This window comes from Paraburkholderia sp. J63, assembly GCF_905220245.1.
GTDB lineage: Bacteria > Pseudomonadota > Gammaproteobacteria > Burkholderiales > Burkholderiaceae > Paraburkholderia.
Genome location: NZ_CAJMZF010000002.1, coordinates 1 through 114,221, shown reverse-complemented (window position 1 = coordinate 114,221; position 114,221 = coordinate 1). Strand labels below are relative to the sequence as shown.

Genomic DNA, 114,221 nt, shown 5'->3' with positions numbered 1-114,221 from the left:
CGCGAATACGAGCGCGTCGGCGGCGGCCATCACCTCGAACTTGTTGGGCGCCGTGACGAAGGGCACGCCCGTGAGCTTCGCGATGGTCTCCGCGACCTTCTGCGCGAACTGCGGGTGCGCGTTCAAGCCCGTGCCCACGGCGGTGCCGCCTTGCGCGAGCTCGTAGAGATGCGGCAGCGTCGACTCCACGTGCCGGATGCCCTGGTCGAGCTGCGCGACGTAGCCCGAGAACTCCTGGCCGAGCGTGAGCGGCGTGGCGTCCTGCAGGTGCGTGCGGCCGATCTTGACGATATCGGCGAACTGCTTCGACTTGGTGTCGAGCGTGTCGCGCAGCGTCTTCAGCGCGGGCAGCAGATGCTTGACGATGCCGTAGGCGGCGGCCACGTGCATCGCCGTGGGGAACACGTCGTTCGACGACTGGCCGCGATTGACGTCGTCGTTCGGATGCACCTTGCGCGCCTCGCCGCGCTCGCCGCCCAGAATCTCGCTCGCGCGGTTCGCGATCACCTCGTTGAGGTTCATGTTGGTCTGCGTGCCCGAGCCCGTTTGCCAGACCGCGAGCGGGAATTCGCCGGGATGCTTGCCTTCGATGATCTCGTCGGCGGCCTTGATGATCGCGTGCGCCTTGGTCTCGTCGAGCACGCCGAGGGAGAGATTCACTTCGGCGGCGGCGCGCTTGATCGTGGCGAGCGCGGTGATGAGCTCGGGCGACTGCTTCTCGCTCGAGATGCGGAAGTTCTGCAGGGACCGCTGTGTCTGCGCGCCCCAGAGCTGGGCGGCGGGCACGGCGATCTCGCCGAACGTGTCGCGTTCCATTCGTACGTTCTCGTTGCTGGCGGTCATGGCGGGACTCCGATGGTGGACGAGGCGCCCGATGCGGGACGCGGCGCCTCATGCCTGCGTGATGGGTTGGGGGCCGATGGGGGGGCGCAGTCGTGCGGCGGAGCAGCGGCGCGCGCCGTCCGCGCGGCAATTAGCAAGCTAACTGCAGCAGGCCAACGCGGACCAACGACGGCGCGCGGACGTCACAACTGGTTGTCGACCGGCAACAGCAAGAATAGCCCGGTTAGGAGATTCCTGTAGAAACCCGCGCCGGGATCGAGGTTGTAGGTGCGGATCATGCCGTCTTCCTCGTCGGTCCATACGAGCGGCGAGGAAATCGCGGAGCCGCGCAGCGCCGCGAACTGGGCCGGCGTCGCGAGCGTGACGCGATAGCTCACCTGCGGCGAGGTCGCGAGCGCGAAGATGCCGGCCACTTCGTGCGCGATCGGCGGGCTTTCTATCGCGAGCGCGAGCTCCGTGTTGAGCCTGGCCGAGCGCGGATCGAGATTGAGCGAGCCGATCACGAGCGTGCTTTCGTCGATCACATAGGCTTTCGCATGGAGGCTCGCGCGCGAGGCCGAGCCCATCACGCGCAGGCGCCGCGCGTTGGCGCGCTCGGGCTGGATGGGCTTGAATTCGTAGAGCTGCGCGCCGGCCTTGAGCATCGGCACGCGGTAGGGGCTATAGCCGGCCTGCACGGCGACGGCGTCGGTGGCCGCGAGCGAATTGGTGAGGATCGCCACGCGCACGCCGCGCGCGGTGAGCGCGCGAATCGCCTGCACGCCCGCCTTGTGCGGCACGAAATACGGCGAGACGATCAGCACGCTGCTCTGCGCGTGATTGAGGCGATCGAGCAGCGAGCGCATCGCGTCGCCCATCTGGCCTTGCTCGTCGCCGCCGATCTTTTCCGGCGAGTCGGCCACGAATTGCCATTTCGCCCAGGTGAGCCCGAGCCCGTCGTGCGCGATCTGCTGGGCGAGCGGCGTGGCGTTGAGCGGCTTCGCGTTGTACGGATCGGCGGTCTTGCTCCAGTGCGTGCGCAGGTCGTCGCGCGCGACGTCGAGATCGTGCGGATCGAACTTCTGGTGATTGAGCACGCTCAAGGGGTAGGCCACGCTGCTGTTCCAGTAGTCGTCGAAGCTCGCCGAGACGCTCGCCGCGACCGGCCCCGCCGTGAGCACGTCGAGATCGCGGAACTGCAGCGTCGGGCTCGCGCTGAAGTATTCGTCGCCGAGATTGCGCCCGCCCACGATCGCGAGCGCGTTGTCGACGATCGTCGCCTTGTTGTGCATGCGGCGCGTGAACTGGTCGACGTTCGTGAAGAAGTTGCGCGTGCGCGCGAACATGCTCTCGCTCGGGCTGCCGTACGGATTGAACACGCGGATCTGGATGTTCGGATGGCTGTTGAGCGCTGCCATCAGACGGTCGATGTCGTGGAAGTTCAGGTCGTCGACGAGCATGCGCACGCGCACGCCGCGGTCGGCCGCGTAGAGCGCGGAGCCGAGCAGCAGCTTGCCCGTGGTGTCCTCGTTGGCGATGTAGTACTGCATGTCGAGGGTTTTGGTGGCCGCGCGCGCGAGCGCGATGCGCATCTGCAGCGAGTCGGTGCCGGTGGCGAGCAGGCGAAAGCCCGACTCGCCCGGATGAGCCGCCTCGGGCCCGGCGAGCGCGGCGCCCAGTGGCGTGGCGTTCGCTTCCGACGCGGGCAGGGCCGCGGAGGTCTCGCGCGGGAAGGCGGTGGCGGGCGGGCGCGTCGCGCAGGCGGCGACGAGCGTGACGCTCAGGAGCGCGAGGAGTGTGCGCACGCAGGCGGCGCGGCGCGGGGCTGCGGCTTCGGCCGCGCGGGGCGCGCCGGGGGCGAGGCTCTGAACGATAGGTGCGGACAAGCGGATTCTCCTCTCCTGTGTCGGCCGGCGTGCGTGCTGCGGCACGGGCTCCGGTCCCATGCACGGCTCGACCCGCGTTGGCGCTTGAGCGGGCGGCGTGGGGGTGTTCCCGATGGTTCGCTTACGTAGTGCGTCTTTTGCCGCCGATTCTATCGGGAAGCGGGCGAAGCGGCGTGACGCGGCGCGCAAGGCGGGGGCGGCGGCGCTTGCTGCAAGCATCGTTTCATGCCGGACGGAAACGTCGGCGCCCGTGCTCGCCGCACACTGCATCCATCACGAACCGAACGGCGGGAGAACGCGATGGACCGGATCATGCAAGCGGATAAGACCGACACCGAGGCGAGGCGCGAGGAGCTGCGGATCGCGCGCGGCCGTTGCCGTCTCGTGCGCCACGTGGACGGCGGCGTGCTGGGCGTGCTCGAAGGGCGCGTGCTGATGACCGTGGAAGGCGACGCCGAGGACTATTGGCTCGATCCCGGCGATGTCTTGCCATTCGCGCCGGGCGAGCGGGTGTGGGTGGGCGGATGGGACGAGGCGGTGCGCTGCGAGCTGCGCACGCCGCCCGCGCTATGGGGCGAGGGGCGCGTGGTCGTTTTGCTGGGCTGGCTCGCGCGCCTGGCTATGCGTTTGTCGATGCGCTCGTCAGTTCGTTTGCCGGCCCGCTTGCTGAAGCGGCCCGCGCAAGCGCGGATGCGAGCGTTGCGCGGGTGAGGCCGCGCTTATCCGCGCCGTGCCGCCGACGTCCCGGCGCTGGCCGCGCGCGCTTCGTCGGCATCGCGCTCGCTGCCGCGCGCCGGCTTGCCGGCCCAGTAGCCCGCGAGCAGCGACCCCGAGAGGTTGTGCCACACCGAGAACAGCGCGCCCGGCAGCGCGGCGAGCGGCGAGAAGTAGAGCTTGCCGAGCGTCGCGGCGAGGCCCGAGTTCTGCATGCCCACTTCGATGGCGAGCGTGCGGCACACGGATTCGTCGAAGCCGAGCAGACGCCCGCCCCAGTAGCCGCCGAGCAACCCGATGCCGTTGTGCAGCACCACGCCGAGCGCCACGAGCGGGCCCACGGTGGCGATGCTCGCGTGCGTGCCGCCCACCACGGCCGCGATGATCGCGAGGATCGAGATCATCGAGACGAGCGGCAGCACGGGCTCCACGCGGCGCACGAGGCCGCCCGCGAGGCGATTCACGACGAGGCCGACGGCAATCGGCAGCGCGACGATCTGCAGGATGCTCATGAGCATGCCGTGCACGTCGACGACGATCGAGGCATCGACGTAGAGGCGCGTGAGGAGCGGCGTCGCGAACACGCCCACGAGCGTCGAGAGCGCGCTGATCGTCACCGACAGCGCGACGTCGCCGCGCGCGAGATAGATCATCACGTTCGAGGCCGTGCCGCTCGCCACGCTGCCCACCAGCACCATGCCCGCCGTGAGGTCGGGCGGCATGTGGAGCGCGTGGGCGATGCCCCATGCCGCGAGCGGCATCACCAGATAGTGCAGGAAGATGCCGGCGAGCACGGGCGCGGGCCGCGTGAAGACGCGCTGGAAGTCGGCGAACGAGAGCGTCACGCCCATGGCGAGCATGATGATCATCAGCAGCGTCGTGACGTGCGGCGTGACCGGCGCGACGAGGCCCGGATTGAAGTAGGCGAACAGCGAGACGAGGACGGCCCAGAGCGGGAACAGTCGGGTAATCGGGGCGAGCATGAGTGGGTGGTCCGTGAGCGGGGCGTTATCGCGGGTTTTTATGGCGGGTCTGGTTCGATCTTGACCTCCAGGCAGCGGGGCGCTGTTTTCCTGCCCTCGTGAGGCGGACGGCGTGCGGCGCCAGGCCGGTATTTTAACCGTGCGCTTAACAGGCCGCTGACGTCCCTTTGCCGATCCCCTCAAGCGCGCTATTCCAGGCCGCTCGCGGACTCGTCCGCCCGGCACGCCGCCGCCGTGCCTCAGCCCGCGCGCGCCGCCGCCTCGATCTGCACGCGCCGGCTCATGCGGTGAAAACGCCACGTCATGAGCGCCGCCACGCTCGCGAGCCCCGCCGCGAGCCCCCACCAGAGCCCGAGCGCGCCGAGCCCGAAATGGAACGCGAGCGCATAGCCGATCGGAAAGCCGATGCCCCAGTAGCCGAGCGTCGCGGCCAGCATCGGAATGCGGGTGTCCTTCAGGCCGCGCAGGCAGCCCGAGCCCACGGTCTGCATGCCGTCGACGATCTGGAAGATGGCCGCCACGCCGAGCAGCGACGTCGCGAGCGCGATGGTCGGGGCATTGGCCGGATCGTCGAGGTGCAGGTAGAGCCCGACGATCCAGTGCGGCGCGAGCACCATCACGAGCGCCGACATCGACATGAAGCCCACGCCCAGCGCCAGCGCGACGAAGCCCGCATGGCGCGCCGCGCGCGGCACGCCGGCGCCGATCCAGTAGCCCACGCGCACGTTGGCCGCCTGGCCGATCGAGAGCGGCACCATGAACATCACCGAGGCCACGTTCAGCGCGATCTGGTGCGCGGCGAGCGGCGTCGCGCCGAGCAGGCCCATGAGGAGGCCGGTCGCGAGAAAGAGCGTCGCTTCCACGGCGTAGGTGATCGCGACGGGCCAGCCGATCGCGAACAGTTCGCCCATCAGCGGCGCGGTGGGCCGGCGCGCGACCACGAAGTGCTGATGCGAGGGCCGCAGATGCAGGAGCGCCATCAGCGCGAGCGTGGTGAGCCAGACGGTGATGGCGGTGGCCGCCGCCGAGCCGAGAAAGCCAAGGCGCGGCAGGCCCCACGCGCCGTGAATCAGCCCGTAGTTCAGGAAGCCGTTGAAGAACACGCTGAGGATCGAAATCCACAGCAGGCGTTTGGCCGCGCCGATGGCGGGCAGGAACGAGCGCATCAGGCCCACGCCGATCAGGCTCGCGGGCGCGCCCCAGCGCAGCACGGCCGCGTACTCGCCCACCTGATGCGCGAGCACGGGCGGCTCGCCGAGCGCGAGCAGGAGCGGCCCCGCGAACGACAGCAGCGCGAACGCGGGCACGGCCAGCAGCAGCGAGAGCGCGAAGCCGGTCCAGTAGATGTGCGGGACGCGGTGCAGATCGTCGGCGCCGCGCGCCTGCGCGACGCTCACGCTCACTGATGTGAGCACGCCTTGCAGCACCGTCACCACCACGAAGAACAGGTTCGCGCCCAGGCCGCCCGCCGCGAGCGCGCCCGCACCGAGCGACCCGAGCAGCACGGTGTCGGTCACGCTCATGGCCATCTGCGAAAGCTGGGCGATGGCGAGCGGCGCCGCGAGGCGCGCGGTGTCGGCGGCGTGGCGCTTGAGCGAGGGCGGGGCGATGGCGCGGCTCGCCTGATCGGCGCGCGCGGGGGCAGTGGGTCGGGTCATGAAAAGCAAGCGCGGCGCGATAAATCGCGCCGCGCGTTCGGAAAGTGCGTTCGTTTCAAGGGTGAAAGCTCAGTGCGAGATTACCCTTCTTTCGGATAAAAAGCACCTGGATGGTGCATCCGCTTTCGAACGCATTTCACTTGGGCACGTGTCCCGTGCCTTGGGCCTGCGTCGGGCCGTTTGCTTTATTCGGCTTCGCGCACGGCAATACGCGTATCGCCGAGCAGCACGGACTGGCCCGCGCGGATCTTGCACGTCTTGCGCAGCTCGACCTCGCCATCCACCTTCACGGCGCCGGAGGCGACGATCTGCTTGGCCGAGCCGCCGCTGTCGGCGAGACCCGTGATCTTCAGGAGGTTGTGGAGTTCGACGTAGTCGCCGGTGAGCATGAAATCGAGATTGGGCATGGCGGAAACGGGAATCAGGAGCGCGCCGGCAGCGCGCGAAGGGTGAGCATCATAAGCGAAACCGGGTGTCCGGGCGGCCGTTACATCTCGGGGCCAGATGTCATGATTTCGTAAGAAGATGCAACGTTGAGTAACGTCGGGAGACCTCCCGGCGATCTTCAGACGAAAATGGTCTCACCCCGAAACGACTGCAAAGAGGATACGCCATGACTCATATTCGCAAGCTGCTCACCGGTACGGCTCTCGCCACCGCCGCCCTCTTCGCGCAAGGCGCCTTTGCGCAGGGCGCCTCTGCGCAAGGCGCGGCGCAGCCCGGCGCCGAGGCGCCCGCGGCCATGCCTTCGGCCGCACCGTCCATGGCGCCCGCCACCGCGCCGACGATGGCGCCGAGCCAGGCGCCGGCCGCTGCCGGCATCTCGCAGCCCGCGCCGCAGGACTTGAGCGCGACGCAGCCGACCGACCCGCTGGTGCAAAAGCGCAACGCCAACGCGGCCGCGAACGCCGAATATCGCAGCGCGAAGAAGTCGGCGAAAGCGGAGTACAACTCGACGAAGAAGCAGGCCAAGTCGCAGTACAAGTCGCAGGTGAAGGACGCGAAGATCAACCACAAGGCCGACCGTCAGGCCAATAACTCGGAAATGCTGGATCAGATGAACGGGCAGCCGGCGCAGCAGCCGAGTGGTGGGGCTCAGCAATAACCGAGCGGGAGCCTTCGATAGCCCGAACGCGTGCGGTGCGCGCATTCGGGCTTGGTGAGGCTTCTCCATCGGGCGCCTGCCCCGGCGCCGGCCTGTGCAGGACATGAAGCGGCGGCGTCCGGAAGCGGGCGTCGCCGCTTTGCTTTGGGCTGTCGGGTCGCGCGCGCGGGTTCCAGGACACAAGTTCGACGCTGAATAGCGCCAGATCGCCGCAAGATCGGCGCTTGCGGGCGCGAGGTGTATGGATATACAGTATGCGTCGCCGCGCCCGCCGATACGCGACGCGGCTCGATCCTTCACCGCTCACCGGATATTCCCCGCGCCCGTCGTGTCCACCGTCTCTGTTGCCGATTCCCCCCACACGAGCGACGTCGCACTGGAGGCGGCGCCGTATCTCGCGAAGCTCAACGACGCCCAGCGCGCCGCCGTCGAGCACGGCGGTCCGCAGACGTTCGCACCGGGCGCGGCGCTTCCGGCGCCGCTGCTCGTGATCGCCGGCGCGGGCTCGGGCAAGACCAACACGCTCGCGCACCGCGTCGCGCATCTGGTCGCCAACGGCGCCGATCCGCACCGCATCCTGCTGCTAACTTTCTCGCGCCGCGCGGCTCAGGAAATGACGCGGCGCGTCTCGCGGATCGCGGCGGGAGTATCGGGCGCGGCCGCTGCCCTTGCGCAGGGACTCACCTGGGCGGGCACCTTCCACGGCATCGGCGCGCGCCTGCTGCGCGAGTACGCGGAGCAGATCGGCCTTTCGCCCGCGTTCACGATCAACGACCGCGAGGATTCCGCCGATCTCATGAACCTCGTGCGCCACGAACTGGGGTTATCGGCGAAGGAAAAGCGCTTTCCCGCGAAGTCGACGTGCCTCGCGATCTACTCGCGCGTCGTCAACACGGGCGACACGCTCACGAACGTGCTCGCGCGCTCGTTCTCGTGGTGCCTCGAATGGGAGCCGCAACTGCGCGCGCTGTTCGCGGCCTATGTCGATGCAAAGCAAAAGCAGAACGTGCTCGACTACGACGATCTGCTGCTCTACTGGGCGCACATGGCCGCGGAGCCGGCCATTGCGGCCGATCTGGCGGAGCGCTTCGACCATATCCTCGTCGACGAATACCAGGACACCAACCGCCTGCAGGCGTCGATCCTGCTTGCGCTCAAGCCGGACGGGCGCGGCCTCACCGTAGTCGGCGACGACGCCCAGGCCATCTATTCGTTTCGCGGCGCGACGGTGCGCAACATCCTCGATTTCCCCGCGCAGTTCGATCCGCCCGCGCGCCAGGTCACGCTGGAGCGCAATTACCGCTCGACCGAGCCGATCCTCGCGGCCTCGAACGCCGTGATGGACGCCGCCGCCGAGCGCTTCACCAAGAACCTGTGGACCGACCGCGCGTCGCAGCAGCGTCCGCGCCTCGTCACGGTCGCCGACGAGGCTACGCAGGCGCGCTACGTCGTCGAGCAGATCCTGGAAGCGCGCGAGGGCGGCATGAAGCTCAAGCAGCAGGCGGTCCTTTTTCGCGCCGCGCACCATAGCGCGACGCTCGAAATCGAACTGGCGCGGCGCAACATCCCGTTCGTGAAGTTCGGCGGCCTGCGCTTCCTCGACGCCGCGCATGTGAAGGACGTGCTCGCGATGCTGCGCTGGGCCGAGAATCCGCTCGACCGCGTGGCCGGTTTCCGCGTGACGCAGTTGCTGCCCGGCGTCGGGCCCGCGACGGCGGCGCGCCTGCTCGATCAGGTCGCGGCCTGCACGGGCGCGTATCGCGCCGCCGAGGCGCTCGCCGCCTTCGCGCCGCCGCCGCGCGCGGCCGAGGACTGGCCTGCGTTCGCGGCGCTCGTCGATACGCTCGGCGCGCGCGCGACGCCCTGGCCCGCCGAGTTCGAGCGCGTGCGGCGCTGGTACGAGCCGCATCTCGAGCGCAACCACGAAGACGCCCAGGTGCGTCTCGCCGACTTGCTGCAAATGGAGAGCATCGCGAGCACCTACGCGTCGCGCGAGCGCTTCCTGACGGAGCTCACGCTCGACCCGCCCGACGCCACGAGCGCCGAGTCGGCCGATCCGCTGCTCGACGAGGATTATCTGATTCTCTCGACAATCCATTCGGCCAAGGGCCAGGAATGGCGCAACGTGTTCGTGCTTAATGGCGTGGACGGCTGCATTCCGTCCGATCTGGGCGCGGGCAGCGACGAGGAGCTCGAAGAGGAGCGGCGTCTGCTCTACGTGGCGATGACGCGCGCGAAAGAGGACTTGCACATAGTCGTGCCGCAGCGCTTCTACGTGCACAACCAGGCCGCGAGCGGCGACCGTCACGTGTGGGCGTCGCGCACGCGCTTCATCGCGGCGCCGATGCTGCCGCTCTTTGAGTCGCGCGCGTGGCCGCCCGCGCCGGTGGCGAGCCCGCCGAGCGCGGCGGGACTCGCCGCCGCGGCGCGCGCGAAGGTCGAGATCGGCGCGAAGCTGCGCAAGATGTGGGAGTAGGGCGGGGCTGCGCTGCGTTCAGCCGCGCACCTGGTTCTTCGGCGGCGGCACGAAGAAGTTGCGTAACCACGCGGCGAGCCGCGTGAACACGTCGTCGGGTTCCTCGACGAAAATTTCCGGCTTCAACAGACGCAGATACTCCATGATCTGCTGCGCTTCCTGCTTCTGGAACGTGCCGTGCGAGATGGCGAGGCGCAACAGGCCACGCAACTCGCCCAGACGCTCGCGCGCGAGGCTGCCGCTCGCCTGTTCGCAGCCGATCTTCGCTTCGTAGACGCGCTGTCGCACCGACTCGGCGAGCCGCCACGCCGGCGTCTGCATGGTCTCCTCGAGCGTCTGGATGTCCTGCACGCCCGACTTGATCTGCGCGGCGAGCGGGTCGATCAGCGCCTCGTCGGCGCGCGCCTCGCGCACGATCGCGGCGGCCCACTCGCGGCACTGCTTCGCGAGCTCGTCGGGCGTCCACTCGGGCCTCGACGCAAAGCCAAAGCCGAATTCGCCCGCCTGGTGCAGCAGGATCGACACGACCTCGGGAAACTCCTTGTCGAGCGTGCGTTTGGCCCATGCGTACTGCCCGCCCTGCAACAGCCGCTGCACGGCCTGCTCGGTGAGCGGCGTCATGTTGTCGAGCAGCTTCGCGCGCAGGAAGTCCTCGAACGATGGCGTGAGGAACTGCGGGTCGAGCTTCAGCGAGACGCGCAGGAACGCGTCGAAATCCTTGCGCAGCGACGCAAGCGTTTCATCCTTGAGATTGAGGGTGATGTGCCCCATTGTGGTTGCCCCGGTGTATTCCTGGCGGTGCCTGTCTGCCGCGCCAATGCAGGCCTCGACGGTTTATCGGCGCATGGGGGCGAAACTTGAGCCGGGACGCGCAGGCGCGCCAGGCTCGCCGCGAGCGCGGGGCCTGGCGGCAGTCGGGGATGTGGCCGCGGATGGCCGGGGCGCGGGCGAGCACGGGCAGTCCGCGCGTGACCTCAGGAAGTCTCAGCGCAGCACCACGCCCTGCCAGAGGAAGAACACGGCAAGCCCCACGGCGATGGTGAGGAGCGGCCGCTTCGTGACGGCGCTCACGGCGATGGCCGCGATCGCGCCGACGAGCTGCGGGTTGCGCCACGTGAGCTCGGCGTGCTGGCCGTGCGGCGAGACGGCCATCGGCACGATGATCGCGGTGAGCACCGTGACGGGCACGAAGCCGAGCGCGGTGCGCACGATCGGCGGGAACACGAGCCGCTCGCCCAGCACGAAGACGGCCGTGCGCACCGCTATCGTGATGAAGGCCATGCCGAGGATCAGGACCACGTAGTTCATGGACGGCCTCCTGCGGCGTGCGCGTCATGGCCGGCGAGGCACGCGGTGCTCGCTTCGCTCGTGTTCTTGCGGGCCGGGCCGGCGCCTTGGGCGGCGCGGGCGGTCTCGATGCCGAGATCGTCGGCCGTTGCGGCGCTCGCGCGCGGCTTGCGCGGCAGCGAGAGCGCGATACCGACGGCCACGCCCGCGAGCACGGCGCCGAGCAGCCCGAGCTTGTATGGCCAGGCCTGCCAGAAGAACGCGAGCGCGCCCGCCGTGGCGGCGGCGGCCAGGTAGCGCAGCGCGACGAGCTGCGGCACGACGATGGCGATGAACGTGGCCACCATCGCGAAGTCGAGCCCGAGCGACTGCAGGCCCGGGAAGGCCGCGCCGAACAGCAGACCCGCGGCGGTCCAGATCTGCCAGTTCACGTACATCGAGACGCCGGAGCCGAGGAAATGCCAAGGCGAAATATCGTCGGGATTGTCGGGGCCACGGGGCGGATGGCGGCGGAAATACGCCCAGGCGACGGCGAACACCTCGTCGGTGAGCAGGCCGCCGAGCACGAGGCGCCAGCGCATCGGCAGATGCGAGACGTAGGGCGCGAGCGTCGCGCTATAGAGCACGTGGCGCAGGTTCACGATGAGCGTGGTGGCCCAGATCACGGCGAAACTCGCGTGCGCGGCAATCAGCCCGAGTGCGATGAATTGCGCCGAGCCCGCGAACACGGCGAGCGACATCAACTGGCCATGCCAGAGCGAGAGCGGGCCCGAGGTCACGAGCGTGCCGAAAATGACGCCGAAGGGCGCGGCGCCGATCATCATGGGGATCGTATCGCGCGCGCCGGCGACGAATTCCTTGAAGCGGTGGGGATGGCGGGTCAATCGAGTCTCCTTTTACGGAGGCCAGCATAGCGGGGCGCGGCTGGGGTGGCTTGTACGTTCTTGCGGCGGCATGGGCTTGGGCGTCGTGCGTGGCGCGGGGCGCCGCGGATCGACTACCAACGGCAATTGGGCGCTAGCGCATACAAGTGCATTGACGCGTGCTTGAACTAGAGGAAGGCGTGCGGCGGCCGTGGCGCTTCAGCCGCGCGGCTAGTTCGCCTGCCAGCGGCCCGGCGGCACGCCGAACATGCGGCGAAAGTGCCGCGTGAAGTGGCTCTGATCGGTGAAGCCGCTCGCGGCGGCGACCTCGGCGACCGAGGCGCCCGCGCGCAGCGGTCCGAGCGCGCGTTGCAGCCGCAACTGGGTGCGCCACGCGTGCGGCGGCAGCCCGGTGGCTTGGGTGAACAGGCGCGTCGCGTGAAACGGCGAGAGGCCGACCGCTTGCGCGAGATCGGCCACGCGTAAGGGCGCGGTGAGATCGGCGGCCAGCAGCGCCTTCATGATTTCGACGCGCGGCTCGTGCGCCACCGAGCCGCGCGGCGCCTCGCGGGTGCGCGCGTGGCGGGTCAGGAGCGTCGAGAGCGCGTCGAGCAGCGCGCCTTCCACGGCAAGGAGATCGGGCTGCGGCGCGCCTGGCGCGTCGGTCTCGCGCCGGCGCTCGGCATCGGCCTCAAGCAGCCGGTGCGCGCGCGAGATACGGCACGCGAGATCGCGGTCGCGGATCACCTCGGTGTCGAACCACGGCAGCGGCTGCGCGCGGCCCGCGATTTCGCCCGCGAGCGTGTGCAGATAACCGACCGGCACGTACATGACCCGATAGCGCCAGCCTTCGTCCACGGCGCGCGAACCCGTATGGACCTCGCCGGGATTGATGACGGGCACGCTGCCCGCCTCGGCGACATGCCGCGCGCCGCGATAGCGGTAGCACTCCGCGCCGTCCTCGATCACGGGGATCGTGTAGGCGTCGTGCCAGTGCGGTGTGAATTCGTGATCGTGATATTCGGCCGTGAGCAGATCCGCGCCGGGCAAAAGCGGCGTGCGCCAGTAGCGGGCGAAATCGCGAAAACGGGAGAGGGTCATGGCAAGGGTCCGGCCTGGACCCTTAAGTTTAGCGCACGGGAATCGTGGTGCCTGCGGGCATCGGCACGGCGGTGACGCTGTTCTTCGCGCTGCCGCTCACCACGCGGTCGCTGTACGTGAGGTAGACGAGCGCGTTGCGTTTCGTGTCGACGAGGCGCACCACGTGCAGCGTCTTGAAGAGAAACGACATGCGCTCGTTGAAGACGTCGGCCTGCTGCTTGAGCGGGGCGGCGAAGCTGATCGGGCCGACCTGGCGGCAAGCGATCGACGCTTCGGAGGGATCTTCGGCGATGCCGAGCGTGCCTTTAACGCCGCCGGTGCGTGCTCGGGAAACGTAGCACGTGACGCCCTGGACGGCGGGATCGTCATAGGCCTCGACGACGACCTTGTCGGAGCCGGTCACGCGGAAGTTGGTGTTCACGCTGCCGATCTGCTCAGCATGGGCGGCGCCCAGCGCGAGCGCGCCGGCGCAGAAGGCGAGCGCCGGACGCAGTCGGGCGGCGAAGCGAGTCGATTTCATGCGGATTCCCGGATATGGCGAAGCGACATTATCGGGCAGGGCGGGGGGAGGCGATCGCCGGCAGCGCCCGGAAACAGCCGCTATAGATGTTGGGTAAGTCCATTGCATCGTGAAGAATGCGCAGGACGTCGATGGTTCGCGCATCCTCTGTGCCGACGCGAAACATAATGAAGTGGCGACCTTTGCGGCGATTGCGCGCGACGTGGAGCGTCATGATGCCGGCGACGATCTCGTCGCGTGTGCGCACGCCCGGCAACGCAGGACCGTTTGTCAGATCCTGTAGCGCAAGCGAAAGCGTGGTTGCATATGCGCGCCCCTGCGCGGGACCGAATTGCTCAATGGTCCAGCTCACGATATTGCTGAAGTCGTCCCTGGCCAGTTCGGTGAGGCGGACGGTCCAGGCCGTCTCATGCTGCATCACCGCGTGCGCTTCGTTGTACCCGCTGCCGTGAGGGTATTCTCGGTGAGGCTGTCGAGATAGTCACCCAGCGCTTGTGCAGAAGTGAAACTGTACAGGCGTCCCGCATCTGCATCGGAAATGCCGGCGCGCGCGGCATCGCGCAGCGCTTCGAGTCTCACCTGGGTTTCGGTTTCTTCGCGTTCGACGAGACGTAGTCCGGCGCGCAGGACTTCGCTCGCATTCTGGAAACGGCCCGAACTGACGAGCGAGTCGATCAGATGAGCCTGATGGTCCGTGAGGACGACGTTACGAGTAGGCATGGCGCAAACTCCATCAAAGATCCCTAGATTGGCAGATTATGCCATGTCATCGAGGGCATTGATGGAAAAGAGGGCTGCGCCCGCGCAAAGCACCAAAGAAAAAAGCCGTTGCGCGAGATACGCAACGGCTTCGATATTTTGGCTCCCCGACCTGGGCTCGAACCAGGGACCTACGGATTAACAGTCCGGCGCTCTACCGACTGAGCTATCGGGGAACAGCAGTACAGCTACAACTTTAACTTCATGAAAAAGCCCGTTTTGCGCTGTGATTAGCACCAACGGGCTTTTGCGAATCTTGGCTCCCCGACCTGGGCTCGAACCAGGGACCTACGGATTAACAGTCCGGCGCTCTACCGACTGAGCTATCGGGGATCAACAAAAGCAGAGAACGAGATTCTATGGGGTCTGGCGCAGTCTGTCAACACCCTGTCGCCATCTTCTTGGTCGACTTTGCCCGTCCCTGCCGAAAGCGGGCAGAGCGTCATTCGCGATGACGATGGCCCCCCGGAACGTCCGCTTACGCTTAGCGCGCGAGCAGCGCGAGCTTGTCCTTCACGTCCTTGAACTCGTCGGCTTCCGGCAGCGGCGCCTTGGTCTTGGTGATGCTCGGCCAGCCCTTGGCCAGCTCGGCATTGAGTTCGGTGAAATGCTGCTGGTCGCCAGGCACGTCTTCTTCAGCGTAAATGGCGTTCACCGGGCATTCTGCAACGCACACGGCGCAGTCGATGCACTCATCCGGGTCGATCGCGAGGAAGTTGGGACCTTCGCGAAAGCAGTCCACCGGGCACACATCGACGCAATCGGTATAGCGGCACTTGATGCAGCTTTCGGTCACAACGTGGGTCATTCAGGCAGCTCCTGCATGCTTTTGTATCGGGGGTGGGCGCGGCTTGGCCGTTCGCCAGAAACCAATATTGTAACTGATGCCGATTTTCCGCAGCCAGACGTCCGCAGCGGTTCTTAGATCGTTTCGTGATTAGTTTATGCGCCACGCCGGCTTCGCACGATCAATGTCCGCGCTTCGCGCGAGGTTTTGCGCCTTGCCCGCGTTTCCCCCTTGCGCGCGCATGGCGGTGCGGCGCTGGCGGCTTCGCGCGGACGCATTCGGGTAACATGCTCGCATCACTGGCGCTGGCCCATCATGATCATTACTTCGCTGCTCGATACCGATCTGTACAAATTCACAATGATGCAGGTGGTGCTGCATCATTTCCCCGCGGCCCATGTGGAATATCGTTTCCGCTGCCGCACGCCCGATATCGATCTCGTCCCCTACGTCGACGAAATCCGCAGCGAAATCCAGAAGCTATGCAGGCTGCGCTTCGCCGAGACCGAGCTCGACTACCTGCGCAAGATGCGCTTCATCAAGAGCGATTTCATCGATTTCCTCGCGCTCTTCCATCTGAACGAGAAATACATTTCGGTCACGCCCTCGCCCAAAGGCAACGGCGAAATCGACATCGAGATCAAGGGGCCGTGGCTGCATACGATCCTCTTCGAGATCCCGGTGCTCGCGATCGTCAACGAGGTCTATTTCCGCAACACGCAGCATCATCCGCAGTACGAAGAGGGCCGCGAGCGTCTGCGCCACAAGATCGAGCTGCTCGGCGCGAAGCCCGAATTCGCCGACTGCAAGATCGCCGACTACGGCACGCGCCGCCGCTTCTCGAAGCGCTGGCACGAAGAGGTGATCCTCACGCTCAAGGAAGATCTCGGCGAGCAGTTCACGGGCACGAGCAACGTCTATTACGCGATGAAGCACAACCTCACGCCGCTCGGCACCATGGCGCACGAGTATCTGCAGGCGTGCCAGGCGCTCGGCCCGCGCCTGCGCGATTCGCAGATCTACGGCTTCGAGATGTGGGCGAAGGAGTATCGCGGCGACCTCGGCATCGCGCTTTCGGATGTCTACGGCATGCAGGCCTTCCTGCGCGACTTCGACATGTACTTCTGCAAGCTCTTCGACGGTGCGCGCCACGACTCGGGCGACCCGTTCGAGTGGGGCGAGCGCCTGCTCAAGCACTACGAGGACAACCGCTGCGATACGCGCACGAAGACCATGATCTTCTCGGACGCGCTCGACATTCCCAAGGTGCTGCGGCTGTACGAGCGCTTCAAGGACCGCTGCCGCCTCGCGTTCGGCGTGGGCACCAATCTCACCAACGACCTTGGCTATCAGCCGCTGCAGATCGTCATCAAGATGGTTCGCTGCAATGGCCAGCCCGTCGCCAAGCTCTCCGATTCGCCGGGCAAGAACATGTGCGACGACAAGGCTTATCTGGCCTATCTGCGTCAGGTGTTCGGCATCGAGCAGCCCACGGAAGAAGAGAGCGCGGGCAAGTAGCAGGCCAATAAGCACTGGTCCTCGGGCATTCATTCGCCCACGCGCTGCGCCAAATGAAAAGCGACGCCCCGGTATAATCGGCGCGTCGCTTTTCTTCATCTGTCGAGGACGCGTATGGACTCCAAGGTCGACACCACGGCCGCCCGCCGCAGCATACTCGCGCGCATCCGCGCGGCGCAGGGCCGCGACGCGACGCCTGCCGCGCACGAGCGCGAAGCCGTCGCCGACTATCTCGCGCGTCATCCACAAGGGCCGCGTCCGCCGCTCGAAGGTGATCTCGTCGCGCGCTTCGTGGCCGAGGCGAAGAAAATGGCCTCCACCGTCGACGAAGTCGCGCAGCTCGCCGACGTGCCCGCCGCCGCCGCGCGCTATCTCGCGTCGCTCGGCTTGCTCACGCAGGCGGTGGCCTGGCAAACGCTCGAATCGTTCGACTGGGCCGGCGCGGGCTTGAGCGTCGAGTTTCGCAAGCCCGAAGACCGCGATCTCGTCGGCCTCACCGGATGCTTTTGCGCGACCGCCGAAACGGGCACGCTGGTCCTGCTTTCGAGTCCGCAGACGTGGGCGTCGGGGGCGTTGCTGCCCGAGACGCACATCGCCGTCGTGCCGGCGTCGCGCATCGTGGCCGGCCACGAGGACGCCTTCGCGCTCATGCGCGCCGAACGTGGCGAGCTGCCGCGTGCGGTCAATTTCGTTTCGGGGCCGTCGCGCACCGGCGATATCGAACAGACCATCATCCTCGGCGCGCACGGGCCGTATCGCGTGCACGTCATCGTCGTGCAAGGCGCATGAGGGTTGACGCAGTCGAGCGCGCCGTGCGCACCGATGGCGCGCGGCACGTGAAGGGCCTCGCCGCGCGATTCACGCGCTTTTTTGCGTTCCCCGCCGCGAGCGATGCGCATGCCGCTCGCCCTGGATACTTCAAGCGCTTCGCACTCCTCGCGGCCATCGCGTTCGCCACACCCGCGGCGCAGGCGGCCAGCGTGGACGGCGCGACGCTCTCGGCCACATGGGGCCTCCCGTTCGCGTGCATGCTGCTGTCGATCGCGCTCTTCCCGATGTTCGCGGCCACGTTCTGGCATCGCCACTTCGGCAAGATCTCGGCGGCTTGGGCGCTCGCGTTCCTGCTGCCGTTCGCGGCCACGCACGGATGGTCGGCCACGTATCCGCTCTTTCTGCACGCGCTCGTCGACGAGTATGTGCCGTTCATCGTCCTGCTCGGCGCGCTCTATACGATCTCGGGCGGCATCTGCGTCTATGGCAACCTGCGCGGCTCGCCGCGCACCAATACGGCGATTCTCGCGCTCGGCACCGTGCTCGCGAGCGTGATGGGCACGACCGGCGCCGCGATGCTGCTGATCCGCCCGCTCCTGCGCGCCAACGACAACCGGCGCCACAACGTCCACGTCGTGGTGTTCTTCATCTTTCTCGCCGCCAACGCGGGCGGCTCGCTCACGCCGCTCGGCGATCCGCCGCTCTTCCTCGGCTTTCTCAACGGCGTGGGTTTCTTCTGGACTACACAGCATCTCGCGCTGCCGATGCTGTTCGTCTGCGGCGTGCTGCTCGCTGCGTTCCATGGGCTCGATTCGTGGTACTTCCATCGCTCGGGCGAGGCGCGCGCGGCATTTCTCGATCCGACGCCCGATACGCCGCGGCTCCATCTCGGCGGCAAGTTCAACTTCGTGCTGCTGGCGCTCGCGATCGCGCTCGTGCTGATGAGCGGCGTCTGGAAGCCCGATATCGGCATCGCGTTGCCAGGTACGCGCATCGAGCTGCAGAACCTCGTGCGCGACGTGGGGCTGATCGCACTGGCCGTCGTGTCGCTCGTTTTCGCGTCGCGCGAGGCGCGTGCCGACAATGACTTCGACTGGGCGCCCATCGCCGAGGTGGCCAAGCTTTTCGCGGGCATCTTCGTGACGATCACGCCCGTGATCGCGATGCTGCGCGCGGGCGAGGCGGGCGCGTTCGCGCAGCTGATCCAGTTCGTGAACGACGCGCCGGGACGCCCCAACGACGTGCTGTATTTCTGGGCGACGGGCCTGCTCTCGTCGTTCCTCGACAACGCGCCCACCTACCTCGTGTTCTTCAATCTCGCGGGCGGCGACGCGCCATCGCTCATGACGGGGGGCGCGAGAACGCTCGCGGCGATCTCGGCCGGCGCCGTCTGGATGGGCGCGATGACCTATATCGGCAACGCGCCGAACTTCATGGTGAAGGCGATCGCGCAGCAGCGCGGCGTGCGCATGCCGGGCTTCTTCGGCTATCTTGGCTGGTCCTGCGCGGTGCCGCTGCCGGTGTTCGCGGTGGCGACCTGGCTCTTTTTCATCTAGCGGGTCGTCTAGCCGCCTTTCGTGGGCTCGATTGATGGCTCAAGCCGCGGCCGGATTCACCTTGGCCATCCGGCAGGCTTCCGTTGGCGCCCCTTCGCGCGGGACAATGGCGGACAACTGGGCACAACCGCGCACAACCGCGCACAACCGCAACCCGCGGACCCATTGAAAGCGGATCAACCTCTGAAGTGTGGAGAGCAACGATGCAAAAGATTCTCGTGGCACGCCCGATCTTTCCGGACGTGATCGATCGTCTCAAGCAGTATTTCGACGTCGACTGGAACAACGGCGAGACGCTATCGGCCGACGCCCTCAAGGCGCGGCTCGCCGACAAGGACGGCGCGCTGACCATGGGCGAGCCGATCGACGCGGCGGTGCTGGCTGCGGCGCCGCGCCTGCGCGTGGTCTCGAACATGGCCGTGGGCTACAACAACTTCGACATGGCGGCCTTCAACGCGGCGAACGTGCTGGGCACCAACACCCCCGACGTGCTCAACGAAACCACGGCCGACTTTGGCTGGGCGCTGATGATGGCGGCCGCGCGACGCGTGACCGAGTCGGAGCACTATCTGCGCGCGGGCAAGTGGCAGAAGTGGTCGTTCGACATGTTCCTCGGCGCCGATATTCATGGCGCGACGCTCGGCGTGATCGGCATGGGCCGCATCGGCCAGGCCCTCGCGCGGCGCGCGCGCGGCTTCAATATGCGCGTGATCTATCACAACCGCTCGCGCGTCGCGCCCGAGATCGAGCGCGAGCTGAACGCCGAATACCGCTCGAAGGAGGCGCTGCTCAAGGAGGCCGATCACGTCGTGCTCGTGCTGCCGTACGTGCCGGCGAACCACCACACGATCGGCGCGGCCGAGCTCGCGCTGATGAAGCCCACGGCCACGCTCACGAATATCGCGCGCGGCGGCATCGTCGACGACGCGGCGCTTGCCGAGGCGTTGCGCACGCGCCAGATCGCGGCAGCGGGCCTCGACGTGTTCGAAGGTGAACCGAGCGTGCATCCGGCGCTGCTCAAAGTGGATAACGTGGTGCTCACACCGCACATCGCGAGCGCAAGCGAGGGCACGCGCCGCGCGATGGCGAATCTCGCCGCCGACAACCTGATCGCCGCGCTGGGCGAGGGCCCGCGCGCGGGCCAGCCGCCCAACCCGATCAACCCGGCCGTGATGGGGAAAGCGCGTTCATGAGCGCTCAGCTGTTGATGGCGGTGGCGACGCTCGTGCTCGCGCTCGCGCTGCTGGGCGCGATCGTCGCGTTGATGCGCGCGCGCCGCGGCCCGCACGACGAGCACGCCGATGCCACGCTCGACGCGCTCGACCAGTTGAGCGACCGCATCGCGGGCTCGGCGGACACCCAGGCGCGCGCGGCCGAGCGCATCGAGCGCGAGCTGCGCAACGAGATCGCGCGCACCGCGCAGGCTTCGCGCAGCGAGTTCGGCGGCAGCTTCGCGCAGGTGCAGCAGGCGCTCGCGGGGCATTTGACGAGCATCGCGACCGTGCAGAAGGGCCAGCTCGACAGCTTCGCGCAGCAGCTCGCGAAGCTCACCGAGAGCAACGCGCAGCAGCTCGACGCCGTGCGCCAGAGCCAGCAGTTGCAGGCGCAACAGGCACGCGACGAACAAGGCCAGGCGCTGCGCCACTTCGGCAACGTGCTCGTCCAGCAGCTCGCGCAGTTGACCGAGGCGAACGACCGCCGCTTCGCCGAAGTGCGCGCGACGCTCGAACAGCGTTTGAAGGACATCGAAGCGAACAACGCGGCGAAGCTCGAAGAAATGCGCCGCACCGTCGACGAGAAGCTGCACGCGACGCTCGAGCAGCGTCTGGGCGAATCGTTCAAGCTCGTCTCGGACCGGCTCGAGCAGGTGCATCGCGGGCTGGGCGAGATGCAGACGCTCGCAGCCGGCGTCGGCGACCTGAAGAAGGTGCTCACGAACGTGAAGACGCGCGGCACGTGGGGCGAAGTGCAGCTCGAAACGCTGCTCGAACAGATGCTCACGCCTGACCAGTTCGCGAAGAACGTGGCGACGGTGCCGGGCAGCAGCGAGCGCGTGGAGTTTGCGATCCGGCTGCCGGGGCGCGGCGTGCAAGGCAGCGCGGCGGGCGAAAACGCGCCGGTCTGGTTGCCCGTCGACGCCAAGTTTCCGCGCGAGGACTATGAGCGGCTCATCGATGCGCAGGAGCGCGCCGACGCCGCCGGCATCGAGGAAGCCGGGCGTGCGCTCGAAGCCCGGGTGCGCGCCGAGGCCCGCACCATCGCCGAAAAATACGTCGCGCCGCCGCATACGACCGACTTCGCGCTGCTGTTCCTGCCGACCGAAGGGCTGTACGCCGAGATCCTGCGCCGGCCCGGCCTCACCGATGTGCTGCAGCGCGATTACCGCGTGAGCGTCGCGGGCCCGACCACGCTCACGGCGCTGCTCAACAGTCTGCAGATGGGCTTTCGCACGCTCGCCATCGAGAAGCGCTCGAGCGAGGTCTGGCAGGTGCTGGGCGCGGTGAAGACGGAGTTCGGCAAGTTCGGCGAGGTACTGGCGCGCACCAAATCGCAACTGGAAACGGTGACGCGCTCGATCGAAGCCGCCGAAGTGCGCACGCGCGCGATGAACCGCAAGCTGCGCGACGTCGAGGCCTTGCCCGGCGAGGCGGCGTCGAATCTGCTCGGCGACGTGCTGCGCAATGGAGAGAACGGCGACGAGTGACGCGGCTTGCGCGTACCGCAGGGAACCGGAGATCGGGGCGCACAAAAACGACGGGCCGTCCGCGGATCGCTGCGGACGGCCCGTTTGTCATGCTGCCGGGGATTTAGCTCGCGACCGGCTCGGCCGGTGCCGCAAGCTGGTCGAGCGCATCGCCCGTCACGCGCACCACGCGCCAGTCGGGCAGCACGGTCGCGCCCATCTTCTCGTAGAAGCGGATGGCCGGCTCGTTCCAGTCGAGCACGGTCCATTCGAAACGGGCGCACTGGCGTTCGACGGCGATGGCCGCGAGCGTGCGCAGCATCGCCGTGCCGAGACCCGTGCCGCGCTGCGACGGCTGCACGTAGAGGTCTTCGAGATAGAGCCCGCGCCGCCCGAGGAAGGTCGAGTAGTTATGGAAGAACAGCGCGTAGCCGACGATGCGGCCCGCGTCCTCGGCCACGAGCGCTTCGGCTGCCGGGCGCGCGCCGAAGAGTGCGTCGGCGAGTCCTTCGGGCGTGCCGGTGAACAGGTGCGTGAGCTTTTCGAACTCGGCGAGCTCGTACATCAGCGCGTGCATGGCGCCGACGTCGGCGGGCGTGGCCGCGCGGATCGTGGCGGCCATCACGCTTCCTCCGGCACGTCGGAGAGATGGATCTCGATGCCGCCGAAGCGCGCCGCGACCCAGTTATACAGATGGCAGGCGATCCACAGCAGCACGAAGCCGACGATCGCATTGAGGATCAGCGCGCTGAACACGGTGCCGAGCTCGAAGGTGCCGTAGCGGAAAAACGCGACCACGGCGACGAGCAGCACGACCGGCACGCTGAAGGTCAGGTACACGAGGATGAGCGCCTTCGCGGTCTGCCCCGCGGCGATGAACGAGATCTGTTTTTTCATGTGAGTCGGTCCGTAGGTCGAGGGGACGTCGCTAATAGACGTGGAATCGGGTTGAACGATGCGCTGGCGGGTGTGGGTCATGGGCGGCGCGCTAGACGAGGCCGTCGAAGAGCATGATGTCGACGGCGTCGCCGGGGTCGAGGTCGCCGCTCTCGTGGGCGAGCACGATGAAGCAGTTTGCCTCGCTCATCGTGCTGAGCGCGCCAGAGCTTTGCGAGCCCGTGGGCGCGACGTGCCACTGACCCTGCGCATCGCGTTCGGCAATGCCGCGCTGGAATTCGGTGCGGCCCGGACGCTTCCTGAGCGGCGCGTCGCAGCGCGCCGGGATCAGCGGCACCGGCTGCGGCGTCGCGCCCGACATCGCGATCAGGGCGGGCCGCACGATCTGGTAGAACGCGACCATCGTGGCGACGGGATTGCCGGGCAATCCGAACAGCAGCGCCGCGCGCCCGGCGCCCGGGTGGCCGCCCGACCAGATGCGGCCGAACGCGAGCGGGCGCCCCGGGCGCATCGCGAGGCCCCAGAACGACACGTCGCCGAGCGCCTGCAACTGGGTGCGCGTGAAGTCGGCTTCGCCGACTGAGACGCCGCCAGAGGTCAGCACGACGTCGGCGCTTTCGGCGGCCGACTTGAGCGTGGCCGCGAGCGACTCGGGGTCGTCGCGCACCACGCCGAGGTCGATCGGCTCGACGTTCAGGCGCTGGAGCATCGCGCCGAGCGTGTAGCGGTTGCTGTCGTAGATGCAGCCGGCGTCGAGCGGCTCGCCGGGCGAGCGCAGCTCGTCGCCGGTCGAGAAGAACGCCACGCGCAGGCGCCGCTTCACCGCCACGTCGACGAGGCCGAGCGAGGCCATCAAGCCGATGTCGCTCGCGCGCAGCACGCGGCCCGCGCGCAGCGCCGCGTTGCCGCGCGCGAGATCTTCGCCCTTGCGGCGGCGGTTCGCGCCGGGCGTAACGGCGTCGGCGCGGAAGGTGATGGATTCGGGGGGCGTTTCGCCAACCGGCTCCGCGGCGGATCCTTCGCCCGCAGCATTCCCGCCGCGCTCCACGCGCTCCTGCGGCACGACGGTGTCGCAGCCGGCGGGCATCGGCGCGCCTGTCATGATGCGCACGCAGGCGCCCGGTGCGATGGCGCCCGTGTACGGATGGCCGGCGAACGCCTTGCCGGCCACGTTCAGCGTGAGCGTCGCGCGTTCCGGCGTGCGGGCGGCGGCGGCGTCGGTGGCATCGGCCAGCAGCGCCGCGCCGTCGAATGCGTAGCCGTCCATGGCCGAGTTGTCGTGCGCGGGCACGTCGATCGGCGAGATCACGTCTGCCGCGAGCACGCGCGCAAGCGCCTCGCGCAACGGCACGCGCTCGCTCTGCGCGAGCGGCGTCACCCACTGGAGCACGATGGCCTGGGCGGCATTGACGGGCAAGGCTTGAGGATCGAACTGGCTGAGGCTTCCTGCGCTACCGGAAATACTGTTAAGCGTGGTCATGGAGTGGAGAAGCGTCGCATCCGCACGATGGGTGCGTCGATCGTCCAGGGGGACGTGCACCAGGCCGGTGGCGGGCGGCGGCGGTCAGGCCGGTCGCGCTCGTCAGGCACGGTCGAGGTCGGCGAGTTCCTGTAAGGAATTGACATTGTAAAACGCACGCTCGTCGGCAAAGGCCACTTCGGCCGCCGTGTGGCGCGCGTACCACGCACGCACCTTGCGCTCGCCCGCGTCCAGAAATGCGGCGAGATCGTCGGCGAGCGAGGTGTGGACGAGCGCGAAGACGGGGTGCAGGCTGACTTCGCCGGCCGCGTTCGCCGTCGACGCCGTGGCGACGAGCGTGCCTTGCGCGCGCGCCGCTTCGGCCAGCCGCGCGCCGAGGTCGGCGGGCAGCCACGGCGAGTCGCACGGCGCGCTCAGCAGCCATTCGGTGCGGGCGGCGCGCAGGCCGGCAAGCAGCCCCGCGAGCGGGCCGGGGTAGTGGGGCAGCGTATCGGCGATCACGGCGGTCTGCCACGGCGCGCCGAGTTCGGCGTAGATCTCGCGATTGCGGTTCGCGCTGATCGCGAGCGCGCCCACCTGCGGCGCGAGGCGCGCCAGCACGTGGGCGGCGAGCGGCTTGCCCTGCAGGCGCTGCAGACCTTTGTCGACGCCGCCCATGCGCTGGCCGCGGCCGCCCGCGAGCACGAGGCCGGTAAGTGCGACGATGGGAATGGCGGGGATGGCAGGGGCAGGCGAGATCGGGGGCATGGGCATCGGGCGATATTTGCGAACGAATCGCGCCAATCAGCCGCCGATATAGGACATTTCGATGCGACGCTCTTCGCCGGCGGCTGGAGCGGCCTCGCTGCCGCGCAATTGCGAATAGCGGTCGGCGCGCTGTTCCCAGATCTGCGCGATGGCGGCCGAGATGGCCGCGTCGCTGGCTTCGCCGCGCAGCATCGCGCGCAGGTCGTAGCCCATCGAGGCGAACAGGCACAGATACAGCTTGCCTTCGGTCGAGAGGCGCGCGCGCGTGCAATCGCCGCAGAACGCGCGCGTGACGCTCGAGATCACGCCGATTTCGCCGGCGCCGTCCGCGTAGCCCCAGCGTTGCGCCGTTTCGGCGGCGCTGTGCGCTTCGAGCGGCACGAGCGGGAAGTGCTCGGCGATGCGCGCGACCACGTCGGCCGAGGGCAGCACTTCGGCCATGTTCCAGCCGTTCGAGGTGCCCACGTCCATGTATTCGATGAAGCGCAGGATCACGCCCGAGCCGCGGAAGTGGCGCGCGAGCGGCACGATCTCGCCGTCGTTGGTGCCGCGCTTGACGACCATGTTGACCTTGAGCGGCGTGAGCCCCACTTCTTGGGCGACCGCAATGCCGTCGAGCACGTCGGCGACCGCGAAGTCGGCGTCGTTCATGCGGCGAAAGAGGGCGTCGTCGAGCGCGTCGAGGCTCACCGTGACGCGCGTGAGGCCCGCGTCGCGCAGTGCGCGCGCCTTGCGCGCGAGCAGCGAGCCGTTGGTCGTGAGCGTGAGATCGAGCGGCTGGCCTTCGGGCGTGCGCAGTGTCGCAAGACGCTCGATCAGGAACTCGATGTTCTTGCGCAGCAGCGGCTCACCGCCGGTCAGGCGAATCTTGGTGACGCCGTGCGCGACGAAAAGCCGCGCGAGGCGTTCGATTTCTTCGAGCGAAAGCAGCGCGGAATGCGGCAGGAACGGGTAGTCCTTGTCGAAAACCGCGCGCGGCATGCAGTAGACGCAGCGGAAGTTGCAGCGGTCCGTGACCGAGATGCGCAGGTCGTGCAGCGGCCGCGCGAGCGCGTCGAACAGCTCGCCGGACGGCGCGCGCACGGCCTCCGCTACCGGGCTGGGCGGCAGCGAGCGGGCATCGGCAACAGGGATGATGCGTCGGGACATGGCTTCTTCGTTCTCTCGATAGTTCGATTCTAGCCGAACCTCATCTTGCGCACCGACAAGGGTGAACGCTGATATATCAAAAAAAAGCCCGCCGGGAGGGGCGGGCTTCGTGTTGCGATGCGGCGTTTGCCGCCGCTACCGGAAGTCGCTCTGGAAGCCGACTTCCGGCGCGGCTGGCGCCGCGGTGCGGTCAGGGCTGGCGGGTCGTTTCCACCTGCTGCATCGGCGCGCTGTCGGCCGGCGGCAGCGGCTTGCGCTCGCGCGGCACGCGCGCGGGCTTCACCACTTGCGCAGCGGCGTCCTGGGCGGCGCGCAGCTTGACGGCGTCGGTGTTGACCCACTCAAGGCCAGCCGATTCCAGCATCGGACGCAGCGTGTCCGCCGTGGCGGCAACGCCTGCTTGCGTGTGACGCTGGGTCGCGGCCTCGGCCACCGGTGCTGCGGTTTCGACTTGTGCCACGACGGCTTCGGCACGCGTTTCGACCGGCTCGGGTTGAGCAACGGCGGACGGCTCTGCAGCCGGTACGTGCGGTGCTTCGACGCGGTCTTCGCGGACCACGGGCGTCTCGGCGGCAGCGGGCTCCACTGCGGCTGCGGCCGGCGCTGCAGCTTCGGCTGCCGGTGCCGTAGCCGGGTGGGCCGGTTCGGCTTCGGCCGGCGTGGCGGCAGCGACCGGTTCGACAGCGGGCGTGACAGGCGCGGCAGCAGGCGCAACGGGCTCGGCAGCAGCCGTGGTCTCGACCGGCGTGGCCGTAACGGCAGCCGGCGTTTCGACGGCCGGCGCCTCGGCCACTTGCGTGGGCTGCGCGGTTTGCTCCGCTTGCGCAGCTTCGGCAGCGGCGGCAACCGGCAGGGCGGTCACGACCACGGCCTCGGCGACGGAAGCGTGAACGACGGCTTCCTGCACAGGCGCTTCGGCTTGAGCTTCGACGCGCTCCGCAGCGTGCTCGACTGCGGGTTGCTCGCCGGCAGTCGCCGCAACGTCGGTTTCATCGGAGCCTTCGTCGGCGCCGGCAGCGCCTTCGAGGCCTTGCGTGCCTTCCGCATCGCGCTCGCGACGACCGCCACGGCGGCCGCGGCGGCGGCGGCGGCGCTCTTCGCCTTGTTGCGTTGCGCCGTCATCCTCGGCACCGGCGTGGGTCACGCCGTCGGTGAGGGCGGCCTGGGCGGCTTCGGCGGTCTCGACTTCAGTGCTGGCGGCGTCGAGGCGGGCTTCCTGGGCCTCGGCGGCTTCGGATGGCTGCTGACGGCGGCGTTCGCCACGCTCGCCACGTTCAGCGCGTTCACCACGCTCACGGCGCTCGCCACGTTCCTGGCGCTCGCCGCGCGGAGCGGCTTCCGCTGCCTCGCTGCGGTCCTGACCACGCTCGACGCGCTCGATGCGCTGCTCGCGTTCGGCGCGGACTTCGCGGCTTTCGCGTGCCTCACGCGGTTCGCGTTGCTCGCGCGGTTCACGCGGTTCACGGGATGCGCGGCCTTCACGGCTATCGCGACCCTCGCGGCTTTCACGTCCCTCGCGTCCTTCGCGCGGTTCACGCTCTTCGCGGCGTCCCGAGGGCTGGCCGGTGCGCGCGCCGCCTGCGGTTTCGCCACGGCCGGCCGCGTCGCGGCCGCCGCTGCGGCGGTTGCGATTGCGATCGGCGGAACCTGCGCCAGCCTTGTCGCCGCGCTCGGTGCGAGCCTCGCGTGCCGGACGGGCGGCCTTTTCCTGTTGCTCGACCGGCGCCGGCGCGGGCGCCGCTGCCGGCGCGCCGCCAAAGAGGCGCTTGATGAAGGCGAAGAAACCGCCGCCGCTTGCGGGCGCGGCGGCAACCGGCGCGCCCACGGCGACGGGCTCAACCGGCTTGACCGCTGCGGACGGGGCCGGACGCTCGGGCGTGATGCCCTTGACCGCGGCTTCCTGCTTCGGCTTGGCTTCGGCGGTGCGCTTGCTGTAGCCGGTCTCCGACTCCAGCTCGCGCGCGGCCTCCTCGGCCATCTTCCACGAGGCGCGCGGGTCGTCGAGGCGCGCATCGTCGTGACGCAGGCGCTCGAGCTTGTAGTGCGGCGTTTCGAGGTGCTTGTTCGGGATCAGGACGACGCCCACCTTGAAGCGCGACTCGATCTTGTTGATCTCCGAGCGCTTTTCGTTGAGCAGGAAGGCGGTCACTTCGACCGGCACCTGGCAATGGATTGCCGCGGTGTTTTCCTTCATCGCCTCTTCCTGGATGATGCGCAGGACCTGAAGCGCCGACGATTCCGTATCGCGGATATGGCCCGTGCCGTTACAGCGCGGGCAGGTGACGTGGCTGCCTTCCGAGAGGGCCGGGCGCAGACGCTGGCGCGAGAGCTCCATGAGGCCGAAGCGCGAGATCTTGCCCATCTGCACGCGCGCGCGGTCGTGGCGCAGTGCGTCCTTCAGGCGCTGCTCGACTTCGCGCTGGCTCTTGGCCGACTCCATGTCGATGAAGTCGATCACGATCAGGCCGCCCAGGTCGCGCAGACGCAACTGGCGCGCCACTTCGTCGGCGGCTTCGAGGTTGGTGCGCGCGGCGGTTTCCTCGATGTCGGCGCCCTTGGTCGCGCGCGCCGAGTTCACGTCGATGGCGACCAGTGCTTCCGTGTGGTCGATCACGATCGCGCCGCCCGAGGGCAGCGGGACGGTACGCGAATAGGCCGTCTCGATCTGGTGCTCGATCTGGAAGCGCGAGAACAGCGGCACGTCGTCGTGATACCGCTTCACCTTGTTGACATTGTCCGGCATCACGATATCCATGAAGGCGCGCGCCTGGTCATAGATCTCGGTGGTGTCGATGAGGATTTCGCCGATATCGGGCTGGAAGTAGTCGCGGATCGCGCGAATGACGAGGCTCGACTCCAGGTAGATCAGCATGGGCTGACCGGACTGGCCGGCCTGCGACGCGGCTTCGATGGCGCGCCACAGTTGCAGCAGGTAGTTCAGGTCCCACTGGAGCTCTTCGGCCGAACGGCCGATGCCGGCCGTGCGCGCGATGATGCTCATGCCGTCCGGCAGTTGCAGCTGCGCCATGGTTTCGCGCAGTTCCTGACGGTCGTCGCCCTCGATGCGGCGCGAGACGCCGCCGCCGCGCGGGTTGTTCGGCATGAGGACGAGGTAGCGGCCGGCCAGCGAGATGAAGGTGGTGAGCGCCGCACCCTTGTTGCCGCGCTCTTCCTTCTCGACCTGGACGATCAGTTCCTGGCCTTCCTTGAGGGCGTCCTGAATGCGCGCGCCGCGCATGTCGATGCCTTCGCGGAAATACTGGCGGGCGACTTCCTTGAACGGCAGGAAGCCGTGGCGGTCTTCGCCGTAGTTGACGAAACACGCTTCGAGCGACGGCTCGATGCGGGTAATGACGCCCTTGTAGATATTGCCTTTGCGCTGCTCGCGCCCGGCGGTTTCGATGTCGATGTCGATCAGCTTCTGTCCATCGACAATGGCGACGCGCAGCTCTTCCTGCTGCGTCGCGTTAAACAGCATTCGTTTCATTGAACGGCTCCAGTGCGGCTTCGCGTGCGGCCCGGGTCCTTCAGGGCGCCCGGCGCTTCGCCGGGCGGCACAAGGACGGGCAGCGGCAAGCCGCGCCTTATTGTGTTTTCACAAGCACGCTGGAGCAGGAAAGATGGCGGGGAGAATTGCCTTTGGGGCGGCCGGTCCGGCGTTGCGTTGCCAGGGACGGGCCGCGTGGGCACATACGAAATACGTCTTCAAAAAGCGGCCAGACATGCTGCGGAGGCACGGGTTTCCTGCGCTTCCGATCCGCCCGTCGCCGCTCTCTGCCGGTTTTGCCGGCTGTTCGTGCGTTGGCGGCAAACTGCGCCACGCACGGCCACGACGGGACATGAGCCGCAGCCGCGAACTGCGCGCGCTGCTGGCTGGATCTGCTTTGCGGCTTCGAGCATCGAACAAGTATCGAGCAAGGGCCGCGCACGGGAAGCTTTCAGGAACGCCCGTCTTCCCCCTCGGGGTGTCTCGCCACTTTTGACGTCGCCATGTCCCGCACCTTGCCGGGACGCTTCGGGCGCTCGCCGTATTTTCGCCACCGGCACGTCTGGCTGCAGTCGCTCGAAAACGCAACGACCGCGCGGCATGACGCGCCGGATGAATTCTTTATACCAACCTTCCGTTACCGTCGGAGCCCGCTTCGACCGAACGTGCCTGTGGGCGCCGTCCCTGCCGCGCGGATTTCCGTGCGTGCAACTCGTTGCATCTCTTCAGACGGGGTGAGCAACCAGCCCCGGGCGCAAGTAAAATATCGGTTTATCGCTTGCCGCCTGCGCACCCTGCGCGGCTCAAGCCCCCGAAGAAACGCCCTTGGATATCCCGCAGAGAACAGCGAGACAACCACGGAGCGGATCAGGAACTTTTTGGCCGTTTGGCCAGCCGTCGCGTTAGCGCTGGGCAAATTATATTCAGAATGAAAGGGTTAGGCAAAATATCCCAGAATCAGGTCGCGAGCGACCAGGTTTCGTTCGTCGAGATCGACGAAGACGCTGCCGGTCAGCGGATCGACAATTTCCTGCTGCGCGTCTGCAAAGGCGTGCCGAAGAGCCATATTTACCGCATCCTGCGCAGCGGGGAAGTGCGCGTGAATAAGGGGCGTATCGACGCGCAATACCGGCTCGAACTCGGCGATCTCGTGCGCGTGCCGCCCATCCGCGTCGCGCAGCCGAGCGAGAGCGCGGCCGCGGCCCCGGTTCCCGCGGCGCACTTCAGCGTGCTCTACGAGGACGATGCGCTGCTCGTCATCGACAAGCCCGCCGGCGTGGCCGTGCATGGCGGCAGCGGCGTGGCCTTCGGCGTCATCGAGCAATTGCGCGAGGCGCGGCCGCACGGCAAGTTCCTCGAACTCGTGCACCGGCTCGACCGCGAGACCTCTGGCGTGCTGATGCTCGCGAAGAAGCGCGCGGCGCTGGTCGGCCTGCACGAGCAGATGCGCGAGAACAAGACGGACAAGCGCTATTACGCGTGCGTCCACGGGGAATGGGCGAGCGACTGGGGGCGCCGGCGCGCCGTGAAGGAACCGCTGCATAAGTATCTGACCCCGGAAGGCGAGCGCCGCGTGCGCGTGCAGCCCGACGGCATGCCGTCGCATACGGTGTTCAATCTTGTCGAGCGCTGGCCCGGCTACGCGCTCGTCGAGGCCGAGCTCAAGACCGGACGCACGCACCAGATTCGCGTGCACCTGGCGCACCTCGGCCTGCCGATCGTCGGCGACGCCAAGTACGGCGACTTCGCGCTCAACAAGGCGCTGGCGCGCAACGGCGCGAAGCCCGGCGTCAAGCGCATGTTCCTGCATGCGCACCGGCTGAAGCTCACGCACCCGATCACGGGCGAAACGCTGCAATTCGAGGCGCCGCTGCCGCCCGAGCTGCGCAGCTTCGTCGGCGAGCTGCGCGCGCAGCGCGAAGCGGCGGGCGAAGGCGGGAGCCACGCCGCCGCGCAACCCGAATGAGGGCGCGGCAAGGCGGGGGCAGCAGTGGTGATCGAAGCGGCGAGCGCCATCGCGCTGGATGCGGCCACGGCTGCCGGAATCGACGCCGCAATGAACCGGGGAGCAAGCCGGACTCAAGAACAACAGTGTTTGGATTTGGAGAAGGACCGCATGGCCCGAGAGCAATTTGACCTGATTGTGTTCGACTGGGACGGCACGCTGATGGACTCGACCGCCCACATCACGCGCAGCATCCAGGCCGCCTGTCGCGACCTGGGGCTGCCCGTGCCCGGCGACGAGGCCGCGAGCTACGTGATCGGCCTTGGCTTGCGCGAGGCGCTGCAGATTGCCGCGCCCACGCTCGATCCCGCCGACTATCCGCGGCTCGTGGAGCGCTACCGCGTCCACTACCTGCTGAAGGACCAGCAGACCGAGCTGTTCTCGGGCGTGCGCGAGATGCTCGCCGAGCTGCGCGACACCGGGTATCTGCTGGCGGTGGCGACGGGCAAGAGCCGGGTCGGACTGAACCGCGCGCTCGCCGAGGCCAATCTCACGAGCCTTTTCGACGGCACGCGCTGCGCCGACGAGACCTTCTCGAAGCCGCATCCGGCCATGCTGCAGGAGCTCACGCGTGAATTGGGGCAGGATCTTGGCCGCACGGTGATGATCGGCGACACGACGCACGATCTGCAGATGGCCGCGAACGCCGGCGCAGCGGGCGTGGGCGTGGCCTACGGCGCGCATTCGTCGGGCGCGCTGGCGGTGCTCGCGCCACAATACATCGCGCCGGACGTGACCGCGCTGGCCACCTGGCTGCGGGAGCACGCATGAGCGCGAACGCGCAGGCGAGCGAGACCGCGCGCCACGCCCCGGTGCGTGTGTGCGCAGCCGAGGAACTCGTCGAAGGCGGCGCGGGCCAGCGCATGAACGCGACCTATGCGGGCGGCGACGCCGTGGTGTTCTTCGTGCGCTACGGCGGCGAGGTGTACGGCTACCTGAACCGCTGCGCGCATGTGCCGATGGAGCTCGATTGGGTCGAAGGGCAGTTCTTCGAGTCGTCGGGGCTCTATATCATGTGCGCGACGCACGGCGCGATCTACCAGCCCGAGACGGGCAAATGTGTGGGCGGCCCGTGTCGCGGCGCCCGGCTGCGCGCGGTGCGCGTCGAGGAACGCGACACGCCGGAGGGCCGTGCGGTATTCTGGCTGCCAGATGACGATTTGAGTCCGACCCCATCCTGATTTCATTGCCTACGCATGTCCGATAATCTGACCCCTGATCCCAACGAGCCCGCGCGTCCCGCGCCCGCCGCGAAGTCCAGCAGCGCCGACGGCGGCAAGCCCGGCTGGGAGCGCGAAGCGCTCGAGCGCATCGCCATGGCCGCGATCACCGAGCAGCGCGCGGCGCGGCGCTGGAGGATCTTCTTCCGCTTCGCGTTTCTCGCGGTGCTCGTGCTGATCGCGTGGAGCGTCCTCGACCTTTCCGGCGCGCGCGTGGACAGCGGCGGGCGCCACACGGCGCTCGTTACGCTTGACGGCGAGATTTCGGCGGATGCGCAGGCCAATGCCGACGACATCAACAGCGCGCTCGATAGTGCCTTCGACGACGACGGCACCGCGGGCGTGATCCTGCACATCGACAGCCCCGGCGGGTCGCCGGTTCAGGCCGGCATCATCAACGACGAGATCCACCGGTTGCGCGCGAAATATCCGGCCATTCCGCTTTACGTGGTCGTGGGCGACATGTGCGCCTCGGGCGGTTACTACGTCGCCGCCGCCGCCGACAAGATCTACGTCAATAAGGCCAGCATCGTCGGCTCGATCGGCGTGCTGATGGACGGCTTCGGCTTTACGGGCCTGATGGACAAGCTCGGCATCCAGCGCCGCCTGCGCACTTCGGGCGAGAACAAGGGCTTTTACGACCCGTTCTCGCCGGATACGCCGAAGATGGACGCGCATGCGCAGGAGATGCTCGACCAGATCCACCAGCAGTTCATCGACGCCGTGAAGGCGGGCCGCGGCAAGCGCCTGAAGGATTCGCCGGACCTGTTCTCGGGCCTGTTCTGGACCGGCCAGAAGAGCGTCGAGCTCGGCCTCGCGGATGGCTTCGGCGACACCGACTACGTGGCGCGCGAGGTCATCAAGGCGCCCGATATTGTCGACTACACGGTCAAGCAGGGCATCACCGACCGCGTGGCGAAGCGCTTCGGCGCGAGCGTCGGCTCGGCGGCCGTGCATTCGCTGATCTCGGGCGGGAAGGTCTCGGTGCGCTGATCCGGCGCTCGCGGATTTCTCGCCGATGTAAAAACAGCCGCTGCGTGATGTGCGCAGCGGCTGTTTCGTTTGTGCTCGCGGCCGGCGATCGGGCCAAAGCATCGGGCCGAAGCATCGGGCCGAAGCGATACGGCGAGCGCGCTCAGACCGCCAGCAGCAGAAAGATCGCGGGCCGCTTGTGCAACTCGGGCGCCGGCTTTTTCTTCCACTCGGCCACGGCGCGGCTCACGATCGTCTCGGAAGGCAGTGTGAGGTCGGCGGCCACGCACACGAGCGTGGAGGGCGCGCAGGTCGCGAGCAGCGCGTCGAGCATCGACTTGTTGCGGTACGGCGTCTCGATAAAGATCTGCGTTTGCTTGCCCTTGCGCGAAATCTGTTCGAGTTCGCGGAGCTTTTTCGTGCGCTCGTTCGCGTCGACGGGCAGGTAGCCGTGGAACGCGAAGCTCTGGCCGTTCAGGCCCGAGGCCATCAGCGCGAGCAGGATCGAGCTCGGCCCGACGAGCGGCACGACCTTGATGCCGCGCTCGTGCGCGCGCCGCACCAGCAGCGCGCCCGGATCGGCCACGGCGGGCACGCCCGCCTCTGAAACGAGCCCCGTGTCGATGCCGGCCAGCAGCGGCGCGAGCAGCTTGTCGACCTCGCCCGCGGGCGTGTTGACATTGAGCTCGCGAATCTCGATCTCCTGGATCGGCCGCGTGGTCCCGACGCGCTTGAGGAACGCGCGCGTGGTCTTGGCGTTCTCGCCGATGTAGCTTGCCAGCGTGCCCGCGCGCTCGCGCACCGGCGCGGGAAGGACGGCGGCGAGCGCGGCGTCGTCGCCGTCACCGAGCGTATTCGGGATCAGGTAGAGCGTGCCCCTGGTCATGGCCGGGCCTCCTGCGGCGCGAGTAGCGGATAGCCGGCGGCGAGCAGCATGCGCGTGAGCGCGACGAGCGGCAGGCCGATCAGGGCGGTGGGGTCGTCGGACTCGATGGCATCGAGCAGCGCGATGCCCAGTCCCTCCGATTTCGCGCTGCCCGCGCAGTCGTAGGGCTGTTCGGCGCGCAAATAGGCGTCGAGCGCGGCGTCGGGGAGGTCGCGAAAGCGCACCTTGGTCACGATATCGACACTAGCCGTTTGGCCAGTAGCGGTGTCGAGCAGACTGAGTGCACTATGGAACAACACTTCGCGGCCGCGCATGGCGCGCAGTTGTTCGAGCGCGCGCTCGTGCGTGCCCGGCTTGCCGATCTGGTGGCCGTCGAAGGTCGCCACCTGGTCGGAGCCGATCACCAGCGCGCGCCCGGCACCGGCCGGCAGTGCGGCGGCCACGGCGCGCGCCTTGGCCTCGGCGAGGCGCAGCGCCGTCGCCTCGGGCGTCTCGCCGGGCTGCGGCGTTTCGTCGATGGCGGGCACGGCGGTGTCGAAGGGAATGCGCAGGCGCTCGAGCAGCTCGCGGCGGTAGCGCGAGCTGGACGCGAGAATCAGCGCGGGGCGGCCCGTTTGGGCGGGTGCAGCGGTATCCTGCATGATGGTCGGATCGTGAGAAAAAGTGTCGTAGGTCGGCGAGCGGACGAGCAATGGAGCAATCGGGCAATAATTTTCGCGAAAGGCGCGGTCAAAAACGGGGGCGGATTTCACTGCGGGCCGCCCCGATCTCGCCGACGAATTTGCCAAAATACTCGCGCCGCACAGCGGCTTGCTGACGTGAGCTTAAGTGTTTGACTCGCAAAGATAAAGACGCTATGATTTTGGGCTTTTCATCGGTACGCTCACCTCGCACGTCTTTGGCGGGCCGCCTGGCAATGAGCCTGGCGCCAGGCATAAAGCACGTGGTGAAGCTCAGCAATTCCGTACCTGAGCGGTACGGGAAGCCGGTTGAAACAGATAAAGAAAGAAGCGGCAGATCGAGAATGCAGATCGGCAGCAGTGTATGGCTTTTTGCGCCGCCTGCGGGCCGCGCGTCTGGAGCAGGAGAGCGTACATGACCGAACAGCCTGGCAAGCCCGCTGGTGTTGCGCTGGATAAAGGCGCGCAGGACAAAGGCGCACTCAACCCGCGCGATCTCGACATCTTCGAATTCGCGCGTAGCGCTCGCAGTGCCGCGGGCACGGTGCGTCTCTCGCAGTTGCCGCGCATGCTGAACGAAGTCCCTGCCGAGGCGCCGGACCGCGACACCGCGTTCACGTGGCAGGCCGAGGGCTTCGCACAACAGGAATTGCAGGACGACGGCACCGAAGGGCCGCAGCCGTATCTGCGGCTCGCGATTCACGGTGGCGCATGGCTTGCGTGCCAGCGTTGCCTCGCTCCCTATGAGCAGGCGTTCAACGCGGACACGGTCTTCCGGATCGTCCAGACGGAAGATGAGGCGGACGAGTTCCCGCTCGACGACGATGAATTCGATGTGATTGTGGGCTCGCGCCATTTCGATCTCGTCGACTTGATCGAAGAGGAGTTGTTGCTCTCGCTGCCGCTCGTGCCGAAGCACGAAGTTTGTCCGGAAATTCACGAAAGCCTCGCCTCGGGTGCCGATGGCGCGGAGGGCGTGGATTCCGTCGACGACGTGCCGGAGCAGGAAATCGAGCCGGAAGAGCGCGTCAACCCGTTTGCGGCGCTCGAATCGCTCAAGAAGGACGGTCCCGGCAGCAAGCACTGAGCTCGGGCATTGCGCTCGATCAGGCCGCTGCAGGTGGCGTGCAGTATCAATTCGTGGGCCCAGTCCCGGAGTCCGGTCATCCCCCAGGGTGGCGGCGGCCGGATCGGGCTGTGTTAGAATTCGGAAAATTTTCAGGAGTTATCATGGCAGTTCAACAAAACAAGAAGTCGCCGTCGAAGCGCGGCATGCACCGCTCGCACGATTTCCTCACGGGCGCGCCGCTGGCTGTCGAGCCGAGCACGGGTGAAGTGCATCTGCGTCACCACATCAGCCCGAACGGCTACTACCGCGGCAAGAAAGTCGTCAAGACCAAGAACGACTAATCGTTCCAGCGTGCGGCGCAGCAACCCCGAAGCGGGTTTCCAGGCAGTGCCGCACATGGCGATTCTGTTCGCTTGACAATTTTTCGGCTCGGCAAAAAGGCGGCATTCAACTGCCGCTTTTTTATGCCTGAAATCCGTCGCATTCCATGACTGTTACGCTCACGATAGATTGCATGGGAGGCGACCACGGTCCGTCCGTGACGGTGCCTGCCGCAGTCAATTTCGTCCGCTCGCATCCCGACGCGCGACTGCAACTGGTGGGCATCGAGACGGCGATCCGCGCCCAGCTCAAGAAGCTGAAGGCGCAGGACGTCTCCGCACTTTCCGTCGTTCCCGCCACCGAGGTCGTCGAAATGGACGATCCGGTCGAAGTCGCCCTTCGCAAGAAGAAAGACTCGTCGATGCGCGTCGCGCTCAATCGCGTGAAAGAGGGCGAGGCGCAGGCCTGCGTCTCGGCCGGCAACACCGGCGCGCTGATGGCGCTCTCGCGCTACGTGCTCAAGACGCTGCCCGGCATCGAGAGGCCGGCCATCGCGTTCGCGCTGCCCAATGCACGCGGCTATACGACGATGCTCGACCTTGGCGCGAACGTCGATTGCGAACCTCAGCATCTGCTGCAATTCGCCGAGATGGGCCACGCGCTCGTCGCCGCGCTCGAGGGCAAGGACCGTCCGACCATCGGGCTCCTGAATATCGGCGAAGAAGTCATCAAGGGCAACGAGACCATCAAGCGCGCAGGCGAGCTGCTGCGCGCGAGCACGCTGAACTTCCGCGGCAACGTGGAGGGCAACGACATTTACAAGGGCACCGTCGACGTCATCGTCTGCGACGGTTTCGTCGGGAATGTCGCGCTCAAGACGTCGGAGGGCCTCGCGCAGATGCTCAACGACATGATCAAGGAAGAGTTCGGCCGCTCGTGGGCGACGAAGCTCATGGCGCTCACCGCGCTGCCGGTCCTCATGCGCTTCAAGAAGCGCGTCGATCACCGCCAGTACAACGGCGCGGCGCTGCTCGGGCTCAAGAGCCTCGTCTTCAAGAGCCATGGCTCGGCCGACGCCTATGCGTTTGAGTGGGCGATCAAACGCGGGTATGATGCCGTCAAAAATGGCGTGCTGGAGCGGCTCGCGCGCGCCATGGAAGAAAACGCCAGTTCGCTCGAACAGGCCGCCGGGGCGCCCCTGGACGGCCAGAACAGCGCCGCCGCAAGGGCTCCCGAGGAGCCGTCCGCGAGTCCATCCGCGAGCTCACCCGGTCAGACGGCGGGCGGCCTGCCGCCCGGCGCCGCATCATCCTCGAAGGCATAATGGCTCAATCGACTCTCTATTCCCGCGTGCTCGGCACGGGCAGTTTCCTTCCGCCTGAGCGCGTCACCAACCAGGACCTGGCCGAGCGGCTCGCCGCACAAGGCGTCGAGACGAGCGACGAGTGGATCGTCGCGCGCACCGGCATCCACGCGCGCCACTTCGCGGCGCCCGACGTCACGACCAGCGATCTCGCGCTTGCCGCCTCGCAGCGCGCACTCGCGGCCGCCGATGTCGACCCGCAATCGGTCGATCTCATCATCGTCGCCACCTCCACGCCCGATTTCGTGTTTCCGAGCACGGCCTGCCTGCTGCAGAACAAGCTCGGCATCCGCAATCACGGCGCGGCGTTCGACGTGCAGGCCGTGTGCTCGGGCTTCGCCTATGCCGTTTCGGTCGCCGACAGCCTGATTCGCAGCGGCCAGCACAAGACGGCGCTCGTGGTGGGCGCGGAAACCTTCTCGCGCATTCTCGACTTCAACGACCGCACGACCTGCGTGCTGTTCGGCGACGGCGCGGGCGCGATCGTGCTGCAGGCTTCCAGCGAACCGGGCGTGCTCTCGAGCGCGCTGCACGCCGATGGCAGCTACGCGCACATCCTCTGCACGCCGGGCAACGTGAACGGCGGCGTGATCGCCGGCAACGCATTCCTGCACATGGACGGCCAGGCCGTCTTCAAGCTCGCCGTGAACGTGCTCGAGAAAGTCGCGATCGAGGCGCTCGAAAAGGCGCAACTGAGCGCCGACCAGATCGACTGGCTGATTCCGCACCAGGCCAACATCCGCATCATGCAGGGCACCTGCCGCAAGCTCGGCATGCCCCAGGAGCGCATGGTGGTCACCGTGGGCGAGCACGGCAATACCTCGGCGGCTTCGATTCCGCTCGCATTCGACGTCGCAGTGCGCGACGGCCGCATCAAGCGCGGCCACAACGTGCTGATCGAAGGCGTCGGCGGCGGCTTTACCTGGGGCGCCTCCGTCATCCGCTTCTGAGCCACCCGAAACGGGTGCTCCCCTGGCCGCAGGCGCCACGCGCGCGGCCCGGGAGCGGTTCATCGGAGCGTATCGCCCATCCGTTTTGATCGAATTTTGGGGACGTTATGAAATTCGTGTTCGTTTTTCCAGGACAAGGCTCGCAGGCCGTCGGCATGCTCGACGCCTTCGGCGATAACGCCGTCGTGCGCGAGACGCTCAAGGAAGCGTCCGACGCGCTCAATCAGGACCTCGGCAAGCTGATCGCCGAAGGTCCGGCCGACGAGCTCAACCTCACCACCAACACGCAGCCGGTCATGCTCACCGCCGCCTATGCCGTCTATCGCGCATGGCAGGCGGCGGGCGGCCCGGCGCCTGCGATCGTCGCGGGCCATAGCCTCGGCGAATACACGGCGCTCGTGGCCGCGGGCGTGCTCGCCTTCCGCGACGCCGTTCCGCTCGTGCGCTTTCGCGCCCAGGCGATGCAAAACGCGGTGCCGGTGGGCGAGGGCGGCATGGCCGCTGTGCTCGGCCTCGACGACGACACCGTGCGCGCCGTTTGCGCCGAAGCCGCTACGGCAAGCGGCGGCGTGGTCGAAGCCGTCAACTTCAACGCGCCGGCCCAGGTCGTGATCGCGGGCCACAAGGCCGCGGTCGAAAAGGCCTGCGAGATCGCCAAGGCCACGGGCGCCAAGCGCGCGCTTCCGCTACCGGTTTCGGCGCCGTTCCACTCGTCGCTGCTCAAGCCCGCTTCGGACCAGCTGCGCGAGTACCTCACGAGCGTCACGCTCAACGCACCGCAGATCCCGGTCGTGAACAATGTCGACGTGGCCTTCGAGACCGATCCCGCGAAGATCCGCGACGCGCTCGTGCGCCAGGCCGCGGGCCCGGTGCGCTGGGTCGAATGCGTGAAGGCGATTGCCGCACAAGGCGCGACGCACGTGATCGAATGCGGTCCGGGCAAGGTGCTCGCGGGCCTCACCAAGCGCATCGACGGCAATCTCGTCGGCGCCTCGGTGGCCGATCCGAAGTCGCTCGACGAAGCGCTCGCGCTCGTCAAGGCCTGAGCCGCGGCATCAGGGAAGCATCGACTGGCATCAAAAAGCTCCAACGCAACGGATTCAACGATGGAAAAGACTCTCGATAATCAAGCCGCGATCGTGACCGGCGCTTCGCGCGGCATCGGCCGGGCGATCGCGCTCGAACTGGCGCGCCAGGGCGCGACGGTGATCGGCACGGCCACGAGCGAAGCGGGCGCGCAGGCCATCACCGCGGCTTTCGAAGCTGCAGGCGTGAAGGGCCGCGGCGCGGTGCTCAACGTCAACGACGCGGCCGCGGCCGAAGCGCTCATCGACGCGACGGTCAAGGAGTTCGGCGGCCTCGCGATTCTCGTCAATAATGCGGGCATCACGCAGGACAACCTGGCGATGCGCATGAAGGACGACGAGTGGGATTCGGTGATCGACACCAACCTGAAGTCGGTGTTCCGCCTCTCGCGCGCCGTGCTGCGCCCGATGATGAAGGCGCGCACCGGCCGCATCATCAACATCACCTCGGTGGTCGGCTCGTCGGGCAATCCGGGCCAGGCCAACTACGCGGCGGCCAAGGCCGGCGTCGCGGGCATGACGCGTGCGCTCGCGCGCGAAATCGGCAGCCGCGGCATCACCGTGAACTGCGTGGCGCCGGGCTTCATCGACACCGACATGACCAAGGATCTGCCCGCCGAGCAGCAGGCCGCGCTCAAGCAGCAGATCCCGCTCGGGCGCCTCGGCAGCCCGGAAGACATCGCGCATGCAGTCGTTTTTCTCGCCTCGGCGCAGGCGGGCTATATCACGGGCACTACGTTGCACGTAAATGGCGGGATGTATATGTCTTAACCGGATTCGGGTACTATCCGCGCCTTGATGCGCCTGTGCGAATCACCTCGCCGGGCGCGGTCGCGGATAGCCGTTCCGGAACCGCGAGCGCCGCTTTTCTGCCAGGTCAAACCTGATAAAATGCGCGCACTCGCATTTATGAGCTCACTTTTTTCCCTTGGAGGGGTAATGGACAACATCGAACAGCGCGTCAAGAAGATCGTCGCCGAGCAACTGGGCGTCGCCGAAGCTGAAATCAAGAACGAAGCTTCGTTCGTGAACGATCTGGGCGCAGACTCGCTCGACACCGTGGAACTGGTGATGGCCCTCGAAGACGAATTCGGCATGGAAATCCCCGACGAGGAAGCCGAGAAGATCACGACGGTTCAGCAAGCGATCGACTACGCTCGCGCGAACGTCAAGGCCTAAGGCGCCTGACGCCTGCACGGCCGGCGCGCACACGCAAGTGGCGCTGCTTGTGGCCTGCGAGGACGCTCGCCCGTGAAACCGCGAAAGCCCGCCGCACCTGCTGCGGGACATCTGCCGGTCAACTAGCCACAGGGCTCACAGGAGCATTTCCTGTGGCCTCTGTGGCTTTTGTTTTGTCATCTATGGAAAAGGGGTTACCGTGAGCCGCCGTCGAGTTGTTGTTACAGGCCTGGGGCTGATTTCGCCTGTTGGCAATAATGTTGCCGACGGGTGGGCCAATCTGGTCGCCGGCAAGTCCGGCATCGCCAACATCACGAAGTTCGACGCTACGAACTTCTCGACCCGTTTTGCCGGTGAAGTGAAGGGCTTCAACGTCGAAGATTACATGCCGGCGAAAGAAGCGCGTCACATGGACACGTTCATCCACTACGGCATCGCCGCGGGGATGCAGGCGATCAAGGACAGTGGCCTCGAAGTCACCGAGGCGAACGCGGAGCGCATCGGCGTGAACGTCGGCTCGGGCATCGGCGGTCTGCCGATGATCGAAGTCACGCAAACCGAACTGCTCAACCGCGGTCCGCGCCGTATCTCGCCGTTCTTCGTGCCGGCCTCGATCATCAACATGATCTCGGGCCATCTGTCGATCAAGTACGGCCTCAAGGGCCCGAATCTGGCGATGGTCACGGCTTGCACGACCGGCCTGCATTGCATCGGCGAAGCGTCGCGTCTGATCGAATACGGCGACTGCGACGTGATGATCGCGGGCGGCGCGGAATCGACTGTCTCGCCGCTCGGCATCGGGGGCTTCGCGGCGGCGCGCGCGCTCTCGCAGCGCAACGACGACCCGGCGACGGCGAGCCGTCCGTGGGACAAGGACCGTGACGGCTTCGTGCTCGGCGAAGGCGCGGGCGTGATGGTGCTCGAGGAGTACGAGCACGCGAAGGCGCGCGGCGCGAAGATCTACGCGGAAATCGGCGGCTACGGCATGAGCGGCGACGCGTATCACATGACCGCTCCGCCGGAAGATGGCGACGGCGCACGCCGCTGCATGATCGCCGCGCTGAAGAACGCGGGCGTCAACGCCAGCGAAGTCAACTGGCTCAGCGCCCACGGCACCTCGACGCCGCTTGGCGACCTCGCGGAAACCATCGCGATCAAGCGCGCGTTCGGCGACCACTCGAAGGACATCGTCGTGAACTCGACCAAGTCGATGACGGGCCACCTGCTGGGTGGTTCGGGCGGCCTGGAATCGGTATTCACGGTGCTGGCCGTGCACAACCAGGTTTCGCCGCCGACGATCAACATCTTCAACCAAGATCCGGAATGCGATCTGGACTACTGCGCGAACACCGCGCGGGACATGAAGATCGACGTCGCGCTGAAGAACTCGTTCGGCTTCGGCGGCACGAACGGCACGCTCGTGTTCAAGCGTCACGCTTGAGCGGCATGTGAGCCGAATGTGATCGCCACGAGCGACACAGCGGCCGCGCCGGCGAAGCTGCACGCGCCGGCCGGCCGCGACACCCTTTCCGATGCGCGGCGCATGCGTGCGCCGCGTATTGCCTTGCGCCCGTCCTGGGTGCTTCAGGCCTTTCTTCTCGTTGGCGTGCTGATTGCCGCCGCGGCGTTTTTTACGACGCTGGTATCGTGGCTTGGCGCGTGGCGCGCAACGCCGCCCGCGCTCGCGCTGGGTGCAGCCGGGCTGCTCGCTTTCCAGGTCTGGCACCGTGCGCAGCCGGCTTTCATCGATATCGGGACGGATCGCTTCGCTGCTTTTTCACGCGCGGGCGCCTGTCTGGTCGATGGCCGCCTTGTCGGCGCTTCGCAGTGGGGCGCGGCGTTGCTCGCGCTCGTGGTCGAAGATGGCGGACGCCGCAAGACGCTGCTCGTGGCCGCCGATTCCCTCGACGCCGAATCCTTCCGCATCCTCGCCGTGAGCGCGCGCAGCGCATCCGGCCGGGCATCCGGCTGATAAGCGAAGCGCCACTGCGCCTCCCCGACGTTTCGCCCACCCGCACTTGTCCCGATTGCCGGCATTGTCTTTCGCCGTGCCGCCCCCATCTGTTCTTGTCCTGTGCCTGCCAGAGCGCTGTAACGACTGTAACGGCTGTTACGCGCGTAACGTGGCACCGTGGCGGTAACGCTACAATGGTGCCCCCGCGTCTACTTCAATGAGCTAACGGATTTTTCAGGTGAGCGAAAAAGAAATCGACCAGGTGCTGGTCGAACGCGTGCAAAAAGGCGACAAGGCCGCGTTCGAACTGCTGGTCTCCAAGTACCATCGCAAGATCATCCGCCTGATCTCGCGCCTCGTGCGGGACCCCGCGGAGGTCGAGGACGTGGCCCAGGACGCCTTCATCAAGGCCTATCGGGCACTACCGCAGTTTCGTGGCGAATCCGCTTTCTATACGTGGTTGTACCGAATTGCCGTCAATACCGCGAAGAACTACCTTGCGACCCAGGGAAGACGCGCCCCCACATCCACCGAAGCGGATGCTGAAGAAGCGGAAACTTTCTCGGACGCCGATCAACTAAGGGATATCAACACGCCAGAGTCGATGTTGATGAGCAAGCAGATCGCAGAGACGGTCAATGCTGCGATGGCGGTTTTACCGGAAGAGTTGCGCACCGCCATTACTCTTCGTGAAATTGAAGGTTTGAGCTACGAGGAAATTGCTGAAATGATGGGGTGCCCGATCGGCACCGTCAGATCGAGAATTTTCCGCGCTCGCGAAGCCATTGCGGCAAAATTGCGTCCGCTGCTGGACACACCGGAAGGCAAGCGCTGGTAATACGCCAGCCTCGCGCCGGGCACGGACGCAATTCAACTGGATGTGGGTGTGTGTCACTACAGGCTCACTACGGGGTCACTACGGGCTCTGTAAGGAAATGGGGAGCATCATGGGGTCGGTTTCGATGCAATCGGTGTCAAGCTCGCGCGGCGAGCAACTGTCCGCCTTCGTCGACGGCGAAATGGCCGGCGATGAACAGCATCTGAACGCTATTCTTTCTGGACTCGATCAAGCGGGCCGCACGGCCTGGTCGAGCTATCACCTGATCGGCGACGTGCTGCGCTCCGACGACCTGGCGATGAGCCCGGCCGCGAGCCAGTCGTTCATGGCGGGCTTCGCGGCCCGCTTCGAGGCCGAGCCGCAAGTGCTGGCGCCAGCGGCCTTGCCGGCTGCGGCATCAGCGCATAACGGTCGCGTCTCGCGCATTCTGGCGCTGCGCCGCCGTGTCGTGCCGTCGCTGGCCGTGGCCGCCGCGGCCGCCACGCTCACGTGGATCGTCATGCCGCAGATGCGCAGTGCCGGCATGGCCGGCGCGCCGCAGATCGCCTCGGTACAGTCTGCCGGCGATCCGGTCCAGCGCGTAGCCATGAACACGGCGCCGGTGCAAACGGTGGCCGCGCAAGACGGCAACATCATCCGCGACGCGCGTCTGGACGAATATCTCGAAGCGCACCAGCAGTTCGCGCAGCAACCGGTCATGAGCGATTCGATGCCGTTCATCCGGTCCGCCGCCCTTACCACGCAAGGCCAGTAAAGTCTGATGCAAAGAGAGCGGTTGAATAAAACGACATTCTGGGGGCGGCTGCCGGCATTCCTGTGCTGTGCGGCCGTAATGTTCACCGCTCTATCCGCTGCCACGCACGTTCAAGCGCAAGGCGCGCCGGCCTCCGACCCGGCCACGCGCCAGAGCGCCGCGCAGTGGCTCGACCGCATTCAGCAGGCGGCGCAGCAGCTGAACTACACCGGCACCTTCGTCTATCAGCGCGGCGCGTTCGTGCAGTCTTCGCGCATCACGCACTACGTGACGAAGAGCGACGGCGAGTACGAGCAGCTCGAAAGCCTCGACGGCAAGCCGCGCAAGATGCTGCGCCACAACGACGATCTCTATACGTTCGTGCCCGAACGCAAGCTCTGCGTCGTCGAAAAGCGCCAGAACAAGGACGCCTTCCCGGCGCTGCTCTCCACGAGCGGCGAGCAGGTGCTGGCCGTCTACGATCCGAAGCTGCTCGGCAACGACCGCGTGGCTGGCATCGACAGCCAGGTGATCGAACTCGATCCGAAGGACGCCTGGCGCTTCGCCTACAAGCTGTGGGCGGACGCGAAGACGGGCCTGCTGCTGCGCGCGCAGACGCTCGACCCGTCGAATGGCCAGGTGCTCCAGCAGCTTTCCTTCACGCAGGTGAGCATCGGCGTGCCGGTGGACAAGGCGCCGATCGCCGCGGGCATGCGCAATACCGCCGGCTGGACCGTGGTGCGTCCGCCGCTGCAGACGGTCGACATGGAAGCCCAGGGCTGGAGCTTCGCGCAGACCGTGCCCGGTTTTCACAAGATCCGCGAGCTGCGCCGCCCGATGGCCGCGCGCGATGCGAACGATCCGCCCATTCCGGTCGATCAGGCCGTCTTCTCCGATGGACTGTCGGCCGTCTCCGTCTTTGTCGAGCCCGTCGAGAACAACAGTCGCAAGGAAGGCTCGGGTAGCAGTGGCGCGACCCACGTGCTCGTGAAGCGCAATGGCAATTACTGGATAACCTTGCTCGGCGAGGTGCCCCAGGCAACGTTGCAGCAATTCGCGTCTGCCATAGAATACAAGGCTCCCAAGTAACTGCTACGGCCGATTTTGATATGACGATCCTCCCGCTGCGCAAATTCTTCGCGGCCGCGGTGGTGGCGGCGTGCCTGCCGTTCGCCCCGCACACGGCATCGGCGGCGCCTGCCGCCAATCTGCCGGATTTCACCGATCTCGTGGACAAGGTGGGGCCCTCCGTCGTCAACATCCGCACCACCACGCGCGTGACGCTGTCCCAGCGCGGCATGCCGCCGGGAATGGACAACGGCGACATGTCGGAATTCTTCCGGCGCTTCTTCGGCATTCCCTTGCCGCAGGGACCTCAAGGACCGCAGGGCGGCGACCAGTCGCCGCGCGGCGGTCAAGGCGGTGGCCAGGGCGGCAGTCAAGGCGGTCAGGACTCCGGCCCGGACAGCGGCAGCGACACCGAACAAAACAGCGGCGTGGGCTCGGGCTTCATCATGACGAGCGACGGCTACGTGATGACCAACGCGCATGTCGTCGACGACGCGGACAGCATCTACGTCACGCTCACCGACAAGCGCGAGTTCAAGGCCAAGCTGATCGGCGTGGACGACCGCACCGACGTGGCCGTCGTGAAGATCCAGGCCACCAACCTGCCGGCGATCACGATCGGCGATTCGAACAAGGTGCGCGTGGGCGAGTGGGTCGTGGCGATCGGCTCGCCGTTCGGGCTCGAGAACACCGTGACCGCCGGCATCGTGAGCGCGAAGGGCCGCGACACGGGCGACTATCTGCCGTTCATCCAGACCGACGTGGCCGTGAATCCCGGCAACTCGGGCGGTCCGCTCATCAACATGCAGGGCGAGGTGATTGGCATCAACTCGCAGATCTATAGCCGCACCGGCGGCTTCATGGGCATCTCGTTCGCGATTCCGATCGACGAGGCGATGCGCGTGGCCGATCAGCTGAAAGCCACGGGCAAGGTCACGCGCGGCCGCATTGCCGTGGCCATCGGCGAGGTGACCAAGGACGTGGCCGATTCGCTCGGCCTGCCGAAGGCGCAGGGCGCGCTGGTGTCGAGCGTCGAGCCGGGCGGTCCGGCCGACAAGGCCGGCATCCAGCCGGGCGACATCATCCTGAAGTTCAACGGCCAGACGGTCGATGCGGCGACCGACCTGCCGCGCATGGTGGGCGACACCAAGCCGGGCACCAAGGCGACCGTCACGATCTGGCGCAAGGGCGCGACGCGCGATCTGCCGATCACCATCGCCGAAATGCAGTCGGACAAGAGCGCGAAGGCCGACCAGAAGAAGGCGCCGGAGCCCAAGCCGCGCGCATCGAATGCGCTGGGCCTTTCGGTGACCGACCTCTCGGCCGACCAGCTGAGCCAGCTCAAGATCAAGGGCGGCGTGATGGTCGATTCGGTCGATGGTCCGTCCGCGCGCGCCGGTCTGCAGAAGGGCGACATCATCCTGCGCGTGGGCGATACGGACATCACGAGCGCGAAGCAGTTCCAGGACGTGGCGTCGCATCTGGACCCGCAGAAGATGGTCGCGATTCTCGTGCGCCGCGGCGACAACACGCAGTTCGTGCCGCTGCGTCCGCGCAGTCCGGCGCAGAAGTAAGCACGATGAGCGCCCCCGAGCGGACTTCGCCTCTCACCGAGCCGCGCGCGGGCGCCCAACCCGCGCGTCTCGTGCTCTATGGCCGCGCGTGGTGCCATTTGTGCGAGGACATGCTCGTGGCGCTGGAGCCGCTGGCCGCGGCGGCGGGGGCGCGCATCGAGATGATCGATGTCGATTCCGACCCCGCGCTGCAGGCGCGCTACGACGAACTCGTGCCGGTGCTGGTCTGCGATGGCGTCGAGTTGTGTCACTACCGGCTCGACGGGACGCGCGTGCGCGCCGCGCTGGGCCTGGGCGCGCAAGCAGCGGGTGACGGTGCCGCGTGAAGCGCTTCGGCGCGATGACCCGGCCGTGACTTACTGCACGGTTCGCCTGTCGCACCCCTTTTCGGCTAAAATACTCCGGTTTTTCATCTATTTACGAGGCGTGCCCAGCTATCGTTGGGGCGCGCCTTTTTCGCTTGATCGGCACTGAATGGATCATATTCGTAACTTCTCGATCATTGCGCACATCGACCATGGCAAGTCGACGCTCGCCGATCGCATCATCCAGCTGTGCGGCGGCTTGTCCGACCGCGAAATGGAATCGCAGGTGCTCGACTCGATGGATCTCGAGCGCGAGCGTGGCATCACGATCAAGGCGCAGACCGCCGCACTCACGTACAAGGCGCGTGACGGCAAGGTCTACAACCTCAATCTCATCGATACGCCGGGACACGTCGACTTCTCGTACGAAGTGAGCCGCTCGCTCTCCGCGTGCGAGGGCGCGCTGCTCGTGGTGGATGCGAGCCAGGGCGTCGAGGCGCAGACGGTGGCCAACTGCTACACCGCGATCGAGCTCGGCGTCGAAGTCGTGCCCGTGCTCAACAAGATCGACCTGCCCGCCGCGAACCCCGAAAACGCCATCGAAGAGATCGAGGACGTGATCGGCATCGACGCCACCGACGCCACGCGCTGCAGCGCGAAGACCGGCCTCGGCGTGGACGACGTGCTCGAATCGCTCATCGCCAGGGTGCCGCCGCCCAAGGGCGACCCGGACGCGCCGCTGCAGGCGCTTATCATCGACTCGTGGTTCGACAACTACGTGGGCGTGGTGATGCTCGTGCGCATCGTCAACGGCACGCTGCGTCCGAAGGACAAGATCAAGCTCATGGCCACCGGCGCGCAGTATCCGGTCGAGCACGTGGGCGTGTTCTCGCCGAAGTCGCGCAACCTGGAATCGCTCTCGGCGGGGCAGGTGGGCTTCATCATCGCGGGCATCAAGGAACTGGCCGCCACCAAGGTGGGCGACACGGTCACGCACGTCACGAAGCCCGCAGCCGAGCCGCTGCCCGGCTTCAAGGAAGTGAAGCCGCAGGTGTTCGCGGGTTTGTATCCAGTCGAGGCCAATCAGTACGACGCGCTGCGCGAATCGCTCGAAAAGTTGAAGCTCAACGACGCTTCGCTGCAGTACGAGCCCGAAGTCTCGCAGGCGCTCGGCTTCGGTTTCCGCTGCGGCTTCCTCGGCCTCTTGCACATGGAGATCGTGCAGGAGCGTCTCGAGCGCGAGTTCGACATGGACCTCATCACCACGGCGCCTACCGTGGTGTACGAAGTCGTGCAGCAGGACGGCAGCACGATCAAGGTCGAGAACCCGGCGAAGATGCCCGAGCCCTCGAAGATCGCCGAGGTGCGCGAGCCGATCGTGACCGTGAACCTGTACATGCCGCAGGAATACGTGGGGTCGGTGATCACGCTCTGTACGCAGAAGCGCGGCAACCAGATCAACATGCAGTACCACGGCCGTCAGGTGCAGCTCACCTACGAAATTCCGATGGCCGAAATCGTGCTCGACTTCTTCGACCGTCTGAAGTCGGTGTCGCGCGGCTATGCGTCGATGGACTACGAGTTCAAGGAGTACCGCAGCTCGGACGTCGTGAAGGTCGACATGCTGATCAACGGCGACAAGGTCGATGCGCTGTCCATCATCGTGCACCGCACGCAGTCGCAGTATCGCGGCCGCGAAGTGGCGGCGAAGATGCGCGAAATCATCCCGCGCCAGATGTACGACGTGGCGATCCAGGCCGCCATTGGCGCGCACATCATCGCGCGCGAGAACATCAAGGCACTGCGCAAGAACGTGCTGGCCAAGTGCTATGGCGGCGACATCACGCGCAAGAAGAAGCTGCTCGAAAAGCAGAAGGAAGGCAAGAAGCGGATGAAGCAGGTCGGCTCCGTCGAAATTCCGCAAGAGGCATTCCTCGCGATTCTGCGCGTCGAAGACAAATAAGCCAGGCACATAAGTCGAATAACGGACCTTTCCATGAATTTTGCGCTGATTCTTTTTGTGCTCGTCGTTCTGACGGGTATCGCGTGGGTTGCAGACAAGCTGGTTTTCATGCCGCGCCGGCGCCTCGCCGCCGATGCGGCCGTCGCTGAGTTCGACCGTCAGCAGCAGCGCGTGGGCGAGCGCTTCGCCGACGAAAACGCGCCGGTGACGCGTCAGAACCTGCGCAACGAAAAGCTGCGCCAGCCGTGGTGGCTCGAGTACACGGCGAGCTTTTTCCCCGTCATCCTGATCGTGTTCCTCGTGCGCTCGTTCGTCGTGGAGCCGTTCAAGATTCCGTCGGGTTCGATGGTGCCCACGCTGCTGGTGGGCGACTTCATCCTCGTGAACAAGTTCGACTATGGCATCCGCCTGCCGATCACGAACACGAAGATCACCCAGGGCCGGCCGCTCGAGCGCGGCGACGTGGTGGTGTTCCGCTATCCGAAGGACGAGTCGGTCGACTACATCAAGCGTGTGATCGGCCTGCCGGGCGACGTGGTCGCGTATCAGGACAAGCAGCTCACGATCAACGGCAAGCCGGTGCCCGAAACGCCGCAACCCGACTTCTTCGACGAAGAGCGCATCGGCTATGCGAAGCAGTTCACCGAAGACCTCGACGGCCGCAAGAACAACATCCTGAACAACCCCGCGGTGCCGCCGTTCATCGTGGGCGCCGAAGATTATCCGTATCGCGACAACTGCCAGTACAACGCGCGCGGCGTGATCTGCAAGGTGCCGCCGGGCCACTACTTCATGATGGGCGATAACCGCGACAACAGCGCGGACAGTCGCTACTGGGGCTTCGTGCCCGACGCCAACATCGTCGGCCGCGCGTTCTTCATCTGGATGAACTTCAGCAGTCTGAAGCGCATCGGTCCGTTCGAGTGAGCGCCTCTTCGCGCGCTACTTGAAGAACCTCCGGTAACGTCGCTTCATCACGGTTTTTCGCCCGCCGCCCCGCGTTTTCGCCGGGGGCGGCGGGCGCGTTATACTCTCCCCATGCCCTTATCTCCGTTGGAAAGCCGTTTGCGCTACGAATTTCGCAATGCGGAATTGTTGCGCCAGGCTTTGACCCACCGCAGTCACAGTGCCACGCATAACGAACGCCTCGAATTCCTCGGTGATTCGGTTCTGAATTGCGCGGTGGCGGCCCTATTGTTCCAACGTTTTGGCAAGCTGGACGAAGGCGACCTCTCGCGCGTGCGCGCGAATCTGGTCAAGCAGCAGTCGCTTTACGAAATTGCTCAGGCCCTCAATATTGCGGACGGCCTGCGGCTCGGCGAAGGCGAGTTGCGCAGCGGCGGCTTCCGCCGTCCCTCAATTCTCGCGGACGCGCTCGAAGCCATCTTCGGCGCGGTCTTCCTCGACGGCGGCTTCGACGCCGCCCAGACGGTCATCAAGCGCCTCTACGTCCCGATCCTCGACCATATCGATCCGCGCACGCTCGGCAAGGATTCCAAGACGCTGCTGCAGGAGTATCTGCAGGGCCACAAGATCGCTCTGCCGACCTATACCGTGGTCGCCACGCATGGTGCGGCGCACAATCAGCAGTTCGAGGTCGAATGCACGGTGCCCAAGCTCGACGTGAAGGTGTCGGGTTCGGGCGCGAGCCGCCGCGCGGCCGAGCAGGCCGCCGCGAAGAAGGCGCTCGACGAGGTGATGGCCGCCGCGCCCGCGCTGGTGGCCAAGCCGCGCCGCTCGAAGGGCGCCCGCGCGCCCAAGACCGAGCCTGAGGTGGTGCCCGGCGTGACGGGCGTGCAGGGCGCGCTCGATTTGCGCGCGCCGGAGCGCCGTGCACGCGGCGAGCGTCCGGCTGCCGGTGCGGCAACCGCCGCCGCGGCAGGCGAAGAGTCGGGCGAGCGCGCAGGAGCTACGGCGGCCTCGCCGGCGGCAGCGGCCGCGCCGCTCGCGGTGATTCGTGCGGCGCACGTGCAGGAGCGCGGCGCGGAGAAGGGCGGCGAAAAGGCCCCGGAAAAGCCCGCTGAAAAGGCCGAGCGCTCCGCCACGGAGACGTCCGTCGAAAAACCTGCCGATAAATTCGATGCCGTGCCGTCAGCCGGCTCGATCGCACCGCGCTCGGCGCGCAGCCGCGACACGCAAAACGGCACGGCCAGTAACGGCACGGCCAGTAACGGCACGGCCAGTAACGGCACGGCCAGCAACGGCACCACCAGCGCAGCCAGCACCCCCAGCGCCGACGACGATACGCCCCAAGGCGCGCTATCCAGCGCATCGTCCGGCTCCACGGCGGGCGCCAGCGCCGATGTCGGCGCAGCGGTGCCCGTGCGCGCCGCCGATGCCGGCCACTGATTCAACCCGTGCGCGCGCGGCATCGACCGTGCGCGCGCACTGTTTCCCTACTCCGATCCGATCATGAACGCTCCCACCTCCACTCCTGCCGGTTTTCGCTGCGGCATGGTCGCGATCGTCGGCCGTCCGAATGTCGGCAAGTCCACGCTGATGAACGCGCTTGTCGGCCAGAAGATCAGCATCACCTCGCGCAAGGCGCAGACCACGCGCCATCGCATCACCGGCATCAACACGGTCGATGACGCGCAGTACATCTTCGTCGACACGCCGGGCTTCCAGACGCGCCACAGCACCGCGCTCAACCGCTCGCTGAACCGCGCCGTGACCTCGACGCTCAGCTCCGTCGATGCCGTGCTGTTCGTGATCGAAGCCGGCAAGTTCGGTCCCGACGACCAGAAGGTGCTCGACCTGATTCCGCCGCAGGCGCCCACGATCCTGATCGCGAACAAGATCGACCGCGTGACCGACAAGGCCACGCTCTACCCGTTCATCCAGCAGATCCAGGGCTTGCGCGAGTTCCGCGAGATCGTGCCGCTCTCGGCCAAGGATCCCGACGACATCAAGCGTTTGCTCGCAACGCTCAAGCCCTATCTGCCCGAAGGCCAGCCGATCTACGGCGAAGACGACCTGACCGATCGCAGCGAGCGCTTTCTCGCGGCAGAGATCCTGCGCGAAAAAGTGTTCCGCTGGACCGGCGACGAGCTTCCGTACACAAGCACCGTGCTGATCGACAAGTTCGAGCAGGAAGGGCGGCTGCGCCGTATCTTCGCGACGATCCTCGTCGAGCGCGACACCCAGAAGGCCATGGTGATCGGCCAGAAGGGCGCCAAGCTCAAGCAGATCAGCACCGATGCGCGCCTCGACATGGAAAAGCTGTTCGACGGCCCGGTCTATCTCGAAACCTTCGTGAAGGTGAAGAGCGGGTGGGCCGACAATGAGGCCGGCCTGCGCGCTTACGGCTACGAGTGACCCGGTACGAGTGCCAGGATGAGTGACGGCGCAGCCGGAACCCTGAACGACGACTGGCCCGCGCCCGACGCGGGCATGAACGCCGACGACGCCGACTTCGAGTCGCCCGCCGGCGGCCGCGCGCGCGCCGCGGCTGCGCCATCGCGCAGCCGGCGCGCGAAGGCGCTCGCGGCAGGCAGCGACTTGAGCGAAGGCGCCGACGCCACGCTCGAGCGCGCCCCGACCCCGCGCGCACCGCGCAAGACCAGCGCGCGCTCGACCTTGCCGCGCGCGCCGCGCAGCACGGGCCCCGACTATCGCGTCGCCGAGCAGCCCGCGTTCGTGCTGCACAGCTATCCGTGGCGCGAAACCAGCCTCATCATCGACGTGCTCACGCGCGATCACGGCCGCGTCGCGCTCGTCGCGAAGGGCGCCAGGCGCCCGCATTCGGCGCTGCGGGGCGTGCTGCAGACGTTCCAGCCGCTCACGCTCTCGTGGACCGGCAAGGGCGAAGTGCGCACGCTCACCGGCGCCGAATGGGTAGGCGGCATGCTGCCGCTCGTCGGCGACGCGCTCCTGTGCGGCTTCTACGTGAACGAGCTGCTCGTGAAGTTCTGCGCGCGCGAAGACCCGCATCCGCCGCTGTTCCGCCACTACGTCGTGACGATGACGCGCCTCGCGCACGACGAGCCGCCCGTGCAGGTGCTGCGCTCGTTCGAGCGCGTGCTGCTGCGCGAGACCGGCTATGCGCTCGCGCTCAACCGCACGGTGAACCGCAAGGCCGTGGTGGCCGAAGGGCGCTACGTGTTCGATCCCGAGCGCGGCGTGCGCGAGGCCTCCGACGAATGGCCGTCGCAATGGCCCGTCCTTTCCGGACAGACGTTGCTCGACATGGAGGAGGACGATTACCATCGACCCCAGACCGTCGCGCAAAGCAAGGCGCTGATGCGTTTCCTGTTGCACACTTACCTCGGCGGCACGCCGCTCGCGACGCGCCAGATACTGATCGACCTCCAGAGCCTATGAGCTTCTTTCTCACTTCGCCTAACGTGATCGACCTCGGCGTCAACATCGACCACGTCGCCACGCTGCGCAACGCGCGCGGCACTGCCTATCCCGATCCGATCCGCGCGGCGCTGCTCGCCGAAGAGGCGGGCGCCGATGTCATCACGCTGCATCTGCGCGAGGATCGCCGTCATATCGTCGACGCCGACGTGCGCAATCTGCGCCCGCTGCTCAAGACGCGCATGAATCTCGAATGCGCGGTCACGTCCGAGATGCTCGACATCGCGTGCGAGATCAAGCCGCACGACGTCTGCCTCGTGCCCGAAAAGCGCGCGGAGCTCACGACCGAAGGCGGCCTCGACGTGGCGGGGCAGTTCGACGCCGTGGCTGGCGCTTGCCGGCAGCTTGCCGATGCGGGCGTTCGCGTGTCGCTCTTCATCGACCCGGACGAGACGCAGATCCGCGCGGCGCACGAAACCGGCGCGCCCGTGATCGAGCTGCATACGGGCCGCTACGCCGAAGCGCACGAGGCCGCCGGGCAGCAGCACGAGTTCGAGCGCGTGGTGCTCGGCGTGAACTGCGGCATCGGCCTCGGGCTCAAGGTCAACGCGGGCCACGGGCTGCACTACACGAACGTCCAGCAGATCGCCGCGATCGACGGCATTCACGAGCTCAACATCGGCCATGCGATCGTCGCGCACGCGATCTTCGCGGGCTGGGAGAACGCGGTGCGCGAGATGAAGGCGATCATGGTCGCGACGCGCCTTGCCGCGACGCGCGCGTGAGCCGCGTCGGTCTACGCTCGCCTGGCGCCCACTGATTGCCCACTTGGCGACGAGGAATGCATGGCGATCTACGGTATCGGTACCGACATCATCCAGGTGAGCCGCGTCGCGGCCGTCATGGCGCGCACCGAAGGGCGCTTCGCGCAGCGCGTGCTCGGACCCGACGAGCTCGCGGTCTATGAAGCGCGCAAGGCGCGCTCCGAGAAGCGCGGGCTCGCGTATCTGTGCACGCGTTTCTCCGCGAAGGAAGCGTTCTCGAAGGCCATCGGCCTCGGCATCCATATGCCGATGACCTGGCGCGCCGTGCAGACGCTCAACGCGCCCGGCGGCAAGCCCTACATGGTGGCGTCGGGCGAGCTCGCGCAGTGGCTCGAGGCGCGCGGCATCACCACGCAGGTGACGATCACCGACGAGCAGGACTATGCGGTGTCGTTCGTGATCGCCGAAACGGTGCAGCCCGCACGCTGATTTCAATTTTCCATTCCGCCGCGCGCGGCCGACGCTGCGCGCGGGCATTCCGCCAATCTTCGCCCATTCAACGCCAGATCGATCGATGAAGAGAATTCCCGGACCGGTCATGCTCGACGTGGTCGGCACGACGCTCAATGACGACGACGTGCGCCGCCTCGCGCATCCCTCCACCGGCGGCGTGATCCTGTTCGCGCGCCACTACGAGAACCGCGCGCAGCTCGTTGCGCTCACCGACGCCATCCGCGCGGTGCGCGAGGACCTGCTGATCGCCGTCGACCATGAGGGCGGCCGCGTGCAGCGCTTTCGCACCGACGGCTTCACGGTGCTGCCCGCGATGGGCCGCATCGGCGCGCTGTGGGACAAGGACGTGCTGACAGCGACCAAGCTGGCCACCGCGGTCGGCTATATCCTCGCGGGCGAGCTGCGCGCCTGCGGTATCGACTTGAGCTTCACGCCCGTGCTCGATCTGGGCTACGGCCAGTCGAAGGTGGTGGGCGACCGCGCGTTCCATCGCGACCCGCGCGTCGTCACGCTGCTCGCCAAGAGCCTGAACCACGGCCTCGCGCTCGCGGGCATGGCGAACTGCGGCAAGCATTTTCCGGGGCACGGCTTTGCGACCGCCGATTCGCACGTCGCGGTGCCGGTCGATGAGCGTCCGCTCGACTCGATCCTCGGCGAGGACGCGCTGCCTTACGACTGGCTCGGGCTCTCGCTCGCGGCCGCGATGCCGGGCCATGTGATCTATCCGAAGGTCGACTCGAAGCCGGCCGGCTTCTCGCGCATCTGGGTCCAGGAGATTCTGCGGCAGCGCCTCGGCTTCACGGGCGCGATCTTCAGCGACGATCTCTCGATGGAAGCCGCGCGCCAGGGCGGCACGCTGACCGAGGGCGCGCGCGCGGCGCTCGAAGCGGGCTGTGACATGGTGCTGATCTGCAACCAGCCGCACGAGGCGGAGAAGGTGCTCGACGCGCTGCGCACCAGCGAGCCCACGCGCGCCGCGCAGGCGTCGGCGAAGCGCATCCGGCGATTGCGTCCGCGCGGCAAGGCGCTGCGCTGGGACAAGCTCGTAGCCGATCCCGCGTATCTCTCGGCGCAGTCGTTGCTGCGCGCCGTGTTGCCCTGAGCATTTGAGGCGGCGCCGCGTTACGTAACGCCGCGCGCGCACACGGTCCGAAAAAGCGGAACGGCGGCCCTTCGAATTCGAAGGGCCGCCGTTTTTTTGGGGCGCAAGAGACGGAGTGGGGCGTCAGTTCAGCCGCATGCGCTGGAGCTTGTTGTAGAGGGTCTTCGGGCTGATGCCGAGCAGTGACGCCGCGCGGTGGCGCGTGCCGCCCACGGCGTCTAGCGTGGCGCGGATCAGCATCTCTTCGACGTCGGCGAGTGGCGTGCCGACCGTGACCTGCACGCGGCCGCCGTTGACTTCGCGCGGCGAGCCGCCGCTGCTTTCCTCGGCCTCGAGGGTTTCGAGGATGTCGCCGGCCGCGTGCCACGCGCGCGCCACGCGCTCGTGCAGCTCGCGCACGTTGCCGGGCCAGTCGTAGGCAAGGCATTCGCGCACGAACGAGGGCGAGACCAGCCGCGTCGTGCCGGTGAGGCCGCGCGCATGCGCCTCGAGATTGAGCTCGTCGACGCGCGCCGCGGCGAGCAGTGCCGCGTCTTCCTCGCGCTCGCGCAGCGGCGGCAACTGGACCGACGCGGCGTCCAGACGCATCCACAGATCCTCGTGCAGCATGCCCTGCCGCACCGCATCGCGCGGCACCGCGCGCGTGGCCGCGATGAGGCGGAAATCGGTGCCCACTTCGCTGTTGCCGCCCACGCGCATGAAGGTCTGCGAATCGAGCGCGCGCAGGAGCGCTTCCTGTTGGGCGCGCGGCAGATCGGTGAGCTCGTCGATAAAGAGCGTGCCGCCGCTCGCCTGATCGACGAGGCCGGGCTCGCGCTGCTCCGCGCCGCTGAACGCGCCGCGCTCATGGCCGAACAGGAGGCTCGCGATGGGCCGCCCGCCCGCTCCGCCGGTCCCACCGGTGGCATCGGCCGCGGCCGCGAGCGTGCGGACGTCGCAGACCACGAACGGCCCCTTGCGGCGGCGGCTCAGCTGGTGCAGCGTGCGTGCCGCCACTTCCTTGCCGGTGCCGGGCTCGCCATGCACGAGGATCGCCGATTCGGTGGGCGCGAGCTGCTCGAGGGCGTCGTAGATGTGCTGGATCGCGCTGCTGCGGCCCAGCATCGGGCCGAAGCGGCCGAGCTCGCGCAGCATCGCGCGCAGCGTGCGGACTTCCTCGGTGAGCTCGTAAGGGCGCGGAATGCGCGCGAGCAGGCTGCGCAGGCGCGGAATGTTGACGGGCTTGAGCAGGTAATCCCAGATGCCGTGGCGCAGGCCCTCGATCGCGCTCTCGACGGTCGCATTGCCGGTCATCACGATCACGGGCAACGCGCCGCCCGGTGGCTGCGCGGGCAGATGGGGCAGCAGTTCCAGACCGCTGCCGTCGGGCAGGTTCAGGTCGACGAGCACGACGTCGGGGATGAAGCGCGTGAGTGCGGCACGCGCGTCGGCCAGCGTGGCGGCCGTATCGACGGAAAAACCGTCAGCAGCCAGGATGGCCGAAAGGCCGGACAGGCTGTTGGGATCGTCTTCGACAATCAGGGCGTGTGGCATGGCGGAAGCGGCTTACGGATGAACGCGGACGCGCCGGACATGCGCGTTCGCGTGCGCGCAGCCCGGCCGGCAGGCGGCGGGTGCGACGTTGCGGCGCGCGGGTGCGCGGCGCGATACGGAAGTTTTCACCGAGATCACCAAAGTGTCTCGAAGCATATTGTTCAGTTCCGGTCCTCCCAGATTGGCGGCTGGCGCACGGTAGCCCGTCGGGCTGTGCCGACTGCGAGGCAGGCGCCCGCCCGGGCGGATCTGCCCGAGCGAATCTCTTGTGCCTCAAGTCACCGTCGATCACCGTCGCGCTGCGTCGTGCGCCGCGCAGGCTTGCCGTGCTGCATTGCGTCACGCTCAAGCCGTACTACCCCCATGCTGCATGCAAGCTGCCTCGTTCGAGGACGAAGCTGGCCGTGCCGCGAGTCCGCTCAGTGGCGCGGCCCGTGTGTCTCGAACCAGCGCCGCACTTCTCGCTCGGCCTCGTCGCGCGTCCTGCCGTACCTCTCCTGGATCAGTCCGACGAGGCGTTCGGCACGCCCTTCGACTTTCACAAGCTCATCGTCCGTGAGCTTGCCCCAGGCGGTCCTGGCCGTGCCCAGCAACTGCTTCCACGTGCCTGCAGCGATGTCGTTATTCATTGTGTCTCTCCTGGTTCAGAGAAGAGGAAGGGCTCGTGGGTTGCCCCACCGCGAGATCGATCCCGTATATCTCGAAATTGAACCAGCAGAAACCATGCCATGAGTGTTGTGCCTTACCGCTGCGAGTTGTGCCTGAGTTGCGCCTGATTAACGCACCTGAACAGCCGGTAAGGATTTCCCATGCAGGCACAAACATACACGTTCGGGATAAAAAGAAAAAGCGCCCCGAAGGGCGCTTTTATTTTTGCACTCGCCACGCATCGAGAGGGCGCTGCGCGCTCGCAGATCGTTGCGGACGCACACGCGCGGCCTCGCGCGCCGGTGAACGCATCAGGCGCGGCTGCGGTACTCGTTCGTACGCGTGTCGATTTCGATCTTGTCGCCGATGTTGCAGAAAAGCGGCACTTGCAGCTCGAAACCGGTGTTCAGCTTGGCGCTCTTCAGGACCTTGCCCGACGACGTGTCGCCCTTGACGGCCGGTTCCGTGTAGATGATCTCGCGCACGAGCACGGTCGGCAGTTCGACCGAGATGGCCTTCTCGTTGTAGAACACGACTTCGCAAGCCATGCCGTCTTCGAGGTAGTTCAGGGCGTCGCCCATCATCTCGCCTTCGACTTCGAACTGGTTGTAGTCGGCGTCCATGAACACGTACATCGGGTCGGCGAAGTACGAGTACGTCACTTCCTTGCGATCCAGCACGACGACGTCGAACTTGTCGTCGGCCTTGTACACGGTTTCCATGCCCGCGCCGGTCAGCAGGTTCTTGAACTTCATCTTCACGACGGCGGCGTTACGGCCCGATTTGTTGTACTCGGCCTTTTGCACGACCATGGCGTCGTTGCCGATCATCACGACGTTGCCGACGCGGAGTTCCTGTGCGGTCTTCATAAAAACAGTCCTGTCCAGATATTAAATAGCTTCAAGTGTGCGCGACGGCAAACGTCGCAAGCGGTTCGAATGATGTGTCCCCTTGATGATCGGGGAACGGGAATCGAAGCGCTTGAGACGGCTGCCGTCGGGTAACCGCTTATTTTAACTGAGTTTTTGCGAATTCGGCGAGATTTCCGCCGAGATCGCCGGCTTGCGCCAGTTCGTTCGCCCAGGCCTGCGCGCGGGCCTTGAACACGGGCAAATGCTGCGCGAAATCGCGCCAGTCCGGCGCGTGCGGCGGCACATGCGGCGATGCGTCAGGCCGCTGGCCGGACGCGCTTTCGCGGCTGTCTGCTGCCGCAGCGGCGCCATTGCCGTTCCATGCGTGCCAGAAACGTGCAAGCGCGTCGCGCGACGCCTTGTCGAGCGTGCGGGCGTAGTGCTCAAGCGCCGCGTCCAGCTTGGGCAGATGGGCGTCGTCGGCCTGCGGATAGATCTGCCAGACGAACGGCCGGGCCGCCCATTGCGCGCGCACGAACGAGTCCTCGCCGCGCACGAAATTGAGGTCGCTTACCCAGAGCAGCGCGTCATAGCCGCGTTGCTCGGTGAAGGCGAGGCCGTGCGCGCGCAGCGATCCGCGCTCGGCGCGGGCATGGGCGTCAAACGAGGCGACGCCGAAAAAGCGCGCGAGCGCCCCCGAGATGCGGCCTTGCGGCACGAGCAGCACGATGGGCGTCGGGCTGTCGCGCCACTGCTCGAGCAGGGCGTCGACGGCGGGGTTCTCGTAGGCGAAGAGCGAGATCACCGTGGCATTCGCACCGGGCGGCGGGCCGCCGGTGGTGCTTTGCCACCAGGCCGCGCGTGCGTCGGCCGAGCGCTCGAACGCCGCGCGCGCGGCGTCCAGATCGCGTTCCTTGAGCACGCCGCCCGTGCCGGGGCCGAGGCCCGGGAAAAAAAAGTGCTTGACGAGCGGGTAGCGCGGATGCGGCGAAGGGCGCAGATGGAAATCGGCGACCCAGTCCTCGGCGCTCAGGTATTCGAGGTTCAGCCATACCGGCGTGCGCTCGCGCTGCGCCATCGCGCTCACATAGACGCCCGGCAACTCGCAGGCGAACGCTTCGATCACGACGTCGGCGATCTTGAGCATCTCGCCCGCGTGCTCGGGCTCGTGCCAGTGCTCGATCACGACGCCTTCGACGGTTTGCGTCACCTGCTCGGGATCGAGCGCGGGGCAAAGCTTGCGGAACGCGTGCAGGTCGTCGACGAAGAGTCGCACCTCCCAGCCGTGCTCGTGCGCAAGCTGGCGCGCGAGGCGCCAGCACACGCCGATGTCGCCGAAATTGTCGATCACGGCGCAGAAGAGGTCGCAGGCGATGCGCGATCCGGCTGCGCGCTGCGCGGCGTCGCGTTGGTGGCGGGTTGCGGGACGTTGGCTGTATGGCATGGCGGGGGAAGCGCGCAGGCGCGGAGTGGCGGGAGCGGCCGTCGGGCAAATTCGCCATTGGGCCAATGTGGCATCGGACCAGGGACCCTGGGACCATAGGACCATAGGACCCTGGGACCCTGGGACCCTGGGACCCTGGGACCATCGGACCATCGGACCACCCGGCCGCAAGGCTCGCTGGCCATCTGGCCGATGGTCCAGCGGGTTCGGCACTGCGCGGAATGATCTAAACTTGCGATTCTAAGACACCCGCACGGCGGCGTCGCGAGAGGCGGCGCGGCGTGCCACCCGACGCCCCCAGACTGGATGACCGCTTCCACCGCTCCCGACGTTTTCGACCCGAAAGAGGTCATGGCGCAGCTCCCGCATCTGCCCGGCGTGTATCGCTATTACGACGCGCACGGCGCGGTGCTTTACGTGGGGAAGGCGCGCGACCTGAAAAAGCGCGTGTCGAGCTATTTCACGAAGACGCTGCTTTCCCCGCGCATCGCCATGATGGTCACGCGCATCGCGCGCATCGAGACCACGGTCACGCGTTCCGAGGCCGAGGCGCTGCTGCTTGAGAACAATCTCATCAAGGCGCTCACGCCGCGCTACAACATCCTGTTTCGCGACGACAAGTCGTATCCGTTCCTCAAGCTCACGGGCCACAAGTTTCCGCGCATGGCCTACTACCGCGGCGCGGTCGATCGCAACAATCAATACTTCGGGCCGTTTCCGAGCGCTTCGGCGGTGCGCGAGAGCATCCAGATCCTGCAGCGCGTGTTTCAGCTGCGCACCTGCGAAGACTCGGTGTTCAACAACCGCACGCGGCCGTGTCTGCTGCATCAGATCGCGCGCTGCACGGCGCCGTGCGTGGGTGCGATCAGCGCGGACGACTACGCGCGCGACGTGAGCAACGCCTCGCGCTTCCTGCTCGGCCGCCAGAACGAGGTGATGAAGGAGCTGGAGACGAAGATGCACGCGTTCGCCGCCGAGCTGAAGTTCGAGCAGGCGGCGGCGGTGCGCAACCAGATGAGCTCGCTCTCGACGGTGCTCCATCAGCAGGTCATCGAGACCGGCGGCGAGAGCGACGTCGACATCCTCGCGGTGGTGGCGCTGGGCGGCCGCGTCTGCGTGAATCTCGCGATGGTGCGCGGCGGCCGCCATCTTGGCGACAAGGCGTATTTTCCGGCGCACGTCGAGCGCGCGCTGACCGACGAGGAGGGCGGTGTCGCTGAGGAGATCGACGGCGAGACCGTGCTGGCGGCGTCGGCGCTGAAGTCGCTGCCGTCGCTCGCGCGCCAGGCCATGGTGAGCGCCGCGGGCGTGCGGGCCAGTCATGAAGGTGAAGAGGTTGACGAAGAAAGCCGCGTCGGGAACGCGCCAGCCGATGAGGGCGTCGTGCCCGATCCGCTCGCGTTCGCGGCGGATCTTGCGAGCGAGGCCGAAGGCGTGGAATCGGACGATGAGGCCGAGGGAGTCGAAGCCGGCGCCGATGAGCAGCGTACCGAAGGCGACGATGCAGCGCCGGTCGCCGAATCGACTGCCCACGCGGCTGCCAAAGCGACAGCGCCCGGCAAGCGCGAGCCCGGCATCGAATCCGAGGTGCTCGACGCGTTCATCGCCCAGCATTACTTCGGCAACCGCGTGCCGCCGGTGCTGGTCGTGAGTCATCCGCCGGCGAACCGCGAGCTCGTCGACGTGCTCAGCGAGCAGGCCGGCCACAAGGTCACGCTGCTGCGCCAGCCGCAAGGCCAGAAGCGCGCCTGGCTCGCGATGGCCGAGCAGAACGCGCGGCTCGCGCTCGCGCGCCTGCTCTCCGAGCAGGGCTCGCAGCAGGCCCGCACGCGCACGCTCGCACAGATGCTCGGGCTCGAACTCGACGACCTCGCGCATCTGCGTATCGAGTGTTTCGACATCAGCCACACGATGGGCGAGGCCACGCAGGCGTCGTGCGTCGTCTATCACCATCACAAGATGCAGTCGGGCGAGTACCGGCGCTACAACATCACGGGCATCACGGGCGGCGACGACTACGCAGCCATGCGCCAGGTGCTCACGCGCCGCTACGAAAAGATGGTTGCGCAGTCGGCGCGCAATGAAAGTGACGCAGACGGTGCAGACAATCAAGGCGAAGCGGACGTCGAAGCGCAGATCGAGCAGGCTTCCGGCGCCGACGACGAGGCAAATGGCGCCGAAGTCGCCGATAACAGCGCGGCGCCGTCCCCGGGCGCGGAGCCCGCGGCGGCGGCCGGCACGCTGCCCAACATCGTGCTGATCGACGGCGGCAAGGGGCAGGTCGAGATCGCGCGCCAGGTGTTCGACGAGCTGGGGCTCGACCCTGCGATGCTCGTGGGCGTGGCCAAGGGCGAGGGGCGCAAGGTCGGTCTCGAGACCCTCGTGTTCGCCGATGGCCGTGCGCCGCTCGAACTCGGCAAGGAGAGCGCGGCGTTGATGCTGGTCGCGCAGATCCGCGACGAGGCCCACCGTTTCGCGATCACGGGCATGCGCGCGCGGCGCGGCAAGACACGTCAGACCTCGCGGCTCGAAGAACTCGAAGGGGTGGGCGCGAAGCGCCGCCAGCGCTTGCTGGCGCGTTTCGGCGGCCTGCGCGGCGTGATGGCCGCGAGCGTGGACGATCTGGCGAGCGTGGAGGGCATTTCGCACGCGCTCGCCGAGCAGATCTACCAGCAGCTTCACTGAGCCCGCGGTGGTTCACGGATTGAGCACTGCCGCGCCCTTCGGGCGCGCCACCACCTTACGGTTGCTTGTGGCAGGTCCGGTGACGCGGCACAATTGCATCTCCCATCATTGCAATCTTCCCTGACAGACTGCGCCACACGATGCCGTTCAATATTCCGATTCTCCTGACGTGGCTGCGGATCGTGCTGATTCCGCTCGTGGTAGGCGTGTTCTATCTGCCGCCGACGCTGCTGAGCCCGATGCACCAGAACACGTTGGCGATGTTGATCTTCGTGCTCGCGGCGCTGACCGACTGGTTCGACGGCTATCTCGCCCGCAAGTGGAATCAGACCTCGTCGTTCGGCGCGTTCCTCGACCCGGTCGCCGACAAGCTCATGGTGACGGCCGCGCTGCTGGTGCTCGTGCATCTGCAGCGCCTCGACGCCGTGATCGCGCTCGTGATCGTGGGCCGCGAAATCGCCATTTCGGCGCTGCGCGAATGGATGGCGCAGATTGGCGCGTCGAAGAGCGTCGCGGTGAATCAGCTCGGCAAGTTCAAGACCGCATGCCAGATGGTCGCGATCCCCATGCTGCTGTTCTACGCACCGCTGACGATCGGCGCGACTACGCTGTTCGACTCGCGCGTGTGGGGCACCTGGCTCATCTACGTGGCGGCCGTGCTGACCATCTGGTCGATGCTCTATTACATGAAGCTCGCGTGGCCGCAGATCCGCGAGCGCGGGAGCCTGTAAGCAGGGGCTTCCCGCGAATCTTTTTTAAAAAGATCGCCCATAGGGGTTGACACGTTTCAGCGGCTTATACATAATCTCACTTCTCCGCTGCACGGTAAGCAGCAAACGAAGCAGATGCGGTGGAGATGGCTGAAGATAAGTGGTAAATCAACGGCGAAGCGGTAAAAATGCGGGAGTAGCTCAGTTGGTAGAGCGCAACCTTGCCAAGGTTGAGGTCGCGAGTTCGAGACTCGTCTCCCGCTCCAGAATTTAAGTGCGGCGTTTTGCAGCAGTGTGAAACGCGGTGCTGGAGCGGTAAAGCAGTGCGGTAGTAAAAATGCGGGAGTAGCTCAGTTGGTAGAGCGCAACCTTGCCAAGGTTGAGGTCGCGAGTTCGAGACTCGTCTCCCGCTCCAGAATTCCGGGGAAGCAGCGCTTCCCCTTTTGTTTGGCAGGCCGTGTTGATGAGGCGGCCGCCGCAAAAATCTGTCCGATGGTTGTGTGCGCAAGCAGTACGGTGCGCCCGGCATATCGAATAGTCCGCTTTTGGCGCGATAGCAAAGCGGTTATGCAGCGGCCTGCAAAGCCGTGTAGGCCGGTTCGACTCCGGCTCGCGCCTCCAGGTAAGACGAGAAAAGCCACCTTCGGGTGGCTTTTCTTTTTTCCGCGCCTGGGTTTTCACCATGCCAGACCGCCAACCGTCCCAGGTCAAATGGGTGATGTGCCGTCGCGCAGACTCGCGCACAATCCCTGGATCGTATCCACCGGACTCCCGCCATGACCATCGAGCTTTCCGAAGACGTTCGCGCTGCCGCGATTGCGTCGATCCAGCGCTACTTCGACGCCAACATGGACGAGCCGATCGGCAATATCGCCGCGGGCGGCCTGCTGGGCTTCTTTCTCGAAGAGATCGGGCCCGCCGTCTATAACCGCGCGATCGCCGATGCGCAGGAGCGCATGCAGGCGCGCATCGTCGAACTCGATATCGACCTCCACGAAGAGCCGTTCCAGTACTGGCGCAAGTTCGAGTCGCCGCGCCGGCGCAAGTGACGCGCGGCGTCTGACGGCGTTTGTGCCGCGCTCGCGTCGCAAGGCATAATCGGCGTTTCAGCACGCTTTGACGGAAATCCCATGATTGCGCAGTCTCCCGCATTGCCGAAGGCCCCACTCGACTGGCAATGGAACGCGTTCGATTCGCTGTCCTCGCGCGACGTCTATGAAATGCTCAAGCTGCGTTCGGCGGTGTTCGTGGTCGAGCAGAACTGCGTGTATGGCGACATCGATGGCCTCGACGGCGATGCCTGGCATCTGTTCGCGTGGGGCGAGCGGAGCGGCTCGCGCGAGCTGGCGGGCTATCTGCGGGTGCTGCTGCCCGACGCACAGGATCCCGACGTGCGCATCGGCCGTGTGGTGACGTCGCCGGATTTTCGCGGCATCAAGCTCGGCAACGGCTTGCTGGAGCGCGCGATCGGACACATCGCGCAGCAATGGCCGGGCGTGCCGATGCGGCTACATGCCCAGGCGCATCTGCAAAAATTCTACGGGGCGTTCGGCTTCCAGCCGGTATCGGAGATTCACGACGAGGACGGCATCCCGCACGTGTGGATGCGCTCGGCGTAGACCATGTAGTGCACGAAACTTCGCGCCACGCTTCGTGCGGCGCTTCAGGTTCTGCGCTTACGGCGCACGCGTTCAGGTGTGCTGCGTCCCATGCTGCTGCGACGCGCGTGCGGGCGTACGCGGGCCTCGTGCGGGCTTGAGGCGCCCGCGCGCCGAAAGCCGCATCCAGTGACGCAGCGCGATCAATGCGCCGATCACGCTCATCATCGATCCCGGAATCCACAACAGCAGGCCGCCGATCTGCTGATCGCGCATCGGCGAGAGCCATGTGAATGCGCGTCCGCAGATCGAATAGACCGGATAGAGCTCGTGCGACGTGAAGAAGATGAACGCGCCGAGCACGATCTGCGGCGGAATCGCCGCGATCACGACCAGCACGCGCTTGCCTGGCGCGAGGCGCGCGGGCGGCGCGGGGCGCGGATCGAGCACGAGCCACCAGAACAGCAGGCCGTCGATCACCATGCTCCAGTTCATCACGCGGTAGAGCCGCCAGTCGAGCATCGCGACGAAGTGGATCGGCGAAAGCAGCCAGAAATAGATGAGCCCGACGAAGAGCGTCACGGCGACGACCGGATGCATGACGATGTCGAGCATCACGCGCACGGGCCGCGCGTTCAGCACCGGGCGCACGAAGCGTTGCCGCCACGCGAACGGGATGCCCGCGCGCAGCGCCGCACCGGGATACGCGAGCGCGATGAAGAACGGCCCGAGGTGATGGAGCACGAGATGCTGCGCGCGGTGCATGAAGAACTCATGCTCGAAGAAGTAGTCGAGCCGCGTATGCAGCGCGACGTAGAGCGCGCCGAGCCCGAACCAGAACGAGATCTGGCGCGCCAGCGAAACCCTCGCATGACGCTTGCCGCGCACGAACAGGACCGCCGTCACGATCACGGCGATCACGACGGTCGGCGAGGGCTCCCACGGATCGAGCCAATAGAGCGGGTTCATCGCGGTCATCTGCTCGGGTTCATCGCGGACATCTGCTCGGGTTTAGTGCGGTCATCTGCTCGGGTTCATCGCGGCGCTCAGCACACGATCACTGCTGCGACGGCGGCTTCACCGCGAACGGCGTGTCGAGCGTCGCGCCATCGGAGAACTGCAGTTTCACCTTCACCGTGTCGCCGGGCGCGATCTTGTGCTTCGCGTGCTCCAGCATCAGGTGATAGCCGCCCGGCGCGATCGCGAGCGTGCCGTGCGCGGGCACCGTGGCCTTGTCCACCATCACCATCTTCTGCGTCGAGCCGTTCGAGACGGTCTGATGCAGCATCACCATGCCGTAGTCGTCGCTCGACACCTTCACGAGGTCGACCGGCTTGTCGCCGTCGTTCTTCAGCGTGACGTAGCCCGCTGCCGGCAGATCGTTCGGCAGCCAGCGGACCCATGCGTTCTGCGCGCTGAGCGCGTCGGCGGCGTGCGCGGCCGGGGCGAACGACGCGAACGTGCAGGCGAGGGCGCAACCGAGCGTGGCGCCCAGCCGGCTCATGGCGCTCACGGGGCTCGTGCGGGTAACGCGGCGGGACTTCATTTTCATCGTCATGGCAGTTCCTGTTGCGAGTGGTACGGAAATCGGTGTTACGGTCGCGCCGGGGCGTCGGTGCGCCAGCGAGCCCCGGCGCCGCTCACGCCGGGGAGTCGATCACGCGGCGCACGTCGTGTGCGATGGCGTCGGGCGAGTCCTTGTCGGTCGCGAGCAGGCGCGCGTGGCCTTGCGCGTCGAACACGTAGACGGCCGAGCTGTGCGTGACTTCGTAGCTGCCGTCGGGGTCGCGCTTTTCCATCTGATACGCCACGCGATAACGCTTGGCGAGCGATTCGATCTGCGCATCGGTGCCGGTGAGGCCGAGCGCATGCTGGGCATCGAACGCGCTCACATAGGCATGCAGCGCCTGCGGCGTGTCGCGTGCCGGGTCGACGCTGATGAAGAGTATCCGCACATGCTGCGCATCGGGTCCCAGTTTCGCTATGACCTGCATCAGACGCGCCATCGTTTCCGGGCAGACGTCCGGGCAATGCGTGTAGCCGAAGTACACGAGCGCCGTATCGCCGCGCAGGTCCGCGGCGGTCAGGGGCTTGCCGTTGTCGGCCGTGAGCGCGAACGAGAGATCGGGCAGGTGGCCGCTCACATTGGTGAGCTGCCACGGCTCGGCCGGATGCGAGCACGCGCCGAGCAGCATGGAGCCGGCGGCAAGCGTCAGCAAGGTCGCGGCGCGGACCGCGCGCAGCGCGCGGCGCAGAGGGGGCGGGCGGAGCGGGCCAACGATGGCTCGCGGGGCCAGGCGGGGCGAACGTGAAGCGTCGAACTCGGGGAACAAAGGCTTTCTCGTTAACTCGATTTACAGGGGCGTGCGCGTGGCCGGCCCACGCCGTGTCGCTGGACTGTAGCAAAATTGGGGGCCCGCTGCCGCGCAGGGTCGGCCGTGATGCGGTGGCAGAGGCAATTTGCCGCATCCGTCGTGCCGATGATGTCAACCGTTCCGATGCGGACTTGCGGTAAATCGGCCGCGCAAAAAAGCGCCGGAACGAATCGACCCGGTATGGCGTATGCGGGTGGCGTACCAGGCCGGCCCATCAAGGCTGGCGCAGTAGCCGCGCGGGCCGCCTTTCTCGAAAATCAGGGCGATGCGCGGTAAGATGCGCACACTTTCTCCGGTGGGCGAACGCTCGCCGGATCCACACCCGGCCTCAGCGCCGAGGGACGAAACGAACCTGATGCAAGTACTTCCGGCTGAATTGCCGTTCGACAAGACGGCATTTTTCTTCGACTTCGACGGCACGCTCGTCGACCTTGCGCCCACGCCCGACGGCGTGCTGGTGCGCCCCGACATGCTCGCGCTGCTCGGCGACTTGCGCCGTGCGACGCACGGCGCGGTGGCAATTGTCTCGGGACGTGGCATCGAGAGCATCGACACGTTCCTCGGCATGCCGGATCTGCCGATCGCGGGCCTGCACGGCGCCGAGCGCCGCGACGCGAACGGCGACACGCAGCGCGTCGGCTTCAACGATCAGCGCCTGCTGCATATGGAGCAGGTGCTCGCCGAGGTGGTGCGCACCCATGCGGGCACGCTGCTCGAGATCAAGGGCGCGGCGCTCGCGCTCCATTACCGCAACGCGCCCGAGCACGAGGGCGTCGCGCGCGCGGCCACCGAGAAGCTCGCGGCCGAATTCGCCGATGCCTACGTGCTGCAGCCCGGCAAGATGGTCTACGAGATCAAGCCCAAGGACGTCGACAAGGGCCGCGCGCTGCGCGCCTTCCTCGACGAGCCGCCGTTCGCGGGCCGCACGCCCGTGTTCGCCGGCGACGATCTGACCGACGAGAAGGGCTTCGTCGTGGTCAATGCCCAGGGCGGCCTTTCGATCAAGGTCGGCGGCGGCGACACGGTCGCGAAAACGCGCGTCGAGTCGGTCGAGGCGTTGCTCGCGTGGCTCGATACGCTCGTCGCCGCAGCCCGCGGCGCCTGACTTCGGCGCGCGCCGATGCTTCGGCCCCTGTGCGCCGGCCTCCGCGGCGCTGACCGCGCGCCGCGCCTCTACGGGCGCGTCTAACTTTTTTCTGCACGGAACCTGCATCTCATGAGCCGACTGATCATCGTGTCGAACCGCGTCGCGCCGATTTCCGAAGGCGGCCCGGCCGCGGGCGGGCTCGCGGTCGGCGTCTACGACGCGCTCAAGGAAACCGGCGGCATGTGGTTCGGCTGGAGCGGCGATGTGCTCTCGTCGGGCCAGCCGCAGATCCAGCTCGAAGAGCGCGGCCCGGTCACGTTCGCGACCATCGGCCTGCTGCGCCGCGACTACGACCAGTACTACCGGGGCTTCTCGAACGCCACGCTCTGGCCGGCGTTCCACTACCGCGCCGATCTCGTCCAGTACGACCGCCACGAATACGCGGGCTATTGCCGCGTGAACGCATGGCTCGCGCAGCAGCTCGTGCCGCTCTTGCGCGACGACGACGTCATCTGGGTCCACGACTATCACCTGATCCCGTTCGCCGAGGCGTTGCGCGCGGCGGGCGTGAAGAACCGCATCGGCTTCTTCCTGCACATCCCGTTTCCGGCCTCGCAAGTGCTGCTGGCGGTGCCCCCGCATCGCGAGCTGGTTCAGGCGCTGTGCTCGTTCGATCTGCTCGGCTTCCAGACCAGGCCCGACCTGCGCGCGTTTTGCGACTACATCGTGAACGAGGCGGGCGGCTCGGTCGAAAAGCGCGCCGACGGCCTCACGCAAATCGAGGCGTTCGGCAAGACCCTCTGCGCGAACGACTACCCGATCGGCGTCTATCCCGACGAAGTCGCCGAACTCGCCAAGGCCGGCGAGCGCGGCAAGCCGGTGCGCACGCTCAAGGCCACGCTGCATAGCCGCAAGGTGATCATGAGCGTGGACCGGCTCGACTACTCGAAGGGCCTCGTCGAGCGCTTTCGTGCATTCGAGCGACTGCTCGAGCACGCGCCCGCGCAGCGCAACAAGGTGTCGTTCGTGCAGATTGCGCCGCCCACGCGCGCCGATCTGCACGCGTATCAGGACATCCGCCTGCGGCTCGAAGCCGAGTCGGGTCGCATCAACGGCCGCTTCGCCGAGCTCGACTGGACGCCGATCTGGTACATCCATCGTCAGTACGAGCGCGCCGTGCTCGCGGCGCTGTTTCGCGCCTCGCACGTCGGCTACGTCACGCCGTTGCGCGACGGGATGAATCTCGTCGCGAAGGAATACGTTTCGGCGCAGGACCCCGAGAATCCGGGCGTGCTGGTGCTCTCGCGCTTCGCAGGCGCGGCGCAGGAATTGGGCGGCGCGCTGATCGTGAATCCGCTCGACATCGACGGCATGGCAGACGCGCTCGGCAAGGCGCTCTCGATGCCGCTCGCCGAGCGCCTCGCGCGCTACAGCGACATGATGGTGCAATTGCGCGAGAACAATGTCTCGGTCTGGCGCGACCGGTTCATGCGCGATTTGACGAACATGGCCTCGCGCGTTGGCGTGTCGTTGCCGCCGGCTGTCGAGTCCGCGTAGTAATAGGGCAGGGAACCGCGCCCAGCGGCGCGGCAAGCGGCATCAAAGCCCCTCCAGCGCCGCCGAAAAAGAAAAGCCGCTTCTCGAACGAAGCGGCTTTCTCTTTTGATGCTGCGGGCGGTGCGCCCGCCGGTCAGGCCACGTGTTTTTCGTCGGCCTTCTTGCTGCCCAGATGCAGCGTGGACGGCTTGCCGTACTGCTTGGCGAGCAGATCGCGATAGAGGCCCGGGCGGTTGCGCAGCTCCTCGGGGGTGCCGTCGTCGATCACCTTGCCCGCGCTCATCACGATGATGCGGTCGAAGTTGTGCAGCGTGGAGAGCCGGTGCGCGATGGCGATCACGGTGCGGCCCACCATGAGCCGGTCGAGCGCCTGCTGGATGGCTTCCTCGGAGGCGCTGTCGAGCGCCGATGTGGCCTCGTCGAGCAGCAGGATCGGCGAATTCTTGAGAATCGCGCGCGCGATCGCGATGCGCTGGCGCTGGCCGCCCGAGAGCTTCACGCCGCGGTCGCCCACGATCGTGTCGTAGCCTTCGGGCATGGCCTCGATGAAATCGGCGCAGCGCGCCTCGCGGGCCGCGGCGAGCACTTCCTCGCGGCTCGCTTCGGGGCGGCCGTAGGCGATGTTCTCGTAGATCGAGCGATGCAGCAGCGAAATGTCCTGCGGCACGAGCGCAATGGCGTGGCGCAGACTGTCCTGCGTGACCTGGGCGATGTCCTGGCCGTCGATCTTGATCGCGCCGCCCTGGGTCTCGTAGAAGCGCTGCAAAAGCGCGAGCACGGTGGTCTTGCCCGCGCCGGACTTGCCGATCAGGCCCACGCGCTGGCCCGCTTCGATGCGCAGATCGAAGTGGTCGAGGATGGGCTTGCGGTGCGGGTAAGCGAACGTGACGTTTTCGAAGTCGACCTGGCCGCCCTGGGCGACCAGCTCGGTGGCGTCGTTGCGGTCGGGCATGCCGTGCGGCTCGAGCAGCGTCTGCACGGCTTCGGCCAGACGCGCGACGTGCTGCGTGACGTCCACGAGCGCCACGGCCAGATCGCGCGTGCCGTGCAGGATCGTGAAGCCGAGCGAGCTCACCAGCACGATGTCGCCCGAGGTGGCCTTGCCCTGGTTCCAGAGCCACAGCGCCCAGCCGAGCAGGCCGGCCGAGAGCATCGCCGTGATGACGGCGTGCAGCAGGCGCAGTTTCTCCAGATAGAGCAGGCTCGAGCAGCGGGCGTCGAGCTCGGCCTTCACGGTCGAGCCGAAGCGCTTTTGCTCGCGCAGCGTCATGCCGAAGGCGCGCACGAGCGCCATGTTGCTGATCACGTCGACGAGCTCGCCGTCCACGGCGGCCGCCTTGGAGGCGAACGTGTGGTGGCGCGCCGAGCCGCGTCCGGCCAGCTTGAAGAGAATGATCGAGAGAATCGCCGAGCAGAGCAGGAGGCCCGCCGCCATCAGCGGATTGACCGAAATGATCATCACGATGGCGCCCGCCACCGCGATGCACGGCGGCAGCACGTTCCAGGCGGTGGTGTTCTCGGCGGTGTAGACGGCGTTCGAGGTGGCGGTGATCCGGCTCGCGAGCGTGCCGGGCTGTTTTTCCGCGTAATACGTGTTCGAGTGGCCGCTCAGATACTGAAAGAGATCGCGCCTCAAGTCGCCCGTGACGGCGACGAAGGTATGCGCGGCGAACCAGCCGCCGACGCGCCAGAGCAGATTGTCGGCGGCGATCAGACCCACGAGGATCGCGAACGCGGTCCACAACGGCCCCGGATGGTGGCGGCCCGCGCCGAGCACGTCGATCAGATGCTTGATCGCGTATTGCGAGGCGAGGGCGCAGCCCACAGCCGCGAACACGCTGGCGAGTACGACGGCATGGGCGAACGGATGGCGCTTGATATAGCGGAAAAGAAACGCAAGCGGCCGTCGCGCATAGCTCGCAAGCTTTGCGTTATGGGCGTTACGCTGGGCGATGGTCAGATGTTCCAATTGATTGGTGGTCGGTCTGACGGAGCTTCGTCCGTGCAAGGTAGAAAAAGAGGCAAGAAGGCGCGCAACGGCAAACCTGGCGGAATTCCAGCATTGTAAACACCCCACGCGCGAGCCGCATGGCTTGTGCCCAACGGGACACCGTTGGGACACCGCTGGTACACCAATGGGACGCGCATCTTATCGCGACTATGTCACGGACAGGGTCCCTTCCCGACATGTTGTCGCGCCCGAGGTTCAACGGGTTTTCACGACAGTTTTCGGGATACAATTACAGATTGCGTTCAGGCTCGCCGTATACGCACATACCGCGCGCGCATACCGCGCCGTTGCGCAGGCACTTTCCGCTAGCCTCCCGAGCCGCGAGATCCGGAAACCAGGGTCACATAACAATGCGTTTTGACCGTGGTTCCGGCGCCACGCTACCCGGAAACGAACCCCCAATCTAGAACAGGCTTAAAAAACAAGGGGTTGCGGAGTGTTTCCACTTTGTAACAACGTAAAGTATTTGAAATCTCGTAGCCGGCTATGGGTGCAAACCCCGATAATGCCGACTCGAACAGCGTAGGGAATTTGACAGCATGAGTGTCAACGACCGCGAACCCTGCGCGTTTACCGCCTGAGCCGCCGCTTGTGTCAATCCAGGACATCACAACTGCGTCGGTCTGTGTGCCGGGCTACCGGCGCGGTTAGCGGTACGGAACGCCTGGTGGGGCGCGCGGCAAGGAAGCCGCTGCTCGCGAGGTCGATTGTCAAAATTGCAGTACTTAGCCCGATTTATTACGAGGAAGGAGTTCACCACTATGCGAATCGCTCAAATCGCTCCGTTGCACGAGGCGGTTCCTCCCAAGCTCTACGGCGGCACGGAACGGGTGGTCTCCTACCTGACCGAAGCGCTGGTCGAGCAGGGACACGACGTCACGCTCTTCGCCAGCGGCGATTCGATCACCTCGGCAAAGCTCGAAGCATTCTGGCCGCAGGCGCTGCGCCTCGACCCGACGATTCGCGACGTGATGGCTCCGCACATGCTGCTGCTCGAAGAAGTGCGCCGCCGCGCGCATGAATTCGACGTGCTGCATTTCCACATCGACTACTACCCGTTCTCGCTGTTCCAGCGCCAGGACGTGCCGTTCGTCACCACGATGCACGGCCGTCTCGACCTGCCGGAACTGCAGCCGATCTTCAACGCGTTCAGCGACGTGCCGGTCGTCTCGATCTCGGACAACCAGCGTATCCCGCTCCAGCAGGCTTGCTGGCAGCAGACCGTCTATCACGGCCTGCCCGAAGACGTGCTCAAGCCGATCCCGAACGTCGAGCCCGGTTACCTCGCCTTCCTCGGCCGCGTTTCGCCGGAGAAGGGTCTCGACAAGGCGATCCGCATCGCCGGCCAGGCGGGCATGAAGCTCAAGGTTGCCGCCAAGATCGACAAGGCCGACCGCGCCTACTACGAAGAAGTCATCAAGCCGCTGATGGCGCTGCCGCACGTCGAGTACATCGGCGAAATCGGCGAGCACGAAAAGCGTGAGTTCCTCGGCAATGCGCACGCGCTGGTGTTCCCGATCGACTGGCCGGAGCCCTTCGGTCTGGTGATGATCGAAGCCATGGCCTGCGGTACGCCCGTGATCGCGTTCAAGCGCGGCTCGGTACCGGAAGTCATCGAAAATGGCGTCTCGGGTTTCGTCGTCGAAGACGAAATCAGCGCAGCCGCGGCAGTCAAGCGTCTTTCGACGCTGCCGCGCGAGAAGGTCCGCGCCGCGTTCGAGGCACGTTTCTCGTCGAAGGTGATGGCGCGCAACTACGTCGCCGTCTACGAAGAAATGCTGCGCCAGAAGCGCCGCACCGTGCTGCGCGAGGTCAACGCCGGCTAAGCGGCCCGCGAGGCGGCCGGCCAGGTGCCGCCGCCCGGGACGCGCGCCGCGCGCTCCTTCCTCCAACGCCCCAGTGCCTTGCACCGGGGCGTTGTCGCATTTGCGCCGCATCGGGTCTCGGGACGAGCCAAACACCGCGTGCGAGCGTGAGGGGCGGCAGCAATGTCCCTATAATGGCCGTTCCGCGAAATTCCGCGATTTATTCACCACTGCTGCGCGCGCCAAGCGCGCCCCATGGCGGCGCATGAGCACAGCGCAAAACAACCGCGACCTTAGGAGAAGTGCCTTGGCGAGATCACGTCCGACGCGCGCCGCCACCGTGCCGGGTGCCGGGACGCTGTTCGCGTTGCGCGCGATCGGTCTCGTGATCCTTGCGCGCTGGCTCCATTCGATGGGGGAGATGAATTTCCTCGCGTCGTTGCAGGCTATGGCCTCGTCGCCGGTTGCGTGCCTCAATCTCGTTTTCCTGTTTCTGCTGATCGTGCTGCCCGGCGCGAAGGCGCGCGTCGAGCGGCCGTTCCATCCGCTGCCGCAATGGCTGCGCCAGGCGTTGCGTATCTTCGGCGTGCTCGGTTGCCTGTTCGCGCTCTCGTCGATCGGCGCGTTCGTCTGGGCCGAGGGCTGGCGGCGCGCGGTGCAGGCGATCGAGGCGACCAACGGCTGGCTCGCCGCGGCGCCCGCGCTCTATGCGGCCGTGGTCTGGATCTGCCGCCCGCGCGCATTGTGGCGCAGCAACGTGGCGGCGCGGCGTTTCGCAATCGGGCGCTACGCGGTGTCGATCGACGCGGCGACGCGCACGACCATCGTCTGGCTCGAAAGCCGCAAGGTCGGGCAGTACGATGCGCGCGAGCTCTCGGTGCGCTGGCCGATGGGCGCGGAGACTGGCGGCGTACAACCTGCCGCCGCGACGGCGCGCACCGCGCCGGGCGATGCGCTGGCGGGCGGTGCTTCCGTGACGAGCGTCACGCCCGCCGATGCGCCGACCGAATCCGGCGCCGTTGCCGAAACCGTGGATCCGGCGCCGGCCGATCCGGCGGCTACGTCATCGAATCCGCCATCCGCCATATCGACCATGTCGCCCCCAGCGGCCGAGCCGCAGGCGAGCGCCATGCCTGCCGCCCCTGCGTCGCCGCGCCATGCCGCGCCCGCGCGTACCGCGGGCCGCCGCCCCAGAATCGAATTGCTGTGGGACTCGCCCGCGGCGGCGGGACACAATCGTCAGACCGTCATGCGCGTACGGCTCGTCACCGAAGGCGACCGCGTTGCCGCACGCGCACTCGATGCCGCACTGAAACAGGCTTAGCCCCCGCGCAAGCTTGTCGATCCCGTCGTCGTTTCGAAGGAGTCGCGATGCTCATACGCTGGTTGCTCGCCGCGATTCATCTGCTGGCCTTCGGTTTCGCGCTCGCGTCGATTCTGCGGCGCACGCGCGGCCTGCGCCGCTGCACCTCCACCGAGGCGCTGCCCGCGATCTTCAGCGCCGACAACGGCTGGGGCGGCTCGGCGGTCGTGCTGATCGTGACCGGGGCGATGCGGGCATTCGGCGGCTTCGAGAAGGGCACCGACTATTACCTCCATGAGCCGCTCTTTCTCGTGAAGATGGGCGCGCTCGTGCTGATCCTGCTCCTCGAGATCGCGCCGATGATGGCGCTGTTGCGCTGGCGGCTCGCCGTGCGTCGCGGCGACGTGCCCGATCTGACCGGCGCGCCCAAGTACGCGCGCATCGGCGCTTGGCAGACGGTGCTGCTCGTCGTGATGGTGTTCGCCGCGACGGGGATGGCGCGCGGAATCGGCCTTGCAACCGGGGCCGATTAGCGGCGATCGCGGCCAAGGCGCGCGACAAGCGCGCCTCGAATCGACGCGCCGAACGCTCGCCATCTCATCCCTCTGACGAATGATGCATGCGCCTCTCGGCCCGGCAGGGTAGCCGCGCCGGGAGCGCTGGCGCACATAGCGGCCGCATCGGCACTCCGCGCACGGCGCGCGCGGCTTTATGATCGACTCGCTTTGGGTTGCCCGCAGAAAATGCGGCATTCCGGTGAGGTATGCGGACACGGCGCGCGCGGAGCGTCGCAGGACCGTTCGCCGTCCGCCCCGAACATGTTGCGCAGCGAGGAGAGACGCATCATGGGCCTGCATGGGTTGCGCGCGCGCCTGGCCGCGCGCTGTCTCGCGACGGTGGCGCTCGCGTTGCTGTGCGCCGGATGCCAGGCGCCGGACGGGGATTCGGCCGTCCATGCTGGCAAGGGCCACCACAAGGGCAGGCACGGCGGCGATCGCGAGCAGGAAGCGGACTCGCAGGCGCAAGCGCAGGCTCAGATCCAGACCCCGACTTCGGCGCAACAACAGACGCCGGCGCAAGGGCCGGTCGCGACGCCGTCCGGGCGGCGCGCGCCGCTCCCCGTCGACGATCGTGCGCTGAAGTCGCGACTCGCCGGCATGCCGGACGGCAAGGCGCGCCTCGCGCTGCTCGAGCGGGTTGCGCGCGAGGACGAGCACGAAGGGCGCATCAACGACTACTTCCACGTGCTGGACCTGATCGCGAGCGACAGCGGCATTGCGCCGGGCCGCCGCTCGCTCGCGGCCTCCGAACTCGCCACGGCGTTTGCGTACGAGAAGGACTACGCGCGCAGCCAGCGCGCGCTCGACGACGCGCAGTCTCTCGCGGCCGAGACGAAAGACGCCGATCTCGATACGTTGCCCGCCAATCCGGCCTACGCGGTGCTGCGCGCCGAATCGGTGCTCGCATGGCGCTACCGGGGGCAATTCGACCTCGCGTTGCGCCTGAACCGCGAAGCGACCGATCTCGCCTGGCGCGACCTCGGCAACGCGGCGCTCAGCCCCGCGCGGCGCCGCGCGGCCGCCAACGCGCTGATCAACGGCCTGCCGACCCAGACCAATCTGCTGATCCGCTGCAACCGCGCGACGGAGGCGCTCAGCTACGTGAACGAACTGCGCTGGGATCTCGACAACGGACCGCAACTGCATCCCACGACGGTCCAGCGTGCCCAGGTGGCGCGCGCGCGGGCGTTGGCGCTGACCTCGTTCGACGACTACGACGCGGCGCTGGCGTCGATCGGCGAGGCCATCGACGGCTTTCGCCAGGCAGGCATGTCGCCGGCCGCCTCGCCGTACGCCGAGTCGTTGCGTCTGCGCCTGCTTATCGCGCTCGCGATGGGCCGCATCGGCGACTATCAGGCCGACGTGGCGGGCTGGCAGACGGCGCTCGCGTCGAACCCGACACTGAACTTCGGCGCGGACGAAAGCGCCTCGCTCGCGCTCGCGGCCAGCGGCGACTGGCGCGACGCACAACTGCGCCTCGACGAAAACGCTCATCCCGAAAACAAGCATCGGCACAAGCGCAAGGCTTACTTCCGCAAGGACGCCGATCATCCTGGCGCCAAGTTCGATGCGGCGCTGACGATGCTCTATCGCCTCGAAGACCCGCAGGGTGACGTGAGCGAGGCCGATATCGCGAGCTATGTCGAGCCCTGGCTCGGCGGCGATGATGACTGGGACGACGAAGGCACGCGCGGCGGCGTGATCGACGATGGCGTGCTCGCGCTCTCGATGGCGCGCCTCATGCACGATGGCGCGAGCGGGCAGGCGCTGGCGTTTCGCATCGCCGAGCTGTTCCATATGAACGCCACGCAGGGCGCCATGAACGACGGCGCGACGCGGCTCGCCGCGCAAACGCCGGCGTTGCGCGCACTGATCGAGCAGGAGGCGGCGCTGCGCTACCAGCTCGACACGAGCGCATCGTCGCCTCCGGGCACCGAGGACAAGCTGCGCGCGCTGCGGCACGAGATTGCGTCGCAGTTTCCGCGCTACCGGCAACTGGTCGCGCCCGCGATTCCGACGCCCGAAGCGGTCGGCGCCGTCCTGCACGAAGGCGAAGTCTACGTGGACCTCTACGCGGGCCGCGACGCGAGCTACGCGTTCGTGGTGCGCCCGGACCGCGCGCTGCATGCGGTCGTGCTGCCGGTGACGCGCGCGGCGCTCACCACGCAGGTGGCCGCGCTGCGCGCCGGCTTTGACGCGGGCATGCCTCCCACGCAGCCGGGAGACCTCGCGGGCTTCGATCTCGCGGCCGCGGCGGGGCTCTATCGCGCGCTCATCGCGCCGATCGAGGCGGACCTGCAGGGCGCGAAGACCGTCTATCTCTCGACGAGCGGCATCTTGTCAAGCATTCCTTATGAAGTGCTGCTGCGGCGTCCGGCGTCGAGCCTGGCCGATGCCGACTGGTGGCTCGACAGCACGACGCCGGTGCGCATGCCGAGTGCGTCGGCGCTCGTGAGTGCGCGCGCCGAACGGGTGCCGCATGCGAGCCAGCCCCTGCTTGCGTTTGCGGACCCGAGCTTCGACGGCAGCGCGCAGGCGCCCCAGGCAGACGGTGCGCCCGAGGTGGTGGCTGCGCGCGCATTCCCCATGGACGCGCGCGCGCTTTCGTTCGACTACCGGCGCGTGACGCCGCTGCCCGAGACGCTCGACGAGGCGAAAGCCATCGCTGCGGCGCTGGGCGCTTCGCCGCAGCAGAGCGTGATTTCGGGGCTGGCCGCATCGCGCAGCCATGTGCTCGGGGAGAATCTCTCGAACGATCGCGTGGTGCTGTTCGCGACGCACGGCGTGATTCCGGGCGAGGTGCCGGGGCTGCGCAAGGCGGGGCTCGCGCTCGCCTATGAAGGGCGCGGGCTGCCCGATTCGATCCTGACCGCCGACGATATCGTGACGCTGCGTCTGAACGCGGACTGGGTCGTGCTTTCGGCGTGCAATACGGGGCTCGCGACCGGCGACGCGGGCGATTCGGTGTCGGCGCTCGCACGCGCGTTTTTTGCGGCGGGGGCGCGCAGCCTGCTCGTGACGCAATGGGCAGTCGAGTCGAAGTCGGCGGCGCTGGTCACGAGCGGGCTCTTCGAGGCCTACGCGGCGAATCCGGCGCTGTCGAAGGCCGATGCGCTGGCCCAGTCCGAGCGCGCGATGGCGGCGGGGAAGGCGGGCGAATTGTATCGGCATCCTTATTATTGGGCAGCGTATTTCCTCGAGGGAGACGCCCAGCGATAGAACCCCGCCAATCTGCCAGGCGATGGCGCGAATCATCGGCGCCGGAAATGAAAAAAGCCCCGTTGCGTTTGCAACGGGGCTTTTGATCTTCGGTGCTTGTCTTTACCAACACCAGGAATTCTGGTGGGTAGTACTGGGATCGAACCAGTGACCCCTGCCGTGTGAAGGCAGTGCTCTACCGCTGAGCTAACCACCCGAAGAGATTGAAATTATGCCGGGCGTTTCCGGTCTTGTAAAGCCCTTTTTTAAGTATTTTGCACAGTGGCCGCGTTCTCTTCGACGGAGGCCGGTTGCGTGCGCCACACCGAAGTGCCCTTCATCGATTTGTCGAGATCGTCCAGCAGCGCTTCGTGCGCCATGAGCTCTTCCTCGCTTGCGGCGATCACGGGCAGCGCGAGCGTCTCGAACTTCACGCGCGGCGCCGCCACGCTGCCGGCGACCTCGGTCGTGCTCATCATGTCGATGACGAGGCTTTCCTGGCCACGCGTCATCGCCAGATAAACCTCGGCGAGCAGCTCCGAGTCGAGCAGTGCGCCGTGCAGCGTACGGTGTGCGTTGCTGATGCCGAAGCGGTCGCACAGCGCATCGAGCGAATTGCGCTTGCCGGGGAAGATCTGCTTGGCCTGCACGAGCGTGTCGATCACCTCGCCGCAATGCTCCTTGAACGACGGCTTGCCGAGCAGCGCGAGCTCGGCATCGAGAAAGCCGATATCGAACGGCGCGTTGTGGATGATGATGTCGGCGTCGCGCACGAAGTCGAGAATCTCGTTGGCGACTTCGGCGAACTTCGGCTTGTCCGAGAGGAATTCGGTCGTCAGGCCGTGCACCGCGAGCGCGCCCGGATCGCTGTCGCGTTCCGGGTTGACGTAGAAGTGCAGGTTCTTGCCCGTGAGCCGGCGATTGACCAGCTCGACGCAGCCGATTTCGATGATGCGGTCGCCCGTGCGGGCGTTCAGGCCGGTGGTTTCAGTATCGAGAATGATCTGGCGCATGTCATTTGAAGCGTGATGGCGTGAAGGCGGAGGCGGCGCGTTCGGCGGAACGCGCCACGAGGGTCGCTCAGATTTCGGCGAGCGTGGCGACGCCGCGGTTCGCGAGCGCGTCGGCGCGCTCGTTCTCGGGGTGTCCGGCGTGGCCCTTGACCCAGCGCCACTCGACCTCGTGCTGCGCGACGAGCGCGTCGAGGCGCTTCCACAGGTCGTCGTTCTTGACGGGCGTTTTCGCGGCCGTCATCCAGTTTTTCTTCTTCCAGCCGTGGATCCACTCGCTGATGCCTTTCTGCACGTATTGCGAGTCGGTATGCACGACCACCTTGCACGGGCGCTTGAGCGCTTCGAGCGCGGCGATCACGCCCATCAGCTCCATGCGGTTGTTGGTCGTGCCGGCCTCGCCGCCGAACAGTTCCTTTTCCTGGGCGCCAAAGCGCAGCAGCGCGCCCCAGCCGCCGGGGCCGGGGTTGCCCTTGCAGGCGCCGTCCGTGAAGATTTCGACGAAGTCGGGTGAGCTCATGAGTCCTTGTTGCGAGTAGGGGAGGGAGTGGTGGCGGCGGGCTTCAGGCTCGCCGCCAGCGCCGGCTTCTTGACCTTGACCTTGCCGACCAGCCGCATGCCGCGCACGCGCTTGATGGCCGACACCATATAGATCGCGCCGAAAATCGGCCACCAGCGGTCGCCGGCGGCCTCCATGAATGCATAGCGCCCGAGCCATTGCTCGGAGGCGAGCGGCGGACGATAGCAGCCGAAGCGTCCGCGTTCAAGCTCGAAGCCCAGCAGCTTGATCCAGTCTTTCAGACGCGTGAAGGCGATCAGGTCTTCACGCGCGGGCAGGAACGGATGCCCGGTCAGCTTGCCCGCCGACTGGCGCGCGCCCCACAGCGAAAGCGAGTTGAAGCCGACGATCAGCAACTGCCCTTCGGGCATCAGCACACGTTCGGCTTCGCGCAGCAGCCGGTGCGGATCGCTCGTGAACTCCAGCGTGTGCGGCATCACGATGAGGTCGACGCTCTGCGCCTCGAACGGCAGATCGAGATGGTCGCACCATACCGTGCTGCGTCCGGCCGGAGCGTGGGGCGCGGGCGGATGCTGCAGGTTGGACGGCGCGTGGGCGCCCGGCACGGTATACGGCGCGCTCGTCGCACTGGCCGCGTCGAGCACGAGGCCGCGGCACGGCATGCGGTTCTCGCGCAGCGCGTCGAGCTGCGGCAGGCCGAGCTGCAGTGCATGGTAGCCGAACATGTTCGACACCACGCGGTCGAGCTGCTCCTGCTCCCAGCCCAGCACGTACCTGCCTGCGGGCGATCCGGTCCACGCGGGCCAGTCTATAATCGTTCGGTCAGACATGTCGAAAAGTACGCCGCCCCATGAAGAGTCCGCTTGAGCACGCATCCGTGCCAGCCGCCACGCTTGCCGCCGCGCTCGAATACGTACCGGTTCCGGCTTTTGAAGATAACTACATCTGGGTCGTGTCGGACGGCCGCAATGCCGTTGCCGTCGATCCGGGCGACGCCGCGCCGGTTCGCGCATATCTGGCGAAGCGAGGCTGGCGGCTCGTCGCTATTTTACTCACCCATCACCACAACGACCACGTCGGCGGGGTGGCCGATCTCCTTTCGGATGCCCGCGTGCCGGTGTACGGCCCGGCCAGCGAGGCGCTCGGCCCGCTCGATGCGTTCGTCACGCGCGTGAAGGGTGGCGATGCGGTGCATCTGGACGCGCCGGCGCTCGACTTCGAGGTGATGGACGTGCCGGGCCACACGCGCGGCCATATCGCGTATTTCCAGGCTGCCGATCCGGCCAGCTCATCGAGCACGCCGCATCTCTTTTGCGGCGACACGCTGTTTGCCTGCGGCTGCGGACGCCTCTTCGAGGGCACGCCCGCGCAGATGCTCGCTTCGCTCGATTCGTTCGCGGCGCTGCCGGGCGCGACTCAGGTGCATTGCGCGCACGAGTACACGCTCTCGAATATCCGTTTCGCGCTGGCCTGCGATCCGGACAATGCCGAGCTGCGCGACTGGAGCCGCGCAGCAGCTGCATTGCGCGAGCGCGGCGCGCCGACCTTGCCGACCACGATTGCGCACGAGCGTGCGGTCAACCCGTTCCTGCGCGCCGGCGATCCGGCCGTGCAGGCGACGCTCGCCGAGGCGCTCCATGAAACGGTGTCGGACCGGCTGGCTGCTTTCACGCTGATGCGTGAGTGGAAGAACCGGTTCCGCTGACCCACCCAGGCGCGGGGGTATCCTCATCCCAAAAGTATGGAATATCGTCCAAGCTGCGGATTTTCATGAGGTTTTTCCAATTATTCCGATTGACGGAAACGTGTGCGTTCCGTACTATCGGCTCCAAATTCCTGCCATTAGCAAGTAGACGTTCATGCGATTTATCCTAAGCGCGCTGCTGGTTCTCATGCTCGCCGCCTGTGCGAGCGGGGGGCCGACTGCGAACTCAGCCAACTCACTTTCCCCAGCCGATCCCCAGGCGCGCGCCGACGCCATCCGCAAGACCTCCGCAGCGAAAGAAACGATCAACGTCGATAACGGCTCGGTCGATCAGCTCACGAGTCCGGACGCCGACCTCTGGGCGCGCATTCGCCGCGGCTTCCAGATGCCCGACCTGCAGAGCGACCTCGTCGACATGAACGCCCAGTGGTATGCGGAGCGTCCCGACTACGTCGCGCGCATGACCGAGCGCTCGCAGAAATATCTGTACCACATCGTCGAAGAGCTCGAGGCGCGCCATATGCCGACCGAGCTCGCGCTGCTGCCGTTCATCGAGTCCGCGTACAACCCGCAGGCGCTGTCCGTCGCGAAGGCGGCGGGCATGTGGCAGTTCGTGCCGGGCACGGGCCGCACCTATAACCTCAAGCAGAACATGTGGCAGGACGAGCGCCGCGACGTGCTCGCCTCCACCAGCGCGGCGCTCGACTATCTCTCGCGCCTGCACGACATGTTCGGCGACTGGTATCTCGCGCTTGCCGCCTACAACTGGGGCGAGGGCAACGTGCAGCGCGCGATCGCGCGCAACCAGGCGGCCGGCCTGCCGACCGACTACCAGAGCCTGCGCCTGCCCAATGAGACGCGCAATTACGTGCCCAAGCTGCAGGCGGTCAAGAACATCGTGATGAACCCGCAGCAATATGGGCTCACGCTGCCGTCCATTCCCAATCACCCGTATTTCGTCACCGTCACCACGTCGCACGACATCGACGTGGACGTCGCGGCCAAGCTCGCGAACATGACGCCCGACGAGTTCCGCTCGCTCAATCCGTCGTTCAAGAAGCCGGTCATTCTCGGCGCGACCGATCCGCAGATCCTGCTGCCGTTTGACAACGCAAGCGCCTTCGAGCGCAATCTCAAGTCGTATTCGGGCCAGCTTTCCTCATGGACCGTCTACACGACCGACTCGCGCACCACGCCGGCGGCCATCGCGCAGAAGATCGGCGTGGACGCGGACACGCTCATGTCGGTCAACAAGATTCCGGCGGGCATGCGCCTGAAGGCGGGCTCGACGCTCGTGGTGCCGCGCACCGACGATGGCGACGACGAGGACATCAGCGCCGACGTGGCCGAAAGCGCCGTGCTGGCCATGGAGCCGGACGTGCCCGACACGCGCAAGATGCTGATCCGCGTGCGCCGCAAGCAGTCGATGGAAACGGTGGCGGGGCGCTATGGCGTCTCGGTCGGCCAGCTCAAGGCCTGGAACAAGACGCGTCGCGATCTCGTGACGCCGGGGCAGGTGCTCGTGCTGCACGTGCCGGTCGGCAAGGCGATGCCGAGCGAACCGGGGCCGGAGCGCCTCGCGACCAACGTGTCGGGCGGCGGCGTGGAGCGCATCGGGACGCGGGTTGCAGACACGGGTCCCAAGTCGCGCTACGATAAGAAGCACGGTCGCGCGCGCACCGAGGTCGTCAAGGTTTCCGAGCCGGTCAAGGCGAAGGCTTCCAGCGCAGCGCCCAGCAAGGCGTCGAAGGGTGCGGCGAGCCGCCCGAAGGCCGAAACCCATACGCAGAAGCACAAATCTAAATAGCGGCTGGCGAAGGGTGCTCAAGTCGTGCGCTGCGGGGGCAGCGCACGATGTGTTTCGCTCCGATCACTTTTGCCATTGGTTTCTCACGCCGTCACCCCGCCAGGTGGCGGCGTTTTCATTTGTGGGCAAAAAGGGGCGACCGCCCGGCCAACGTGTCTGAGGAGAATGCCGCTGCGCCTGGCCGCCGGCCGGCCGCCTTGCGGTCCTTGGGCGCCTATAGTGGAAACAGCGCCGTCCCGGCCTGCACCGGCGCGCCGCCCGATGGGCTTCATCCCGAAATTTGAAAGAGAGGGCATTTTCGCGCTATAATTTCAAGGTTTGAGCTTATCAACCCGCACCCTAGCGCCTACCTCCCCCATCCGTTCATCCGCCGCCCGCGCTTTCCGTTTCTTACTGGCTGGCTGCCGCCCGATCGAGCGTCACAAACGCACGTTCGCGGCCCGGCGCCCGACACACGGTCAAACACGGACAAGTCGCGTAACGAGCAGACTGTGGAGCGCGCCGCGCGCGCGTCCTGATCGCAACGACAGGATGCCGACGCCGCAGCCGCTCCCAGGTCGCAAGACACGCAACGTCGGATAACAGGTCGGCACAGGGTGCTCCCCCAAGGAGTCTCCCGTGTTGCCGTCTTTCTCTCCCGCTCTGCTCGCGCTCGCCGACGGCACGGTCTTTCGTGGTTATTCGATCGGCGCGCCGGGTCATACGATCGGTGAAGTCGTGTTCAACACGGCCATCACCGGTTATCAGGAAATCCTGACCGACCCGAGCTACGCTCGCCAGATCGTCACCCTGACGTATCCGCATATCGGCAACGTCGGCGTCAACGCCGAAGACGTCGAAGCCACGAAAGTCCATGCCGCCGGTCTGATCATTCGCGATCTGCCCACGCTCGCCTCGAACTTCCGCATGGAGCGCACGCTCGGCCAATATCTGAAGGACGAAGGCGTCGTCGCGATCGCTGGCATCGATACGCGCAAGCTCACGCGTATCCTGCGCGAGAAGGGCGCACAGAACGGCGCGATCCTCGCGGGTTCGGACGACGAAGCCAAGGCCATCGAACTCGCGCGCTCGTTCCCGGGCCTCGCGGGCATGGACCTCGCGAAGGTCGTCTCGACCGACAAGCCCTACGAATGGACGACCACCGAATGGCGTCTGGGCGAAGGCTACCGCACGCAGTCCGCGCCGAAGTACAAGGTCGTGGCGTTCGACTTCGGCGTGAAGCAGAACATCCTGCGCATGCTGGCCGAGCGCGGCTGCCACGTCACGGTGCTGCCGGCGCAGGCCACGGCGGCCGACGCGCTCGCGCTCAACCCGGACGGCGTGTTCCTCTCGAACGGCCCCGGCGATCCGGAGCCGTGCGATTACGCGATCAAGGCGACGCAGGAATTCATCGCGCGCGGCATCCCGACCTTCGGCATCTGCCTCGGTCACCAGATCATGGGCCTCGCACTCGGCGCGAAGACCATCAAGATGAAGACCGGCCACCATGGCGCGAACCATCCGGTGAAGGACCTCGGCGACGGCCGCGTCGTCATCACGTCGCAGAACCACGGCTTCGCGGTGGACGCCGCGACGCTGCCCGCGAACGCGCGCGTCACGCACGTCTCGCTCTTCGACGGCACGCTGCAGGGTTTCGAGCTTACCGACAAGCCCGCGTTCTGCTTCCAGGGCCACCCGGAAGCGTCGCCCGGTCCGAAGGACGTCGGCTATCTGTTCGACCGCTTCACCGCGCTGATGGACAACGCCAAGGGCGACAAGCGCACGGCAGTCGCGTAAGCGCGAGCGAGAGCAGGGCGCGCAGCGAGCCGGGTAAAAGCGGCCCACGCGCACGCCCGGCGGTGAGCGGCAAGGCGTGACTCATGGAACGGAGCACGCGCCGCGCGCCGCAAGAAGGAAAGAAACAGGAATATTTAGCGAGAGCGTTATGCCCAAGCGGACAGACATCAAGAGCATTCTCATCATCGGCGCGGGGCCGATCATCATCGGCCAGGCCTGCGAATTCGACTACTCGGGCGCACAGGCGTGCAAGGCGCTGCGTGAGGAAGGCTACAAGGTCATTCTCGTCAACAGCAATCCGGCGACGATCATGACCGACCCGAACACGGCCGACGTCACCTACATCGAGCCGATCACGTGGGAAGTGGTGGAGCGCATCATCGAGAAGGAGCGCCCCGACGCGATCCTGCCGACGATGGGCGGCCAGACCGCGCTGAACTGCGCGCTCGATCTGCACCACCACGGCGTGCTGAAGAAGTACGACGTCGAGCTGATCGGCGCATCGCCCGAGGCGATCGACAAGGCCGAAGACCGCCAGAAGTTCAAGGACGCGATGACGAAGATCGGCCTCGGCTCGGCGAAGTCGGGTGTCGCGCACTCGATGGAAGAGGCGACCAGGGTTCACGCCGAGATCGCCGCGTCGACGGGCTCGAGCGGCTATCCGATCGTGATTCGCCCGTCGTTCACGCTCGGCGGCTCGGGCGGCGGCATCGCCTACAACCGCGAAGAGTTCGAAGAGATCTGCAAGCGCGGTCTCGATCTCTCGCCCACGCGCGAGCTGCTGATCGAAGAGTCGCTGCTCGGCTGGAAGGAATACGAGATGGAAGTGGTCCGCGACAAGGCGGATAACTGCATCATCGTCTGCTCGATCGAAAACCTCGACCCGATGGGCATCCACACCGGCGACTCGATCACGGTCGCGCCGGCGCAGACGCTCACCGACAAGGAATACCAGATCCTGCGCGACGCCTCGCTCGCGGTGCTGCGCGAGATCGGCGTGGATACGGGCGGCTCGAACGTGCAGTTCTCGATCAACCCGCGCGACGGCCGTATGATCGTGATCGAGATGAACCCGCGCGTCTCGCGTTCGTCGGCGCTGGCCTCGAAGGCCACCGGTTTCCCGATCGCCAAGGTCGCGGCGAAACTCGCCGTCGGCTATACGCTCGACGAACTGCGCAACGAAATCACGGGCGGCCAGACGCCGGCCTCGTTCGAACCGACCATTGACTACGTTGTCACGAAGATTCCGCGTTTCGCGTTCGAGAAGTTCCGCGAAGCCGACCCGCGTCTCACCACGCAGATGAAGTCGGTGGGCGAGGTGATGGCGATTGGCCGGACGTTCCAGGAGTCGTTCCAGAAAGCGCTGCGCGGCCTCGAAGTGGGCGTCGACGGTCTCGACGAGAAGACCACGAGCCGCGACGAAGTCATCCGCGAGATCGGCGAAGCCGGCCCGGACCGCATCTGGTACGTGGGCGACGCGTTCCGCGTGGGCATGACGCGCGAAGAAGTGTTCGAGGAAACCGCGATCGATCCGTGGTTCCTCGCGCAGATCGAAGAGATCGTGCAGAAGGAAGCAGCCGTGAAGGGCCGCACGCTCGAAAGCCTCTCGAAGGACGAGCTGCGCTTCCTCAAGCAGAGCGGTTTCTCCGATCGTCGACTCGCAAAGCTGCTCGGCGCGAAGCCCGCCGACGTGCGCCGCCGCCGCATCGAACTGAACGTGCGCCCCGTCTACAAGCGTGTGGACACCTGCGCGGCCGAGTTCGCGACCAGGACCGCCTATATGTACTCGACCTATGAGGACGAGTGCGAGGCAAACCCGACCAACAACAAGAAGATCATGGTGCTGGGCGGCGGCCCGAACCGGATCGGCCAGGGTATCGAGTTCGACTACTGCTGCGTGCACGCCGCGCTCGCGATGCGCGAAGACGGCTACGAAACGATCATGGTCAACTGCAACCCCGAGACCGTTTCGACCGACTACGACACCTCCGACCGCCTGTACTTCGAGCCGCTCACGCTCGAAGACGTGCTCGAAGTCGTGGATCTGGAAAAGCCCGCTGGCGTGATCGTGCAGTACGGCGGCCAGACGCCGCTGAAGCTCGCGCTCGACCTCGAGGCGAACGGCGTGCCCATCGTCGGCACCTCGCCGGACATGATCGACGCCGCAGAAGACCGCGAGCGCTTCCAGAAGCTGCTGCAGGACCTGAATCTGCGCCAGCCGCCGAACCGCACCGCGCGCGCTGAAGACGAAGCGCTCAAGCTCGCCGACGAAATCGGCTATCCGCTCGTCGTGCGCCCGTCGTACGTGCTGGGCGGCCGCGCCATGGAAATCGTCCACGAGCCGCGCGACCTCGAGCGCTACATGCGCGAGGCCGTGAAGGTGTCGAACGATTCGCCGGTGCTGCTCGACCGCTTCCTGAACGACGCGATCGAATGCGACGTCGACTGCATCTCCGATGGCACGGACGTGTTCATCGGCGGCGTGATGGAGCACATCGAGCAGGCGGGCGTGCACTCGGGCGACTCGGCATGCTCGCTGCCGCCGTACTCGCTCTCGCAGGAAACCGTGGCTGAGCTCAAGCGTCAAACGGCCGCGATGGCCAAGGCGCTCAACGTGGTCGGCCTGATGAACGTGCAGTTCGCGATCCAGCAGGTGCCGCAGGACGACGGCTCGAAGAAGGACGTCATCTACGTGCTCGAAGTGAACCCGCGCGCCTCGCGTACCGTGCCGTACGTCTCGAAGGCCACGAGCCTGCCGCTCGCGAAGATCGCGGCGCGCGCGATGGTCGGCCAGAAGCTCGCGGAGCAGGGCGTGAAGAAGGAAGTGGTGCCGCCGTACTTCAGCGTGAAGGAAGCGGTGTTCCCGTTCGTGAAGTTCCCGGCTGTCGATCCGGTGCTCGGACCCGAAATGCGTTCGACCGGCGAAGTGATGGGCGTGGGCAAGACCTTCGGCGAGGCGCTCTTCAAGTCGCAGCTCGCAGCGGGTTCGCGCCTGCCCGAGTCGGGCACCGTTTTCATCACCGTGATGGACGCGGACAAGCCCAAGGCCGTCGAAGTCGCGCGCATGCTGCACGAACTCGGCTACCCGATCGTGGCCACGCGTGGCACGGCGGCGGCGATCGAAGCGGCCGGCGTGCCGGTGAAGGTCGTGAACAAGGTGAAGGACGGCCGTCCGCACATCGTCGACATGATCAAGAACGGCGAGATTTCGCTCGTTTTCACGACGGTCGACGAGACCCGCGCGGCGATCGCCGATTCGCGTTCGATCCGCATGAGCGCCCAGGCGAACAAGGTCACGTACTACACCACGATGTCGGGCGCACGCGCCGCCGTCGAGGGTCTGCGCTACCTGAAGAACCTGGAAGTCTATGATTTACAAGGCCTCCACGCTCGCCTAAACTAAGGCTTCGATTGCCTGTCTAACGTCCACGAGGCAGGCAACAGGCTGAATACAAAGCTGAATGTGCCGCGGTTAAGCGGCGTCCCAACAGGGTTTTCGGGCAGCGCCCATGCGCGCTGCCGCCCTCGTGGGATGCACTTGACCGCGGTGATTTTTTTTATGGCCGCAACGTTTTTTTAGCGCGGCATCAATACGGCCCCAAGCGGCCGAACGAGTTGTTTATGAGCACGATTCCCTTGACCAAGCGCGGCGCAGACCAACTTCGCGAAGAGCTGCAGCGCCTGAAATCCGTCGAGCGTCCGGCGGTCATCAATTCGATCGCCGAAGCGCGCGCCCAGGGCGATTTGTCGGAAAACGCGGAGTACGACGCCGCGAAGGAAAAGCAGGGCTTCATCGAAGGCCGCATCGCCGAAATCGAGTCGAAGCTGGCGGCGGCGCAGATCATCGACCCGGCATCGCTCGAGGCCGATGGCCGCGTGGTGTTCGGCTCGACCATCGACCTCGAAGACCTCGACTCGGGCAAGAGCGTTACCTATCAGATCGTCGGCGACGACGAAGCCGACCTCGAGCACGGCCTGATCTCGGTGAGCTCGCCCATCGCGCGCGCGCTGATCGGCAAGACCGAAGGCGACGTGGCCGAAGTGCAGGCGCCCAGCGGCGTGCGCGAATATGAAATCATCGAGGTTCGCTACGTCTGACAGGCGCGCCGACGTGAGTGCATCGCTCCAGACCCATCGGGGTTCCACCGTGCCGCATCGTTTGTTCGGCCTGCTGGCCATGTTGTGGGTGGGCAGCCAGTTGACGATCGGCTATGCGGTCGCGCCCGTGTTGTTCGCTTCGCTCGAACGCATGCAGGCCGGCGCGATCGCGGCGCAGCTGTTTCGCATCGAGGGCATTCTCGGCGTGGTGTGCGGCGTGCTGCTGCTCGGGCTCTCCAACGTGCTCGCGCGGCGTGGCGCGGTGAGCTACCGGCGCGTGCGCTGGCTGCTGGCCGGCATGCTGCTGTGCGTGCTGATCGGCTATTTCGCGCTGCAGCCGTTCATGAACGCCATGCGCGTCGAGGCGATGAACGCGGGCATGGACATCGCCAACTCGCCGTATGCGAGCCGCTTCGGCATGCTGCACGGCGTGTCGAGCGTGTTCTATCTCATCGAGAGCCTGCTGGGCATCGCGCTCGTCTGGCTGCAGCCGGCGGTACGCGGCGTCGCGGCGCGCTAAGCGTGCTCAGCGTTCTAAGCGCGCGAGGCGCCTGAGGTACGCAGCGGCGCGCATCCATTGCACAGACAGCACAGGCGAAAAAAACGCGGCACACCGGCCGCGCTTTTCTTACTTCGAGCCTTGATGGGCTCGCTTCGAACTGGTCTGACGCTTCTTGGCGCGCTTGATGTTGCCGCCCTGCGTAACCCGTTCGTTGCCCTTGACCGTGACCTTCTGCGCTTTCGGCTTGCGCATCGGGTTGTCGCTGGGCTTGACGACCTTCACGGTGCGCGGCGCGCCATGCTTGCCCGCTTCGCGCGCGCTCGGCACGTCGCCGGCCGGGCGCTTGACGGTGCCGCGTGCACCGGCGCGGGCCGTGGTGGTCTTCGGCTTGACTTGCTCGGGCTTGTAGATCACCAGCAGCTTGCCGATGTGCTGGATGGGCGCCGCGTTCAGGCGGTCGCAGATCGCTTCGTAGATCGCGAGGCGCTCTTCGCGCTCGTCGCCGAACACGCGCACTTTGATGAGCTGGTGCGCGTCGAGGTGGGTCTGGATTTCCTTGATGACGGCGTCCGTCAGTCCCTCGGCGCCGATGAGCACGACCGGTTTGAGGGCGTGAGCCTGGGAACGCAGTTCGGAGCGCTGTTCGGCAGTAAGAGTGAGGGCGGGCATGGGATGTGGCAGACTCGACTAAAATGACGGCGCCCGCCGGTCGGCGTGAAAAGCCGGCATGACAGACCTCACAACGAGGGCCGCCAGGCGGCAGGCGCGTCGGAACAATGGAAAAACCGTGGAGAACGGCGTGGCGCGGGCAGATGCCGGCGAGCGAGGCGGTGAGAACCGCGCGCCTTGAGCCGGACGGGCCGCGACGGCCGCACGAATTAAACGCGTATTATCCGCTAAAAGCGCGACATCACGCAGCAAGAGTTCACCTTTAATGGCAAAAAACCGCTTCAATCAGTCGTGGCTGCACGACCACATTAATGATCCGTACGTGAAGATGGCGCAACGGGAGGGCTATCGCGCCCGCGCCGCGTACAAGCTCAAGGAAATCGACGAGCAGGACAAGCTGATCCGCCCGGGCATGGTGATCGTGGACCTCGGCGCGGCGCCGGGCAGCTGGAGCCAGTACGCGCGCAACAAGCTCGCGCAGAGTTCGAAGCGCGACGACCAGCGCGAGGGCGGCATCGACGGTACGATCATTGCGCTCGATCTCCTGCCCATGGAGCCCATCGCCGACGTGCAGTTCCTGCAGGGCGACTTCCGCGAGGACGACGTGCTCGCGCAACTCGAAGAAGCGGTCGGTGGCCGTCCGGTGGACCTTGTAATTTCCGACATGGCGCCCAATCTGTCAGGTGTTGCGTCGGCCGATGCCGCGCGCATCGAACACGTCTGCGATCTCGCGCTCGAGTTTTCGCAGAATCATCTGAAACCCGATGGTGCCCTTTTAGTAAAATGCTTTCACGGCAGTGGTTACAGCCAGATCGTCGAGAAGTTCAAGCACCAGTTCAAGGTCGTGGCCGCGCGCAAGCCGAAAGCTTCGCGTGATAAATCGTCTGAAACGTTTATATTGGGTAAACATCTGAAGCGATCCCGCTGATACCCCAAGCCAGATAAGCTGGGGATGGCAAAAAATCGGCTCCAGTGCAGCGAGCGTGGTGCAAGGACGATTGAGTCGTTCGCCCCGGATCGGCTTCGGGACGCAGTCCTGGCAAGGCGCTCAGGCTATTTCCGCGGTAGCGAAACGTTATGGCGAGCCCCTGCGTACTGGATTAGAATGCTTTGGTGGTGTCGCAAGCAAAATGTAGGCGCCTGTCTATGAGTGAAGGAGTGGTGCTTTGAACAACAACATGTTTTCGAAGGCAGCGGTGTGGCTGGTAATCGCACTGGTGCTGTTTACGGTGTTCAAGCAGTTCGACAAGCCCCGTGTCCAGGAAGGCGTTTCGTACTCGCAGTTCATGGACGATGCGAAGGCCGGCAAGGTCAAGAGCGTCGTGGTGCAGGGGCGGAACCTCACGGTCACTCCGGCCGACGGCCAGAAATATCAGATCGTCTCCCCCGGGGACATCTGGATGGTCGGCGACCTGATGAAATACGGCGTGCAGGTGAGCGGCAAGGCTGACGAAGAGCCCAATGCGCTCGTTTCGGCGTTGTATTACCTCGGACCAACGATCCTGATCATCGTGTTCTGGTTCTACATGATGAGACAGATGCAGGGGGGCGGCAAAGGCGGGGCGTTCTCGTTCGGTAAATCGCGTGCCCGTCTGATCGATGAGAACAACAACGCGGTCAACTTCTCCGACGTCGCGGGCTGCGACGAAGCCAAGGAAGAAGTGTCCGAGCTCGTCGACTTCCTGCGCGATCCGCAAAAATTCCAGAAGCTGGGCGGGCGCATCCCGCGCGGCGTGCTGCTGGTCGGTCCTCCGGGTACCGGTAAGACTCTGCTCGCGCGCGCCATTGCCGGCGAAGCCAAGGTGCCGTTCTTCAGCATCTCGGGTTCGGACTTCGTGGAAATGTTCGTCGGCGTGGGCGCGGCCCGCGTGCGCGACATGTTCGAGCAGGCCAAGAAGCATGCGCCGTGTATCGTGTTCATCGACGAAATTGACGCGGTCGGGCGTCATCGCGGCGCCGGCATGGGCGGCGGCAACGACGAGCGCGAGCAGACGCTGAACCAGATGCTCGTGGAGATGGACGGCTTCGAGGCCAATTCGGGCGTCATCGTGATCGCGGCAACCAACCGTTCGGACGTGCTCGACAAGGCGCTGCTGCGTCCGGGCCGCTTCGACCGCCAGGTCTATGTGGGCCTGCCGGATATCCGCGGCCGCGAGCAGATCATGAAGGTGCACCTGCGCAAGGTGCCGATCGCCAACGACGTCGACGCAGCAGTGATCGCGCGTGGCACGCCGGGCTTCTCGGGCGCCGATCTCGCGAACCTCGTGAACGAGGCGGCGCTGTTCGCGGCACGCCGCGGCAAGCGTATCGTCGAGATGCAGGACTTCGAGGACGCCAAGGACAAGATCTTCATGGGTCCGGAGCGCAAGTCGGCCGTCATTCGCGAAGAGGCGAAGCGCGCGACCGCTTACCACGAGTCGGGTCACGCGGTGATCGCGAAGCTGCTGCCGAAGGCCGATCCCGTGCACAAGGTCACGATCATCCCGCGCGGCCGTGCACTGGGCGTGACGTGGCAGTTGCCGGAGCACGACAACGAGACCTATTCGAAGGACTATCTGCTTGACCGTCTGGCTATCCTGTTCGGCGGCCGGGTGGCGGAAGAGCTGTTCATGAATCTGATCAGCACGGGTGCCTCGGACGACTTCAACAAGGCCACGCAGACGGCCCGCGCGATGGTCACGCGCTTCGGCATGACCGACGCGCTCGGACCGATGGTCTATGCCGACGACGACAACGACGGCGGCGCGTTCGGCAAGGGCTTCACGCGCGCAATCTCGGAAGCGACGCAGCAGAAGGTCGACGCGGAAATTCGCCGCGTGCTCGACGAGCAGTACAACCTCGCGAAGCGCCTGCTCGACGAGAATCGCGACAAGGTCGAAGCCATGACCGCCGCGCTGATGGAGTGGGAAACGATCGACGCCGATCAGATCAACGACATCATGGCCGGCCGTCCGCCGCGCTCGCCGAAGAGCACCCCGTCGGCGGGCGATGCGCCTTCGTCGGGTGGCAGCACGGGCACCGAGGTCAAGCCCGGCAGCGCCACCGCGCCGGCCTGACCGGCCACAGCGCGTCAAGATCGAGTAAAGTTGCGGGCCGGTGTGGTGTTCACATCGGCCCGTTTGCATTTCTGGCCGCGCTATAACAGCGCCGCTACAACGGCGGCCGTCGTGCTTTGCTGTCGAGCCCGCCGATGGGCGTTGCCGGGAGCGCCGCCTGCGCGGCCACATTGAGTTACATATCTGACGTTTCTTGACGTGCCCAATCTGACTTCGCAGGGTAATCTGCCCAATGCGCTCGCCGACGTGGCTGCGCCCGAACCGCTCGTCTGCGGCCGTTTCACACTGACTTTCGAGCGTCCGCTCGTCATGGGGATTCTCAACGCCACGCCGGACTCGTTTTCGGACGGCGGCCGCTATCTCTCCTTCGACGACGCGATGCGCCGCGCCGAGCAAATGCTGCTCGACGGCGTGGACATCATCGATATCGGCGGCGAGTCGACGCGTCCGGGCGCGCCGCCCGTTGCGCTCGACGAGGAACTCGAACGGGTGATTCCGCTCGTCGAGCGGCTCAAGGGCGCGAACGTGCCGCTTTCGATCGATACGTACAAGCCGGAAGTGATGCGCCACGCGCTGGCAGCGGGCGCCGACCTGATCAACGACGTCTGGGGCTTTCGCATGCCCGGTGCCATCGACGCGGTGAGGGAAAGCCGCTGCGGGCTGTGCGTGATGCACATGCTCGGCGAGCCGCGGACCATGCAGGTTGGCGAGCCCAATTATGTCGATGTCGTGCGCGAGGTGCGCGAGTTTCTGCAGGCGCGCTGTGCCGAACTCGAGGCGGCGGGCGTGGCGAAGGCGCGCATCAGCGTCGATCCGGGCTTTGGCTTCGGCAAGTCCGTGGTCGAGCACAATTACGCGCTGCTCGCGCATCTGCGCGAGACGGCGCCGCGGGTCGCGGCCGGCGGCGCACCGTATCCGGTGCTCGCGGGCATGTCGCGCAAGTCGATGCTCGGCGCGCTCGTGAACCGGCCTGCGCCCGAGCGCCTCGCGGCCAGCGTGGCGGCGGCCGTGTGCGCGGCGCAGCAGGGCGCGGCGATCATCCGCGTGCACGACGTCGCGCCCACGGTCGATGCGCTCAAGGTATGGGGCGCCATGCGCGAGGCTGCGCGTTGCTGAGAGAACATGGCGCAGGCATGCGCCGAAAAACAGAACCAATGAGAGGTTGAATGATGGGTCGTCGCTATTTTGGAACTGATGGGGTTCGCGGCAAGGTCGGCGAAGCGCCGATCACGCCGGATTTCGTGCTGCGCCTCGGCTATGCGGCGGGCAAGGTGCTGGCGGGCGCGGCCGGGGAGAAGCGCTCGCGTCCGTCCGTGCTGATCGGCAAGGACACGCGCATTTCGGGCTATATGCTCGAGGCGTCGCTCGAGGCGGGGCTCTCGGCCGCCGGCATCGACGTGATGCTCGCGGGCCCGATGACGACGCCCGGCATCGCCTATCTCACGCGCGCGCTGCGGCTTTCGGCGGGCGTCGTGATCAGTGCCTCGCACAATCCGTACTACGACAACGGCATCAAGTTCTTCTCCGCCGACGGCAACAAGCTGCCCGACGAAGTCGAGACGCAGATCGAGGAGCAGCTCGAATTGCCGCTCGACTGCGCGCCGTCGGAACAGCTCGGCCGCGCGCGCCGTCTGGACGACGCGGGCGGCCGCTATATCGAGTTCTGCAAGAGCACGTTCCCGCAGGCGTTCAACCTGCGGGGGCTCAAGCTCGTTGTCGACTGCGCAAACGGCGCGGCCTACGACATCGCGCCGCACGTGTTTCACGAGCTGGGCGCCGATGTGGTGCCCATCGGCGTGTCGCCGAACGGCTTCAACATCAATGACGGCGTGGGCGCGACCGCGCCCGACGCGCTCGTGCGCGCGGTGCGCGCGAATCACGCGGACCTCGGCATCGCGCTCGACGGCGACGCCGATCGCGTGCAGATCGTGGACGCGCAGGGCCGCCTTTACAACGGCGACGAGCTGCTTTATGTGCTCGTGAAGGACCGCATGGCGACCGACGGTAAGGTCGACGGCGCGGTCGGCACCCTGATGACGAATCTCGCGATCGAGCAGGCGCTGGAGCGCATCGGCGTATCGTTCGTGCGCGCCAATGTGGGCGACCGCTACGTGCTCGAGCAGTTGCGCGAGCGCGGCTGGCTGATCGGCGCCGAGGGCTCGGGGCACATTCTGTCGCTCGACCGCCATACGACCGGCGACGGCATCGTCTCGGCGCTGCTCGTGCTCGCCGCGATGAAGCGCAGCGGCCAGAGCCTCGCGCAATTGCTCGACGGCGTGACGCTGTTTCCGCAGAAGCTCATCAACGTGCGCATCGCCCAGGGCGCCGACTGGAAGGGCCATGCCGCGATCCAGAAGGCCATCGCCGACGCCGAATCCGAGCTCAAGGGCAAAGGCCGCGTGCTGATCCGCGCCTCGGGCACGGAGCCGGTGCTGCGCGTGATGGTCGAGGCGCGCGACGAGCGCGACACGCTCCATTACGCCGAATCGATCGCCGATACCGTCAAGCGCTCGATCGCCTGATCGTCTGATCTTCTGGTCGCGGCAATCTGTCGCAACCCAGAGCCGATACGGCCGGCGGTTCCCGCGGCCAATCTCCCTGCGAACACGGCGCCATGCAAACGGCATGGCGCCGTGTTTCGTCTTGTGCTGCCGGGTCAGCACGCCTCCGCTTGTTCCCCTTTCTCTGCTCAAGCAAACGTTTCACCTTTGCTGCAGAGGCCGCTCGCGCATGCATCGGGCATCCTGCACTTCCGGCCCCGTAATGCCGCCCAATGCCCGGCCCACGGCCCGCCGCGTCCGAGCGCCCCATTCGGCGGGGCGCGCCCGTCTTTGAAGCCGCCTCGTCCCCCGCGATCGTGCCGCCTTTCATGCGGTAATCGTTTTGACACGATCGCTTCATGAATCGTCACGGTACTGTCACAAAGAGCCCCTAAGCTTCGCGGTGTCGTCAATCCGCTCACACACCTGGAGGCCACATGAAATTGATGCAAACCGCGCTCGCTGGCGTTGCTGGCGCGCTTTTCGCGATCGCAGCGCAGGCTGCTGATATCACCGGCGCGGGCAGCACCTTCGCAGCACCGATCTACACGAAATGGGCAGATGCCTATCAGAAGTCGGGTGGCGGCAAGGTCAACTACCAGGGCATCGGCTCGTCGGGCGGCATCAAGCAGATTCAGGCGAAGACCGTCGACTTCGCGGGCTCGGACGCCCCGCTGAAGGACGACCAGCTGGCCAAGGACGGCCTGTTCCAGTTCCCGACGGTGGTCGGCGGCGTCGTGCCGGCGATCAACGTGCCCGGCATCAAGGCCGGCGAAATCACGCTTTCGGGCCCGGTGCTCGGCGACATCTACCTCGGCAAGATCAAGAAGTGGAACGATCCGGCCATCGCCGCGCTGAACCCGAAGGTCAAGCTGCCTGATCTGGACATCGCCGTGGTCCGCCGCGCCGACGGTTCGGGCACGAGCTTCATCTGGACCGACTACCTCTCGAAGGTCAACCCCGAGTGGAAGAGCAAGGTCGGCGAAGGCACGACCGTTGCATGGCCGACCGGCACGGGCGGCAAGGGCAACGACGGCGTCGCGGCCTTCGTGCAGCGTCTGCCGGGCGCGATCGGCTACGTCGAATGGGCGTACGCGAAGCAAAATCACATGGTCTACACTGCCATGAAGAACGAGTCGGGCGCCGTTGTCCAGCCGACCACCGAAACGTTCAAGGCCGCAGCGGCCGGCGCGGACTGGAAGAAGTCGTTCTACCAGATCCTCACGAACGAGCCGGGCAAGGACGCATGGCCGGTCGTCGGCGCGACCTTCGTGCTGCTGCACACGGCGCAGGACAAGCCGGAGCAGGGCAAGGAAACGCTCAAGTTCTTCCAGTGGGCGTTCCAGAACGGCTCGGGCGCGGCTAACGATCTCGACTACATCTCGCTGCCGCAGTCGGTCGTGAGCGAAATCGAATCGCAGTGGAAGGCGAAGGTGAAGGACGCCAGCGGCAAGTCGGTTGCCGAATAAGGCGGCTTCGTTGCTGCAGGGCCACTAAGACGGGCCACGGGCCGCCGCGCATATCGCGCGCGGCCCGCTCTGCTTGACGGCCCCAGCAGCGACCGCAATACCGCACGCATTACCGCACGTAACACACCCGCTACGATGTGCCGTCCGCGCAATCTGCTGTCCCGCCGCAAGGCCGGATGCCGGGCGGCCGGCGGTTTCAGAACCGCATCAATGTCGCGAGCCTGACGCTCGCGGCCACTGGAAACAGCTCATCATGTCCGACGTCCCGCTCGTCTCGAACCCGCCTGGCGGCGCTGCGCAGCAGCAAGCGCCCAGCCCGGCAGGGGACATCATTTTCGGCGGCCTCGCACGCGGCGCCGCCATCGTCACCTTGTTGCTGCTCGGCGGCATCATCGTTTCGCTGATCGTCGCTTCGATGCCGACGATCCACAAGTTCGGTCTCTCATTCCTCTGGACGGCCGACTGGGATCCCCCCAGCGACCAGTTCGGCGCGCTCGTGCCCATCTACGGCACGATCGCCACCTCGCTCATCGCGCTCATCATCGCCGTGCCCGTGAGCTTCGGCATCGCGCTCTTTCTGACCGAGCTCTCGCCCGCGTGGCTGCGCCGTCCGCTCGGTATCGCGATCGAGCTGCTCGCCGCGATTCCGTCGATCGTCTACGGCATGTGGGGCTTGCTCGTGTTCGCGCCGATCTTTGCGCAGTACTTCGAGAAGCCGATCGGCCAGTTGCTCGGCGGCATGCCGATCATCGGCGCGCTGTTCCAGGGCCCGCCGATCGGCATCGGCATCCTGTGCGCGGGCGTGATTCTCGCCATCATGATCATTCCGTACATCGCCTCGGTCATGCGCGACGTGTTCGAAGTCACGCCCGTGCTGCTCAAGGAGTCGGCCTACGGCATCGGTTGCACGACCTGGGAAGTCATGTGGAAGATCGTGCTGCCGTTCACCAAGACCGGCGTGATCGGCGGCGTGATGCTGGGTCTTGGCCGCGCGCTCGGCGAGACCATGGCCGTCACGTTCGTGATCGGCAATACGAACCTGCTCGACAACGTCTCGCTTTTCTCGCCCGGCAACAGCATCACCTCGGCGCTCGCCAACGAGTTCGCCGAAGCGGGCCCCGGTTTGCACACCGCCGCGCTGATGGAGCTCGGCCTCATTCTGTTCGTGATCACGTTTATCGTGCTTGCCATCTCGAAGCTGCTTTTGCTGCGCCTCGAAAAGTCGGAGGGTGCGCGATGAGCGAACCGATGATGAAAATCCCGGGCGCCATCTATGGCCCCGAACTGCAAAAGATGCGCGGCAAGCTGCAGGATCGCCGCCGCGTGGTCAACGCGATCGCGCTGACGTGCTCGCTCGCCGCGATGGCCTTCGGCATTATCTGGCTCGTGTGGATTCTCTACACGACGCTCTCGCTCGGCATCGGCGGCCTTTCGGTGCAGCTGTTCACCCAGTCGACGCCGCCGCCGAACACCGATGGCGGCGGTCTCGCCAACGCGATCGTCGGCAGCTTGCTGCTGGTTGGCATCGCGACGGCCGTGGGCACGCCGATCGGCATTCTCGCGGGCGTCTATCTCGCCGAATACGGCCAGAAGGGCTGGCTCGCGAGCGTGACGCGCTTCATCAACGACATTCTGCTGTCGGCGCCGTCGATCGTCGTGGGCCTGTTCGTCTATGCGCTCGTGGTCGCGAAGATGGGTCATTTCAGCGGCTGGGCGGGCGCCATTTCGCTCGCGCTGCTGCAGATCCCGATCGTGATCCGCACGACCGAGAACATGCTCAAGCTGGTGCCGAACAATCTGCGCGAAGCGGCTTTCGCGCTCGGCACGCCGAAGTGGAAGATGGTGCTCTCGATCACGCTCAAGGCGTCGATCGCGGGCATCGTGACGGGCGTGCTGCTCGCGATCGCGCGCATTGCCGGCGAGACCGCGCCGCTGCTCTTCACGGCGCTGTCCAACCAGTTCTTCAGCGCCGACATGAATCAGCCGATAGCGAACCTGCCGGTCACGATCTACAAGTTTGCGATGAGCCCGTTCGCGCAGTGGCAATCGCTCGCCTGGGCCGGCGTTTTCCTGATCACGCTGGGCGTGCTGGGTCTGAATATCCTTGCGCGCACCATCTTTTCGAAAAAGTAAGGGCGGAGTCATCCGATGAATATGGCAGAGAGTCACCTCAACACTACGTCGCCTTCGGGCCTCGACCCCGCCCAGGGCAACCGCGGCATCATGGCGGGCACGCCGAAGATCGAAGTCAAGGATCTGAACTTCTTCTACGGCAAGTATCACGCGCTCAAGAACATCAACCTGCAGATTCCCGAAGGCAAGGTGACGGCGTTCATCGGCCCGTCGGGCTGCGGCAAGTCCACGCTCCTGCGCACGTTCAACAAGATGTACGCGCTCTATCCGGAGCAGCGCGCCGAAGGCGAAATCCTGATGGACGGCGAGAACCTGCTCACTTACAGCCGCGATATTTCGCTGCTGCGTGCGCGCGTGGGCATGGTGTTCCAGAAGCCGACGCCGTTCCCGATGTCGATCTACGACAACATCGCCTTCGGCGTGAAGATGTTCGAGAAGCTCTCGCGCCCCGAGATGGACGACCGCGTGGAATGGGCGCTCACCAAGGCCGCGCTCTGGAACGAAGTGAAGGACAAGCTCGGCCAGAGCGGCTACGGTCTTTCGGGCGGCCAGCAGCAGCGTCTGTGCATCGCGCGCGGCATTGCGATCCGTCCTGAAGTGCTGCTGCTCGACGAGCCGTGCTCGGCGCTCGACCCGATCTCGACGGGCCGCATCGAAGAGCTGATCGCGGAGCTCAAGAGCGACTACACGGTCGTGATCGTCACGCATAACATGCAACAGGCCGCGCGCTGCTCGGACTACACTGCGTACATGTATCTCGGCGAGCTGATCGAGTTCGGCGACACCGAGAAGATCTTCATCAAGCCGGTCCGCAAGGAAACCGAAGACTACATCACGGGCCGCTTCGGCTGATCCGTTTGATGACACATTAAGCGGAAGAAGGGAGAAACGACATGTCCGACAAGCATCTGTCCAGCCAGTTCGATGCCGACCTGAACCTGATTTCGTCGAAGGTGCTCGAAATGGGCGGCCTCGTGGAATCGCAGATCATCACGGCGATGCAGGCCCTGAACGAGTTCGACAGCGAAGCCGCCGAGCGCGTGATCGCCGCCGAGGACCGCCTCAACACGATGGAAGTCGAAATCGATGAGGAGTGCAGCAATATCATCGCGCGCCGCCAGCCGGCCGCGCGCGACCTGCGCCTCGTGCTCGCGATCTCGAAGACCATCACGAACCTCGAGCGCGCCGGCGACGAGGCCGAGAAGATCGCCAAGCGCACCAGGCGCTTGATGGAAGACGGCGCCTCGCGCACGGTCAACATCGCCGAGATCAAGGTCTCGGGCGAGATGGCCGTCTCGATCCTGCGCCGCGCGCTCGATGCGTTCGCGCGTCTCGATACCGTGGCCGCCGCGCAGATCGTGCGCGACGACAAGGCCATCGACGAGGAATTCCGCGCCTTCGTGCGCAAGCTCGTGAGCTACATGATGGAGGACCCGCGCACGATCTCGGCCGGGCTCGACTATCTGTTCATTGCGAAGGCGATCGAGCGTATCGGCGACCACGCGAAGAACATCGCCGAGTTCATCATCTACATCGTGAAGGGCACCGACGTGCGGCACAAGTCGCGCGACGCGCTCGAACGCGAAGCGCTCAGTTAATAGCGCATTCAACTGTATCAACAGGTCTTAAGGTCAAGAGGTGCCGATGCCCAGCAGCATTCTCGTCATCGAAGACGAGCCCGCCATTTCCGAGCTGATTTCCGTGAACCTGCAGCACGCGGGTCATTGCCCGATCCGTGCCTACAACGCCGAGCAGGCGCAGAGCCTGATCAGCGACGTGCTGCCCGATCTCATCCTGCTCGACTGGATGCTGCCGGGGAAATCGGGCGTGAATTTCGCGCGCGATCTGCGTAACAACGAGCGCACGAAGCACATTCCGATCATCATGCTGACCGCGCGCGGCGACGAGCAGGACAAGGTGCTCGGTCTCGAGATCGGCGCCGACGATTACGTGACGAAGCCGTTCTCGCCGAAGGAGCTGATGGCGCGCATCAAGGCGGTCCTGCGCCGCCGCGCGCCGCAGCTCACGGAAGACGTGGTCGCGATCAACGGCCTCAAGCTCGATCCGGCCACGCACCGGGTGGCCGCTCACGCGGAAGGCTCCGAGATCAAGCTCGATCTCGGCCCGACCGAGTTCCGTCTGCTGCACTTTTTCATGACCCACCCCGAGCGCGTGCATAGCCGCACGCAACTGCTCGATCAGGTGTGGGGCGATCACGTGTTCGTGGAAGAGCGTACCGTGGACGTGCATATCAAGCGCCTGCGCGCCGCGCTCAAGCCGGCAGGGTGCGATGCTATGATCGAAACGGTGCGCGGCAGCGGCTATCGTCTCGCGAAGAGCGCCTGAATCTTGTTTGCAGCACGGCTGTAATACGCCGGCGCGGCGTTTCACGCGGCGCCGGCGCTCCGAATCCGCAGCGCCCCCGGTCCGGACCGTCATTCTCTTCGATCGCAGGAACATGAATATCATCTGGGTGCGCGCCCTCGTATCGATCATCCTGCTCGCGCTCCTCTGCGCGGGCATAGGCGCGATCTTCGGCATCAAGATCGCGCTTTCCGTAGCGGTCGTCGCGCTGATCGGCCAAATGCTGTTCAGCACCTTCCACAAGCAGCGTCTCTGGCATTTGCTCGAAGCGCCCGTCTACGGCGAAGTGCCGAGCGCCCCCGGCGTCTGGGGCGAAATCTACTACCGGCTGCACAAGCTCGCGAAGCGCTGGCACGCCCAGGTGCGCCAGGTGGAGCAGCAGCACTCGCGCTTCATTCAGGCGATCCAGGCGTCGCCCAACGGCGTGGCCATGCTCGACGACCGCGACCAGATCGAGTGGTGCAACGCCATCGCCGAGCTGCATTTCGGCGTCGACGCAAAGCGCGACCTGCGCCAGCACATCACTCATCTCGTGCGTCAGCCCGACTTCGTGCGCTACCTCAATTCGCACGACTACAAGGACATGCTGATCATGCGCGGCATGGGCGCGAAGCGACAGAACGTGCTTTCGGTGCAGGTGTTTCCGTACGGCGAGAACCGCAAGCTCGTGCTCTCGCAGGACATCACCGAGCTCGAGCGCACCGACGCCATGCGGCGCGACTTCGTCGCCAACGTCTCGCACGAATTGAAGACGCCGCTCACCGTGCTCTCGGGATTCCTCGAGACGATGCGCGAGCTGCCGCTCTCCGAGGACGAGCGCGTGCGCTACTTCGATCTGATGGAGCAGCAGGCCGCGCGCATGCGCCATATCGTGACCGACCTGCTCGTGCTGGCCAAGCTCGAAGGCGAGGCGCGCCAGCCCGGCGATCAGATGATCGACATGCGCGCCGTGCTCGGTCACGTGCGCGAGGACGCGGAAAGCCTCTCGGGCGGTCACCATCGCATCACGGCGGACTTCGACGACGGCCTGAGCGTGACTGGTTCGGAGGCCGAAATATTGAGCGCGCTCGGCAATCTCGCGACCAACGCGGTGCGCTACACGCCCGAAGGCGGCGCGGTGCATCTGGAATGGCGCGCCGAGGGCGGCCAGGCGGTGTTCTCGGTGACGGATAGCGGCTACGGCATTCCGGCCAGCGACATTCCGCGGCTCACAGAGCGCTTTTATCGCGTGGACCGCAGCCGCTCGCGCGACACCGGTGGCACGGGCCTGGGTCTCGCGATCGTCAAGCACGTGCTGCAACGCCATGACGCCGCACTCGAAGTGAAGAGCGAGGAAGGGCGGGGCAGTACCTTCACGGTGCGCTTTCCGGCCGCGCGCACGACGCGCCGGCAACCGGCGCCGGCGTGAAGTACATCGATCGGGCGCCGCGCGCGTTGCTCAGGTTTGCAGAATAAAAAATGCCGCTTCATTTGAAGCGGCATTTTTTTATCGTGGCTCGCGTGCGCTGTGCATCACGAACAGAACTTTGCCAGCAGACTCATTTGCGCATTGCGCACGGCCTTGCCGGCGCGACGGCGGCGGTAATGGCCATCGCTTTGCATGAGCCATGCGCACTGGTTGTCGCCGATGAACGTCGACAAACCTTCGGCGATCACGCGCCGCTTGAGGCGCCGGTCGTGGATCGGGAACGCCACCTCGACGCGGCGGAACAGGTTGCGGTCCATCCAGTCGGCGCTCGACAGATAGACGTGCTCCGCGCCGCCCGCGTAAAAGTAGTAGATGCGGTGATGCTCGAGGAAGCGCCCGACGATCGAGCGCACCGTGATGTTCTCCGAGAGCCCCGGCACGCCCGGCTGCAGCGAGCACACGCCGCGGATGATCAGGTCGATCTTCACGCCCGCCTGCGATGCTTCGTAGAGCTCATCGATCACCGTGGGCTCGAGAAGCGCGTTCATCTTCGCGACGATGCGCGCCTTCTTGCCGGCGCGCGCGGCGTCGGCTTCGGCGCGGATCGCCTCGACGAGGCGCGGATGCAGCGTGAACGGCGACTGCCACATCTCGTGCAACTGGAGCTCGCCACCGATGCCCGTGAGCTGCTGGAACACGTGGTGGACGTCCTCGCACATCTTCGACTCGGAGGTCATGAGGCCGAAGTCGGTGTAGAGGCGCGCCGTGCGCGGATGATAGTTGCCGGTGCCAAGGTGCACGTAGCGGCGCAGGACCATGCGGCCGTTCACGGGCGTGCGGCGCACGATCAGCATCATCTTGGCGTGGCACTTGTGGCCCACCACGCCATAGACCACGTGCGCGCCCACGGCTTCGAGCTGCGCGGCCCAGTTGATGTTGGTTTCCTCGTCGAAGCGCGCGAGCAGCTCCACCACGACGGTCACTTCCTTGCCGTTGCGCGCGGCCTGCATGAGCGCGTCCATGAGCGGCGAGTCGGTGCCGGTGCGGTAGATGGTCTGCTTGATCGCGACCACGTTCGGGTCGTTGGCCGCTTGCAGCAGCAATTCGAGCACGGGCTGGAAGCTTTCGTACGGATGATGCAGCAGCACGTCGCCCTGATCGATCACGTCGAACATGTTGCTGTTCGCCGCGATGCGCTGCGCAATGGCGGGCACGTGCGGCACGAACTTGAGGTCGGGTCGATCGACCATCTCGGGCAGTTGCATGAGGCGCACGAGATTCACGGGACCGTCGACGTAATAGCAGTCTTTCTCGTTCAGCCCGCTCTCGTCGAGCAGACGCCTGACGAGATGCACCGGCGTTTCCGCCGAGACTTCGAGCCGCACCGCATTGCCCAGATGGCGCGCGGGCAATTCGCCCTGGAGCGCCACGCGCAGATTGGTGATTTCGTCTTCGTCGACGAAGAGCTCGCTATTGCGCGTAATGCGGAACTGATTGCAACTGCGCACCACGAGGCTCGGAAACAGCTCGCCCACGAAGCGCTGCAGGAGCGAGCCGAGCAGCACGAAGCCGTGCTGGAAGCCCGAGAGCTCCTGCGGCATGCGCACGAGGCGCGGCAGCGCGCGCGGCGCCTGCACGATGCCCATGACGGCCTGGCGGCCGAAGGCATCCTTGCCTTCGAGCTCGACGACGAAGTTCAGGCTCTTGTTGAGCACGCGCGGGAACGGGTGCGCGGGATCGAGCCCGATCGGCGTGAGCACGGGCAGCAGTTCGTCGAGGAAATACTTGCGCGCCCATGCGGTTTGCGCTTCGTTCCAGGCTTCGGTGCCGTGAAAATAGATGCCTTCCGCTTCGAGCGCCGGCAGCACGGTGTCGTGCAGCATGGCGTACTGGCGATGCACGAGGCGTTGCGCGCGCTCGACCACGAGGTCGTAGACGTGCTGCAGCGACATGCCGTCGGGCGAGAGCGCGCCCGGGTTGTCGCGCATCTGCTCCTGGAGCCCGGCCATGCGGACTTCGAAGAATTCGTCGAGGTTGCTGCTGGTGATGCAGATGAAGCGCAGACGCTCCAGCAAGGGAACGGCGGGGTCGGCGGCCTGTGCAAGCACACGCTCGTTGAATCCCAGGATGCCCAGTTCGCGATTGAGTAAGGGATAGCGGATGGACATTGGTATAGAAAACGGAATTCCAGGGGATGATTCGAACGGATGCTCGGAAAGTCTCACAGTTTTGTGACTTTATTGTGAAATTTGGTGTGTCACAAATTTTACGCCCGATTTTCACGTATTCGACACCTTGCGCGGCAAAGATGCAGCCTGGGTCAGGGCGTCCCCTGCAAGGCGCCGCCGAAACCGACGCGAGGAGCGACATGGGGAAGTCGGGTACGCTTAAAATGACATATTTAGATAGCGCGGCGGCCGCCCAGCGAGACCGGATGGCCGCGCGCGCACGTATGGAGCCCGCCCCCTCGATGGTCACCAATCCGCAACTGCTTGCCGCCGTCGATCTCGGTTCGAACAGCTTTCGCCTGATCGTCGGCCGCGTCGAGGAAACCGACGCCGGCAGCCAGATCTACCCCGTCGACGCCCTGCGCGAGTCCGTGCGTCTTGCCGCCGGCCTCTCGAAGGAGAAGATGCTCGACCGCGCCTCGCAGGTGCGTGGCTGGGACGCGCTCAAGCGCTTCGGCGAACGCCTGCGCGACTTCCACCCCGATCACGTGCGCGCCGTGGCCACCAACACGCTGCGCGTGGCCAAGAATGCGCGCGAGTTTCTTGGCGAAGCGGAACGGGCGCTCGGCTTCCCGATCGAGGTGATCGCGGGCCGCGAAGAAGCGCGCCTCATCTATGCGGGTGCCGCGCACTCGGTGCCGGCGAGCGCGGGCAAGCGCTTCGTGGTGGATATCGGCGGCGGCTCGACCGAGTTCATCATCGGCGCGCACTACACGCCGATCCGCATGGAAAGCCTCTATATCGGCTGCGTGAGCCATAGCCGCCAGTTCTTCCCGGCCGGCAACGTCGACGAATACACCATGCGCCAGGCCGAACTGGCCGCCACGCGCGAGATCCAGATCATTTCCGCCGACTATCGCAAGACCGGCTGGGACCAGGCGATCGGCTCCTCGGGCACGGCGCGCGCGCTCGCCGAGCTCGTCGAGGCCAACGGCTTCAACGACCCGGGCGTGACGCACGGTATCTCGCGCGGTGGGCTCGAACGCCTCAAGCGCGCGCTCATCAAGGCCGAGAACGTCAACCGCCTGAAGCTCGTCGCGCTCAAGCCCGACCGCATCCCGGTGCTCGCGGGCGGCCTCTCGATCATGATCGCCGTGTTCGACGAGCTGGGCATCGACTACGTCGACACTACCGACGGCGCGCTGCGCCTGGGCGTGCTCTACGACCTGCTCGGCCGCTCGCAGCACGAGGACATGCGTACCGTCACCGTGGAAGGCTTCATGCGCCGCTATGGCGTGGACCGCTCGCAGGCGGCCCGCATCGGCGAGCTCGCGGTGGGCTTCTACGATCAGCTCGAAGAGCCCGACGAGGAGCGTCGCGAGGAAAACCGCATGTTCCTGGGCTGGGCGGCGTCGCTGCACGAGATCGGCTTGTCGATTTCGCACAGCGCGTATCACAAGCATTCGGCCTATATCGCCAGCAACGCCGACATGCCCGGCTTCTCGCGCACTGATCAGGCGCGCCTGGCCGCGCTCGTGCTCGGCCACGTGGGCAAGCTCGGCAAGCTCTCGCAGGCGCGCGACGTGGAATGGCCGCTGCTGTTCTGCCTGCGCCTCGCGGGGCTCCTGAGCCGCCGCCGCGCCGACGTCGGCCTGCCCGTGATCAAGGTGATGCAGGAAGGCAACGGCTATGAAGTGCTGCTGCCGAACGCGTGGGTGCAGAACAATCCGCTCACCGACTACAACCTCGTCCAGGAAGCGGCGGAGTGGGGCAAGGTCGGGATTCCTTATCGCGTGGTCTACACCGACGAAGCGTGATGGCTGTCTGAGCGGCGTGTTCCGCTCGAAGCGCGCAAGCAACAACGCCCGGTCTGCTGAACCGGGCGTTGTGCTTTGGGGCATCCGCTTAAGCGTGCGCGATGCGGTGGGTTCGACGCGGCGCGTTCGATGCGCTTATCGCGCGGCGGCCTCGCCGAGGAAGTGACGCGCGTAGCGCTCGTTGATGTCCGAAAGACGGAACAGCGTGAGGAAGTCCGCGCAGTTGAAGTCGGGGTCCCAGGCCGGCGCGCCGCAGATCTTCGCGCCAAGGCGCAGATAGCCCTTGATGAGCGGCGGCGGCACCGCGGATGCGCCCGTGCGCAGCTCCTCGACGGGCAGCGCCGTGTGCGGGAACGCGCGGTACTCGGGCGCCGTGAGGGCGTTTGCGCCGAGCGAGGCATAGAGATTGGCGGCGTAGTGGCCGCCGTCGACCATCGCGACGCTCGCGCAGCCGAGCATCGTCTCGTAGCCGTTGTGGGTCATGTAGGCGCCGAGGCCGCCCCACAGCGACATGATGACCGAGCCGCTGCGGTAGTCGGGATGCACGCACGAGCGGCCCACTTCGACCATCTTGGGGCGCAGGTGCGCGAGGCGCGAGACGTCGAATTCGCTCTCGGCGTAGAGGCGGCCGATGCGCGCGGCCTGATGCGGCGGCAGCACGCGATAGGTGCCGACGACCTTGAGCGTATCGAGGTCGCGCACGAGCAGGTGATCGCACCAGGCGTCGAAGGCGTCGACGTCGAGGCCCGCCGGGCCCGCGAGACGCGCGCCCATTTCCTCGGCGAATACGCGGTAGCGCAGGCGCTGCGCTTCGCGCAGCTCTTCGTCGCTGCGAGCCCAGGCCACCTGCAGGCGATGCTGCGCGGTGACCGTTTCTTCGGCGCGCGGCAGGTGCCGGTGCGACTCGAAGAGGCTCGAGGCGAACGGCAGGGAGGGCGTCGGCAGATCTCGCATGGGGCGTCCTGATCGGAAGGTTGGAAACTTTCCGGCAATTTAGTAAGACGCGGTTACGGTTCCATGAAAACGCAATGACGATTCGATGACGGGCTGTAAGGCGGAGGTAGGGAAGGGGCGTGCGGGAGGGGTGTTTTGCGTGCTGCGCCCATGCCGCGCGGTGCAGCACGGCATGGCACGGCGGACTCGTGAACGGTGGCGCGCAGGCCGATGCGAACGCGCGGATGCGGCGGCGCTAGACGAGATCGGGCGTGATGGCGGCGAGCAGGACAGCTTCGCCGTCGCCGTTGCGCTCGCGGCTCTTGATCCAGAAGACGCCGGCCTTCTTCAGGGCCCAGCTGCGGCGGTCTTCTTCATCCGAGAGCAGGCGCGCGGCCACTTCGCCGAGCGTCGGCTGATGGCCGATCACGACGACGGTGGACGCCGTGCCCTCGGGCCAGCCCGCTGCGGCGAGCACGTCGTCGACGCTCGCATTGGGCGCGAGCTCGCGCACGACGCGGTATTGGTCGGTGAGCGCCTCGGCGGTCTGGATCGTGCGCGCGGCGGGGCTCGCGAGGATCACGGCGTCGTCGGGCAGGCGCGCGCGCAGCCAGCGCGCGACGCTCTGCGCCTGCTTGCGTCCGCGCGTGGTGAGCTGGCGGGCGAGATCGCTCGCGGCGCTGTCTTCGGCTTCGGCGTGGCGCCAGAGGATGAGGTTCATGGGGCGTTTCTCTTGAGGGGGGATGGGGACGGTGATTGTTCCGTACCGTACGGCATTCCCCCATGGTGCACGCCCGTTGGGGAGGCGGCAAGACAGGTGCGGAAATGAGAAAGGGGTGACAAGCCAATGGCTTGTGCCAGGAACGCCGTGCGCGACGACGGGCATTGAGGCGGTTTTCAGGTGCGCGAGCGGCGGCGGCAGCATGCACGATGCGCGGGAGACAACCGTCTCGCCAGCCGCTTGGTGTCTGCGCCCGCCAGTATGACAGCCCTACAAGCGCTGCGCTTGCGACTTTGGTATTTCTGGCCATCCCCATTTTCGTCTTTATCTGATATCACATCGTCCCGACCTTGCGGATAATCGACCAGAGGTTTGTGTATCCGACTGGACTATGTGTAAGCCCGAGGGCGTGGAGGGCGCACTCGCGCAAGGTTTCGCCTGCGGGAATCTACAAGTAGAAAACAGTAGAGGTGTGAATGGCTATCTACTATGCAGCGGTTGAAGGTGATCCGCTTGACAGCGGCGAAGGTGGCTACATTTATGGGACCAAGAAAACCATTGGGACCATCGAGGATGAAAACGGCAAGCCCCGTAATATGGTGTTCATCGGGGATGAGGGCTATTGTGCGAAGTGCGGTAGTATTGGCGTTATTACTTATGGTGCGAGGTTAAATGAGCGCAGGCGCATGGTTGACCTTGTTAACGGAGGTCGACTCCAAGCCGTCGGTGGTGACATTGTTCTGTGCAAGTGTGCCACGCCGCCGCAGATCATTTCGGCTTATGGGTGCAAGTTCAAAATAGTGGATGGCGGCGGCGCGACACCCAGCGGTATCGCCAGAAGCGCAACGGACGTGATATCACCCGCGCCGCAGAAACCCGAGGAGCCCCGCCATGTTCGCTGGTTCTTTGTATGGGACGCAGCTACCGGAGAACCGCTTCGTAATCGCAATTATGTGGCGGACGTTGGCGGCGTCAGGCAGTCCGGAAAAACGGACGGGGATGGTTACGTGAAGATTGAAACCGACGGTGAGCAATCGGTTGATATCCATACCGTGTTTTCATCGCCAAGGCGAATGCTGAAACCTTACCAAGGCGCCTGATAGTGACAGACTACACGATTGACCACTGGACCACCGCGCAAACTGCGGTGGATAGCAGCAAAAAGGATGCGATTGTAATCCGGGTTGATGACAGGGCAGCGACGCGCCAGGCCATCATTACCCAATTAAAGCGGAAGGGCTATCCACTTATCGAGCGATCAAGCTGGCACGCACAACCGCCCCATCCCGGTATGCGCGAGAGCCATTGGGACTATCAGGATATTGTTATCCATCACGCCGGCCGCAGCTATTCTTGTGGTGCGCCTTCTATTGAGGAAATGCGACGCGTACAGGCGGAGGATATGGGTCGAAGCCCGCCTTTCAATGACGCGGGATATCACTACGCTATTTCGTGCCAAGGCGAAATATACGAAGCTCGTGATATCAGATTTACTGGTGAGCACGTGGATAAAGGCAATACGGGGAAGGTCGGAATTGTATTTTTAGCGAATTTGGTTCAAGTTGGGGAGGCATATGATCAGGAATATAAAAGTCTATCCCTGGTTGATAAATTGAAAAAGCTGAGAGACATTGCAACTGACCAGGTTGTTGCTGATCACGATAGGCCAACTCCATATCAAATTAGAGCGACGGAGATTCTCTGTGAAACCTTAAAGGAGTTTTTTGATATTACCCATATGGGCGGTCATAGAGAGTATCAAATGTTGAGCAGCGGTAAAGGCCGAGCATGTCCTGGGAATCTCGGTATGAACGTTGTGCAATTGCTTCGAACTCGACTTGCACTATCTCCTCCGGGGGAATGAAATAGATAAGCCCATGGAATCATTAATTATGTAAAGGCGTGCGCCAAGGCGTGATTGCAGTATTTCACAATGCTTCTGTCTTGACGTGCCTATGGGAGCAGCCGTCGCGCCTGCCTTCTTTTCTATATATTCAAACCAGCGCCAGTCACCATCAACAGTCCAATCTAGGCGGACTGGATCGCTCCATATATCCCCTCGTTCCGTAGAGAAGTAATTTTCCTCAATATAGTTAAACCAATCATCGGTACAGGGCGTGGCAGTCGGCGCTGCGGGGATACGTGTTGTAATTGTGAGATAGCTGATCAAGAGAGAAGCTGTGGCTCCAATTAACGCCTTATATCGTGTTTGCACGGTTTTATTCCAAAGTAAATTGATGATGATACTGTAACATGGTGCTCATGGTTTTTTTGGCGTTTGGCTTGCCGCATCAATTACTTTTTGCCCCTATTGGGATTACGGGCAAACTCCACAATTCCCACCGATATTTTGAGATGCTGTTCGACGGTTCCGAGCACGTCCATGGTATTCCGGCCCAGCCGATCCAGTTTGGTTACGACGAGGATGTCTCCCTCATCAAGCCGGTCTAGCAGTTTGGCGAACCCGGGGCGTTCGGCAGCCGGAATGCTCCCGGAGATGGTTTCCTCGACGGTATGGCGTGGCAGAACGATAAACCCGGCCGTACGGGCTTCCAGCAGTTGATTTTCGGTCGTTTGCTCCGCGGTGGAGACGCGGGCGTAGAGGAACATGCGAGACATGGGCGACCCCGGTAATTTGACGTGGTAGCCCAAGATGTCAGGTAATCAATTGGTTTACAAGTTTTTCTACCGCTAGCACACCAGCTTTCAGGATAGTAATAATACGGTCGGTTGATTGCCAAGACGAGCGGCAGATAGCTATTGTGAAATTGCATGACTTGGCAAAGTCGAATCCCGAAGTTGTTCGCTCATTGGTTGTGGTAAATTCCGCTCGAATTGAAGTGCCCAACCTGAGGGGGCAAACATGACTGCCACGTGGGCTTTCGCAGTGTCGGTGCTTGCACTGTTCGTTTCAGCAGGCACCGCTTGGTTAACACTCATCCGCCGGGGGACGGTGGAGATGACACGACCAACCCAAATCTTCTTTGGCGCGGATAGTTCTCGCTGGGGTGATCTTATGGTATCGCCAAAGATATACTTGCGAGCCCTGTTATTCGCCACGTCCAAACGAGGTCGGGTCGTCGAAAACATTCACGTGACAGTTACTCACGACGGCACGCAACAGGCGTTCAGTATCTGGGTGTATGGCGCACGGGAAAATCTGGTGCGCGGTAGCGGTCTATTCGTGGGTGAAACTGGTGTCGAAGCCAATCATCACTTTTTGCTGCCACCAGATGCAAGCATATTTAAGTTTGCTGCTGGTCTGTACAGGATCGATGTAATTGCGCACGTGCTGCGGGACAGACAACAGAAGTTGCTGTTCTCCGACGTAGTTGAGGTCACTCCAGAAGACGCGCGGGAAATGCGTGAACATGGTGCAGGGTTGTACTTCGATTGGGAGCCCAGTTCGTCGCGCTACATAAGTCACATCGAGCAACGTCCCGAACGGCCCAAGCCGTGGAATATAGAAACTTTTGCACGCCACGATAACTGACGGGCGATAACCATTTGGAACGGGGAGCGAGATGGGAATCATCAATGCGGTTACCTTGGCATCCGTTCTCGCTGCACTGGCATCCGGGATATTCGCCTTGGTTGGCGTCGTCGTAACCTCGGTCTTGGCGAAAGGACGCGAACACGAAACCGAATGGCGGAAGACCCGACTGGAACATTATCAAGAGTATACATGGGTGCACTTTCTGGCATGGTGTCGGGTCGGGCAACGCCCGCCGCACAGGAGCGATATGCGGATGCCGTCAACCGCCTAACGCTGGTCGCACCGCCCGCGGTCTTGAAGGCCGTGTATGCGTTCCAAGACGAGATTTCGTATCGAAATACCCATAAAAGCGATAAAGCTCACGACCGGCTTCTCAGCGTTGTCATTCACGCCATGCGCAACGACGTTCAGCCGCGCAAGATGGCCGACAGGGAGCCCGCGCCTTTTCGACTTCTGGATGTACCACCGCCAACGGCCTATCAGCAGAAACGACAGGATTGAGTTGGTGTCTGCCCCTCGCTTCCCCGCCCATCGCGATCCAGTCGCGCGACGAGGATCGTGCAATCGAA

102 protein-coding genes, 6 tRNA genes and 1 pseudogene (1 of these 109 running past the window's edge) are annotated in these 114,221 nt (G+C 65.9%); 69 read left to right on the top strand and 40 right to left on the bottom strand.

Annotated elements, in window-relative coordinates; genetic code table 11:
• Window positions 1-843 carry the 5' portion of a class II fumarate hydratase gene (fumC, locus tag U5775_RS02810; protein ID WP_322056601.1) on the bottom strand. The gene continues 567 nt to the left of window position 1, outside the view, so only the first 843 of its 1,410 coding nucleotides appear in the window; its start codon is at window positions 841-843; its stop codon lies beyond the left edge, outside the window.
• 182 nt (window positions 844-1,025) lie between these two features.
• On the bottom strand, window positions 1,026-2,768 hold the full coding sequence (locus U5775_RS02805; RefSeq protein WP_415913501.1) for a phospholipase D family protein: 1,743 nt from the start codon (window positions 2,766-2,768) through the stop codon (window positions 1,026-1,028).
• Window positions 2,769-3,020: 252 nt separating this feature from the next.
• Between U5775_RS02805 and U5775_RS02800 the strand changes: the two genes are divergently transcribed.
• The gene (locus U5775_RS02800; protein ID WP_322056599.1) at window positions 3,021-3,419 is read left to right on the top strand and encodes a DUF2917 domain-containing protein; all 399 of its coding nucleotides are present in this window, start codon (window positions 3,021-3,023) and stop codon (window positions 3,417-3,419) included.
• Window positions 3,420-3,427: 8 nt separating this feature from the next.
• Here the strand turns inward: U5775_RS02800 and panS are convergent, their stop codons facing one another.
• From panS to U5775_RS02785, 3 genes are all read right to left on the bottom strand, one after another.
• Window positions 3,428-4,405 carry a ketopantoate/pantoate/pantothenate transporter PanS gene (gene panS / locus U5775_RS02795; RefSeq protein ID WP_322056598.1) on the bottom strand — a complete coding sequence of 326 codons (978 nt, stop codon included), beginning with the start codon at window positions 4,403-4,405 and terminating at the stop codon, window positions 3,428-3,430.
• Window positions 4,406-4,644: 239 nt separating this feature from the next.
• The gene (locus tag U5775_RS02790; protein ID WP_322056597.1) at window positions 4,645-6,063 is read right to left on the bottom strand and encodes an MATE family efflux transporter; all 1,419 of its coding nucleotides are present in this window, start codon (window positions 6,061-6,063) and stop codon (window positions 4,645-4,647) included.
• Window positions 6,064-6,248: 185 nt separating this feature from the next.
• On the bottom strand, window positions 6,249-6,470 hold the full coding sequence (locus tag U5775_RS02785; protein ID WP_134748077.1) for an RNA-binding S4 domain-containing protein: 222 nt from the start codon (window positions 6,468-6,470) through the stop codon (window positions 6,249-6,251).
• Window positions 6,471-6,676: 206 nt separating this feature from the next.
• On the opposite strand from U5775_RS02785, the gene U5775_RS02780 reads away from it, so the two are divergent.
• The gene (locus U5775_RS02780) at window positions 6,677-7,168 is read left to right on the top strand and encodes a hypothetical protein (RefSeq protein ID WP_322056596.1); all 492 of its coding nucleotides are present in this window, start codon (window positions 6,677-6,679) and stop codon (window positions 7,166-7,168) included.
• Between the two features lie 241 nt (window positions 7,169-7,409).
• Complete coding sequence (locus tag U5775_RS02775) at window positions 7,410-9,644, top strand: ATP-dependent helicase (protein ID WP_415913500.1); 2,235 nt, start codon at window positions 7,410-7,412, stop codon at window positions 9,642-9,644.
• A gap of 18 nt (window positions 9,645-9,662) precedes the next feature.
• Here the strand turns inward: U5775_RS02775 and U5775_RS02770 are convergent, their stop codons facing one another.
• From U5775_RS02770 to fdxA, 10 genes are all read right to left on the bottom strand, one after another.
• A complete protein-coding gene (locus tag U5775_RS02770) occupies window positions 9,663-10,415 on the bottom strand; it encodes a DUF4088 family protein (protein WP_322056594.1) in 753 nt (250 codons plus the stop codon).
• 213 nt (window positions 10,416-10,628) lie between these two features.
• On the bottom strand, window positions 10,629-10,952 hold the full coding sequence (locus tag U5775_RS02765; RefSeq protein WP_322056593.1) for an AzlD domain-containing protein: 324 nt from the start codon (window positions 10,950-10,952) through the stop codon (window positions 10,629-10,631).
• The gene (locus U5775_RS02760) at window positions 10,949-11,755 is read right to left on the bottom strand and encodes an AzlC family ABC transporter permease (RefSeq protein ID WP_322056874.1); all 807 of its coding nucleotides are present in this window, start codon (window positions 11,753-11,755) and stop codon (window positions 10,949-10,951) included. Before U5775_RS02760 ends, U5775_RS02765 begins: the two co-directional genes overlap by 4 nt.
• Before the next feature lie 270 nt (window positions 11,756-12,025).
• Window positions 12,026-12,895 carry an AraC family transcriptional regulator gene (locus U5775_RS02755; RefSeq protein WP_322056592.1) on the bottom strand — a complete coding sequence of 290 codons (870 nt, stop codon included), beginning with the start codon at window positions 12,893-12,895 and terminating at the stop codon, window positions 12,026-12,028.
• Window positions 12,896-12,923: 28 nt separating this feature from the next.
• Window positions 12,924-13,415 (bottom strand): CreA family protein, encoded by a 492-nt coding sequence (locus U5775_RS02750; RefSeq protein WP_322056591.1) that lies wholly within the window; start codon window positions 13,413-13,415, stop codon window positions 12,924-12,926.
• A 28-nt stretch (window positions 13,416-13,443) separates the two neighbouring features.
• Window positions 13,444-13,833, bottom strand: a complete 390-nt coding sequence (locus U5775_RS02745) for a type II toxin-antitoxin system RelE/ParE family toxin (protein WP_322056873.1) — start codon at window positions 13,831-13,833, stop codon at window positions 13,444-13,446.
• Complete coding sequence (locus U5775_RS02740; RefSeq protein WP_322056590.1) at window positions 13,833-14,135, bottom strand: type II toxin-antitoxin system ParD family antitoxin; 303 nt, start codon at window positions 14,133-14,135, stop codon at window positions 13,833-13,835. The genes U5775_RS02745 and U5775_RS02740 overlap by 1 nt, the downstream gene beginning before the upstream one ends.
• Before the next feature lie 139 nt (window positions 14,136-14,274).
• Window positions 14,275-14,350: transfer RNA gene (locus U5775_RS02735), tRNA-Asn, on the bottom strand.
• A gap of 81 nt (window positions 14,351-14,431) precedes the next feature.
• Window positions 14,432-14,507: transfer RNA gene (locus U5775_RS02730), tRNA-Asn, on the bottom strand.
• Window positions 14,508-14,658: 151 nt separating this feature from the next.
• Window positions 14,659-14,982 (bottom strand): ferredoxin FdxA, encoded by a 324-nt coding sequence (fdxA, locus tag U5775_RS02725; RefSeq protein WP_035522616.1) that lies wholly within the window; start codon window positions 14,980-14,982, stop codon window positions 14,659-14,661.
• Window positions 14,983-15,276: 294 nt separating this feature from the next.
• Between fdxA and pncB the strand changes: the two genes are divergently transcribed.
• From pncB to U5775_RS02700, 5 genes are all read left to right on the top strand, one after another.
• Window positions 15,277-16,479 (top strand): nicotinate phosphoribosyltransferase, encoded by a 1,203-nt coding sequence (gene pncB / locus U5775_RS02720; protein WP_322056589.1) that lies wholly within the window; start codon window positions 15,277-15,279, stop codon window positions 16,477-16,479.
• 114 nt (window positions 16,480-16,593) lie between these two features.
• Window positions 16,594-17,268, top strand: coding sequence for a lactate utilization protein C (locus tag U5775_RS02715; protein ID WP_322056588.1), 675 nt, complete (start codon window positions 16,594-16,596; stop codon window positions 17,266-17,268).
• On the top strand, window positions 17,265-18,806 hold the full coding sequence (locus U5775_RS02710; protein WP_322056587.1) for a sodium:proton antiporter: 1,542 nt from the start codon (window positions 17,265-17,267) through the stop codon (window positions 18,804-18,806). Before U5775_RS02715 ends, U5775_RS02710 begins: the two co-directional genes overlap by 4 nt.
• Before the next feature lie 203 nt (window positions 18,807-19,009).
• Window positions 19,010-19,999, top strand: coding sequence for a D-glycerate dehydrogenase (locus U5775_RS02705; RefSeq protein ID WP_322056586.1), 990 nt, complete (start codon window positions 19,010-19,012; stop codon window positions 19,997-19,999).
• A complete protein-coding gene (locus tag U5775_RS02700; protein WP_322056585.1) occupies window positions 19,996-21,510 on the top strand; it encodes a DNA recombination protein RmuC in 1,515 nt (504 codons plus the stop codon). Before U5775_RS02705 ends, U5775_RS02700 begins: the two co-directional genes overlap by 4 nt.
• A gap of 103 nt (window positions 21,511-21,613) precedes the next feature.
• Here the strand turns inward: U5775_RS02700 and U5775_RS02695 are convergent, their stop codons facing one another.
• The 6 genes from U5775_RS02695 to U5775_RS02670 all read right to left on the bottom strand — a co-directional run bounded on the left by U5775_RS02695 (window position 21,614) and on the right by U5775_RS02670 (window position 29,249).
• The gene (locus tag U5775_RS02695; protein ID WP_322056584.1) at window positions 21,614-22,111 is read right to left on the bottom strand and encodes a GNAT family N-acetyltransferase; all 498 of its coding nucleotides are present in this window, start codon (window positions 22,109-22,111) and stop codon (window positions 21,614-21,616) included.
• Window positions 22,111-22,386 carry a hypothetical protein gene (locus U5775_RS02690; RefSeq protein ID WP_035522630.1) on the bottom strand — a complete coding sequence of 92 codons (276 nt, stop codon included), beginning with the start codon at window positions 22,384-22,386 and terminating at the stop codon, window positions 22,111-22,113. The genes U5775_RS02695 and U5775_RS02690 overlap by 1 nt, the downstream gene beginning before the upstream one ends.
• 91 nt (window positions 22,387-22,477) lie before the next feature.
• Window positions 22,478-23,866: a gephyrin-like molybdotransferase Glp gene (glp, locus tag U5775_RS02685; RefSeq protein WP_322056583.1), complete on the bottom strand. Its 1,389-nt coding sequence runs from the start codon at window positions 23,864-23,866 to the stop codon at window positions 22,478-22,480.
• Between the two features lie 102 nt (window positions 23,867-23,968).
• On the bottom strand, window positions 23,969-24,613 hold the full coding sequence (mobA, locus tag U5775_RS02680) for a molybdenum cofactor guanylyltransferase MobA (RefSeq protein ID WP_322056582.1): 645 nt from the start codon (window positions 24,611-24,613) through the stop codon (window positions 23,969-23,971).
• Between the two features lie 36 nt (window positions 24,614-24,649).
• Window positions 24,650-25,762 (bottom strand): GTP 3',8-cyclase MoaA, encoded by a 1,113-nt coding sequence (gene moaA, locus U5775_RS02675; RefSeq protein WP_322056581.1) that lies wholly within the window; start codon window positions 25,760-25,762, stop codon window positions 24,650-24,652.
• Window positions 25,763-25,952: 190 nt separating this feature from the next.
• The gene (locus U5775_RS02670) at window positions 25,953-29,249 is read right to left on the bottom strand and encodes an Rne/Rng family ribonuclease (protein ID WP_322056580.1); all 3,297 of its coding nucleotides are present in this window, start codon (window positions 29,247-29,249) and stop codon (window positions 25,953-25,955) included.
• Between the two features lie 928 nt (window positions 29,250-30,177).
• Here U5775_RS02670 and U5775_RS02665 point away from each other — a divergent pair.
• The 4 genes from U5775_RS02665 (at window position 30,178) to U5775_RS02650 (ending at window position 33,467) form a co-directional block, all read left to right on the top strand.
• Entirely contained in the window at window positions 30,178-31,215 is a 1,038-nt protein-coding gene (locus U5775_RS02665) for an RluA family pseudouridine synthase (RefSeq protein ID WP_322056579.1), read from the top strand.
• A 150-nt stretch (window positions 31,216-31,365) separates the two neighbouring features.
• Window positions 31,366-32,025, top strand: coding sequence for an HAD-IIIA family hydrolase (locus U5775_RS02660; RefSeq protein WP_322056578.1), 660 nt, complete (start codon window positions 31,366-31,368; stop codon window positions 32,023-32,025).
• The gene (locus tag U5775_RS02655) at window positions 32,022-32,435 is read left to right on the top strand and encodes a Rieske (2Fe-2S) protein (protein WP_322056577.1); all 414 of its coding nucleotides are present in this window, start codon (window positions 32,022-32,024) and stop codon (window positions 32,433-32,435) included. The genes U5775_RS02660 and U5775_RS02655 overlap by 4 nt, the downstream gene beginning before the upstream one ends.
• 15 nt (window positions 32,436-32,450) lie before the next feature.
• Window positions 32,451-33,467 (top strand): S49 family peptidase, encoded by a 1,017-nt coding sequence (locus U5775_RS02650; RefSeq protein WP_322056576.1) that lies wholly within the window; start codon window positions 32,451-32,453, stop codon window positions 33,465-33,467.
• 142 nt (window positions 33,468-33,609) lie between these two features.
• On the opposite strand, the gene U5775_RS02645 is transcribed toward U5775_RS02650, so the two are convergent.
• Together U5775_RS02645 and U5775_RS02640 are read right to left on the bottom strand one after the other, a co-directional pair.
• Window positions 33,610-34,332 (bottom strand): SAM-dependent methyltransferase, encoded by a 723-nt coding sequence (locus U5775_RS02645; protein WP_322056575.1) that lies wholly within the window; start codon window positions 34,330-34,332, stop codon window positions 33,610-33,612.
• Window positions 34,329-34,973, bottom strand: a complete 645-nt coding sequence (locus U5775_RS02640) for a Maf-like protein (protein WP_322056574.1) — start codon at window positions 34,971-34,973, stop codon at window positions 34,329-34,331. Before U5775_RS02640 ends, U5775_RS02645 begins: the two co-directional genes overlap by 4 nt.
• A 454-nt stretch (window positions 34,974-35,427) precedes the next feature.
• Here U5775_RS02640 and U5775_RS02635 point away from each other — a divergent pair, with 454 nt between their 5' ends.
• The 22 genes from U5775_RS02635 (at window position 35,428) to nagZ (ending at window position 56,095) form a co-directional block, all read left to right on the top strand.
• Complete coding sequence (locus U5775_RS02635) at window positions 35,428-36,099, top strand: DUF177 domain-containing protein (RefSeq protein WP_322056573.1); 672 nt, start codon at window positions 35,428-35,430, stop codon at window positions 36,097-36,099.
• Between the two features lie 143 nt (window positions 36,100-36,242).
• Window positions 36,243-36,422, top strand: coding sequence for a 50S ribosomal protein L32 (rpmF, locus tag U5775_RS02630; protein ID WP_018441573.1), 180 nt, complete (start codon window positions 36,243-36,245; stop codon window positions 36,420-36,422).
• Between the two features lie 146 nt (window positions 36,423-36,568).
• Window positions 36,569-37,726: a phosphate acyltransferase PlsX gene (gene plsX / locus U5775_RS02625; RefSeq protein ID WP_322056572.1), complete on the top strand. Its 1,158-nt coding sequence runs from the start codon at window positions 36,569-36,571 to the stop codon at window positions 37,724-37,726.
• Window positions 37,726-38,715 carry a beta-ketoacyl-ACP synthase III gene (locus U5775_RS02620; RefSeq protein ID WP_322056571.1) on the top strand — a complete coding sequence of 330 codons (990 nt, stop codon included), beginning with the start codon at window positions 37,726-37,728 and terminating at the stop codon, window positions 38,713-38,715. Before plsX ends, U5775_RS02620 begins: the two co-directional genes overlap by 1 nt.
• Before the next feature lie 107 nt (window positions 38,716-38,822).
• Window positions 38,823-39,761, top strand: coding sequence for an ACP S-malonyltransferase (fabD, locus tag U5775_RS02615; RefSeq protein WP_322056570.1), 939 nt, complete (start codon window positions 38,823-38,825; stop codon window positions 39,759-39,761).
• A gap of 60 nt (window positions 39,762-39,821) precedes the next feature.
• Window positions 39,822-40,571 (top strand): 3-oxoacyl-ACP reductase FabG, encoded by a 750-nt coding sequence (gene fabG / locus U5775_RS02610; protein WP_322056569.1) that lies wholly within the window; start codon window positions 39,822-39,824, stop codon window positions 40,569-40,571.
• A 168-nt stretch (window positions 40,572-40,739) separates the two neighbouring features.
• Window positions 40,740-40,979, top strand: a complete 240-nt coding sequence (gene acpP, locus U5775_RS02605) for an acyl carrier protein (protein WP_004197638.1) — start codon at window positions 40,740-40,742, stop codon at window positions 40,977-40,979.
• Window positions 40,980-41,178: 199 nt separating this feature from the next.
• Window positions 41,179-42,420 (top strand): beta-ketoacyl-ACP synthase II, encoded by a 1,242-nt coding sequence (gene fabF, locus U5775_RS02600; RefSeq protein WP_322056568.1) that lies wholly within the window; start codon window positions 41,179-41,181, stop codon window positions 42,418-42,420.
• An 18-nt stretch (window positions 42,421-42,438) separates the two neighbouring features.
• Window positions 42,439-42,951: a protein YgfX gene (locus U5775_RS02595; protein WP_322056567.1), complete on the top strand. Its 513-nt coding sequence runs from the start codon at window positions 42,439-42,441 to the stop codon at window positions 42,949-42,951.
• A 220-nt stretch (window positions 42,952-43,171) separates the two neighbouring features.
• Window positions 43,172-43,771: an RNA polymerase sigma factor RpoE gene (gene rpoE, locus U5775_RS02590; RefSeq protein WP_028215987.1), complete on the top strand. Its 600-nt coding sequence runs from the start codon at window positions 43,172-43,174 to the stop codon at window positions 43,769-43,771.
• Window positions 43,772-43,880: 109 nt separating this feature from the next.
• The gene (locus U5775_RS02585) at window positions 43,881-44,525 is read left to right on the top strand and encodes a sigma-E factor negative regulatory protein (protein ID WP_322056566.1); all 645 of its coding nucleotides are present in this window, start codon (window positions 43,881-43,883) and stop codon (window positions 44,523-44,525) included.
• A gap of 6 nt (window positions 44,526-44,531) precedes the next feature.
• The gene (locus U5775_RS02580; RefSeq protein WP_322056565.1) at window positions 44,532-45,593 is read left to right on the top strand and encodes a MucB/RseB C-terminal domain-containing protein; all 1,062 of its coding nucleotides are present in this window, start codon (window positions 44,532-44,534) and stop codon (window positions 45,591-45,593) included.
• A gap of 20 nt (window positions 45,594-45,613) precedes the next feature.
• A complete protein-coding gene (locus U5775_RS02575; protein ID WP_322056564.1) occupies window positions 45,614-47,146 on the top strand; it encodes a DegQ family serine endoprotease in 1,533 nt (510 codons plus the stop codon).
• Window positions 47,147-47,151: 5 nt separating this feature from the next.
• A complete protein-coding gene (locus U5775_RS02570; RefSeq protein ID WP_322056563.1) occupies window positions 47,152-47,472 on the top strand; it encodes a glutaredoxin family protein in 321 nt (106 codons plus the stop codon).
• Window positions 47,473-47,620: 148 nt separating this feature from the next.
• Complete coding sequence (gene lepA / locus U5775_RS02565; RefSeq protein WP_322056562.1) at window positions 47,621-49,414, top strand: translation elongation factor 4; 1,794 nt, start codon at window positions 47,621-47,623, stop codon at window positions 49,412-49,414.
• Between the two features lie 33 nt (window positions 49,415-49,447).
• On the top strand, window positions 49,448-50,341 hold the full coding sequence (gene lepB, locus U5775_RS02560; protein WP_322056561.1) for a signal peptidase I: 894 nt from the start codon (window positions 49,448-49,450) through the stop codon (window positions 50,339-50,341).
• 111 nt (window positions 50,342-50,452) lie between these two features.
• Complete coding sequence (rnc, locus tag U5775_RS02555; RefSeq protein WP_322056560.1) at window positions 50,453-51,763, top strand: ribonuclease III; 1,311 nt, start codon at window positions 50,453-50,455, stop codon at window positions 51,761-51,763.
• Window positions 51,764-51,826: 63 nt separating this feature from the next.
• The gene (gene era / locus U5775_RS02550; protein WP_322056559.1) at window positions 51,827-52,732 is read left to right on the top strand and encodes a GTPase Era; all 906 of its coding nucleotides are present in this window, start codon (window positions 51,827-51,829) and stop codon (window positions 52,730-52,732) included.
• An 18-nt stretch (window positions 52,733-52,750) separates the two neighbouring features.
• Window positions 52,751-53,737 carry a DNA repair protein RecO gene (gene recO / locus U5775_RS02545; protein WP_415913499.1) on the top strand — a complete coding sequence of 329 codons (987 nt, stop codon included), beginning with the start codon at window positions 52,751-52,753 and terminating at the stop codon, window positions 53,735-53,737.
• Window positions 53,734-54,501, top strand: coding sequence for a pyridoxine 5'-phosphate synthase (gene pdxJ, locus U5775_RS02540; protein ID WP_322056558.1), 768 nt, complete (start codon window positions 53,734-53,736; stop codon window positions 54,499-54,501). Before recO ends, pdxJ begins: the two co-directional genes overlap by 4 nt.
• A gap of 60 nt (window positions 54,502-54,561) precedes the next feature.
• Entirely contained in the window at window positions 54,562-54,969 is a 408-nt protein-coding gene (gene acpS, locus U5775_RS02535; RefSeq protein ID WP_322056557.1) for a holo-ACP synthase, read from the top strand.
• Window positions 54,970-55,054: 85 nt separating this feature from the next.
• Window positions 55,055-56,095: a beta-N-acetylhexosaminidase gene (gene nagZ / locus U5775_RS02530; RefSeq protein ID WP_322056556.1), complete on the top strand. Its 1,041-nt coding sequence runs from the start codon at window positions 55,055-55,057 to the stop codon at window positions 56,093-56,095.
• 123 nt (window positions 56,096-56,218) lie between these two features.
• On the opposite strand, the gene U5775_RS02525 is transcribed toward nagZ, so the two are convergent.
• The 4 genes from U5775_RS02525 to earP form a co-directional block, all read right to left on the bottom strand.
• On the bottom strand, window positions 56,219-57,628 hold the full coding sequence (locus U5775_RS02525) for a sigma-54 dependent transcriptional regulator (protein WP_322056555.1): 1,410 nt from the start codon (window positions 57,626-57,628) through the stop codon (window positions 56,219-56,221).
• A gap of 419 nt (window positions 57,629-58,047) precedes the next feature.
• The gene (locus U5775_RS02520; RefSeq protein WP_322056554.1) at window positions 58,048-58,257 is read right to left on the bottom strand and encodes a CsbD family protein; all 210 of its coding nucleotides are present in this window, start codon (window positions 58,255-58,257) and stop codon (window positions 58,048-58,050) included.
• Between the two features lie 330 nt (window positions 58,258-58,587).
• Window positions 58,588-59,145: an elongation factor P gene (gene efp / locus U5775_RS02515; protein ID WP_322056553.1), complete on the bottom strand. Its 558-nt coding sequence runs from the start codon at window positions 59,143-59,145 to the stop codon at window positions 58,588-58,590.
• A 139-nt stretch (window positions 59,146-59,284) separates the two neighbouring features.
• The gene (gene earP, locus U5775_RS02510; RefSeq protein ID WP_322056552.1) at window positions 59,285-60,571 is read right to left on the bottom strand and encodes an elongation factor P maturation arginine rhamnosyltransferase EarP; all 1,287 of its coding nucleotides are present in this window, start codon (window positions 60,569-60,571) and stop codon (window positions 59,285-59,287) included.
• A gap of 306 nt (window positions 60,572-60,877) precedes the next feature.
• On the opposite strand from earP, the gene uvrC reads away from it, so the two are divergent.
• From uvrC to U5775_RS02475, 7 genes are all read left to right on the top strand, one after another.
• The gene (gene uvrC, locus U5775_RS02505; protein ID WP_322056551.1) at window positions 60,878-63,256 is read left to right on the top strand and encodes an excinuclease ABC subunit UvrC; all 2,379 of its coding nucleotides are present in this window, start codon (window positions 60,878-60,880) and stop codon (window positions 63,254-63,256) included.
• Between the two features lie 140 nt (window positions 63,257-63,396).
• Window positions 63,397-63,987: a CDP-diacylglycerol--glycerol-3-phosphate 3-phosphatidyltransferase gene (gene pgsA / locus U5775_RS02500; protein WP_322056550.1), complete on the top strand. Its 591-nt coding sequence runs from the start codon at window positions 63,397-63,399 to the stop codon at window positions 63,985-63,987.
• A 169-nt stretch (window positions 63,988-64,156) separates the two neighbouring features.
• Window positions 64,157-64,232, top strand: a tRNA-Gly gene (locus U5775_RS02495).
• A gap of 73 nt (window positions 64,233-64,305) precedes the next feature.
• Window positions 64,306-64,381, top strand: a tRNA-Gly gene (locus U5775_RS02490).
• A 132-nt stretch (window positions 64,382-64,513) separates the two neighbouring features.
• Window positions 64,514-64,587, top strand: a tRNA-Cys gene (locus U5775_RS02485).
• A gap of 155 nt (window positions 64,588-64,742) precedes the next feature.
• Entirely contained in the window at window positions 64,743-65,015 is a 273-nt protein-coding gene (locus U5775_RS02480) for a DUF2164 domain-containing protein (protein ID WP_322056549.1), read from the top strand.
• Window positions 65,016-65,096: 81 nt separating this feature from the next.
• Window positions 65,097-65,585 carry a GNAT family N-acetyltransferase gene (locus tag U5775_RS02475; protein WP_322056548.1) on the top strand — a complete coding sequence of 163 codons (489 nt, stop codon included), beginning with the start codon at window positions 65,097-65,099 and terminating at the stop codon, window positions 65,583-65,585.
• A gap of 72 nt (window positions 65,586-65,657) precedes the next feature.
• On the opposite strand, the gene U5775_RS02470 is transcribed toward U5775_RS02475, so the two are convergent.
• The 3 genes from U5775_RS02470 to U5775_RS02460 all read right to left on the bottom strand — a co-directional run bounded on the left by U5775_RS02470 (window position 65,658) and on the right by U5775_RS02460 (window position 67,897).
• Window positions 65,658-66,533 carry a cytochrome c oxidase assembly protein gene (locus U5775_RS02470; protein WP_322056871.1) on the bottom strand — a complete coding sequence of 292 codons (876 nt, stop codon included), beginning with the start codon at window positions 66,531-66,533 and terminating at the stop codon, window positions 65,658-65,660.
• A gap of 88 nt (window positions 66,534-66,621) precedes the next feature.
• On the bottom strand, window positions 66,622-67,068 hold the full coding sequence (locus U5775_RS02465) for a copper chaperone PCu(A)C (protein WP_322056870.1): 447 nt from the start codon (window positions 67,066-67,068) through the stop codon (window positions 66,622-66,624).
• A 136-nt stretch (window positions 67,069-67,204) separates the two neighbouring features.
• Window positions 67,205-67,897 carry an SCO family protein gene (locus tag U5775_RS02460; RefSeq protein WP_415913498.1) on the bottom strand — a complete coding sequence of 231 codons (693 nt, stop codon included), beginning with the start codon at window positions 67,895-67,897 and terminating at the stop codon, window positions 67,205-67,207.
• Window positions 67,898-68,294: 397 nt separating this feature from the next.
• Between U5775_RS02460 and otsB the strand changes: the two genes are divergently transcribed.
• Window positions 68,295-69,044 (top strand): trehalose-phosphatase, encoded by a 750-nt coding sequence (gene otsB, locus U5775_RS02455; protein WP_322056547.1) that lies wholly within the window; start codon window positions 68,295-68,297, stop codon window positions 69,042-69,044.
• Window positions 69,045-69,155: 111 nt separating this feature from the next.
• On the top strand, window positions 69,156-70,583 hold the full coding sequence (gene otsA, locus U5775_RS02450) for an alpha,alpha-trehalose-phosphate synthase (UDP-forming) (RefSeq protein ID WP_322056546.1): 1,428 nt from the start codon (window positions 69,156-69,158) through the stop codon (window positions 70,581-70,583).
• A gap of 133 nt (window positions 70,584-70,716) precedes the next feature.
• Here the strand turns inward: otsA and U5775_RS02445 are convergent, their stop codons facing one another.
• A complete protein-coding gene (locus tag U5775_RS02445; RefSeq protein ID WP_322056545.1) occupies window positions 70,717-72,552 on the bottom strand; it encodes an ABC transporter ATP-binding protein in 1,836 nt (611 codons plus the stop codon).
• Window positions 72,553-73,355: 803 nt separating this feature from the next.
• Here U5775_RS02445 and U5775_RS02440 point away from each other — a divergent pair.
• From U5775_RS02440 to U5775_RS02425, 4 genes are all read left to right on the top strand, one after another.
• A complete protein-coding gene (locus U5775_RS02440) occupies window positions 73,356-74,420 on the top strand; it encodes a glycosyltransferase family 4 protein (protein ID WP_322056544.1) in 1,065 nt (354 codons plus the stop codon).
• 286 nt (window positions 74,421-74,706) lie between these two features.
• Window positions 74,707-75,723: a hypothetical protein gene (locus tag U5775_RS02435; RefSeq protein ID WP_322056543.1), complete on the top strand. Its 1,017-nt coding sequence runs from the start codon at window positions 74,707-74,709 to the stop codon at window positions 75,721-75,723.
• Window positions 75,724-75,770: 47 nt separating this feature from the next.
• Entirely contained in the window at window positions 75,771-76,235 is a 465-nt protein-coding gene (locus U5775_RS02430; RefSeq protein ID WP_322056542.1) for a DUF2214 family protein, read from the top strand.
• Between the two features lie 312 nt (window positions 76,236-76,547).
• Window positions 76,548-79,481 (top strand): CHAT domain-containing protein, encoded by a 2,934-nt coding sequence (locus tag U5775_RS02425; RefSeq protein WP_322056541.1) that lies wholly within the window; start codon window positions 76,548-76,550, stop codon window positions 79,479-79,481.
• A gap of 121 nt (window positions 79,482-79,602) precedes the next feature.
• On the opposite strand, the gene U5775_RS02420 is transcribed toward U5775_RS02425, so the two are convergent.
• The 4 genes from U5775_RS02420 to U5775_RS02405 all read right to left on the bottom strand — a co-directional run bounded on the left by U5775_RS02420 (window position 79,603) and on the right by U5775_RS02405 (window position 81,820).
• Window positions 79,603-79,677 (bottom strand) — tRNA-Val (locus tag U5775_RS02420).
• Between the two features lie 49 nt (window positions 79,678-79,726).
• The gene (gene dnaQ, locus U5775_RS02415) at window positions 79,727-80,473 is read right to left on the bottom strand and encodes a DNA polymerase III subunit epsilon (RefSeq protein WP_322056540.1); all 747 of its coding nucleotides are present in this window, start codon (window positions 80,471-80,473) and stop codon (window positions 79,727-79,729) included.
• 67 nt (window positions 80,474-80,540) lie between these two features.
• Complete coding sequence (gene rnhA, locus U5775_RS02410) at window positions 80,541-80,990, bottom strand: ribonuclease HI (protein WP_322056539.1); 450 nt, start codon at window positions 80,988-80,990, stop codon at window positions 80,541-80,543.
• Complete coding sequence (locus tag U5775_RS02405) at window positions 80,987-81,820, bottom strand: class I SAM-dependent methyltransferase (protein ID WP_322056538.1); 834 nt, start codon at window positions 81,818-81,820, stop codon at window positions 80,987-80,989. Before U5775_RS02405 ends, rnhA begins: the two co-directional genes overlap by 4 nt.
• Before the next feature lie 20 nt (window positions 81,821-81,840).
• On the opposite strand from U5775_RS02405, the gene gloB reads away from it, so the two are divergent.
• The 6 genes from gloB (at window position 81,841) to U5775_RS02375 (ending at window position 90,896) form a co-directional block, all read left to right on the top strand.
• Window positions 81,841-82,695 (top strand): hydroxyacylglutathione hydrolase, encoded by an 855-nt coding sequence (gene gloB / locus U5775_RS02400; RefSeq protein ID WP_322056537.1) that lies wholly within the window; start codon window positions 81,841-81,843, stop codon window positions 82,693-82,695.
• Between the two features lie 154 nt (window positions 82,696-82,849).
• The gene (locus U5775_RS02395; protein ID WP_322056536.1) at window positions 82,850-84,502 is read left to right on the top strand and encodes a transglycosylase SLT domain-containing protein; all 1,653 of its coding nucleotides are present in this window, start codon (window positions 82,850-82,852) and stop codon (window positions 84,500-84,502) included.
• Between the two features lie 618 nt (window positions 84,503-85,120).
• Window positions 85,121-86,278, top strand: coding sequence for a glutamine-hydrolyzing carbamoyl-phosphate synthase small subunit (carA, locus tag U5775_RS02390; protein WP_322056535.1), 1,158 nt, complete (start codon window positions 85,121-85,123; stop codon window positions 86,276-86,278).
• A 148-nt stretch (window positions 86,279-86,426) separates the two neighbouring features.
• Window positions 86,427-89,681 carry a carbamoyl-phosphate synthase large subunit gene (gene carB / locus U5775_RS02385; protein ID WP_322056534.1) on the top strand — a complete coding sequence of 1,085 codons (3,255 nt, stop codon included), beginning with the start codon at window positions 86,427-86,429 and terminating at the stop codon, window positions 89,679-89,681.
• Between the two features lie 218 nt (window positions 89,682-89,899).
• Window positions 89,900-90,376, top strand: a complete 477-nt coding sequence (gene greA / locus U5775_RS02380) for a transcription elongation factor GreA (RefSeq protein WP_028216025.1) — start codon at window positions 89,900-89,902, stop codon at window positions 90,374-90,376.
• 49 nt (window positions 90,377-90,425) lie between these two features.
• Window positions 90,426-90,896, top strand: coding sequence for a DUF4149 domain-containing protein (locus tag U5775_RS02375; protein WP_322056868.1), 471 nt, complete (start codon window positions 90,426-90,428; stop codon window positions 90,894-90,896).
• Between the two features lie 108 nt (window positions 90,897-91,004).
• Here the strand turns inward: U5775_RS02375 and yhbY are convergent, their stop codons facing one another.
• A complete protein-coding gene (yhbY, locus tag U5775_RS02370; RefSeq protein WP_322056533.1) occupies window positions 91,005-91,547 on the bottom strand; it encodes a ribosome assembly RNA-binding protein YhbY in 543 nt (180 codons plus the stop codon).
• A 265-nt stretch (window positions 91,548-91,812) separates the two neighbouring features.
• Here yhbY and U5775_RS02365 point away from each other — a divergent pair, with 265 nt between their 5' ends.
• From U5775_RS02365 to phoR, 11 genes are all read left to right on the top strand, one after another.
• The gene (locus U5775_RS02365) at window positions 91,813-92,475 is read left to right on the top strand and encodes an RlmE family RNA methyltransferase (protein WP_322056532.1); all 663 of its coding nucleotides are present in this window, start codon (window positions 91,813-91,815) and stop codon (window positions 92,473-92,475) included.
• 238 nt (window positions 92,476-92,713) lie between these two features.
• Window positions 92,714-94,603, top strand: coding sequence for an ATP-dependent zinc metalloprotease FtsH (ftsH, locus tag U5775_RS02360; protein WP_322056531.1), 1,890 nt, complete (start codon window positions 92,714-92,716; stop codon window positions 94,601-94,603).
• A gap of 309 nt (window positions 94,604-94,912) precedes the next feature.
• The gene (gene folP, locus U5775_RS02355; RefSeq protein ID WP_322056867.1) at window positions 94,913-95,719 is read left to right on the top strand and encodes a dihydropteroate synthase; all 807 of its coding nucleotides are present in this window, start codon (window positions 94,913-94,915) and stop codon (window positions 95,717-95,719) included.
• A gap of 53 nt (window positions 95,720-95,772) precedes the next feature.
• On the top strand, window positions 95,773-97,125 hold the full coding sequence (gene glmM, locus U5775_RS02350; RefSeq protein ID WP_322056866.1) for a phosphoglucosamine mutase: 1,353 nt from the start codon (window positions 95,773-95,775) through the stop codon (window positions 97,123-97,125).
• A gap of 455 nt (window positions 97,126-97,580) precedes the next feature.
• Complete coding sequence (gene pstS / locus U5775_RS02345; RefSeq protein WP_322056530.1) at window positions 97,581-98,612, top strand: phosphate ABC transporter substrate-binding protein PstS; 1,032 nt, start codon at window positions 97,581-97,583, stop codon at window positions 98,610-98,612.
• A 253-nt stretch (window positions 98,613-98,865) separates the two neighbouring features.
• Window positions 98,866-99,852 carry a phosphate ABC transporter permease PstC gene (gene pstC, locus U5775_RS02340; RefSeq protein WP_322056529.1) on the top strand — a complete coding sequence of 329 codons (987 nt, stop codon included), beginning with the start codon at window positions 98,866-98,868 and terminating at the stop codon, window positions 99,850-99,852.
• An 8-nt stretch (window positions 99,853-99,860) separates the two neighbouring features.
• Window positions 99,861-100,745, top strand: coding sequence for a phosphate ABC transporter permease PstA (gene pstA, locus U5775_RS02335; protein WP_415913506.1), 885 nt, complete (start codon window positions 99,861-99,863; stop codon window positions 100,743-100,745).
• Between the two features lie 90 nt (window positions 100,746-100,835).
• The gene (gene pstB / locus U5775_RS02330) at window positions 100,836-101,597 is read left to right on the top strand and encodes a phosphate ABC transporter ATP-binding protein PstB (protein ID WP_415913505.1); all 762 of its coding nucleotides are present in this window, start codon (window positions 100,836-100,838) and stop codon (window positions 101,595-101,597) included.
• A 41-nt stretch (window positions 101,598-101,638) separates the two neighbouring features.
• Entirely contained in the window at window positions 101,639-102,343 is a 705-nt protein-coding gene (gene phoU, locus U5775_RS02325) for a phosphate signaling complex protein PhoU (RefSeq protein WP_322056526.1), read from the top strand.
• 46 nt (window positions 102,344-102,389) lie between these two features.
• A complete protein-coding gene (phoB, locus tag U5775_RS02320) occupies window positions 102,390-103,091 on the top strand; it encodes a phosphate regulon transcriptional regulator PhoB (protein ID WP_322056525.1) in 702 nt (233 codons plus the stop codon).
• A gap of 112 nt (window positions 103,092-103,203) precedes the next feature.
• Window positions 103,204-104,517, top strand: coding sequence for a phosphate regulon sensor histidine kinase PhoR (phoR, locus tag U5775_RS02315; protein WP_322056524.1), 1,314 nt, complete (start codon window positions 103,204-103,206; stop codon window positions 104,515-104,517).
• 104 nt (window positions 104,518-104,621) lie between these two features.
• On the opposite strand, the gene ppk1 is transcribed toward phoR, so the two are convergent.
• Entirely contained in the window at window positions 104,622-106,685 is a 2,064-nt protein-coding gene (ppk1, locus tag U5775_RS02310) for a polyphosphate kinase 1 (protein ID WP_322056523.1), read from the bottom strand.
• A gap of 224 nt (window positions 106,686-106,909) precedes the next feature.
• Here ppk1 and ppx point away from each other — a divergent pair, with 224 nt between their 5' ends.
• A complete protein-coding gene (ppx, locus tag U5775_RS02305; protein ID WP_322056522.1) occupies window positions 106,910-108,502 on the top strand; it encodes an exopolyphosphatase in 1,593 nt (530 codons plus the stop codon).
• Window positions 108,503-108,637: 135 nt separating this feature from the next.
• Here the strand turns inward: ppx and U5775_RS02300 are convergent, their stop codons facing one another.
• Window positions 108,638-109,456: a GNAT family N-acetyltransferase gene (locus tag U5775_RS02300; RefSeq protein WP_322056521.1), complete on the bottom strand. Its 819-nt coding sequence runs from the start codon at window positions 109,454-109,456 to the stop codon at window positions 108,638-108,640.
• 235 nt (window positions 109,457-109,691) lie between these two features.
• Complete coding sequence (gene sixA / locus U5775_RS02295) at window positions 109,692-110,156, bottom strand: phosphohistidine phosphatase SixA (protein ID WP_322056520.1); 465 nt, start codon at window positions 110,154-110,156, stop codon at window positions 109,692-109,694.
• A 476-nt stretch (window positions 110,157-110,632) separates the two neighbouring features.
• Here sixA and U5775_RS02290 point away from each other — a divergent pair, with 476 nt between their 5' ends.
• A complete protein-coding gene (locus tag U5775_RS02290; protein WP_322056519.1) occupies window positions 110,633-111,256 on the top strand; it encodes a hypothetical protein in 624 nt (207 codons plus the stop codon).
• A 2-nt stretch (window positions 111,257-111,258) separates the two neighbouring features.
• Window positions 111,259-112,020, top strand: a complete 762-nt coding sequence (locus U5775_RS02285) for a peptidoglycan recognition family protein (protein ID WP_322056518.1) — start codon at window positions 111,259-111,261, stop codon at window positions 112,018-112,020.
• A gap of 470 nt (window positions 112,021-112,490) precedes the next feature.
• On the opposite strand, the pseudogene U5775_RS02280 reads toward U5775_RS02285, so the two are convergent.
• Window positions 112,491-112,775: pseudogene (locus tag U5775_RS02280) on the bottom strand (recombinase family protein); the annotation flags it as partial.
• Window positions 112,776-113,019: 244 nt separating this feature from the next.
• On the opposite strand from U5775_RS02280, the gene U5775_RS02275 reads away from it, so the two are divergent.
• Together U5775_RS02275 and U5775_RS02270 are read left to right on the top strand one after the other, a co-directional pair.
• Window positions 113,020-113,649: a hypothetical protein gene (locus tag U5775_RS02275; protein ID WP_322056517.1), complete on the top strand. Its 630-nt coding sequence runs from the start codon at window positions 113,020-113,022 to the stop codon at window positions 113,647-113,649.
• Window positions 113,650-113,841: 192 nt separating this feature from the next.
• On the top strand, window positions 113,842-114,153 hold the full coding sequence (locus U5775_RS02270; protein ID WP_322056516.1) for a hypothetical protein: 312 nt from the start codon (window positions 113,842-113,844) through the stop codon (window positions 114,151-114,153).
• Window positions 114,154-114,221: the final 68 nt, after the last annotated feature.

Bases quoted from the DNA above. Each gene is read 5' to 3' on its own strand.
- U5775_RS02660 (WP_322056578.1), top strand. From the start codon at position 31,366: ATGGCCCGAGAGCAATTTGACCTGATTGTGTTCGACTGGGACGGCACG.
- fabD (WP_322056570.1), top strand. From the start codon at position 38,823: ATGAAATTCGTGTTCGTTTTTCCAGGACAAGGCTCGCAGGCCGTCGGC.
- U5775_RS02525 (WP_322056555.1), bottom strand. From the start codon at position 57,628: ATGCCACACGCCCTGATTGTCGAAGACGATCCCAACAGCCTGTCCGGC.
- efp (WP_322056553.1), bottom strand. From the start codon at position 59,145: ATGAAGACCGCACAGGAACTCCGCGTCGGCAACGTCGTGATGATCGGC.
- U5775_RS02635 (WP_322056573.1), top strand. From the start codon at position 35,428: ATGACCGAACAGCCTGGCAAGCCCGCTGGTGTTGCGCTGGATAAAGGC.
- acpP (WP_004197638.1), top strand. From the start codon at position 40,740: ATGGACAACATCGAACAGCGCGTCAAGAAGATCGTCGCCGAGCAACTG.
- glp (WP_322056583.1), bottom strand. From the start codon at position 23,866: ATGACCACGCTTAACAGTATTTCCGGTAGCGCAGGAAGCCTCAGCCAG.
- U5775_RS02800 (WP_322056599.1), top strand. From the start codon at position 3,021: ATGCAAGCGGATAAGACCGACACCGAGGCGAGGCGCGAGGAGCTGCGG.
- U5775_RS02465 (WP_322056870.1), bottom strand. From the start codon at position 67,068: ATGAGCCGGCTGGGCGCCACGCTCGGTTGCGCCCTCGCCTGCACGTTC.
- nagZ (WP_322056556.1), top strand. From the start codon at position 55,055: ATGAAGAGAATTCCCGGACCGGTCATGCTCGACGTGGTCGGCACGACG.
- U5775_RS02290 (WP_322056519.1), top strand. From the start codon at position 110,633: ATGGCTATCTACTATGCAGCGGTTGAAGGTGATCCGCTTGACAGCGGC.
- U5775_RS02645 (WP_322056575.1), bottom strand. From the start codon at position 34,332: ATGACCAGGGGCACGCTCTACCTGATCCCGAATACGCTCGGTGACGGC.
- phoB (WP_322056525.1), top strand. From the start codon at position 102,390: ATGCCCAGCAGCATTCTCGTCATCGAAGACGAGCCCGCCATTTCCGAG.
- U5775_RS02300 (WP_322056521.1), bottom strand. From the start codon at position 109,456: ATGCGAGATCTGCCGACGCCCTCCCTGCCGTTCGCCTCGAGCCTCTTC.
- glmM (WP_322056866.1), top strand. From the start codon at position 95,773: ATGGGTCGTCGCTATTTTGGAACTGATGGGGTTCGCGGCAAGGTCGGC.
- U5775_RS02520 (WP_322056554.1), bottom strand. From the start codon at position 58,257: ATGAATAACGACATCGCTGCAGGCACGTGGAAGCAGTTGCTGGGCACG.
- plsX (WP_322056572.1), top strand. From the start codon at position 36,569: ATGACTGTTACGCTCACGATAGATTGCATGGGAGGCGACCACGGTCCG.
- sixA (WP_322056520.1), bottom strand. From the start codon at position 110,156: ATGAACCTCATCCTCTGGCGCCACGCCGAAGCCGAAGACAGCGCCGCG.
- pstB (WP_415913505.1), top strand. From the start codon at position 100,836: ATGGCGGGCACGCCGAAGATCGAAGTCAAGGATCTGAACTTCTTCTAC.
- U5775_RS02790 (WP_322056597.1), bottom strand. From the start codon at position 6,063: ATGACCCGACCCACTGCCCCCGCGCGCGCCGATCAGGCGAGCCGCGCC.
- pncB (WP_322056589.1), top strand. From the start codon at position 15,277: ATGATCATTACTTCGCTGCTCGATACCGATCTGTACAAATTCACAATG.
- U5775_RS02695 (WP_322056584.1), bottom strand. From the start codon at position 22,111: ATGGCCGCCACGATCCGCGCGGCCACGCCCGCCGACGTCGGCGCCATG.
- otsB (WP_322056547.1), top strand. From the start codon at position 68,295: ATGCAAGTACTTCCGGCTGAATTGCCGTTCGACAAGACGGCATTTTTC.
- U5775_RS02395 (WP_322056536.1), top strand. From the start codon at position 82,850: ATGCGATTTATCCTAAGCGCGCTGCTGGTTCTCATGCTCGCCGCCTGT.
- greA (WP_028216025.1), top strand. From the start codon at position 89,900: ATGAGCACGATTCCCTTGACCAAGCGCGGCGCAGACCAACTTCGCGAA.
- U5775_RS02650 (WP_322056576.1), top strand. From the start codon at position 32,451: ATGTCCGATAATCTGACCCCTGATCCCAACGAGCCCGCGCGTCCCGCG.
- U5775_RS02700 (WP_322056585.1), top strand. From the start codon at position 19,996: ATGAGCGCTCAGCTGTTGATGGCGGTGGCGACGCTCGTGCTCGCGCTC.
- U5775_RS02430 (WP_322056542.1), top strand. From the start codon at position 75,771: ATGCTCATACGCTGGTTGCTCGCCGCGATTCATCTGCTGGCCTTCGGT.
- phoU (WP_322056526.1), top strand. From the start codon at position 101,639: ATGTCCGACAAGCATCTGTCCAGCCAGTTCGATGCCGACCTGAACCTG.
- U5775_RS02705 (WP_322056586.1), top strand. From the start codon at position 19,010: ATGCAAAAGATTCTCGTGGCACGCCCGATCTTTCCGGACGTGATCGAT.
- moaA (WP_322056581.1), bottom strand. From the start codon at position 25,762: ATGTCCCGACGCATCATCCCTGTTGCCGATGCCCGCTCGCTGCCGCCC.
- U5775_RS02715 (WP_322056588.1), top strand. From the start codon at position 16,594: ATGGACTCCAAGGTCGACACCACGGCCGCCCGCCGCAGCATACTCGCG.
- fabG (WP_322056569.1), top strand. From the start codon at position 39,822: ATGGAAAAGACTCTCGATAATCAAGCCGCGATCGTGACCGGCGCTTCG.
- U5775_RS02570 (WP_322056563.1), top strand. From the start codon at position 47,152: ATGAGCGCCCCCGAGCGGACTTCGCCTCTCACCGAGCCGCGCGCGGGC.
- U5775_RS02425 (WP_322056541.1), top strand. From the start codon at position 76,548: ATGGGCCTGCATGGGTTGCGCGCGCGCCTGGCCGCGCGCTGTCTCGCG.
- U5775_RS02765 (WP_322056593.1), bottom strand. From the start codon at position 10,952: ATGAACTACGTGGTCCTGATCCTCGGCATGGCCTTCATCACGATAGCG.
- lepB (WP_322056561.1), top strand. From the start codon at position 49,448: ATGAATTTTGCGCTGATTCTTTTTGTGCTCGTCGTTCTGACGGGTATC.
- carB (WP_322056534.1), top strand. From the start codon at position 86,427: ATGCCCAAGCGGACAGACATCAAGAGCATTCTCATCATCGGCGCGGGG.
- U5775_RS02405 (WP_322056538.1), bottom strand. From the start codon at position 81,820: ATGTCTGACCGAACGATTATAGACTGGCCCGCGTGGACCGGATCGCCC.
- otsA (WP_322056546.1), top strand. From the start codon at position 69,156: ATGAGCCGACTGATCATCGTGTCGAACCGCGTCGCGCCGATTTCCGAA.
- fdxA (WP_035522616.1), bottom strand. From the start codon at position 14,982: ATGACCCACGTTGTGACCGAAAGCTGCATCAAGTGCCGCTATACCGAT.
- U5775_RS02575 (WP_322056564.1), top strand. From the start codon at position 45,614: ATGACGATCCTCCCGCTGCGCAAATTCTTCGCGGCCGCGGTGGTGGCG.
- ppx (WP_322056522.1), top strand. From the start codon at position 106,910: ATGACATATTTAGATAGCGCGGCGGCCGCCCAGCGAGACCGGATGGCC.
- rnhA (WP_322056539.1), bottom strand. From the start codon at position 80,990: ATGAGCTCACCCGACTTCGTCGAAATCTTCACGGACGGCGCCTGCAAG.
- pstC (WP_322056529.1), top strand. From the start codon at position 98,866: ATGTCCGACGTCCCGCTCGTCTCGAACCCGCCTGGCGGCGCTGCGCAG.
- pstS (WP_322056530.1), top strand. From the start codon at position 97,581: ATGAAATTGATGCAAACCGCGCTCGCTGGCGTTGCTGGCGCGCTTTTC.
- recO (WP_415913499.1), top strand. From the start codon at position 52,751: ATGAGTGACGGCGCAGCCGGAACCCTGAACGACGACTGGCCCGCGCCC.
- U5775_RS02665 (WP_322056579.1), top strand. From the start codon at position 30,178: ATGAAAGGGTTAGGCAAAATATCCCAGAATCAGGTCGCGAGCGACCAG.
- U5775_RS02640 (WP_322056574.1), bottom strand. From the start codon at position 34,973: ATGCAGGATACCGCTGCACCCGCCCAAACGGGCCGCCCCGCGCTGATT.
- acpS (WP_322056557.1), top strand. From the start codon at position 54,562: ATGGCGATCTACGGTATCGGTACCGACATCATCCAGGTGAGCCGCGTC.
- U5775_RS02710 (WP_322056587.1), top strand. From the start codon at position 17,265: ATGAGGGTTGACGCAGTCGAGCGCGCCGTGCGCACCGATGGCGCGCGG.
- dnaQ (WP_322056540.1), bottom strand. From the start codon at position 80,473: ATGCGCCAGATCATTCTCGATACTGAAACCACCGGCCTGAACGCCCGC.
- U5775_RS02670 (WP_322056580.1), bottom strand. From the start codon at position 29,249: ATGAAACGAATGCTGTTTAACGCGACGCAGCAGGAAGAGCTGCGCGTC.
- U5775_RS02655 (WP_322056577.1), top strand. From the start codon at position 32,022: ATGAGCGCGAACGCGCAGGCGAGCGAGACCGCGCGCCACGCCCCGGTG.
- panS (WP_322056598.1), bottom strand. From the start codon at position 4,405: ATGCTCGCCCCGATTACCCGACTGTTCCCGCTCTGGGCCGTCCTCGTC.
- U5775_RS02780 (WP_322056596.1), top strand. From the start codon at position 6,677: ATGACTCATATTCGCAAGCTGCTCACCGGTACGGCTCTCGCCACCGCC.
- U5775_RS02755 (WP_322056592.1), bottom strand. From the start codon at position 12,895: ATGACCCTCTCCCGTTTTCGCGATTTCGCCCGCTACTGGCGCACGCCG.
- folP (WP_322056867.1), top strand. From the start codon at position 94,913: ATGGGGATTCTCAACGCCACGCCGGACTCGTTTTCGGACGGCGGCCGC.
- U5775_RS02480 (WP_322056549.1), top strand. From the start codon at position 64,743: ATGACCATCGAGCTTTCCGAAGACGTTCGCGCTGCCGCGATTGCGTCG.
- gloB (WP_322056537.1), top strand. From the start codon at position 81,841: ATGAAGAGTCCGCTTGAGCACGCATCCGTGCCAGCCGCCACGCTTGCC.
- U5775_RS02770 (WP_322056594.1), bottom strand. From the start codon at position 10,415: ATGGGGCACATCACCCTCAATCTCAAGGATGAAACGCTTGCGTCGCTG.
- rpmF (WP_018441573.1), top strand. From the start codon at position 36,243: ATGGCAGTTCAACAAAACAAGAAGTCGCCGTCGAAGCGCGGCATGCAC.
- mobA (WP_322056582.1), bottom strand. From the start codon at position 24,613: ATGCCCCCGATCTCGCCTGCCCCTGCCATCCCCGCCATTCCCATCGTC.
- U5775_RS02805 (WP_415913501.1), bottom strand. From the start codon at position 2,768: ATGGGACCGGAGCCCGTGCCGCAGCACGCACGCCGGCCGACACAGGAG.
- era (WP_322056559.1), top strand. From the start codon at position 51,827: ATGAACGCTCCCACCTCCACTCCTGCCGGTTTTCGCTGCGGCATGGTC.
- pgsA (WP_322056550.1), top strand. From the start codon at position 63,397: ATGCCGTTCAATATTCCGATTCTCCTGACGTGGCTGCGGATCGTGCTG.
- U5775_RS02275 (WP_322056517.1), top strand. From the start codon at position 113,020: ATGACTGCCACGTGGGCTTTCGCAGTGTCGGTGCTTGCACTGTTCGTT.
- rnc (WP_322056560.1), top strand. From the start codon at position 50,453: ATGCCCTTATCTCCGTTGGAAAGCCGTTTGCGCTACGAATTTCGCAAT.
- uvrC (WP_322056551.1), top strand. From the start codon at position 60,878: ATGACCGCTTCCACCGCTCCCGACGTTTTCGACCCGAAAGAGGTCATG.
- U5775_RS02775 (WP_415913500.1), top strand. From the start codon at position 7,410: ATGGATATACAGTATGCGTCGCCGCGCCCGCCGATACGCGACGCGGCT.
- U5775_RS02750 (WP_322056591.1), bottom strand. From the start codon at position 13,415: ATGAAATCGACTCGCTTCGCCGCCCGACTGCGTCCGGCGCTCGCCTTC.
- U5775_RS02585 (WP_322056566.1), top strand. From the start codon at position 43,881: ATGGGGTCGGTTTCGATGCAATCGGTGTCAAGCTCGCGCGGCGAGCAA.
- U5775_RS02620 (WP_322056571.1), top strand. From the start codon at position 37,726: ATGGCTCAATCGACTCTCTATTCCCGCGTGCTCGGCACGGGCAGTTTC.
- phoR (WP_322056524.1), top strand. From the start codon at position 103,204: ATGAATATCATCTGGGTGCGCGCCCTCGTATCGATCATCCTGCTCGCG.
- U5775_RS02470 (WP_322056871.1), bottom strand. From the start codon at position 66,533: ATGAACCCGCTCTATTGGCTCGATCCGTGGGAGCCCTCGCCGACCGTC.
- yhbY (WP_322056533.1), bottom strand. From the start codon at position 91,547: ATGCCCGCCCTCACTCTTACTGCCGAACAGCGCTCCGAACTGCGTTCC.
- U5775_RS02365 (WP_322056532.1), top strand. From the start codon at position 91,813: ATGGCAAAAAACCGCTTCAATCAGTCGTGGCTGCACGACCACATTAAT.
- U5775_RS02580 (WP_322056565.1), top strand. From the start codon at position 44,532: ATGCAAAGAGAGCGGTTGAATAAAACGACATTCTGGGGGCGGCTGCCG.
- U5775_RS02760 (WP_322056874.1), bottom strand. From the start codon at position 11,755: ATGATGATCGGCGCCGCGCCCTTCGGCGTCATTTTCGGCACGCTCGTG.
- U5775_RS02475 (WP_322056548.1), top strand. From the start codon at position 65,097: ATGATTGCGCAGTCTCCCGCATTGCCGAAGGCCCCACTCGACTGGCAA.
- U5775_RS02440 (WP_322056544.1), top strand. From the start codon at position 73,356: ATGCGAATCGCTCAAATCGCTCCGTTGCACGAGGCGGTTCCTCCCAAG.
- ppk1 (WP_322056523.1), bottom strand. From the start codon at position 106,685: ATGTCCATCCGCTATCCCTTACTCAATCGCGAACTGGGCATCCTGGGA.
- U5775_RS02745 (WP_322056873.1), bottom strand. From the start codon at position 13,833: ATGCAGCATGAGACGGCCTGGACCGTCCGCCTCACCGAACTGGCCAGG.
- earP (WP_322056552.1), bottom strand. From the start codon at position 60,571: ATGCCATACAGCCAACGTCCCGCAACCCGCCACCAACGCGACGCCGCG.
- pdxJ (WP_322056558.1), top strand. From the start codon at position 53,734: ATGAGCTTCTTTCTCACTTCGCCTAACGTGATCGACCTCGGCGTCAAC.
- lepA (WP_322056562.1), top strand. From the start codon at position 47,621: ATGGATCATATTCGTAACTTCTCGATCATTGCGCACATCGACCATGGC.
- pstA (WP_415913506.1), top strand. From the start codon at position 99,861: ATGATGAAAATCCCGGGCGCCATCTATGGCCCCGAACTGCAAAAGATG.
- U5775_RS02785 (WP_134748077.1), bottom strand. From the start codon at position 6,470: ATGCCCAATCTCGATTTCATGCTCACCGGCGACTACGTCGAACTCCAC.
- U5775_RS02690 (WP_035522630.1), bottom strand. From the start codon at position 22,386: ATGAAAAAACAGATCTCGTTCATCGCCGCGGGGCAGACCGCGAAGGCG.
- U5775_RS02740 (WP_322056590.1), bottom strand. From the start codon at position 14,135: ATGCCTACTCGTAACGTCGTCCTCACGGACCATCAGGCTCATCTGATC.
- U5775_RS02270 (WP_322056516.1), top strand. From the start codon at position 113,842: ATGGGTGCACTTTCTGGCATGGTGTCGGGTCGGGCAACGCCCGCCGCA.